The sequence below is a fragment of the Halorubrum tibetense genome (genome assembly GCF_055396225.1).
In genome coordinates this window covers 616,855-731,006 of the sequence record NZ_AP043742.1, presented here as the reverse complement: position 1 = coordinate 731,006, position 114,152 = coordinate 616,855, and the positions used below count along the sequence as shown (strand labels likewise).

At 63.6% G+C, this 114,152-nt stretch carries 102 protein-coding genes, 1 tRNA gene and 3 pseudogenes (2 of these 106 only partly in view); 52 read left to right on the top strand and 54 right to left on the bottom strand.

Annotation, left to right across the window (positions count from 1 at the left end; genetic code table 11):
- From ACZ5TV_RS03600 to ACZ5TV_RS03580, 5 genes are all read right to left on the bottom strand, one after another.
- Positions 1-1,566: the 5' portion of a bacterio-opsin activator domain-containing protein gene (locus ACZ5TV_RS03600; RefSeq protein WP_379779127.1), read on the bottom strand. 1,278 nt of this gene lie to the left of the window's left edge; only the first 1,566 of its 2,844 coding nucleotides appear in the window; its start codon is at positions 1,564-1,566; the stop codon falls past the left edge of the window.
- Positions 1,567-1,870: 304 nt separating this feature from the next.
- Positions 1,871-2,326 carry a 30S ribosomal protein S19e gene (locus ACZ5TV_RS03595; protein ID WP_379779129.1) on the bottom strand — a complete coding sequence of 152 codons (456 nt, stop codon included), beginning with the start codon at positions 2,324-2,326 and terminating at the stop codon, positions 1,871-1,873.
- Between the two features lie 351 nt (positions 2,327-2,677).
- Positions 2,678-4,021, bottom strand: a complete 1,344-nt coding sequence (hmgB, locus tag ACZ5TV_RS03590) for a hydroxymethylglutaryl-CoA synthase (protein ID WP_379779131.1) — start codon at positions 4,019-4,021, stop codon at positions 2,678-2,680.
- A 68-nt stretch (positions 4,022-4,089) separates the two neighbouring features.
- Positions 4,090-6,156 (bottom strand): hypothetical protein, encoded by a 2,067-nt coding sequence (locus ACZ5TV_RS03585; protein WP_379779133.1) that lies wholly within the window; start codon positions 6,154-6,156, stop codon positions 4,090-4,092.
- A gap of 185 nt (positions 6,157-6,341) precedes the next feature.
- On the bottom strand, positions 6,342-6,539 hold the full coding sequence (locus ACZ5TV_RS03580) for a hypothetical protein (protein ID WP_379779135.1): 198 nt from the start codon (positions 6,537-6,539) through the stop codon (positions 6,342-6,344).
- A gap of 233 nt (positions 6,540-6,772) precedes the next feature.
- Here ACZ5TV_RS03580 and ACZ5TV_RS03575 point away from each other — a divergent pair, with 233 nt between their 5' ends.
- The 3 genes from ACZ5TV_RS03575 to ACZ5TV_RS03565 all read left to right on the top strand — a co-directional run bounded on the left by ACZ5TV_RS03575 (position 6,773) and on the right by ACZ5TV_RS03565 (position 9,128).
- The gene (locus ACZ5TV_RS03575) at positions 6,773-7,093 is read left to right on the top strand and encodes a MarR family transcriptional regulator (RefSeq protein WP_379779137.1); all 321 of its coding nucleotides are present in this window, start codon (positions 6,773-6,775) and stop codon (positions 7,091-7,093) included.
- A 151-nt stretch (positions 7,094-7,244) separates the two neighbouring features.
- Positions 7,245-8,702 (top strand): IS66 family transposase, encoded by a 1,458-nt coding sequence (gene tnpC / locus ACZ5TV_RS03570; protein WP_464383947.1) that lies wholly within the window; start codon positions 7,245-7,247, stop codon positions 8,700-8,702.
- A gap of 75 nt (positions 8,703-8,777) precedes the next feature.
- Positions 8,778-9,128 carry a type II toxin-antitoxin system PemK/MazF family toxin gene (locus tag ACZ5TV_RS03565; RefSeq protein ID WP_379784062.1) on the top strand — a complete coding sequence of 117 codons (351 nt, stop codon included), beginning with the start codon at positions 8,778-8,780 and terminating at the stop codon, positions 9,126-9,128.
- A gap of 234 nt (positions 9,129-9,362) precedes the next feature.
- Here the strand turns inward: ACZ5TV_RS03565 and ACZ5TV_RS03560 are convergent, their stop codons facing one another.
- Entirely contained in the window at positions 9,363-9,968 is a 606-nt protein-coding gene (locus ACZ5TV_RS03560) for a GNAT family N-acetyltransferase (RefSeq protein WP_379784054.1), read from the bottom strand.
- A 526-nt stretch (positions 9,969-10,494) separates the two neighbouring features.
- Between ACZ5TV_RS03560 and ACZ5TV_RS03555 the strand changes: the two genes are divergently transcribed.
- A complete protein-coding gene (locus ACZ5TV_RS03555) occupies positions 10,495-11,220 on the top strand; it encodes a nucleoside phosphorylase (RefSeq protein ID WP_379783334.1) in 726 nt (241 codons plus the stop codon).
- 17 nt (positions 11,221-11,237) lie between these two features.
- On the opposite strand, the gene ACZ5TV_RS03550 is transcribed toward ACZ5TV_RS03555, so the two are convergent.
- The gene (locus ACZ5TV_RS03550; protein ID WP_379783332.1) at positions 11,238-11,687 is read right to left on the bottom strand and encodes a UPF0179 family protein; all 450 of its coding nucleotides are present in this window, start codon (positions 11,685-11,687) and stop codon (positions 11,238-11,240) included.
- A gap of 130 nt (positions 11,688-11,817) precedes the next feature.
- Between ACZ5TV_RS03550 and tmcA the strand changes: the two genes are divergently transcribed.
- Positions 11,818-14,226: a tRNA(Met) cytidine acetyltransferase TmcA gene (tmcA, locus tag ACZ5TV_RS03545; RefSeq protein ID WP_464384111.1), complete on the top strand. Its 2,409-nt coding sequence runs from the start codon at positions 11,818-11,820 to the stop codon at positions 14,224-14,226.
- Between the two features lie 62 nt (positions 14,227-14,288).
- On the opposite strand, the gene ACZ5TV_RS03540 is transcribed toward tmcA, so the two are convergent.
- The 3 genes from ACZ5TV_RS03540 to ACZ5TV_RS03530 all read right to left on the bottom strand — a co-directional run bounded on the left by ACZ5TV_RS03540 (position 14,289) and on the right by ACZ5TV_RS03530 (position 16,565).
- Positions 14,289-14,597: a DUF7344 domain-containing protein gene (locus tag ACZ5TV_RS03540; RefSeq protein ID WP_379783897.1), complete on the bottom strand. Its 309-nt coding sequence runs from the start codon at positions 14,595-14,597 to the stop codon at positions 14,289-14,291.
- A gap of 98 nt (positions 14,598-14,695) precedes the next feature.
- On the bottom strand, positions 14,696-15,370 hold the full coding sequence (locus tag ACZ5TV_RS03535) for a hypothetical protein (RefSeq protein ID WP_464384110.1): 675 nt from the start codon (positions 15,368-15,370) through the stop codon (positions 14,696-14,698).
- A 94-nt stretch (positions 15,371-15,464) separates the two neighbouring features.
- On the bottom strand, positions 15,465-16,565 hold the full coding sequence (locus ACZ5TV_RS03530; protein WP_379783401.1) for a DUF4330 family protein: 1,101 nt from the start codon (positions 16,563-16,565) through the stop codon (positions 15,465-15,467).
- A 194-nt stretch (positions 16,566-16,759) separates the two neighbouring features.
- On the opposite strand from ACZ5TV_RS03530, the gene ACZ5TV_RS03525 reads away from it, so the two are divergent.
- From ACZ5TV_RS03525 to ACZ5TV_RS03505, 5 genes are read left to right on the top strand one after another with little or no spacing between them, the layout of a single operon-like run.
- Positions 16,760-18,013 carry a M48 family metalloprotease gene (locus ACZ5TV_RS03525; RefSeq protein WP_464384331.1) on the top strand — a complete coding sequence of 418 codons (1,254 nt, stop codon included), beginning with the start codon at positions 16,760-16,762 and terminating at the stop codon, positions 18,011-18,013.
- Positions 18,010-19,884 carry a DUF4129 domain-containing protein gene (locus ACZ5TV_RS03520; RefSeq protein ID WP_464384109.1) on the top strand — a complete coding sequence of 625 codons (1,875 nt, stop codon included), beginning with the start codon at positions 18,010-18,012 and terminating at the stop codon, positions 19,882-19,884. The genes ACZ5TV_RS03525 and ACZ5TV_RS03520 overlap by 4 nt, the downstream gene beginning before the upstream one ends.
- Entirely contained in the window at positions 19,881-20,681 is an 801-nt protein-coding gene (locus ACZ5TV_RS03515) for a DUF7269 family protein (RefSeq protein WP_464384108.1), read from the top strand. Before ACZ5TV_RS03520 ends, ACZ5TV_RS03515 begins: the two co-directional genes overlap by 4 nt.
- Positions 20,678-22,270, top strand: a complete 1,593-nt coding sequence (locus tag ACZ5TV_RS03510) for a DUF58 domain-containing protein (protein WP_464384107.1) — start codon at positions 20,678-20,680, stop codon at positions 22,268-22,270. The genes ACZ5TV_RS03515 and ACZ5TV_RS03510 overlap by 4 nt, the downstream gene beginning before the upstream one ends.
- Positions 22,267-23,817: a hypothetical protein gene (locus ACZ5TV_RS03505; RefSeq protein ID WP_464384106.1), complete on the top strand. Its 1,551-nt coding sequence runs from the start codon at positions 22,267-22,269 to the stop codon at positions 23,815-23,817. Before ACZ5TV_RS03510 ends, ACZ5TV_RS03505 begins: the two co-directional genes overlap by 4 nt.
- 60 nt (positions 23,818-23,877) lie before the next feature.
- Here ACZ5TV_RS03505 and ACZ5TV_RS03500 read toward each other — a convergent pair whose 3' ends face one another.
- The gene (locus tag ACZ5TV_RS03500; RefSeq protein WP_464384105.1) at positions 23,878-24,840 is read right to left on the bottom strand and encodes an AAA family ATPase; all 963 of its coding nucleotides are present in this window, start codon (positions 24,838-24,840) and stop codon (positions 23,878-23,880) included.
- Positions 24,841-24,945: 105 nt separating this feature from the next.
- On the opposite strand from ACZ5TV_RS03500, the gene ACZ5TV_RS03495 reads away from it, so the two are divergent.
- Entirely contained in the window at positions 24,946-25,644 is a 699-nt protein-coding gene (locus tag ACZ5TV_RS03495) for a DUF6498-containing protein (protein ID WP_464384104.1), read from the top strand.
- A gap of 255 nt (positions 25,645-25,899) precedes the next feature.
- Here the strand turns inward: ACZ5TV_RS03495 and ACZ5TV_RS03490 are convergent, their stop codons facing one another.
- Positions 25,900-26,217, bottom strand: coding sequence for a DUF7123 family protein (locus tag ACZ5TV_RS03490; protein WP_379783238.1), 318 nt, complete (start codon positions 26,215-26,217; stop codon positions 25,900-25,902).
- A gap of 2 nt (positions 26,218-26,219) precedes the next feature.
- Positions 26,220-26,480: a DUF8028 family protein gene (locus tag ACZ5TV_RS03485; RefSeq protein ID WP_379783240.1), complete on the bottom strand. Its 261-nt coding sequence runs from the start codon at positions 26,478-26,480 to the stop codon at positions 26,220-26,222.
- A 395-nt stretch (positions 26,481-26,875) separates the two neighbouring features.
- Here ACZ5TV_RS03485 and ACZ5TV_RS03480 point away from each other — a divergent pair, with 395 nt between their 5' ends.
- From ACZ5TV_RS03480 to ACZ5TV_RS03465, 4 genes are all read left to right on the top strand, one after another.
- Positions 26,876-27,862 (top strand): SDR family NAD(P)-dependent oxidoreductase, encoded by a 987-nt coding sequence (locus ACZ5TV_RS03480; protein ID WP_379779493.1) that lies wholly within the window; start codon positions 26,876-26,878, stop codon positions 27,860-27,862.
- 92 nt (positions 27,863-27,954) lie between these two features.
- The gene (locus ACZ5TV_RS03475; protein WP_379779491.1) at positions 27,955-28,665 is read left to right on the top strand and encodes a sugar phosphate nucleotidyltransferase; all 711 of its coding nucleotides are present in this window, start codon (positions 27,955-27,957) and stop codon (positions 28,663-28,665) included.
- 376 nt (positions 28,666-29,041) lie between these two features.
- A complete protein-coding gene (locus ACZ5TV_RS03470) occupies positions 29,042-30,241 on the top strand; it encodes an orc1/cdc6 family replication initiation protein (RefSeq protein WP_379779489.1) in 1,200 nt (399 codons plus the stop codon).
- Positions 30,242-30,339: 98 nt separating this feature from the next.
- A complete protein-coding gene (locus ACZ5TV_RS03465; RefSeq protein WP_464384103.1) occupies positions 30,340-30,654 on the top strand; it encodes a PIN domain-containing protein in 315 nt (104 codons plus the stop codon).
- A gap of 95 nt (positions 30,655-30,749) precedes the next feature.
- Here ACZ5TV_RS03465 and ACZ5TV_RS03460 read toward each other — a convergent pair whose 3' ends face one another.
- Entirely contained in the window at positions 30,750-31,874 is a 1,125-nt protein-coding gene (locus tag ACZ5TV_RS03460) for a glycosyltransferase family 4 protein (RefSeq protein WP_379779487.1), read from the bottom strand.
- Positions 31,875-31,987: 113 nt separating this feature from the next.
- On the opposite strand from ACZ5TV_RS03460, the gene ACZ5TV_RS03455 reads away from it, so the two are divergent.
- The 3 genes from ACZ5TV_RS03455 (at position 31,988) to ACZ5TV_RS03445 (ending at position 35,656) form a co-directional block, all read left to right on the top strand.
- Positions 31,988-33,793 (top strand): ABC transporter ATP-binding protein, encoded by a 1,806-nt coding sequence (locus ACZ5TV_RS03455; protein ID WP_379779485.1) that lies wholly within the window; start codon positions 31,988-31,990, stop codon positions 33,791-33,793.
- Between the two features lie 136 nt (positions 33,794-33,929).
- Positions 33,930-34,988: an N-acetylneuraminate synthase gene (gene neuB / locus ACZ5TV_RS03450; RefSeq protein ID WP_379779483.1), complete on the top strand. Its 1,059-nt coding sequence runs from the start codon at positions 33,930-33,932 to the stop codon at positions 34,986-34,988.
- A complete protein-coding gene (locus tag ACZ5TV_RS03445) occupies positions 34,988-35,656 on the top strand; it encodes a PIG-L deacetylase family protein (protein WP_379779481.1) in 669 nt (222 codons plus the stop codon). Before neuB ends, ACZ5TV_RS03445 begins: the two co-directional genes overlap by 1 nt.
- Before the next feature lie 4 nt (positions 35,657-35,660).
- Here the strand turns inward: ACZ5TV_RS03445 and ACZ5TV_RS03440 are convergent, their stop codons facing one another.
- From ACZ5TV_RS03440 to ACZ5TV_RS03400, 9 genes are all read right to left on the bottom strand, one after another.
- Positions 35,661-36,290, bottom strand: a complete 630-nt coding sequence (locus tag ACZ5TV_RS03440; RefSeq protein WP_379779479.1) for an acetyltransferase — start codon at positions 36,288-36,290, stop codon at positions 35,661-35,663.
- On the bottom strand, positions 36,287-37,240 hold the full coding sequence (locus tag ACZ5TV_RS03435; protein WP_379779477.1) for a methionyl-tRNA formyltransferase: 954 nt from the start codon (positions 37,238-37,240) through the stop codon (positions 36,287-36,289). Before ACZ5TV_RS03435 ends, ACZ5TV_RS03440 begins: the two co-directional genes overlap by 4 nt.
- 39 nt (positions 37,241-37,279) lie before the next feature.
- Positions 37,280-38,443 carry a UDP-N-acetylglucosamine 2-epimerase gene (neuC, locus tag ACZ5TV_RS03430; protein WP_379779475.1) on the bottom strand — a complete coding sequence of 388 codons (1,164 nt, stop codon included), beginning with the start codon at positions 38,441-38,443 and terminating at the stop codon, positions 37,280-37,282.
- A 71-nt stretch (positions 38,444-38,514) separates the two neighbouring features.
- Positions 38,515-39,303: an oxidoreductase gene (locus ACZ5TV_RS03425; protein ID WP_379779473.1), complete on the bottom strand. Its 789-nt coding sequence runs from the start codon at positions 39,301-39,303 to the stop codon at positions 38,515-38,517.
- Positions 39,284-39,997, bottom strand: a complete 714-nt coding sequence (locus ACZ5TV_RS03420) for an acylneuraminate cytidylyltransferase family protein (RefSeq protein ID WP_379779471.1) — start codon at positions 39,995-39,997, stop codon at positions 39,284-39,286. The genes ACZ5TV_RS03425 and ACZ5TV_RS03420 overlap by 20 nt, the downstream gene beginning before the upstream one ends.
- Positions 39,990-40,943, bottom strand: a complete 954-nt coding sequence (locus tag ACZ5TV_RS03415) for a Gfo/Idh/MocA family protein (RefSeq protein WP_379779469.1) — start codon at positions 40,941-40,943, stop codon at positions 39,990-39,992. Before ACZ5TV_RS03415 ends, ACZ5TV_RS03420 begins: the two co-directional genes overlap by 8 nt.
- Positions 40,944-41,972, bottom strand: coding sequence for an SDR family NAD(P)-dependent oxidoreductase (locus tag ACZ5TV_RS03410; RefSeq protein ID WP_379779467.1), 1,029 nt, complete (start codon positions 41,970-41,972; stop codon positions 40,944-40,946). It lies immediately after the preceding gene.
- Between the two features lie 51 nt (positions 41,973-42,023).
- On the bottom strand, positions 42,024-43,160 hold the full coding sequence (locus ACZ5TV_RS03405; protein ID WP_379779465.1) for a DegT/DnrJ/EryC1/StrS family aminotransferase: 1,137 nt from the start codon (positions 43,158-43,160) through the stop codon (positions 42,024-42,026).
- A 254-nt stretch (positions 43,161-43,414) separates the two neighbouring features.
- Positions 43,415-44,200: a methyltransferase domain-containing protein gene (locus ACZ5TV_RS03400; protein ID WP_464384330.1), complete on the bottom strand. Its 786-nt coding sequence runs from the start codon at positions 44,198-44,200 to the stop codon at positions 43,415-43,417.
- Positions 44,201-44,288: 88 nt separating this feature from the next.
- Between ACZ5TV_RS03400 and ACZ5TV_RS03395 the strand changes: the two genes are divergently transcribed.
- Together ACZ5TV_RS03395 and ACZ5TV_RS03390 are read left to right on the top strand one after the other, a co-directional pair.
- Positions 44,289-45,434, top strand: coding sequence for an ISH3 family transposase (locus ACZ5TV_RS03395; RefSeq protein WP_464384102.1), 1,146 nt, complete (start codon positions 44,289-44,291; stop codon positions 45,432-45,434).
- 642 nt (positions 45,435-46,076) lie between these two features.
- A pseudogene (locus tag ACZ5TV_RS03390) lies at positions 46,077-46,640 on the top strand (transposase); the annotation flags it as partial.
- A 7-nt stretch (positions 46,641-46,647) separates the two neighbouring features.
- On the opposite strand, the pseudogene ACZ5TV_RS03385 reads toward ACZ5TV_RS03390, so the two are convergent.
- Both ACZ5TV_RS03385 and ACZ5TV_RS03380 read right to left on the bottom strand, forming a co-directional pair.
- Positions 46,648-47,477, bottom strand: a pseudogene (locus tag ACZ5TV_RS03385) (IS5 family transposase).
- 414 nt (positions 47,478-47,891) lie between these two features.
- Entirely contained in the window at positions 47,892-49,115 is a 1,224-nt protein-coding gene (locus tag ACZ5TV_RS03380; RefSeq protein WP_007140874.1) for an IS701-like element ISHala1 family transposase, read from the bottom strand.
- Between the two features lie 90 nt (positions 49,116-49,205).
- Between ACZ5TV_RS03380 and ACZ5TV_RS03375 the strand changes: the two genes are divergently transcribed.
- Positions 49,206-50,165 (top strand): glycosyltransferase, encoded by a 960-nt coding sequence (locus ACZ5TV_RS03375; protein WP_379780191.1) that lies wholly within the window; start codon positions 49,206-49,208, stop codon positions 50,163-50,165.
- A gap of 24 nt (positions 50,166-50,189) precedes the next feature.
- Here the strand turns inward: ACZ5TV_RS03375 and ACZ5TV_RS03370 are convergent, their stop codons facing one another.
- Positions 50,190-51,218 (bottom strand): hypothetical protein, encoded by a 1,029-nt coding sequence (locus ACZ5TV_RS03370; protein ID WP_379780189.1) that lies wholly within the window; start codon positions 51,216-51,218, stop codon positions 50,190-50,192.
- A 101-nt stretch (positions 51,219-51,319) separates the two neighbouring features.
- Here ACZ5TV_RS03370 and ACZ5TV_RS03365 point away from each other — a divergent pair.
- Both ACZ5TV_RS03365 and ACZ5TV_RS03360 read left to right on the top strand, forming a co-directional pair.
- Positions 51,320-52,268, top strand: a pseudogene (locus ACZ5TV_RS03365) (transposase).
- Positions 52,235-52,960 carry a hypothetical protein gene (locus ACZ5TV_RS03360; RefSeq protein ID WP_379780187.1) on the top strand — a complete coding sequence of 242 codons (726 nt, stop codon included), beginning with the start codon at positions 52,235-52,237 and terminating at the stop codon, positions 52,958-52,960. The pseudogene ACZ5TV_RS03365 and the gene ACZ5TV_RS03360 overlap by 34 nt, the downstream one beginning before the upstream one ends.
- A gap of 26 nt (positions 52,961-52,986) precedes the next feature.
- Here ACZ5TV_RS03360 and ACZ5TV_RS03355 read toward each other — a convergent pair whose 3' ends face one another.
- The 3 genes from ACZ5TV_RS03355 to ACZ5TV_RS03345 form a co-directional block, all read right to left on the bottom strand.
- Entirely contained in the window at positions 52,987-54,714 is a 1,728-nt protein-coding gene (locus ACZ5TV_RS03355) for a hypothetical protein (RefSeq protein ID WP_379780184.1), read from the bottom strand.
- Between the two features lie 63 nt (positions 54,715-54,777).
- Positions 54,778-55,608, bottom strand: a complete 831-nt coding sequence (locus tag ACZ5TV_RS03350; RefSeq protein WP_379780182.1) for a hypothetical protein — start codon at positions 55,606-55,608, stop codon at positions 54,778-54,780.
- Positions 55,605-56,318 carry an O-antigen ligase family protein gene (locus ACZ5TV_RS03345; protein WP_379780180.1) on the bottom strand — a complete coding sequence of 238 codons (714 nt, stop codon included), beginning with the start codon at positions 56,316-56,318 and terminating at the stop codon, positions 55,605-55,607. Before ACZ5TV_RS03345 ends, ACZ5TV_RS03350 begins: the two co-directional genes overlap by 4 nt.
- Positions 56,319-56,974: 656 nt before the next feature.
- On the opposite strand from ACZ5TV_RS03345, the gene ACZ5TV_RS03340 reads away from it, so the two are divergent.
- Positions 56,975-57,754, top strand: coding sequence for a class I SAM-dependent methyltransferase (locus tag ACZ5TV_RS03340; RefSeq protein WP_464384101.1), 780 nt, complete (start codon positions 56,975-56,977; stop codon positions 57,752-57,754).
- 5 nt (positions 57,755-57,759) lie between these two features.
- Here ACZ5TV_RS03340 and ACZ5TV_RS03335 read toward each other — a convergent pair whose 3' ends face one another.
- The gene (locus tag ACZ5TV_RS03335; RefSeq protein ID WP_379780176.1) at positions 57,760-58,872 is read right to left on the bottom strand and encodes a glycosyltransferase family 4 protein; all 1,113 of its coding nucleotides are present in this window, start codon (positions 58,870-58,872) and stop codon (positions 57,760-57,762) included.
- A gap of 94 nt (positions 58,873-58,966) precedes the next feature.
- Here ACZ5TV_RS03335 and ACZ5TV_RS03330 point away from each other — a divergent pair, with 94 nt between their 5' ends.
- Positions 58,967-60,217, top strand: a complete 1,251-nt coding sequence (locus ACZ5TV_RS03330; protein ID WP_379780174.1) for a TolB family protein — start codon at positions 58,967-58,969, stop codon at positions 60,215-60,217.
- On the opposite strand, the gene ACZ5TV_RS03325 is transcribed toward ACZ5TV_RS03330, so the two are convergent.
- Positions 60,214-61,038, bottom strand: coding sequence for a glycosyltransferase (locus tag ACZ5TV_RS03325; RefSeq protein ID WP_379780172.1), 825 nt, complete (start codon positions 61,036-61,038; stop codon positions 60,214-60,216). The genes ACZ5TV_RS03330 and ACZ5TV_RS03325 overlap by 4 nt on opposite strands.
- Before the next feature lie 656 nt (positions 61,039-61,694).
- Between ACZ5TV_RS03325 and ACZ5TV_RS03320 the strand changes: the two genes are divergently transcribed.
- Positions 61,695-62,816: a hypothetical protein gene (locus ACZ5TV_RS03320; protein WP_464384100.1), complete on the top strand. Its 1,122-nt coding sequence runs from the start codon at positions 61,695-61,697 to the stop codon at positions 62,814-62,816.
- 5 nt (positions 62,817-62,821) lie between these two features.
- Here the strand turns inward: ACZ5TV_RS03320 and ACZ5TV_RS03315 are convergent, their stop codons facing one another.
- A complete protein-coding gene (locus tag ACZ5TV_RS03315) occupies positions 62,822-64,222 on the bottom strand; it encodes a sugar transferase (RefSeq protein ID WP_379783096.1) in 1,401 nt (466 codons plus the stop codon).
- Between the two features lie 93 nt (positions 64,223-64,315).
- Positions 64,316-66,760 carry an STT3 domain-containing protein gene (locus ACZ5TV_RS03310; RefSeq protein WP_464384099.1) on the bottom strand — a complete coding sequence of 815 codons (2,445 nt, stop codon included), beginning with the start codon at positions 66,758-66,760 and terminating at the stop codon, positions 64,316-64,318.
- Between the two features lie 172 nt (positions 66,761-66,932).
- Between ACZ5TV_RS03310 and ACZ5TV_RS03305 the strand changes: the two genes are divergently transcribed.
- Entirely contained in the window at positions 66,933-67,379 is a 447-nt protein-coding gene (locus ACZ5TV_RS03305; RefSeq protein WP_379783789.1) for a VanZ family protein, read from the top strand.
- A gap of 27 nt (positions 67,380-67,406) precedes the next feature.
- Here the strand turns inward: ACZ5TV_RS03305 and ACZ5TV_RS03300 are convergent, their stop codons facing one another.
- The 3 genes from ACZ5TV_RS03300 to ACZ5TV_RS03290 all read right to left on the bottom strand — a co-directional run bounded on the left by ACZ5TV_RS03300 (position 67,407) and on the right by ACZ5TV_RS03290 (position 69,922).
- A complete protein-coding gene (locus tag ACZ5TV_RS03300; protein WP_379783787.1) occupies positions 67,407-67,634 on the bottom strand; it encodes a YgaP family membrane protein in 228 nt (75 codons plus the stop codon).
- A gap of 56 nt (positions 67,635-67,690) precedes the next feature.
- A complete protein-coding gene (locus tag ACZ5TV_RS03295; protein WP_464384098.1) occupies positions 67,691-69,415 on the bottom strand; it encodes an FAD-binding domain-containing protein in 1,725 nt (574 codons plus the stop codon).
- Between the two features lie 75 nt (positions 69,416-69,490).
- Positions 69,491-69,922 carry a universal stress protein gene (locus tag ACZ5TV_RS03290; RefSeq protein ID WP_379782051.1) on the bottom strand — a complete coding sequence of 144 codons (432 nt, stop codon included), beginning with the start codon at positions 69,920-69,922 and terminating at the stop codon, positions 69,491-69,493.
- A gap of 144 nt (positions 69,923-70,066) precedes the next feature.
- On the opposite strand from ACZ5TV_RS03290, the gene ACZ5TV_RS03285 reads away from it, so the two are divergent.
- A complete protein-coding gene (locus tag ACZ5TV_RS03285; protein ID WP_379782049.1) occupies positions 70,067-71,569 on the top strand; it encodes a DUF6498-containing protein in 1,503 nt (500 codons plus the stop codon).
- A gap of 47 nt (positions 71,570-71,616) precedes the next feature.
- On the opposite strand, the gene ACZ5TV_RS03280 is transcribed toward ACZ5TV_RS03285, so the two are convergent.
- The 3 genes from ACZ5TV_RS03280 to ACZ5TV_RS03270 form a co-directional block, all read right to left on the bottom strand.
- The gene (locus tag ACZ5TV_RS03280; RefSeq protein WP_379782046.1) at positions 71,617-72,156 is read right to left on the bottom strand and encodes a GNAT family N-acetyltransferase; all 540 of its coding nucleotides are present in this window, start codon (positions 72,154-72,156) and stop codon (positions 71,617-71,619) included.
- A complete protein-coding gene (locus tag ACZ5TV_RS03275) occupies positions 72,156-73,427 on the bottom strand; it encodes an ornithine cyclodeaminase, nickel-pincer nucleotide-dependent (protein WP_379782044.1) in 1,272 nt (423 codons plus the stop codon). The genes ACZ5TV_RS03280 and ACZ5TV_RS03275 overlap by 1 nt, the downstream gene beginning before the upstream one ends.
- A gap of 101 nt (positions 73,428-73,528) precedes the next feature.
- Positions 73,529-75,391: a site-2 protease family protein gene (locus ACZ5TV_RS03270; protein ID WP_464384097.1), complete on the bottom strand. Its 1,863-nt coding sequence runs from the start codon at positions 75,389-75,391 to the stop codon at positions 73,529-73,531.
- Between the two features lie 139 nt (positions 75,392-75,530).
- Here ACZ5TV_RS03270 and ACZ5TV_RS03265 point away from each other — a divergent pair, with 139 nt between their 5' ends.
- A complete protein-coding gene (locus ACZ5TV_RS03265) occupies positions 75,531-75,770 on the top strand; it encodes a hypothetical protein (RefSeq protein ID WP_379783829.1) in 240 nt (79 codons plus the stop codon).
- Positions 75,771-75,830: 60 nt separating this feature from the next.
- On the opposite strand, the gene ACZ5TV_RS03260 is transcribed toward ACZ5TV_RS03265, so the two are convergent.
- From ACZ5TV_RS03260 to ACZ5TV_RS03250, 3 genes are all read right to left on the bottom strand, one after another.
- Positions 75,831-76,814: a 5,10-methylenetetrahydromethanopterin reductase gene (locus ACZ5TV_RS03260; protein ID WP_464384096.1), complete on the bottom strand. Its 984-nt coding sequence runs from the start codon at positions 76,812-76,814 to the stop codon at positions 75,831-75,833.
- Between the two features lie 10 nt (positions 76,815-76,824).
- Positions 76,825-77,580: a coenzyme F420-0:L-glutamate ligase gene (locus ACZ5TV_RS03255; RefSeq protein WP_464384095.1), complete on the bottom strand. Its 756-nt coding sequence runs from the start codon at positions 77,578-77,580 to the stop codon at positions 76,825-76,827.
- Between the two features lie 230 nt (positions 77,581-77,810).
- The gene (locus tag ACZ5TV_RS03250) at positions 77,811-78,809 is read right to left on the bottom strand and encodes a ferritin-like domain-containing protein (RefSeq protein WP_379783420.1); all 999 of its coding nucleotides are present in this window, start codon (positions 78,807-78,809) and stop codon (positions 77,811-77,813) included.
- Between the two features lie 539 nt (positions 78,810-79,348).
- On the opposite strand from ACZ5TV_RS03250, the gene ACZ5TV_RS03245 reads away from it, so the two are divergent.
- From ACZ5TV_RS03245 to ACZ5TV_RS03225, 5 genes are all read left to right on the top strand, one after another.
- Positions 79,349-80,617, top strand: coding sequence for an RNA-guided endonuclease InsQ/TnpB family protein (locus tag ACZ5TV_RS03245; protein WP_379783719.1), 1,269 nt, complete (start codon positions 79,349-79,351; stop codon positions 80,615-80,617).
- 110 nt (positions 80,618-80,727) lie between these two features.
- Positions 80,728-81,228: a DUF367 family protein gene (locus tag ACZ5TV_RS03240; RefSeq protein WP_464384094.1), complete on the top strand. Its 501-nt coding sequence runs from the start codon at positions 80,728-80,730 to the stop codon at positions 81,226-81,228.
- 68 nt (positions 81,229-81,296) lie between these two features.
- Positions 81,297-82,316 carry a hypothetical protein gene (locus ACZ5TV_RS03235; RefSeq protein WP_464384093.1) on the top strand — a complete coding sequence of 340 codons (1,020 nt, stop codon included), beginning with the start codon at positions 81,297-81,299 and terminating at the stop codon, positions 82,314-82,316.
- Between the two features lie 82 nt (positions 82,317-82,398).
- Entirely contained in the window at positions 82,399-82,698 is a 300-nt protein-coding gene (locus tag ACZ5TV_RS03230) for a hypothetical protein (RefSeq protein ID WP_379782742.1), read from the top strand.
- A gap of 179 nt (positions 82,699-82,877) precedes the next feature.
- Complete coding sequence (locus ACZ5TV_RS03225) at positions 82,878-83,057, top strand: hypothetical protein (RefSeq protein ID WP_379782745.1); 180 nt, start codon at positions 82,878-82,880, stop codon at positions 83,055-83,057.
- 97 nt (positions 83,058-83,154) lie between these two features.
- On the opposite strand, the gene ACZ5TV_RS03220 is transcribed toward ACZ5TV_RS03225, so the two are convergent.
- Positions 83,155-84,222 carry a type II glyceraldehyde-3-phosphate dehydrogenase gene (locus ACZ5TV_RS03220; protein WP_379782747.1) on the bottom strand — a complete coding sequence of 356 codons (1,068 nt, stop codon included), beginning with the start codon at positions 84,220-84,222 and terminating at the stop codon, positions 83,155-83,157.
- Between the two features lie 210 nt (positions 84,223-84,432).
- Between ACZ5TV_RS03220 and ACZ5TV_RS03215 the strand changes: the two genes are divergently transcribed.
- Positions 84,433-85,383: an aminopeptidase gene (locus ACZ5TV_RS03215; RefSeq protein ID WP_379782749.1), complete on the top strand. Its 951-nt coding sequence runs from the start codon at positions 84,433-84,435 to the stop codon at positions 85,381-85,383.
- Between the two features lie 84 nt (positions 85,384-85,467).
- Here ACZ5TV_RS03215 and ACZ5TV_RS03210 read toward each other — a convergent pair whose 3' ends face one another.
- The gene (locus ACZ5TV_RS03210; protein WP_464384092.1) at positions 85,468-86,619 is read right to left on the bottom strand and encodes an HVO_0234 family beta-propeller protein; all 1,152 of its coding nucleotides are present in this window, start codon (positions 86,617-86,619) and stop codon (positions 85,468-85,470) included.
- A gap of 170 nt (positions 86,620-86,789) precedes the next feature.
- Between ACZ5TV_RS03210 and ACZ5TV_RS03205 the strand changes: the two genes are divergently transcribed.
- On the top strand, positions 86,790-87,773 hold the full coding sequence (locus tag ACZ5TV_RS03205; protein WP_464384091.1) for a nucleoside recognition protein: 984 nt from the start codon (positions 86,790-86,792) through the stop codon (positions 87,771-87,773).
- Between the two features lie 50 nt (positions 87,774-87,823).
- On the opposite strand, the gene asd is transcribed toward ACZ5TV_RS03205, so the two are convergent.
- Positions 87,824-88,867: an aspartate-semialdehyde dehydrogenase gene (gene asd, locus ACZ5TV_RS03200; protein ID WP_379780814.1), complete on the bottom strand. Its 1,044-nt coding sequence runs from the start codon at positions 88,865-88,867 to the stop codon at positions 87,824-87,826.
- A gap of 289 nt (positions 88,868-89,156) precedes the next feature.
- Here asd and ACZ5TV_RS03195 point away from each other — a divergent pair, with 289 nt between their 5' ends.
- Positions 89,157-90,782 carry a Na+/H+ antiporter NhaC family protein gene (locus ACZ5TV_RS03195; RefSeq protein WP_379780816.1) on the top strand — a complete coding sequence of 542 codons (1,626 nt, stop codon included), beginning with the start codon at positions 89,157-89,159 and terminating at the stop codon, positions 90,780-90,782.
- A 501-nt stretch (positions 90,783-91,283) separates the two neighbouring features.
- The gene (locus tag ACZ5TV_RS03190) at positions 91,284-92,957 is read left to right on the top strand and encodes a histidine kinase N-terminal 7TM domain-containing protein (protein ID WP_379780818.1); all 1,674 of its coding nucleotides are present in this window, start codon (positions 91,284-91,286) and stop codon (positions 92,955-92,957) included.
- A gap of 224 nt (positions 92,958-93,181) precedes the next feature.
- On the opposite strand, the gene ACZ5TV_RS03185 is transcribed toward ACZ5TV_RS03190, so the two are convergent.
- Positions 93,182-93,254, bottom strand: a tRNA-His gene (locus tag ACZ5TV_RS03185).
- Between the two features lie 215 nt (positions 93,255-93,469).
- Between ACZ5TV_RS03185 and ACZ5TV_RS03180 the strand changes: the two genes are divergently transcribed.
- The 7 genes from ACZ5TV_RS03180 (at position 93,470) to ACZ5TV_RS03150 (ending at position 100,465) form a co-directional block, all read left to right on the top strand.
- Entirely contained in the window at positions 93,470-93,925 is a 456-nt protein-coding gene (locus ACZ5TV_RS03180; RefSeq protein WP_379780820.1) for a DUF5814 domain-containing protein, read from the top strand.
- Positions 93,926-94,534: 609 nt separating this feature from the next.
- Positions 94,535-95,386 (top strand): COX15/CtaA family protein, encoded by an 852-nt coding sequence (locus ACZ5TV_RS03175; protein WP_464384329.1) that lies wholly within the window; start codon positions 94,535-94,537, stop codon positions 95,384-95,386.
- A gap of 124 nt (positions 95,387-95,510) precedes the next feature.
- Positions 95,511-96,305 (top strand): basic amino acid ABC transporter substrate-binding protein, encoded by a 795-nt coding sequence (locus ACZ5TV_RS03170; RefSeq protein WP_379783907.1) that lies wholly within the window; start codon positions 95,511-95,513, stop codon positions 96,303-96,305.
- A gap of 6 nt (positions 96,306-96,311) precedes the next feature.
- Positions 96,312-97,151 carry an amino acid ABC transporter permease gene (locus ACZ5TV_RS03165; protein ID WP_464384090.1) on the top strand — a complete coding sequence of 280 codons (840 nt, stop codon included), beginning with the start codon at positions 96,312-96,314 and terminating at the stop codon, positions 97,149-97,151.
- Positions 97,148-97,894: an amino acid ABC transporter ATP-binding protein gene (locus tag ACZ5TV_RS03160; RefSeq protein ID WP_379781850.1), complete on the top strand. Its 747-nt coding sequence runs from the start codon at positions 97,148-97,150 to the stop codon at positions 97,892-97,894. Before ACZ5TV_RS03165 ends, ACZ5TV_RS03160 begins: the two co-directional genes overlap by 4 nt.
- A complete protein-coding gene (locus ACZ5TV_RS03155; protein WP_379781848.1) occupies positions 97,894-98,820 on the top strand; it encodes an amino acid ABC transporter permease in 927 nt (308 codons plus the stop codon). The genes ACZ5TV_RS03160 and ACZ5TV_RS03155 overlap by 1 nt, the downstream gene beginning before the upstream one ends.
- A gap of 373 nt (positions 98,821-99,193) precedes the next feature.
- Positions 99,194-100,465 carry a sensor histidine kinase gene (locus tag ACZ5TV_RS03150; protein ID WP_379781846.1) on the top strand — a complete coding sequence of 424 codons (1,272 nt, stop codon included), beginning with the start codon at positions 99,194-99,196 and terminating at the stop codon, positions 100,463-100,465.
- Positions 100,466-100,473: 8 nt separating this feature from the next.
- Here the strand turns inward: ACZ5TV_RS03150 and ACZ5TV_RS03145 are convergent, their stop codons facing one another.
- Positions 100,474-101,985, bottom strand: a complete 1,512-nt coding sequence (locus tag ACZ5TV_RS03145) for a replication factor C large subunit (protein WP_379781843.1) — start codon at positions 101,983-101,985, stop codon at positions 100,474-100,476.
- Between the two features lie 70 nt (positions 101,986-102,055).
- On the bottom strand, positions 102,056-102,928 hold the full coding sequence (gene prs / locus ACZ5TV_RS03140) for a ribose-phosphate diphosphokinase (protein ID WP_464384089.1): 873 nt from the start codon (positions 102,926-102,928) through the stop codon (positions 102,056-102,058).
- Between the two features lie 204 nt (positions 102,929-103,132).
- Here prs and ACZ5TV_RS03135 point away from each other — a divergent pair, with 204 nt between their 5' ends.
- The 3 genes from ACZ5TV_RS03135 to ACZ5TV_RS03125 all read left to right on the top strand — a co-directional run bounded on the left by ACZ5TV_RS03135 (position 103,133) and on the right by ACZ5TV_RS03125 (position 105,698).
- Positions 103,133-103,783, top strand: coding sequence for an HVO_0476 family zinc finger protein (locus ACZ5TV_RS03135; RefSeq protein ID WP_379781055.1), 651 nt, complete (start codon positions 103,133-103,135; stop codon positions 103,781-103,783).
- A gap of 164 nt (positions 103,784-103,947) precedes the next feature.
- Positions 103,948-104,991 carry a disk-shape morphogenesis protein volactin gene (locus ACZ5TV_RS03130; RefSeq protein ID WP_379781057.1) on the top strand — a complete coding sequence of 348 codons (1,044 nt, stop codon included), beginning with the start codon at positions 103,948-103,950 and terminating at the stop codon, positions 104,989-104,991.
- A 101-nt stretch (positions 104,992-105,092) separates the two neighbouring features.
- A complete protein-coding gene (locus ACZ5TV_RS03125; protein ID WP_379781059.1) occupies positions 105,093-105,698 on the top strand; it encodes a helix-turn-helix domain-containing protein in 606 nt (201 codons plus the stop codon).
- A 9-nt stretch (positions 105,699-105,707) separates the two neighbouring features.
- Here the strand turns inward: ACZ5TV_RS03125 and ACZ5TV_RS03120 are convergent, their stop codons facing one another.
- The 4 genes from ACZ5TV_RS03120 to ACZ5TV_RS03105 all read right to left on the bottom strand — a co-directional run bounded on the left by ACZ5TV_RS03120 (position 105,708) and on the right by ACZ5TV_RS03105 (position 109,576).
- Positions 105,708-106,943 carry a TIGR04347 family pseudo-SAM/SPASM protein gene (locus ACZ5TV_RS03120; protein ID WP_379781061.1) on the bottom strand — a complete coding sequence of 412 codons (1,236 nt, stop codon included), beginning with the start codon at positions 106,941-106,943 and terminating at the stop codon, positions 105,708-105,710.
- Entirely contained in the window at positions 106,940-107,443 is a 504-nt protein-coding gene (locus tag ACZ5TV_RS03115; protein ID WP_379781063.1) for an Htur_1727 family rSAM-partnered candidate RiPP, read from the bottom strand. The genes ACZ5TV_RS03120 and ACZ5TV_RS03115 overlap by 4 nt, the downstream gene beginning before the upstream one ends.
- 759 nt (positions 107,444-108,202) lie before the next feature.
- On the bottom strand, positions 108,203-108,331 hold the full coding sequence (locus ACZ5TV_RS03110; RefSeq protein ID WP_379781065.1) for a hypothetical protein: 129 nt from the start codon (positions 108,329-108,331) through the stop codon (positions 108,203-108,205).
- Between the two features lie 48 nt (positions 108,332-108,379).
- Positions 108,380-109,576 carry an SDR family oxidoreductase gene (locus ACZ5TV_RS03105; RefSeq protein WP_379781067.1) on the bottom strand — a complete coding sequence of 399 codons (1,197 nt, stop codon included), beginning with the start codon at positions 109,574-109,576 and terminating at the stop codon, positions 108,380-108,382.
- Between the two features lie 182 nt (positions 109,577-109,758).
- Here ACZ5TV_RS03105 and ACZ5TV_RS03100 point away from each other — a divergent pair, with 182 nt between their 5' ends.
- Positions 109,759-110,772 carry a hypothetical protein gene (locus ACZ5TV_RS03100; RefSeq protein WP_464384088.1) on the top strand — a complete coding sequence of 338 codons (1,014 nt, stop codon included), beginning with the start codon at positions 109,759-109,761 and terminating at the stop codon, positions 110,770-110,772.
- Here ACZ5TV_RS03100 and ACZ5TV_RS03095 read toward each other — a convergent pair.
- Together ACZ5TV_RS03095 and ACZ5TV_RS03090 are read right to left on the bottom strand one after the other, a co-directional pair.
- Positions 110,748-110,870: a hypothetical protein gene (locus ACZ5TV_RS03095; protein WP_379781492.1), complete on the bottom strand. Its 123-nt coding sequence runs from the start codon at positions 110,868-110,870 to the stop codon at positions 110,748-110,750. The two genes, ACZ5TV_RS03100 and ACZ5TV_RS03095, sit on opposite strands and share 25 nt — an antisense overlap.
- 66 nt (positions 110,871-110,936) lie before the next feature.
- Positions 110,937-112,310: a DUF2238 domain-containing protein gene (locus tag ACZ5TV_RS03090; RefSeq protein ID WP_379781494.1), complete on the bottom strand. Its 1,374-nt coding sequence runs from the start codon at positions 112,308-112,310 to the stop codon at positions 110,937-110,939.
- Between the two features lie 113 nt (positions 112,311-112,423).
- Here ACZ5TV_RS03090 and ACZ5TV_RS03085 point away from each other — a divergent pair, with 113 nt between their 5' ends.
- From ACZ5TV_RS03085 to ACZ5TV_RS03075, 3 genes are all read left to right on the top strand, one after another.
- Complete coding sequence (locus ACZ5TV_RS03085) at positions 112,424-112,996, top strand: DedA family protein (RefSeq protein ID WP_379781497.1); 573 nt, start codon at positions 112,424-112,426, stop codon at positions 112,994-112,996.
- Positions 112,997-113,311: 315 nt separating this feature from the next.
- On the top strand, positions 113,312-113,926 hold the full coding sequence (locus ACZ5TV_RS03080; RefSeq protein WP_379781499.1) for a metal-dependent hydrolase: 615 nt from the start codon (positions 113,312-113,314) through the stop codon (positions 113,924-113,926).
- Positions 113,927-114,074: 148 nt separating this feature from the next.
- Positions 114,075-114,152 carry the start of an ethanolamine ammonia-lyase subunit EutB gene (locus tag ACZ5TV_RS03075; protein WP_379781501.1) on the top strand. 1,284 nt of this gene lie beyond the right edge of the window, so the window shows 78 of its 1,362 coding nt (coding positions 1-78); the start codon lies at positions 114,075-114,077; the stop codon falls past the right edge of the window.

The following is a 114,152-nucleotide window of genomic DNA, read 5'->3' as shown; positions in this document are numbered from 1 at the left end:
CGCGAGCTCTCGGGTCACCTCGTCGAACACCCCGACCTCGGCGGATCCGATCACGAACACGCCGTGGTCTCCGAGCGGAATGTAGGTGACGCTCCGCAGTTCCGTTGCACGGTTGGCGAGCCGCTCGGATCGATGTACGTCGTCGAACAGGAGCGTCTCGTCTGCGAGGAAGCTGTGTCCGGGTAGCGTCTCGTCGTCCGCGTGAACCGTCGGAAGGGGGCCGTGGTGATCCGTGATCGCCGCCGACGCGGCGGCCGGCCGAAGCTCGTTCGTGTCGACGTCGAACAGGTACACCGCACTCGCCTCGAACCCCACCACGCTCGGAGTGTCTTCGAGGAGCTGTCGGGCGATCTCCTCGTGCGTCTCGGCGTACAGGAAGTCCCGAGCCATCTCTTGAAGGGTTGCGAGCGCCTCCTCGCGCTGTTTTCGCTTCGTGATGTCACGGCAGCTGTAGAGTATCGTCCCGTCCTGGATCGACACCTCGCGGACGTTGACGAGGAGCGTGTGCTCGCGCCCGGCTTTGTCCGGCACGGTACATTCGATGTTCTTCAGGACGCCGTCAGCCGCGAGCTCCTCCCTGTCGAACAGGTCCTCACCGAGGAGTTCGTCTATGGTCCCTTGGTCGTGGATCTCCTCGGCGGTGTATCCGAAAATGAAGTGGACGTTCGGACAGACGTACGTGTACTCGCCGCCCTCGTTCGTCATGAGGATCGTGTCGGTCATGTTGTCGAGGGTCACCCGATGGAGCTCTTCGGAGCGACGCAGGTCGCGCTCCAAACTGACCTGATCCGAGATATCGACCCCGTCGACCACGATCGAAACGAGCTCGCCCCGATCGTTTTCGACGGGACGAACGGACAGCTCGATCGTTCTCCCGTCCGGCTCGTCGTCCGGCGGGAGGAGTACCGCAGTGCCGGACCGGCCACGGAACGCGTTCTCGACGAGCCGTTTCACGTCGTTGCTCGTCGATCGAACGCCGCTCCACCAGGGAAGCGTCCAGAACGGTCGATCGAACAGCGTGTCGACGTCGGCGTCGATCGCCTCGCGTGCCGTCCGGTTCGCTCGCTGTAGCGCCCCCGTCGGATCGAGGACCCACGTCGCCGACTGCGTGTCGTGAAACACCGTGTCGAACTGTCGCGCTCGATCCCGCAGTCTCGACCGTGTTCGGGACGTCGCGAGCGCGCTTTCACTCCGTTCTACGAGGCGGCCGACCGTCTCGTCGACCGGCCGATCGATCACGACGTAGTCCGTGACGCCCTCCGTGATCGCCTCGCTGGCGACTGATTCGTCACCCTCCGCGGCACCGATGATCACCGGTAGCTCCGGTGTATCCGTTCGGATCTCTCGAAGGAGCTCGACACCGTTCCCTCCACGAATCGAATACGCAGCGATCACGATGTCCACCGGTCCCTCTTGGATGGCCTCCCGCGCCTCGTCTGCGGCTTCAACTCGTCGGATCGGCGTTTCGGCCTCTCGCTCGAGCGCTTCCTGCAGCCGATCGACCCACTCGGCCTCCCCGACGACGAGTGGAACCGACGCGTCGAGAGCCGATCCCGCTGCCCTCATCTCCCGACTCCCCCATGGTGTCCACTCCTTGCCAGCCGCGTATTCCCACTCCGCCGGTGATCGAGGCCTTGTCGCACGGATGTTCATTATTGAATCTAACAGATAAACCCGTTCCGTGATGGGACCTCGCCGCGGGCTGAGATCGTCGACCGCTCGTGACCGACTCAAATAATTTGATATTGCAATATACAATTTATTAGCGGTACAACGGCCGTAGCGATACCCATCGGTACGCCTTGGGGTTCCGCACTGCTGATCGGTAGCGCAGTGGCTCAGTCGAGCGAAAACCCGCGAGAAATGTCGTTTACGCGTAGCGTTCGAGTTCCGGACGGTCGAGATCCTCGAGGACCTCGCTCGCGACTTCCGAGAGGAACGCTTCACCCTCGTCGCTGACCCGGCGACCCTCGCCGGCGGCGGTCGTGACGAGTCCTTCCTCCTCGAGGGCCTGCAGCGACGCGCGGATGAGCTTCCGGGAGCCGCCGGCATGCCTACCGGGACGAACGATGTAGCGGTTCGAACCCCGCTTCTTCGAGCCGTACTCGGTTGCGAGTCGTTCGATGCCGACGGGCTCGTTCTGGGCGACCTTCCGGAGGAGGCTCGCCGAGCGAACGTACCAGAAGTCGTCCTGCTCCGGCGGCAGCTCCTTACCGGCGCCGGTTTTGGTGAACGCCACCCAGTCGGGCTCGTCGATCCGGTCCTCGAGTCGCGCCGCGACCGCCTCGATCAGGGCGTCGGCGGGCACGTCGTAGATGGTTACCATTGGAGATGAATTCACCCTAACGTCGTTTAAACCCATCGTCTTCGAGAAGCGTCGTGTGACGGGTTTTCACGGGAGAGCGGCGCGCTCACGCCCCACCACCTGTCGCTGGGAGCCCGCTACCCGCCGCGTGTGTCCCGGTACCCGTTCTTGTCCACCGCGATCGTCGCTTGTCCACTGTGATCGTCACTCGTCCACTGCGATCGTCACTCGGCACTGCGATCGTCACTCGGCACTGCGATCGTCACTCGGCACTGTGATCGTCACTCGGCCACTGTGATCGTCACTCGGCCACTGTGATCGTCACTCGGCCACCGTGATCGTCACTCGGCACTGCGATCGCCGCCGGCCGAGTTACTCGACGTACTCGTACTTCCGCTCGTTCATCCGGCCCCACCCGGTGAAAACGAACTCGCCGTCGGGCGCGGTGAACTCCTCGATCTCGCGGTCGAGGTCCTTGTCGTACTCGTGGACGTCGTGGACGTCCTCGTACTCGTCCCACGAGAGGTCGTACCGGGCGTCGAGCTGGTCGTCGATGTCGAGCGCCTCGATCTCCGCCCGCCACCCCTCCTGTAGCGTCTCGGCGTGGATCTCCGCCTGTGCGCCGGAGCCGTACGAGGCGACCAGTAGGGTCTCCCCGACGAACTCACCCTCGCGGTCGAGCGCGTCCCGAAGGGCGCTCGCACGGGCGATGTGAACCGAGCCGGTGTACCAATTGCCGACCTCCCGGGAGAGTCCGAGCGTCGGCTCGACGACCTCGTCGTACCACGCGCCGTACTCCTCGGTCGTCTTCAGCGCGTCCATGTACTCGCGGATCGCCTCCTCGTACGCCTCGCGGTCCTCGTACTCCTCCTCGCGAGGCTGGCGACCGATCGCGTCGGCCAGCGCGTCCTCGTGTTCGGTGTCGCGGATGACGTGTCGGTACGCGAGCAACGCCGCCTTCCGGACCATTCCCGGGAACGGGGTGTGGAACGGGGCGTACGCGAAGTCGTCGAGGTGGATCTTCCCCGACACCGACTCGTAGTCCTCCAACGCCTCGCGCATCCGCGAGAGGTACACCTGCATCGACCGCTTCCCGTCGACGCTGGGGAACTGCTGGTTCGGCTTGAGGAAGTCCGTCTCGTCCATCGAGCCGTACCCCTGATGCGTCGACAGCTCGACGAGATCGGGATCCTCGTCGATCAGCATCGCGACTGCGCCCGCGCCCTGGGTCGCCTCGCCGGGGTCGCCGCGGGCGTACAGCGCGGTGTCGGTCGCGATCACGAGCGCTGCGCGGTCGCGGTGTCGGCCCGCCTGGATCCAGTTGTACGCGTCGTCGACCGCTTGGGTGCCCGCGACGCAGGCGAACTTACGCTCGCCCTTGTTAGCGTGGCGGAAGTCGCCGTCGTACACCTTCTCCAGACAGCCCGCGATGTACGTCGAAACCGGTTTCGAGTGGTCGAACGCGGACTCGGTGGCGACGTCGATCCGGCCGATGTCAGCCGGTTCGAGCCCCTTGCGGTCCATCAGGCGCTTCGCGGCGTTCGCGCCCATCGTGACGATGTCCTCGTAGACGTCCGGGAACGAGGAGTTCTGGAGTCCCAACCCCTTCGTGTACTTCTCGGGGTCGTCACCCTTCTGCGGCGCGAACGTGTTCGGTAAGTCGAGCTTGAGCTTGCCGGATCGGATCTCGATGGCGTCGATCCCCACTGCGGTCATACACGGTCCTTCATGGACTGGGCTTATTGGTGTGTCGATGCCGGTTTCGTCGATCGTGGAATGATCGGTTATTGTTCCCTTATATCCGGTAGTAACAGTTTAACGTCTCCAGTATTCGTAAGATTGGACACGGTCGACTGATCGCTCAAGTCTCGACTGATCTCCTCAAGACGCTCTTCGTCAGTCTGTGAGAGGCCCTGATACGTGTTGGGATCCAAGAGATCGATCTCCTCGTTGTTCCTGACAAACTGCTGAGCCGCGCCGTTTGTGAGATCATAAGATTCTCCATCAATTGTCACGGTTCCCCCCTGCGTATCGCCGGATCTGAACGCAGTGACCTGGAAATCATATGTTTCCGTATTTCCGGATACGTCGAACGCCGCGTCGAGCTCGTCCTGCCCCCCGAACTCATCTTCAGCTTGGGCAAACACGCCAAAGGGAGTGGGTTCCTCAACCGTCACTGTCGTCGGTGACGATGCCACACCGTCGAATTCGGCGGTCACATCGTACTCACCGGCCTCAGTCTCCGTGAAGAGTCCCTCACTGTCAATCGTACCGCCCTCGGCGTCCCAGTCGAAGGCACCATCATCGTCCTCGATAACATTTCCGTCAGCGTCCAGCGCTTCCGCGCTGAAGTCAATATCATCGCCGGACGTGATCGTCTGATCCTCATCGGGATCGATCACGACTTCCTCAACCACGCGGTCTTTGATCGTTACTGTTGTCGAATCAATGTCATCACCAGATGCCGCAAACAACGTCACATTACCCTCTTCTGATCCGGTACTGACGTTGGTTGTGAAATTGCCCTCAACAGTCGTTGTGGACGTGTTGTTCTCACCTTGGAATGTCGCTATCGAAGAGTTCGTCGCAAAGTCTACGGTAGCGTTAGTCAGCGGTTCATTGTTGCTTTTTACAGTACCATTTATCTCCGTCTCACTGTCGATTGGTATTGTACCGGGGTTACCGCCATCCCACGAGACAGTATACGTCCGATTCGTTTCGCCACCCGATCCGGCGGAACTGACAGTGAAATCCACTGATTCGTAGTGTGGGTCCCCATCTTCACTACCGTTAATCGACGCGTTGTACGTCCCGGAGTCGCTCGTACTGAAGAAAGCCCTCCCTTCGTCATCTGTTAGCGCCTCAGTCTCATTTCCGTCAGGATCTCCGAAATAAACGCGCTCATCTGAAACCGGATTATTATACGTATCTCTCACTTCGACGCCGACATCAACCCCGCTGGGGACGTTTTCCGGACCAACCCGTACGACGTATTTCGCGTCAGCACTTTCGGAATCGTCGACGGCGACTTCGGCGAGCCGAAGTCGGAATTCACCTTCTTCATCAAACGAGATGGTTACGGTGTCTTCGTTGCCGTCAGCCTCGGCTTCTATTCCATCGGGCAGCCGATTATTCCACTGTTCTTCGACATTACTCGGACTGTCAGTCGCCGTTGGAAGGACGATATTCGTCTCGTCATCGACATTGATCGGAATCGTCCGTGTCCCCTGTGACGTTGCCCCCAGATCGACACTTCGCGGTTCCACCCCGCTCTCCGATAGCTCCCCTGTCAAGGCCGTCAGACTGATCCGATCGTCGCCGACGACCGTCTGGCCGGAGCGAAAGAGCGCGGCATCGTTCGGGAACTCCGCGGCGACGACCGAGTGTTCGTAGGTGAGTCTCGGTCCGTTTCTGAACTCGTTATACCCCGGTGTATACTGGATCGAACGAGTGTCGAATCGAAGATCCCTGTCACTCCAGAACTCTTTGACGTTGTCTGCGGCGTCGTCACCGATTTCGACGTTCCTGATCTCGAGGTCGGTTCGTTCTTCGGTCGTTCTAAGCTCACCCGTCGCTGCTGGAGGATTTAAAAAGAACGTCCGCTGTGGATACCGCGTTCCGAGTCGGATTCGTTGTGACTGCGCGGCTCCCGTCGATCCGGCTTGTAAGATTCCGTTCCGCAGGTCCTGGAAGTCACCCTCCACCTGCTGGCTGTGTTCGAACTCGATCTCGCTGTTCTCCGCTGGCACGAACTGCACCTGATAGACGGAGAGCGCGATGATCAGGAAGCCGAACAGGATCACCGTCCCGACCACGACCGACTGGCCCCGACGGTCGTGACTGAAGCCCATTGCCGACGTTCCGGCGCGGACACTTATAAATCTCCGCGACCGCGTCTCACGCACGATAACGGTCCATCGGTTCGATGCTGACTACCCCCGGTTCGACCCGACCACCCACCGGTTCGACCCCGAGTCACCTGCTGGCGCTCCGCCACCCGCTTGACGCGCGCAGTGTCGACCCGGCCCCACTCGCCTCAGTCGTCAGCCGTCCGCCGCGTCGTTACCGCCGCCGAGACAGCGGCGACGACCGCGCCGAACCCGCCGATCAGGACGGCCTGCGTCGAGTTGACGTCGAACAACACGGCCGAGAGGAGACTGATCGCCGCGAACGACACCACCACTGCTCCCAACACCGGCAGGAACGCACCACCCCCGCCGACTCCCTCGCTCATACGCCGTCCATCGGTCATGAGTATATAAATATCCGCGGAACCCCGTGGCGGCGTTCTCACTGCGGGTTCGACGAGTTTCTCCGATTCGACGGGATCCGGCAGTTGAGACTGGCCGTCTCAATGGATACGATCCTCGATCCGTTTCGAGACGTTGCACGAAGTACCCCTTTCAGTACTTTCGTCGTTTTCATACCTAACACTCATCACGGCCGACACCGTATCCCCGCTCAACGATGTCTATCGACCGGGATACGTTCGAGAAGACGAGCGAGGACGAGCTCGAGGAACTCTCCGTCCCGGACCAGGTCCTCGGATTTCTCGCCGCCAACGAGGACCGCGCGTTCAAGGCCCGCGAAATTGCCTCTCAGATCGGCGTCGACGAGGGCGCGGTCAGCACCGCGCTTTCAAGACTGAAGCGCCGTGACCTCGTCGAACACAAAGCGACGTACTGGGCGATAACCGACGACGCCGAGCGGCTTGACGGATACGATGGGTACGAGCGAGCGACCGCCCTGTTCAACCGGCGACTCGGTACAGAAAATGTACGTGTTTAGCCCGGGCTGATTTCGTCACTGTCTCGTAGATAGAGACACGCGGGGGACACATGGTCCGTCAGCAGGAATCGGGAATGCCTTCTCAGGGATGGTCTCCGAGCAGCGGAGACCATCCCGTTGGCCCTGCTGTCGCCGTTCCGAGGTGGGATCGATGAGCTGGGACGATCTCACCAAGGATGAACTTCTCTCGCGGTTTCTCCAGATGGAGGAGCGAATCAACGAGTTGGAAGAAAAGCTCAACCAGAAAAATGAGCGGATCGAGGAACAGAACGAACGAATAGAGCAGCAGCAAGAGCGGATCGAAGAACTCGAAACACGCCTCCGAAAGTACGAAAATCCACACACTCCACCCAGCAAGCGACGGTCGGGGACCGACGAGTCCCCGACCTCGCAGGATGACGAAGATGACGATGTCCGAACTGACGGCGGCACTCCCGGTCGGAAGGACGGTCACGATCCGGAGTGGCGTTCTACAGCTGATCCCGACGAAGAAATCGAAGTCACCTGTGACTGTTGTCCTGAGTGTGGCGACCACTTCGACGAGTCGGTGGGCGTCAGCCCCCGACTCGTCGAGGAGATCCCTGATCCGCAGCCCCCAGAAATCACTCGGTACAACCGCCACTACTACCAGTGCGATTCCTGTGGAACAGAGACAGTTGCGGCTCACCCCGACTGCCCCGATGAGGGGCAGTTCGGGGTGAACGTCATCGCTCAATCAGCTCTGTCACGGTACGATCACCGCCTTCCCTACCGGAAGATCGCTGACCGCTTCGAGCAGCTGCATGGACTCAAACTCTCGGGTGCATCTGCGTGGCACGCGACCGAGCGCGCTGCGCGCGCCGGTCGCTGTGAGTACGAGCAGATCCGTCAAGAGATCCGAGATGCCGACGTGGTTCATATCGACGAAACAGGCATCAAACGTGACGGTGAGCAGGCATGGATCTGGACGTTCAAGACCGCTCAGCATACGTTATACGCGGTGAGAGAGAGTCGTGGGAGTGATGTTCCCGCGGAAGTCCTCGGTGAGGACTTCGCGGGAACGGTCATCTGTGACGGGTGGACGGCGTACCCAGCTTTCAGCAGCAACCTCCAGCGGTGTTGGGCGCACATTCTTCGAGAGGCTGAAGACGCCGCCGAAAAGCAGGCAGAAGGTGAACCGATCTACCACGCTCTCAGACAGGTGTACGTCGCTCTCCAGGCCCGGCTGGAGAGCGACCCAAGCCCTCGTGAGAGAGCAGACCTCCAGCGTGTGGCGCGAAGAGAGCTTGAATCGCTGATTGAACGGTCAGTACCCGACGGACCAGTGGCAACACTGCTCGGGAAGATCGAAGGAGGTCTCGACCACTGGCTCACCTTCGTCGGTGAGCCAGCGGTCTCTCCGACGAACAATGCCGCAGAGAACGCACTTCGTGAGCCAGTGGTTCTCCGGAAAATCATCGGAACGCTCCGTAATGACCGAGGAATGTTCGTTCACGAGACGATCTTGTCCCTGCTGGCGACGTGGCGCCAGCAGGGACGCAATCCATACGAAGAGCTTCGTCGAGTCGTCAGCAACAATAAGATTATCTCACGGGCTCACGCTGTGCCGGCTGTCGAGACCTCGGGGTAAACACGTACCAGAAAATAAAGAGTCTTGGCGCGAACACGCACCCGAGGAACCGCATCCGAGCGTCGAGGACGACCAGTGACCGACGGAGAAACACCGATCTTCGAGCGTGGCGATATCGTCTACGGGGATGATCCGTTCAAGGGGGAAGAAGACGCTCGACCCTGGCTCATCCTCTCGAATCACGAGGGCCGTCCGTTCTACGGCGAGCAGTATATGACGCTCACGCTAACGTCGAGATCCTGGATGGACGGCCTGATCGACATTCCCGACGAGAGTTGGCTTCGTGGTGGGGTCCCGAATGAAAGCCGGATCGTCCCATGGGGAGTCCAATCAATCGACCACACGGATATCGACTTCTGGCAAGGTCGTCTTAAGAAGGATCTCGTTGACGAGGCGGTTGCTGCGCTTATCGAAGAACTACATTAGCGGCGGCCTGTTGAAATCCCATTTACTAATCGTCAGGGTGTCATAGAACGATTCGCATGGCGTTTCTTTCGCCCCAGATAGGGTAAACTATCCGTTCACTACGCCTGCAAATCGACCGTTAGGATTTCTACCAGCTCAGAGATGTGTTCTAATGGCCGTGCAAGATACAGGGCGCGAATGTGGTGCGAACCGAGGCCGATCTACGTGAGAGAGTGATCGGTCAGTACAAACGACCTACGTATCGGGTGTTGACTCTCGATACTGGTTTTGTGTAACTGTGTATCGGTGATGGGCGATTATCGTTCCGTCAGGCCGAACTGTCGAGTTGCGGATGACGCCGTCGTACTGACCACCGTGCGCAGAAATGTACTTCTCCACCGCCGCCCGCGACCTATCGTTGCCGTCCTGTACAGGAACGGCGACGAGGTCGAGGTCGAGACGCTCGAAGGCCAGTTCGAGCATCGCATCTGCCCGTTCACCGGAGTATCCGTTACCCCAGAACTGCTTGCGAAGCCAAATCGCAGGTTTCCCTGTTCGGGTTTCCCAGTCGATGATGAGGCCGCCCGACCCAGCGATTTCGCCAGCCCCCGGTTCACCCTCCTCTGGTTGAATGACATACTCTGCCCGTGTTCCGTCTTCCCACTTGGATTCGAGTTCAGAGAGGTAGTCCGCCGTTTCCTTCACAGTGTTATGAGGACCCCATGGGAGGTACTCTGTTACTTCCTCGATTCCTGATTCGTGGTGAGAACACAATTCATAGTATTCGAAGGCATCAACTGTCTCGTGGCAGAGCCGTCGCAAATGGAGACGTTCCGTTTCGATCTCCTCCGGAAACAACATATCGACGACTACCTGAAAGGAGTATATAAGACCAACGCTGAGTTCGCAAGCACACTCTATCGGCTTATTCAGAATTCAGTTGGGGAAAATAACGCAGTTCTCGTGCTGACTGCATCCTCTATATTCAGCAGCTTGTTCCTGACAGATACTGAGTAGATTACGGCACAATGTGATACAGCGTTCGTCTGTACTTACCGTTGTCGGGGAGCCACAGCTGGGTGTGCGAACTGTTCTATGACACCCTCAATCGTTCTTACTGGTGTCATCGTTAAGTAGATGCGCAAACTAACTGACTTTAATTAACCACTAATTCAACGCTAACTTACACACGATATACGGAGGAGATTCAGAAAACAGATACTGGTAGTCCTGATCAGAATCCCACTCTAGTCTCAACCATCCAACAAGATCGAATGCATAAACCTCTCATTGCTATATGAATTCTCTTCATCCGGTTCGCGAGCCATCCGTAGTCCTTCGGCCCGCTACCGGGTCGTTTTTGCGCGCGGCGGTGCTCTCGGGGCGTATGGCGAAACAGCCGCATCTGCTGATCGAGGAGGGCGACGTCCACGAGATCGCGATCGTTCCCGGCGACCCGGGCCGGGTCGACCGCATCGCGGACCTCTGTGACGACAGCGAGCTCGTCGCGGAGAACCGCGAGTACCGCGTCGTCAACGCGACCTACGAGGGCGTCGACCTCACGATCTGCTCGACCGGGATCGGCTGCCCCTCGGCGGCCATCGCCGTCGAGGAACTCTCGCGCGTCGGCGTCGAGACGTTCCTCCGGTGTGGCACCTGTGGCGCGCTCCAGGCGGACATGGAGGTCGGCGACATGGTCGTGGCGACGGGGGCGGCCAAAGAGGAGGGGACGAGCAAGCGCTACGAGTCGGCGGTGTACCCCGCGGTTCCGGATTACGAAGTCCTGTCGTCCCTCGTCGACGGCGCGGAGGCGAACGACGAGGACGTCCACGTCGGACCGATCGTCTCCGACGACGCCTTTTATAACGAGAGCGAGGAGTACGTCGCGGACTGGAACGACGCGAACCTGCTCGCGATCGAGATGGAGGCCGCGACGCTGTTCTCGCTGGCCCGTCGCAAGGGGCTCGCCGCGGGCGCGATCTGCACCGTCGACGGCAACCTCGTCGCCGGCTCACAGAAGGGGGCGGACTCCGACGACGAGCTCCCCGAGAAAGCGAAAGATAACGTCGAGCGCGCGATCCGGATCACGCTCGACGCGGTCACCGGGTTATAAGGATCGGTCGGGGCGACTCACTCCTCTTCCGCTTTGAACTCGACGAGCGTCAGCTCCCGGTCCAGCGCGCAGTAGTCGTGTGGGGGCTCACCGAGCACCCGGTCGATCCGGCGTTCGTCGTCGAAATCTGCCCCGTCCGGGACGCAGTACTCGTGGCTGGGGCACTCGGTGTGGGGGCACGGCCCCGCGAGCGACGCGAGGCTCCCCGCGTACGCGGCCTTCGAGGGAACGTTCGCGGGCACCGGCGCGGGCTCGACTTCGACGGCCCGGACGCCAGCGTCGTGGACCGCACAGTCGAGCGTCTGTGCGTTCTCGCGCACGTCCGTGATCCGGTATCGAGTCCCGACGGAGAGATTGAGACATTGGCTCCGGTAGGGACAGCCCTCGCAGTCGGGCGACTCCCCCTGATAGACGAACTCGCGACCCGCGTCCGCGAGCCGCGAGCCGATGAGCGTGACCGTAGGCATATCCGGGGGAACGGGCCCCGGTGTCGTAAGCCTCCCGCCCGCGACCGACGGCTAGGGATCGACGCGTGCGGTCCGGGGCGTGTGACCGTAGAGGGCAAGACACATCCGACCCGCCGCGGAAGGAACGGCGATGATCGCAGGGTTGGCGACGGAACTCCGGCGGGAGGCCGAGCGGGCGAACGAGCGGCGCGTCCTCGTCCTCGCCGGTGACCGCGACCGCGGGGTCGACGCCGCGTACGACGCCATCGAGGCCACCGATGTCGCCGACGAGTCGGTCACCATGGTCTCCACGCGCGAGGGGTTCCGTTTCGAACGCGTGAGCCCGCGAGGAACCGACGCGCTCCTCGGGCGCACCCGAGATATCGTCGTCCTCGACTGTCACGAGCAGTTCGTCCCGAACGCGCTCGGCCGGGCGGTCGGGGCCGTCGACGGCGGCGGACTCCTCGTCCTCTTGACGCCCGACCTCGATGACTGGCCGGCCGTACGGGACGGGTTCGACGAGTCGCTCGCGGTGCCCCCGTTCACCCTCGATGACGTCACCGGTCGGTTCCGTGAGCGGCTGGTGGGGACGCTCCGGACGCACCCCGGCGTCGCGATCGTCCGGCTCTCAGCCGATTCGGAGGCGTCGGACTCGTCCGGAGCGGCGATCGAACGCGACGGGCTCACCGACCCGCCGCCCCCCGGACCGCGTTCGACCCCGACCCGGCCGCCGGACGCGACGTTCCCCCACGCCGCCTACGACGCCTGTCTCACCGGGGACCAGTCCCGCACGCTCGCCGCGCTCGAGGCGCTCGCCTCGCCCGGGTCCGCGGTCGTGGTCGAGGCGGATCGCGGCCGGGGGAAGTCCAGTGCCGCCGGGCTCGCGGCGGGGTCGCTAGCGCTCGCCGGACACGACGTGCTCGTCACCGCCCCGGCGTTCCGGAACGCGGCCGAGGTGTTTACCCGCGCCCGCGAGCTCGTCACGGCGGCCGACGCGACGGCCGACCCGGACGAGCGGGGGGCGTCCCCCCCCGAGTCCGACCGGGCGGCGGGTCGCGTCGTCCGCGCTTCCGGTGGTGGCCGCGTCCGATTCGCCTCGCCCGCGGTCGCGGCGGACCTCCCCGAGTCGCCCGACTGCGTCGTTGTCGACGAGGCGGCCGCGCTCCCGGTTCGGCTGCTCGAACGCTTCCTCGCCGCGCCGGCCGTCGCGTTCTGTACCACGGTCCACGGCTACGAGGGGGCCGGGCGCGGGTTCTCGGTGCGGTTCCGCGACCGGCTTCTGGACAGCGAGTTCTCGGTCCGGGACGTCCGGCTCGATGAGCCGATCCGGTACGCCGCCGGCGACCCGGTCGAGTCGTGGGCCGCGCGTGCGCTCCTGCTCGACGCCCGCCCGTCGGTGCCGGAAGCGGTCGCGGAAACGACTCCCGAGAACGCCACGTATCGTCGGCTCGACCCGGACGCGCTCGTCGACGACGAGGTGTTATTGCGCGAGGCGTTCGGCCTGCTGGTCACCGCACACTACCGGACCGAACCGACTGACCTCGCGCGCCTGCTCGACGCGCCCAACCTCGAAGCGCGGGCGCTCACCGCCGACGGGCGGGTCGTCGCCGTCGCGCTGCTCGGCCACGAGGGCGGGCTCCCTCCGGAGACGCGCGCGGCGATGTACGAGGGCGAGCGCGTCCGCGGCAACATGGTTCCGGACGTGCTCACGAGCCAGCTCCGCGATGAGACCGCGGCCGACTCCCACGGCCTCCGTACCGTCCGGATCGCCACACACCACGCGCTCCGCGGTCGGGGGTTGGGGTCCCGCTTGCTCGATCGGATCCACGCGGAGTTCCGCGGGACGGTGGCGTACTTCTCCGTCGGGTTCGGCGCGACGCCTCGACTCCTCCGGTTCTGGCGGCGCGCGGGGTATCGGGCCGTCCACCTCTCGACGACGCGAAACGACGCGTCCGGCGAGCACTCCGCGCTCATGCTTCGACCGGAGACGGCGGCGGGCGAGACGCTGCTCGACCGCCACGCCGCCGCTCTGCGGGACCGCGAGCGCGACGCGCTCTCGGACGCCCACCGGGATGTCGATCCGGACGTCGTTCGCGGCGTCCTCGCGGCCTGCCCGGCTCGGGTCACGGTCGATCTCACGCCCGCCGAGTGGCGCGCGGTCGTCGCCGCGTCGTTCGGGCCGGGGATGTACGACGTCGCGCCCGGCGCGTTCCGTGACCTCGCGATGGCGACGCTGGTCGGCGGCACGGGACCGGCACAGGGGGCGGACGGCGCGAGCGACGCACGCGAGAACGCCTCGTGGAGGGGGGACGCTGGCGACGACGCCTCGTGGAGGATGGACGCTGGCGACGACGCCCACGGGATCCTCGACGCGCGAGAGGAACGGCTGTTCGTCCGGAAGGTGTTACAGGGCCGTCCGTGGGCGGCCGTCGCCGACGAGCTCGGCTACGTCTCGACGGCGGCGTGTATGCGCGCGCTGGGCGAGGCGGCGAAGCCGCTCGTCGAGCGATACGGCTCCGACGACGCGCTCGCGGAACGTGACCGGTTCACCGACGAGTAACGGCGCGGTCGGGGTCGGGTCGCCGGAGACGGACGTTGGAGGAACGCCAGGTCCGCGCCGTCTCAGTCGTCGGCCGAGCCGGACTTCATCTCGATCGACGGCGCGGGGAGGTCTTCGACGTGTGCGGCCGCCTCCTCGAAGTTGGGCCCGGGCTCGATCTCGCCCGTCTCGGGGTCCCACTCGATGTACCCGGCCTCCTGTAATGCCGGTAGATGCGTCTCCCGGAGCGCGGTCTCGATCTCCTCCGCTCGGCCCCGGGGGTAGAGGTCCGCGACCGTTTCGACGGTGTCGTCGACGAGCCCCGCGACGACACTGTGTCGCTGCGTGGCCGTTGGCTCCGGCGCGTGCGTGGTGATCGTGTCGTGGACCATGGTGATTCTCGGTGTATCTCTATTCACATACTGCGTAGAAATAAAGCTACGGACGGATCGGGGTCAACCCCCTCCGATCGGCCCTTCCCTCGCCGTGGTTAGCGGTCCGAGACGCGTGGCTCTGTCGTGTCCGCGTCCGTGTGTGAACCGACCGTGTTCGGGTCGTCGTGGGCGTCGGTCGCGTCCGTGTTCTCGCCGGTCGCGTCCGTGCCGGGCGGCTCCGGAGGTTCGAACGCCCGTCGAAGGAGTTCCACGGGGCGCGTCCCGCGAAGCGTCTCCCAGTCGCGGTCGTCCCGGAGCCCGAGTACGCCGACGACACAGAGGACCGCGCCCCCGCCGAGTCGGACGGCGGAGGGGTCACCGAGCGCGCCCGCGCCGACGACGAGCGCGACGACACCCACGGCGAACGCGACGAGCCCGGCCGCACGGAGCGGCGCGTCACGCACGCCGTCGCCGACGCGGCGACCCGCGGCCACGAACCGGGAGCCCTCGGCCGCGGCGGCGACGCTCGCGACGACTCGGTCGAGGACGCGGAGGACGGGACCGACCGTCCGGGTCTCCCGGAGGTCGATAACGATCACGTCCGGCTCCGGCTCCGCCGTGAGCCACCTGTACAGGACGGAGCCTCGGACCGCCGTCAGTACCCGTGTCGCGCCGCCCCGCGCGCTAGCGACCGCCCGGGAGCCCGATCGACTCGCGCCGTCGCCGCTCGACGCGCCGTCGGGTCGAGGGTCGTCGACGCCGGTCGTCGGATCGTGATCCTCCGCTGTCATTCGTCTACTGGTTCGTGTCGTCGGTGAAACCGGTTGTGGTCGCCGGCGGCGCGGACTGGCGAGCGATCGGCGGATATGACTGGGGTCGGAGCGGTCACGCCCCGACGCTGACGACGGTCGCTTCCACGGTGACAGTCCCCAGGTCGAGGACGACGGTCGACCCCTGACGGAGCGCCTCACCCTTGAACCGCGGGCCGGACGGCGTTTCCCGCACCCGCAGTTCGGCCGTGACCGTCACGTCGCGGTCGACCGGGTGGTCGACGACGTTCACGCTCCCGTCCTCGCCGGTCGCGATGATGATCGACGGCCGTGTCTCCACGTCGGTCACGCGCGCAACTTCGTCGTCGCCGGCGCGCTCGACCATCCCGGGCTCGATGGCGTCCGCCATGTCCTCGCGGACGTCGTCCATCCGGAGGGTGACGGTCCTGTCGGCCGCCGATCCGGCGTCGAGGCGCTCGCCGACGCGCGCTATCGTCCCGTCGACGGTGTAGTCGGCGGTCGGTAACGACACCGTCTGTCCGCGCCGCACGGGGACGCCGGCGAACCGTCGGTCGGTTCCCTCGCGGTGGGCGTCGACGGTCGCTTCGAGGAACACCCGGCGGTGGTCGGGGTCGTTCGTCGCGTACACCGCGACGTCCTCGACCGTCGCCACGGTCCGGCCCGCGATCCGGACCTCGTCGCCGGCGGCCACGTCGTCGGCCTCGCTCGTCGGCAGGGTGTCACGGACTACGACCCGCGTCGAGTCGCGGGTGAGCGCATCGCCGTCCCCGACCGCGCGGACGTGCCCGCTCACCTCGTAGCGGTCGGTCACGAGGTCGAGGCTACGGCCGAGCCGCGGGGGTGCGTTCGCGTACGTGAGCGTCCCCTCCGCTACTTCTCCTTCGAGCGCGACGCGAAGGGTCACGCCCACGTCGTTCCCGCGCGGCGTCACGTGAACGTCGGTGACGGTGAGTGTCGAGACGTCGTCGGGGCTGTAGGTATCTCCCTCGTTCACGGCGTCGACGACGTAGCCGGGCTGGGTGCCGAGATCGAGCGTCGCGTGCGTCGTGTCGAGCTCCGGTTCGGGCTCGGGTTCGTCGCCGCCGAACACGAGCGCGACGCCGGCGACGCCGACCGCGAGCACGACGAGGATCACCAGCGCGTCGACGACGTTCACGACCCCGAAGAGGTCACCGTCGTCGTCGATCAGCTCCACGTCACGTCACCCGGTGTTCGCATCGATTCGACGGTGTTAGGCGGGAAGTAAAACGGTTCCGTTTCCGCGAACCTTCCCACCGAGTCCGTGAACCCCCTCCCGTCCCCGGATTGCCCCGGCTCGTCCGCGAACCGGCCCCGATCGTCCCCGAACGCTTTTGTTTGGAGACGCTCGTCTTGCTACTGAAGCCCTCCATGTCCCTCCGCGTGCGGATCGCTGCGGTGCTCGCAGCGCTCATCGGTCTGAACGCCCTCCTCGTCGTGACCCTGCTGTGGGCGTACGGCGTGCTCGTTCCCGGCGTCGTCGCCGGCACGTTCGTCTTCCTCCAGCAAGGGGCCGTCGGGTTCGAGTTCCTCCAGCTGCCGGTGTCGCTCCCGACGCTCGCGGTGCTCGTCGTCGGGTTCCTCGTAGCACAGGCGTACTACGGCTACCGGCGCGTGTTGGCGGGAACGGCGGGTGGCGACGCCGACGACGCGCTCGCGTCGACGGTCAGACGGCTGGCGATGGGTGCCGACGTGCCACCTCCCGATGTCCACCTTATCGACGACGACACCCCGACGTGTTACACGGTCGGTCGGCTCACCGACGCGACGATCGTCGTCACGACCGGGCTCGTCGACGCCCTCGACGACGACGAGATCGAGGCCGTGCTCGCCCACGAGGTGGCACACGTCGCGAACCGGGACGTGACGCTGATGACGCTCACGACGCTGTTCTTCGAGATCGCCGACCGCGGCTACCACGCCGCGCGGCTCGTCCCTCGGGCGATCCGTGACCCCGAGGCCCGGTCGGGACGTGGCGGGATCGCCCTCCAGTGGCTCCTCCCGCTCACGCTGTTGACGTACGCGTTCGTCTCCCCGCTGTTGTGGCTGTTCGCGACCGGGGCCGACCGCGCGACGCGGACGCTGTCACACGCCCGCGAGCTGGCGGCCGACGAGGCCGGTGCGCGGCTGACCGGCGATCCGCTCGCGCTCGCCACGGCGCTCGCGACGCTCTCGAACAAGGCCCCGACGCCGGAGACGGACCTCCGAACCGCCCGGACCCGGGCGCTCTGTGTGGTCCCGGCACCGATCGTGACCGGCCCCGGGCGCACCGTCCCGGGCCGGGGCGTCGCGGCTGACGGCGGCGGGGGCGGCGCGGGCGGCGCGGGCGGCGGCGGAGTTGCGGACACGGACGGCGGTACGAGCACGGACGACGGAGGCGACGACCATATGAGCGGATCGACGTGTACGGGCCGCGCGTCGGATTCGGGTCGTCCGGATCGTCCGGGTCGCGCGTCGGATCCGGATCGCGGGGACCGAAGCGAGTGGATCCGTGCGTGGCAGGACGGGACCTCGGGGCCGATCGCCGGGGGTGGTGACGGCGCTGCGACCGGTACGCACCCCGCTGTCGGGGAACGAGTTCGGCGGCTCCAGCGGCTCGCGGCCGAACTGGAGGTGGCGTCGTGAACCGGCGGCGACGGCTGGTGGTCGTGCTCGCGTGTGTCGGCTGTCTGCTCGCGGTCGCGAGCGCGCTTCCGGCGGCCGACCCGCGGCTCGACGCGCCCGGAGGCGGCGGCTCCGCGTCGGCGGGCGACTGGGAGTCGATCGTCTCCGAGCCGACGCCGGCCGAGGCGGTCGACGGCGAGTCGGACGGAGGGGAGACGGACGACGAGAGCAGTGCTGACGGCTCCGGAGACGGCAGCGACACCGGCGGCGCGAACAACGGGATCACGGTGGACGGCGCGCTCGAACCCGGCAACGAGGTGACCGTCGAGATCGTCAACTCCGACGGAATCAGTCACTTCGACCCCCCCACGATGGAGGTGAACGGGGAGGCGGTCGGGGAGCCGAGCCCGTTCGGTCGCGTGAGCGGGGTGCCAGTGCCACACGCGGAGACGATGACCGTCGAGGTGCCGGAGCGCGACCTCTCCGCGACGTTCGACGTCCGAACTGACGCGACCGTCCGGCTCCACGGCTCGGCCGCCCCGGGCGCGGAGCGGGAGCTGTCCGCCGCGGTCGGTTCGACCCCACTCCGGGACGCGACCGTCTCCGTCGACGGGGAGCCGGTCGCGACGACCGGCGACGACGGCCGCGCGAGGATCACTCTCCCGCGCGAGGTCGGTGAGGCGACCGTAACGGTCGAGCGCGACCCGATCGCCGGGACGGAGACGGTGGCGATCGCGGCCCCCGAGGTGTCGTTCGACTCGCCCCTGTTGGTTCCCGGGTCGCTCGCGCCGGTTCGGGTCACCGCCGACGGCGGTGGGGTCCCGAACGCGACCGTGGCGGTCGTCGGGGGTGACGAGGCGGCGGTGCTGGACGCGATGGACGACGGGGACGCCGCGACGATCGACGGGGCGAGCACGGCGACGACGGACGACGGCGGCCACGCCCGCCTGTGGCTCCCCCTCGACGACGAGGCGACGGTGGTGGCGACGGCCGGCGGCGAGACCGCGACCGCGACCGTCGGGAACCTCTACCTCCGGCTGACCGCGGTGCTCGTCGTCGTCCCAGGACTCCTGATCGGCGGGAGCGTGACGTACCTGCGGCTCGCTCGCCGGTACGACCACGAGCCCGGCAACGAGTTCGCCGTCCTGTTCGTCGGGTTGGCCGAGCTGTTCGACACGCTGGCGTCGCTCGCCCGCATGCCGTCGGTCTCTCTCCCGTCGTTCTCGTGGCCCCGGATCCGGGTTCCGTCCGGGCTTGGCCGCTCGATCGGGGCGGCGCTCGGCGGCGTTCTCGCCGGGTTCGCCTCGCTCGCTTCGTTGCCCTCGCTGCCCTCGCTTGGTTCCGAGCCGGGCACCAGACGCGGGAGCGTCGGATCGGTCGTTCGCTCCGGCATCGACCGACTCCGTGGGTCGTCGGACGACGACGCGGGCGACGACGCTGAGGGCGCCCCACTCGCTGACGAGCCGCTCGGACCCTCGTCGCCGCGGCGAACGGTCCGGGCCGCCTGGCACGCGTTCTGTGACCGGCTCGGAGTTCGGCGACGCGAGACGCGCTCGCCGGGTGAAGTGGCCCGTCGCGCGGTCGACGCGGGTTACCCGTCCGGAGCCGTGAACGAGCTGCTCTCGACGCTCCGCGACGTGGAGTACGGCGGGCGGTCGCCGACGCCGGACCGGGCGGCCCGGGCGCACGACGCGGCCACCGGCCTCCTCGCGTACGATCCGGACGGTGACGATCCGGACGGTGACGAGATGGACGGCTCGGACCTTGGCGACGAGCCCGGTGATGACGGCGACACCGCAGGCGACGACGCCGACGGCTCGGCGGACGACGCCAACACCGGAGACGACGCCGACACCGGAGACGACGCCGACACCGCGGGGGGAGCGCCATGAGCTGGGAGCGAGCCCTCCTCGAACACGTCGGGCGGCTGTTCATCGACTTCGGCCGATGGGTCGGGGGGCGGCTCCTCGTCGCATACGAGTGGTTCCGATCGCGTGACCCCTTCCGGGTCTCGTTCGGGCTCGTGGCGGTCGGCTCGGCCGTGGCGCTCTTCACGGTCCTCCTCGGCGGGTTCCTCCCGACGCCGGGAGTCGCGCTCGCGGGCCCGCTGTACGCGCTCGCCGTCCTCTTGCCGCTGGGCGGGATCGTGCTCGCCGCGTACGCGGTTCGGCTGGCGGCCCGCTCGTGGCGACGGCCCGGCGGGGACCCACTGACGCCCCCTCTCGACGGCGACCCGCGGGTGAACGACGACGGGGTCGCGTCGGACGTCGACGACCGGCTCGCTCGGGCCGGCGACGCCCGATACCGGTGTTCGTCGACGCGCTCAGCGGAGGCGATCCGTGCCGACCTCTCGGAGGGCGCAGCCCGAGTCGTTCAGGCTCGTCACGGGCTCTCGCCGGCGGCGGCGCGCGAGGCGGTCCGGACCGGCGAGTGGACCGATGACCCGATCGCCGCAGGCTTCCTCGGCGAGGCGGCGCGGCTGCCGTTCGACGAACGCCTCCGTGCGACGGTCGACCCCGGGCGATCGTATCGCCGGCAGGTCCGTCGGACGGTCGCCGCCATCGAAGCGCTCGACCCCGCGGCGACCCCCGCGGACGCGACCGAAGGGGCGAGGGGATCGAGCGACGCTGACGGGGCGGATGCGGTCGGCGAGACGACCGGAACCGCAGCCGAGGAGGTGGCCGCGTGACCCGTTCACGACCCGCGGCGTCGGCACGAGCGGAGTCGATCACCGGAGACGCGGCGGACGGAATGGACGACGGAACGGGGGACGAGGCGATGGACGGAACGGGGGACGAGGCGACGGACGGAACGGGGGACGAGGCGACGGACGGGGCGGGTGATGAGGTGCCCGCAGCCGTCGAAACCCGGTCGGCAACCGGCGGCGGGCGCGACGAGGTGGAAGCGATCGCACACGGCGGGACGTACGCCGCGCTCGGGCTCGGGCTGGTCGGGGTCGGGCTGCTCGTCGGGAGCCCGGCGCTCGTGGTCGCCGCGCTGGTGCCGCTCGCGTTCGTCGCGGCGGTCGGCGGAGGGGTCGGAGACGACGCGTCAAGCGACGGCACGCCGGGGGACGGTACTGCCGACGACGAGGCGTCCGGGCGTCCCGGGCCGATCCCGGACCGGCCCGTCCGATTCACCCGGCGGGTTGGAACGCCCGGCGACGGGGTGCGTGCCGACGGCTCGACCGTCTCCGGCGACCCCGGCGACACGGTGACGGTCCGGGCGACGGTTCACAACGTCGGCTCCGGGCCGGTCGTTGACCTCCGGGTCGCCGACGGCGTCCCCGCGGAGCTGCCGGTCGTGGGCGGTACCCCTCGGCTCGCCACCCGCCTCGATCCGGGCGAGTCGGCGACGATCGAGTACGAGCTGGCGCTGCGCCGCGGGAGCCACACGTTCGCCGCGCCGACGCTGCGGGTTCGCCCCCTCGACGGGAGCGTCCAGCGGACCTGGCGTCCGAGGGTCGACGACGACGTGACGCTCCGGTGTGTCCCGACGGTCGACGACGTCCCGCTCGGCGGCGGCACGAACGACTTCGCGGGCGAGGTGCCCGCCGACGAGGGGGGAAGCGGCGTGGAGTTCTACGCCGTCCGCGAGTACGAGCGGGGCGACCCGATGCGCGCCGTCGACTGGCGGAGATACGCGCGGACGCGGGAGCTCGCAACCGTCGAGTACCGCGCGGAACGCGCGACCGAGGTCGTCTGCGTCGTCGACGTTCGCGGGAGCGAGCGCCGGACGCCGGCCGGGAGTTCGCTGCCCGCCGCGACCCTGTCGGCTGACGCCGCCGAGCGGACGGTTCGGACGCTGACGGACGCCGGCCACCCGTCCGGCGTCGTCTGCCTGTACGACCGCGGCGCGCTGTTCGTCGCGCCGGGGACGGACGCGACCACGCGCGAGCGGACCCGGGCCCTCTTATCGGCCGCTCGGGACGGGGATCGCCCCGACGAGTCGATCGCGCGGTCGCGCCACGGTACTCCCGGCGAGGTGCTCGCCGAGACGCTGTCAGGCAGCTCGCACGTCTACCTGTTCTCGTCGTTCGTCGACGACGGGCTCGACGGGCTCGCGGAGCGGCTGCGCGCCGGCAACCACGCGGTCCGGGTCGTCTCGCCCGACATCGTTGGCGGGGGGACCGACGACGCCGCGCGGATCGCGTCGATCGCCCGGGACAACCGGCTGGCTCGGGCGCGGTCGACCGGCGCGCGCGTCGTGGACTGGGAGCTCGACCGGCCGCTCGCGCTCGTGTTGCGCGAGGCGGTCGGGGAGGGCCGCGCCCGATGAGCCGATCCACTACTGAGGGAACCGGGCGCGACGCCTCGGGAACCGGGCGCGACGCCTCGGGAACCGGGCGCGACGCGGACGGGCACGGACACGACACGGACGCCCCCGGACACGACGCGGACGGCCGCGGAACCGCTCGTACCCTCCCGGCGACGGCCGCGTGGGCGGTCGCGCTCGCCGCGGTCGTCGGCCTCGTCGCGCTGTCGACCGTCGAGCCCGCGGTCGGGCTCACCGGGCTCTCGGGGGTCGTCGTCGGCCTCGCGGCCCGCTGGTTCGCCGGGAGTCACGCCCGGGTCGCGCTCGGGGCCGCGGCGCTCCCGCTCGGGTTCGCGGGTTTCGTCGCGGGGGTCGGCGTCGCCTCCGAGCTCGGCGGCGTCACCGCGGTGCTCGCGCTCGCAGCCGCGCTCGTCGGCGGCGGACTCGTGGCCGCCTTCGCCGGAGGGCTCCCGGAGGTCGCGGTCCGCCGGGCGGGCGATGCGGGCGTCGTCGTCGGGGTCGTCGTCGGGCTCGCCGCCGTCCTCCTCCCGGTCGTCTCCGCGGCCGGTGGCCTCGGGACGGCGGTCCCGTCGGTGTTCGACGCGTTCTGGTCGCTCGAGCGGTCCGGCGTCGCCGACCCGGTTCTCGGTGTCGGGCTCGCGGTCGGGGCCGTCGCGCTCGCGGTCAGGACCGTTCCGGCGGCGGCGTTCACCGTCCCGTCCCGCCGCGAGCGGGCGGGCACGCTCAGAGGCGGGCTGGTCCGACTGATCGCGAGCGCCGGCGTGGTTGTCGTCCTCGCACTCCTCGTGAGCGCGGCCCTCGGCGTGTTCGTTCCGTCAGTAGGGTGGATCGCGGCGGCGGCCTCGACGAGCGGCCTCCTCCGTGGGACGCTCGCGACGGTCGCCGTCTGTGGCGCGGCCGGTGCCGCGGTCGCCGGTTTCGTTCGACTGACGTGGCTCGACGGGTCGCGGTCCGCGGACGACACGGCCAACGCGGCGGTGCCGACGCTCGCCGGCGCGATCGCCGGCACGACGCTCCTCGTGACGGTCGGATCGCGAGTCGATCCGAGCGCCTCGGACACGGACCTCCTCACGCTGATACTGCTCGCGACGGCGCTGTGTGCGGTGGCGGTCGGGCTCGGCGTCCGGTGGTACGCTGGTGCCGGTTCCGCGGCGGACGGTCGAGCGGCGGGGACGGCGGTCGGGCTCGGCTTAGGCCTCGGTGCCGTCGTCGTCGCGGGGACTACCGACCCCGGCGGCGGGGTCCGTGCGGTCTTCCGCGACGGCCCGCTCGCGGCGTTCGTCGCGCTCGGCGCGGGACTGTTCGCGTACCGCGTGGGCGTCTACGGGAGCGGACTCGCCGCCGACGTGGGCGTCGACGCCGCCGGACGCGACGTCCAGCTCGTGCGGTTCACCTGGACCGCGACGGTCGCGGGGGTCGGCGTTCTGCTCGCTGGCGTCGGGCTCGCGCTCGCGACCGTGTTCTCGCCGACGCTGTCGGTGCCCGCGACGCTCGGCGTGCTCGGCGGGATCGTCGCGACGGGGGCGGCAGTGTGGTTGCTGTCGACGTAACGTGGGTACGGGTGCTGTCGACGTAACGTGGGTAGCGATTACTCCGTCCGGGGGTACCGATTACTCCGCCGGCGGCTCCATCGCCGGCACCTCGACCGAATCCAGCGTGTCGCGGATCACGTCGCGGCGGGCGACGCCGCGCACGCCCGCCTCGGGAGTGAGCACGAGTCGATGGGCGAGCGCGGGGACCGCCACCCGTTTGACGTCGTCGGGAACGACGTAGTCGCGGCCGTCGAGCACCGCCTCCGCGCGGGCGATCTCGAACAGTCGCTGGACGCCCCGGGGTGAGACGCCGACGTCGACGCGGCCGTCCTCCCGGGTCGCTCGACACAGCGACCCGATGTACTCGCGGACCGGCCCCTCGACGCGGACCGACTCCGGGACGCGCTGGAGCTCCCGGACCGCCTCGCGGTCGGTGACGGGGTCGACGGTCGGGCTCGGCGTGTCGCGGTCGGCCCGCCGGTCGATCAGCTCGCGGGTGCCGGCCTCGTCGGGGTAGCCGAGCGACGTTTTCACCATGAACCGGTCGCGCTGGGCCTCCGGCAGCTCGAAGGTCCCCTCCTGCTCGACGGGGTTCTGCGTGGCGATCACACAGAACGGGTCGGGGAGGTCGTGGGTCTCGCCGTCGACGGTGACCTGTCCCTCCTCCATCGCCTCCAGGAGGGCGGACTGGGTCTTCGGCGGCGCGCGGTTGATCTCGTCGGCGAGGACGACGTTCGCGAAGATCGGGCCGGGCGTGAACCGGAACTCGCCGGCGTCCTCGTCGAAGACGTACGAGCCGGTGACGTCGGCGGGCATCAGGTCCGGCGTGAACTGGACCCGGGAGAACTCCAAGCCGAGCGCGGTCGCGAACGACCGTGCGGTCAGCGTCTTCCCGGTGCCGGGCACGTCCTCTAACAGGACGTGGCCGCGGGCGAGCAGCCCCGCGGTGACCTCTTCGAGCACGCGGCGATCGGCGACGACGGCGGAGAGCACTTCGTCGACGACGGCTCCCGCCGTCGCCGATGCGTCGGGGATCGACATACCGGACACCGGGCCCCCGGAGACTTATATGTCGGCGGTCTCGCGCCGAGCGGTCGTCGGGCCTCGGCCCCACGGTTTTAGATTCACGACCTCGTCTTATCAGGGGTGCCCGTCGGTCGCCCTCCCGATCGCGTCCCCGGTCGCCGCTCCCGTACCGAGTGGGTCATCCTCGCCGGTAACGTCGTGCCGCTCGTCGGGGTCGCGGCGTTCGGCGTCGACCTCCACACGCTGCTCGTCGTCTACTGGGTCGAGGCCGGCGTCGTCGGCGCGGCCATCGCGGCGAAGATCCGCCGGTCGGCGGCGACCGACGACCCCGAGACCCTCCCGGACTGGGAGTACAGCCCCATCGGGGGCGGGAAGCGCTCGATCCGCGAGCTGGCCGGCGCGTCGAACCGGACGGTGCTCGGCCAGTTCCTCGGCACGTACGTCTTCTTCTGGGTGTTCATGGGGTTTTACGTGGCGTCCATCCCCGGCGACGTCGCCGCGGTCGACCCGGGGTCCCCGCTCGTCGCGCTCGCCGCGACGGCGGGGTTGGTGGCGACGCACGCCGTCTCCTACCGGGTCGAGTTCCTCGGGAACCGGGAGTACGAACGCAAGGGGCCGGTCGAGCTCATGATCGAACCGTTCGATCACCTGATCGTGCTGCTCGTCACCGTGTGGCTCGGATCGATCCCCGTGCGACTGCTGGGCGCGCCGACGGGGGCGCTCGTCGTGATGGCGCTCGCGAAGGCGTACGTCGACCTGCGAGCCCATCGCCGCGAACGCGAGGGTCGGCGGGGTACGACCGACGCGGAGCCGACGTGATGGTCCGCGACGGAGGCGGGTACGTCGGTCGAGATGGGCAGGTTGGTCGGGGAGGGAAGGTCGGTCGGAGAGGGAAGGTCAGTGGAGGCGGATACGTCGGTCGAGGTGGTTCTTGGTCACGAACGCAGTCGTGGCGAGACGTGCTGTGGCGAGTTGCGGCGTCATGAGAACGCCGTCGTGAGAAACCCGTCGTGGAGGACGTCGGCCGAAAGCGGGGACCCCGCAGGTCGCAGGTGATCTCCGGGGTGTCGGTGTTCAGGCCTTCGAGACGCGCCAGGTCGTCGCGCCCGTGTACGACCACTTCTCGATCTCGAGGTCGGCCACGGAGTCCTGTAGCTGGACGATGAGCGCGCCGATCTCCTTCGGGGAGAGGTCGACGTCGTCGGCGATGAACTTCGATTTGAAGTACATCTCGCCGTTTTCGGCCTCCTGACGGAGATACGACGCCAGCCGCTCGGTCTTCGAGGCGGGCTCGTCGGCATCGTCGGCCGCGGCCGCCGTGTCGTCCGTCGCGGCGTCCGGGTCGTCGCTCGGTTCCGTCGTCGTGTCGGTGGGGGTCGTGCTCGTGCTCATGGTTACACCTCCTCGGGGCGGTTGTGACCGTGTCCGATCACGACACACGCGATGTGTGCGAACAACACGGCCAGGGTGGCGGTCGCGCCTTCGAACGGGCCCATCCCGTACACCGCGGGGATGTACGCGACCGGGAGGAAGATCGCCGCCCAGAAGGCGACGGCCCGGGCCCCGCCGACGGTCAGGCGACGGAACTGGTTGGAGAGCGTGGCACCGATCCGGATCGGCTCGCGGACGGTCGAGGGGGACGTTTCGCTTGACATCGAGATCACCTGTCTCGCTTGACCCATGGACCGGGGATATCATATAAGGGGCCGAGCGTTGCGTCGTATTCAGTTGGATTAACGGATCCGCTGACCCTTCACGGACGTTTTATCGGAGCGTATCGATCGTTTACAACGCCGTTAGATCGGGTTAGATGTTTTAGAAACGATTATGGTAGCGTTTCAGGGTCAACCGAGGATCGGCCACCGATCCGGCTCTGGATGCGGGCTGACGCCCCCGACACCCGCGGTTCGGGTGCGGTCGGCCGCCGATATCGGCCCGCGGTCAGGTGGGGCGGCCGCCGGGACCGACTCGCGGCCGGGGGCGACGGCGAGGGTCGCGCGCGTTCGTGTCGGATCGCGTTCGTTTTGTGCGCGGATCCGGAAGCGTTCGTATGCACGTGCTCGTGACGGGCGGGGCCGGGTTCATCGGCGGCCATCTCGCGGCGGCGTTCCTGCGGGACGGCCACGACGTGACCGTCCTCGACAACCTCGAACCGTTCTACGCCGAGGGTATCAAACGCCACACGATCGACGTCCACCGCGAGGCGGCGCGCGACTGCGACGTCGCGTATCGGTTCGTCGAGGGCGATGTCCGCGACGAGTCGACCGTGACCGACCTCGTCGCCGACGCCGACGTGGTCGTCCATCAGGCCGCACAGGCCGGCGTTCGCGAGAGCGTCGACAACCCCCGGAAGGTGACCGACATCAACGTGGACGGCACGGTGAACCTGCTGCAGGCCGCCACGGAGGCGGGCGTCGACCGCGTGATCCTCGCGAGCTCCTCGTCGGTGTACGGGAAGCCACGCTCGTTACCGTACGACGAGTCGCATCCGACGGAGCCGGTGAGCCCGTACGGGGTGACGAAACTGACCCAGGAGCACATGGCGCGGGTGTACACGGAGCTCCACGGGCTCCCGACGGTGTGTCTCCGGTACTTCACCGTGTACGGCCCGCGGATGCGCCCGAACATGGCGATCTCGAACTTCGTCTCCCGGTGTGTGAACGGGGAGCCGCCGGTGATCTACGGCGACGGCCAGCAGACGCGGGACTTCACCTACGTCGACGACGTGGTGGACGCGAACCGGACGCTGCTCACGTCGGACGCGGCCGACGGCGAGGTGTTGAACATCGGGAGTTCGGACACCATCTCGATTCAGGAGCTGGCCGAAACCGTGCGCGACCAGCTCGCGCCCGACCTGGAGATCGTCTACGAGTCCGCGCGGGAGGCGGACGCCGAACACACCCACGCGTCGGTGTCGAAGGCGCGGGAGCGGATCGACTACGAGCCCTCGCGGACGATCACCGAGGGCGTCGGCGAGTTCATCGAGTGGTACCAGGCGAACCGAGAGTGGTACGAGCCGTTGGTGCGGTCGTCGTAGGCGGCCCCCGTCGGCGACCGCGCGACCCCGTCCGTGACACCCCGTGCGTTCCGACCGACGGATTCAGGTGGCTCGTGGCCCGCCTCCCGGGCATGGACGCCGTGATACCCGCCGCGGGTCGGGGGAGTCGGCTCGGGGCGCTGACTGACGACCGGCCGAAGGGCCTGGTCGATGTGGGCGGCCGGCCGTTGCTCGCGTACGCGCTCGACGCGGCGGTCGAGGCCGGGGCCGACCGGCTGGTCGTGATCGTGGGGTACGAGGCGGCGGCGATCGTCGAGTGGTTCGGCGACACGTTCTCCGGCGTGCCGATCACGTACGTTCACCAGCGCGAGCAGCTGGGGTTGGGTCATGCCGTGTTGCAGGCGCGACACGCCGTCGACGGGACGTTTCTGCTCGTGAACGGCGATAACGTGTTTGTTGACGGAGTGACACTGGCGCTTGAGGCGGTACGCGCGGAGGGTGTCGACGGAGTGCTCGGGGTCGAGGAGGCTCCACGTGAGGTCGCTCGGACGACAGGCGTGATCGAGACGGAGGCAGGAGGCATTTCGGGAATTGTCGAGAAGCCCGACGACCCGCCGTCACAGCTGGTGACGACCGGGTGTTACGTGCTTCCTGCTGAAACGTTCCACGCGTGTGCGCTCGTCCAGCCCTCCGCCGAGGGAGAGTACCAGCTGAGCGAGGCGGTCGGGTTGCTGTGTCGAGCGGGGTTCGACTTCGAGACGGTCGAGCTCGGTCCGCGCGTGAACGTGAACGAGCCAGGGGATATCGAGCAGGCGGCAAAACTCGTCTGTGGAATAGGATAGGCCAGTATGACCTCCTCTGTGCCGTGAGACCCTTCTCGTCTTAACCGCGCGAGGATGTCAATTCCAGAACTCGGAGGGAGACACCCCTCGTTTCGTCTGTTCTTCGCGTCTGCGACAACAGGGAGTGGTGAGACACACCCCTCATTTCGTCTGTTCTTTGGGGCAGAATGTGGAATGATTCGTCCCCGATTAAGTTCCGAGACACTTTGCTTGCTCACCCGAAGATCGGTGAGACACACCCCTCGTTTCGTCTGTTATCTATATCTCTCCGGTACTTCTTCTCTCGATTTGGGAAGAAGAGTATCTAATAGCGAAACAGACGAAACAGACGAATGCACAAATTTATATACAAATAGGTTGTTGGCAGAAACGCATAATGAACGAAGATCTCTTTTCGGATATCACGGATACTCTCTTCGCGAACAAGGCGATTCTCTCGGAGGAGTACCAGCCGGACGAGATCGTCGAACGAGAAGACGAGATCGATGCCTTCCGATCCGCACTGAAAGATGTCTTGTTCGGTCGGAATCCCTCTAACGTATTCATCTACGGGAAAACCGGAGTCGGAAAGACCGCCGTCACGGAGCACATCATGACTGCGCTCAAAGCTGAAGTGAAGCGACGAGATGATGCGGACGAACTCCACGTCCATTTTCGGAACTGCAACGACGATACGGTCTATCGAACGGTCCGTGCACTGATTAACAGCATTCGTGGAGAGGATCGCGAGCCGTTTCCAGAGACCGGCCATTCGACGGCACACGCACTAGAAACGCTCTACGAAGAGATGGATTCAAACGGCGGGACGTATCTATTCGTTCTCGACGAGATAGACCATCTCTCGGATCCAAACACACTACTGTATGAACTCCCGCGTGCACGGGCAAACGATCATTTGACTGCCTCGCGAGTGGGCGTAATCGGGATCAGCAACAACTACGCGTTTCGTTCCTCGTTGAGTCCGAAGGTGAAGGACACGCTAATGGAAAAAGAGATCGCGTTTTCACCGTACGACGCCGACGAGCTTCGGTCAATTCTCACGACTCGAGCCGAGAAAGCGTTAATCGAGGATGCGTGGGACGATTCAGCGATCAAACTCGCTGCAGCCAACGCAGCAAAAGACACAGGAAGCGCACGACAGGCCATCGATCTGCTCCGAGAGGGCGGCGACGTCGCCGAGGAGAACGGTGCCACCGAGGTCACTGATGAGCATATCGAGGTCGCAGTCGATCGGGTTCAACGTGGTCGCGTCGAGGATAAACTGCGTGATCAGACCATGCATGGCCAGCTGATCCTCGAAGCGCTCGCGAAACTCGAAGTCAGCGGATCGACCCCCGCAAAATCGAAGCACGTACAGCAGGTATACGTTCAGGTGGCCGAGAGCAGGCGTCAGGAGCCGCTCACCACGCTCAAAAGCATCCAGAACCATCTCGCCGACCTCACCATGCTCGGCTTCCTCGAACGGACCGAACACAACGAGGGGCGCGCAGGTGGCGCTCACTACCAGTACGAGTTGGCACTCGATCCGACCATCGTCCTCGAAACACGGGACGCGATTGAATCTGAGCCGACGTGATCTGCGCTCTTGGGACGCAGAACAGACGAAACGAGGGGTGTGTCCGGTTGATGTCCGAAGTTTTGGAGTATGACGACGCATCGTGAAACGAGTGGAGGGTGTTTATCCGGGGAGAACAGACGAAACGAGGGGTGTGGGTTCGAGCCTCGCGATCACGCTCTCTGGTACTCGATGCGGACCCGGTACTCATTGACGAGCGTGACAGACGTGCGACGGCCACGCGTCACGACCTCTCAGCGACCGGCGTCGTGCAAATTCTCCTTCGCGCATCTGACCGGGAAGAAGTCGATTTCGAAGCGGAAGTTGACGCGCTCCAAGAGGCAGATTTTGGATCTCGGACGAGTTGTTCCAACGCGCTCTCGAGACGGACGTGGTGTGAGCGGTATTTCGCTCACGGATCGCTTCCGAACTGAAACCCAACCCACAAGATCGTGTGTTACCGATCGATACGTCAGCAGCGACGGAGTGGGCAGGCGTGACGGGTGCGACCGAACGGACTCATAAGCGGTCACTCCGTGGGGGCGATCCGATCGAAGACGGTCTCGTAGACGGCGAGGACGCTCGGGAACGAATACTCGTCGGCGACGTGCTCGCGGCCGGCCACGCCGTACTCACGTCGGTGGTCGACATCGACGAGGAGATCCTCCACCGCTTCCGGGAGGCTGTCAGTCGAGCCGGCGTGGACGCCCACGGGCTCTTTGTCGATTACGCCGTGAAGGGTGTAGTGCAGCGAGACGACGGGCGTCTCGTAGCGCCACGCTTCGAGAAAGACGTTGCCGAAGCCCTCGTAGTCTGAGGTGTTGACGAGCAGCGCCGCTTGTCGAAAGTACTCGTGAATCTCATCAGGGGGGACGAACCCCTTGAAGTTGCAGTTCGGGATGGTCTCGGCGCGGCGCTCAACCCGGTCGTAGTAGTCGGGATCGTCGTTGTCGTGGGGGCCGACCATGACGAACTCCCGATCGGGGAGGGCTTCGGCGAGGTCGAGAAAGCGCATCGGTTTCTTCTGGTCCTCGTTCATGCGGCCGACCCAGAGGACGGTCTCGCGGTCGGCGTGGTCGATCAGATCGCTCTCGGGCGGGAGGTCGTAGCCACAGGGGACGACGGTGGCGTCGACGCCGTGTTCGTCGGCGAGGAGGTCACGCTGGTAGGGGGTGAGCGCACAGACGGCGTCGGCGCTCCGGATCGCGGCGAGGTAGCCGCGGTGGAGGAGCGGGTTCATCTCGGCGAGGTGGCCGGGCTCGACGTTGGAGTCGTTGGCGACCTGATAGCAGAACGCGCCACGGCCGACTGTGCGCGTGAACAGCGCAGTCACCATACAGAGGAAGGGGTTGCCGCGGACGTAGTGGAGGTCGGCGTCGACCTCACGGAGTGCAGCGAGAATCCGGGCGGCCTTACGCGGGGCATTTTGGATACCACGGACATCCGGGATCACCCGCCGGACGTCGATGCCCTCGACCGTCTCGCGGCGCAGCGAGCCGTACGCGCGTGTGAGTACCGTCACGTCATAGCCGCGGTCAACGAGCGCAGTTGCGATCTTGTACTGCTGGCGTTCGGCCCCGCCTGCACCCGTCTCGATCCCGGACCCGAGGTAGGTGTGGAGCGTATCCGAGACGAAGCAGATGTGACGGGGCATACGGATCGAATTATGGGTGGGAGGGATTAAACGATGTTCGCTTTTGTGAAGGCGAGGCTAGACCGACGAGATTATCCGACGGCCCCGCGGAAATTGGATCAGTTAGTCTTCATATGTCGTCGTCAGACTCCGAGTCGGTTTCACGGGGGGAGAAACTCAACGCCCTCCGTGATGTCGCGAAATACAATCCGAAGTACACTGCTGCAATCGTTCTGTTGGGCGTCCTTGCCGCGGTACTGGAGGGTGTTGGGCTGAGTTTCATCCTCCCGATCGTGGACCTGGTACAGCTTGATGATCCGGCCGCGGAGGCAGACGGAATACTTCTGGCATTCGTCACCGCGTATCAGGCCCTTGGAGTCCCGTTCTCACTCGGGTACGTGGTGGTCGGTGTCTCGGTCGTAATGGTCGCGCGGTACACGACGAGCTTCGCCGTTGCGTGGTTCCGCGAGGCGCTACGGACCTACTATATTCGTGATCTCCAGACGCGGGCGTTCCGGAACGCGCTGAACGCGCGAGTCGAGTACTTCGACAAAGAGGGTTCGGACGACATCCTGAACGCGATCGTTACGCAAACGAACTACGCGGGGAGAGTAATTCAAAGCGGAATCAAGTTCACTGAACAGGTGTTTCTCGCCGGGATTTACTTCGCTGTCGCGTTGGTGATTGCCCCGACATTGACGATCATCACTGGCGTCGTCCTCGGTGGCTTTTCGATCTTCTTCCGGCGAGTGCTCGATTCGGGGTACGACATAGGGGACGAAGTTGCCGAGGCAAACGAGATGCGTCAGGAGGCCGCGCAGGCCGGAACGCAGGGAATCCGCGACGTGCGAATCTTCGGACTCGCCGAGGAGCTCTTCGAGGACTTCACCGACGCGATCGAGCAGTTCACGCGGTCGCGGATCGTTTTGCGGCGCAACGAGGCCGCGATCAACAACTTCTACAACCTCGTCGTCGCGGTATCAGTGTTTGTCCTCATCTATCTCGCGTTGACGTTCGCGAATCTCTCGGTCGGGGAACTCGGTGTCTTCCTCTTCGCGATGTTCCGACTCGGGCCGAAGGCGAGTCAGGTGAACACCCTGTACTACAAGGTTGAGAACAATCTCCCACACCTCGTCCGCACCATCCAGTTTACCGACGAGCTGGCGACGTATAACGAACCGACCGGGTCAAGCCGGGACGTCCCTGAAGAAATCCGAGAAGTCGAGTTCGACGACGTCCACTTCTCGTACGACGGCGAAAAAGAGGTCCTCCGCGGGATTGACTTCACGGTCGAGAAGGGGGAGTTCGTCGGGTTTGTCGGGCAGTCCGGAGCCGGGAAGTCGACGATCGTCTCGCTGCTTGCTCGGCTATACCCGGTGGACGATGGTGAGATCAGCGCGAACGGGATCCCGATCGACGAGATGGACATCGCGGAGTGGCGCGACCGGCTCTCGATGGTTAGACAGGATCCGTTCATCTTCAACGACACGCTGCGGTACAACCTGACACTCGGGAATCGCGAGGTGTCGGACGGAGAACTCGATCGCGTTTGCTCTATCGCGAAGGTCGACGAGTTTATCGACGAGCTACCAGACGGCTACGACTCGTTGTTGGGTGACGACGGGGTTCGACTGTCGGGCGGGCAACAGCAGCGCGTCGCGCTTGCGCGGGCGCTCCTTGAGGACGCCGACGTGTTGATCCTTGACGAGGCGACGAGCGACCTCGACTCCAATCTGGAAAAGCAGGTCCAACAGGCGATCGAAGAGATGGAGCGAGACTACGCGATAGTGACGATCGCTCACCGTCTATCGACAGTGAAGAATGCGGATCGGATCTACACAATCGAAGAGGGCCGAGTCACAGAGACTGGACAGCACGACGAACTCGTTGAGGAAGGCGGAAAGTATGCCGAACTGTACGGGATCCAGGCGAGTCGGTAACCCTCCAAAGGTCGGACTTTTTCCAAAAAGAGACAGACGTCTTATGATACTCATCGAGACGATTCTTGCCAAAGAAGCTTGATTGGTAAGCCGGATCAATGATCAAATCTATATCCTTCTAAATAACAGTTGAGCTATGGAGATCGATGGTGCCCGAATCGGTCCAGACTCTCAGCCATTTTTCATTGCGGAGGCAGGTGTCAACCACAACGGAGAGCTGAAAAAAGCAAAAGAACTCATAGATGTCGCTGCCGACGCGGGAGCAGATGCAGTTAAATTCCAGACGTTCACCGCAAATCGATTAGTTACTCCTGATGCCGATAAAGCAGATTACCAAACGGAAACAACCGGTGAAGGGGGCCAATATGAGATGCTAAAGCAGTACGAACTGGACCGAGAATCTCATAGATTGCTACTGGACTACTGTTCTAAAAAGGACATTACCTTTCTCTCAACGCCATTCGACCGCGAAAGTGCTGATATGCTAAAACAACTGGGGGTTGACGCTATTAAACTCGGTTCAGGAGAACTCACTAATACTCCGTTAATAAAGCATGTAGCTGAATTTGATTTACCACTAATTGTGAGTACGGGAATGGGGACATTAGAAGAAGTGGAACAAGCATATGAGGCGATCCAATCAGTGGATGCGGGAGCTGATGTCGTCTTTCTCCATTGTACGTCAACATATCCTTGTTCTCTGGAAGATGTGAATCTCAGGGCGATGGAGACAATCAAAGAAAAATTGAATGTACCGGTAGGGTATTCAGATCATACCGTTTTGCCGGAGACACCGGCCTTCGCTGTCGCCGCTGGCGCTTCCATACTTGAAAAACACTTCACGCTGAATTCGACGCTACCAGGCCCGGATCACGAAGCATCACTTGAACCAGAAGGATTGAACCACGCAGTGAATTTAGTTCATACTGCGGCACAAAGTAGAGGTAACCCAAGGAAGCAACCAACTGAAAGCGAACAGGAAAACATCAGAACCATACGAAAGAGCCTTTATGCCGCTTCAGACCTCGATTCAGGTGACTTATTGGAGGAGAGCGATATCGCAATTCTCCGACCTGAAGATGGACTTACACCACAGTGGTATGATTCTATTATTGGAACAAAAATAACTCAAAATATATCTCAAGGCAGTCCAATCACTAAGTCAGATTTGGAGATGGAGGAAGGTGGTTCGTAATGTTTGAGGGAGATAATACTGTACTCGTTATCGGTGCCCACCCAGATGACGAAGTTCTCGGGGCGGGAGGGACGATCGCTAAACACGCAAATTCCGGAGATGACGTTCATATTCTCATCGTTACGGAAGGAACAACTCACCAGTACGGCGATACAGAACTGATCGAGGAAAAGAAAAAACAGGCAAAATTGTGTGCTGATACTCTCGGAGCTTCCACAGTTCATTTTGGGGATCTACCCGATATGAAGTTAGATCAAATACCACACGTGGAAGTGAACTCAGTTATCGAAGGTGTATGTTGTGAGGTTAATCCAGATATCGTGTATACTCACTCTCGAAGGGAGGTGAATCTGGATCATCTTGCTGTTCATGAATCAACCGTTGTCGCAACACGACCTGGATCGGGTGTTTCCACAGTACTCACATATGAAACGCCATCATCAACTGATTTTGCTACTGACATAGATGGATTTAATCCAACATTGTTTACTGAGATTGAAGAGTATCTGGATGTAAAGACTGATGCGTTTAATTGTTATGAGACTGAAGTTCGAGAGTATCCACATCCGCGTTCAACTGAGTCAATAAGAAGCATCGCAAAAGCGCGTGGTGCTGCTAGTGGTTGCAGAGCTGCTGAGGCATTTGATATTTTACGGGCATATCGGTAATCACTTATTCAGTCTCAGTTGGTGACGCAGGAACTCCGACAACCGTTGTTTCAGAGGGTACATCCTCAGTTACTACAGATCCAGCACCAACAATTACATTCTCCCCTATAGTTACGTCTTCTACTATCGTTGCATTCGGACCGATATATGAGTTCCGACCGATATCAACCCCTCCAGCAAGAGACACACTTGGTGTTATCGTAGCGCCCTCTCGCAGAGCACAGTCATGAGATAGATTCACACAACTGTCGACAATAACATGGTTACTGATATCACAATGTGGACCAATATATGACTGACCATTTACCGTTACTCCATAGCCAAGTGTAGCTTTTCCGGAGATACTTGAAGAGGGATGGATCGCATTAAAAAATTTACTATCAAACTTTGAAAGGTCTTCTGCGAGGTCTAATCTGACATCAGGTTGGTCACCGAATGCGATTAGACATTGAATAGTTTCTTCTGACCGCTCAGAGATCGCATCTAACCCACCAATTACGGGGACATCTGTGATCAATCTACCATGTAGAGATGGATCATCATCCACAAAAACAACGTTATCAGAGTCACCGCTAGCACGTAATATGTCTAAGACAACTTTACCTTGTTCTCCAGCACAGTAAATTACTTTCATTTGTTCTCAAGTAGGAAGTCACGTGCGTTAATAAATGTATCACCGATAGAAAAGTCATAGTTACTAACGAGTGAACCAGCTGAAATGGGGTCATCTCCTTCTACTTGTACTTCTGTTAGTTCAATAGTACTTTCCCATGCTTCAACGCCAAGACGATCTTCATCTTGATACATTATTTCACCAGGGCAACCAAACGTTGTGTCACCCTCAGGCGGATTTGCCCCCCAAACTGTTATTTTTTGATCCTGGAGATAAGAGAACGCACCAGGGTATGGTCTCGATTGTCCACGTATCCAGTCGTATACTACATCTGGTCGCTGGTTCCAATCAATAAGTCCATGATGAGGCTCACGCTTCGGCCACCACGTCGCACGTGAATGGTCTTGAGACGTACTTTGAACAATACCCTTACTAAACTCCGGGTAGTGTTCTCTCATCAATGTCCGCCCCGCTTTGATCATTTTTTGATAGAGTGAAGAGGCATCATCCTCAATATGAATTGGCAGCGGTTCTTGTCCCACTATATCACCCGCATCAGCCTCTTCTACGAGATGGAAAAGAGAGAGGGCAGTTTCATCAAGACCTTTGATAATAGACCAAGCGAGGGGTGCCCTTCCTCTTCCTCTAGGCAGTGGTGCGGGATGCATTCCAAGAGCCGCTACGGAAGGTATCTCTATTACTTCAGAATCAACCAATCGGGACCATCCGACGACGAATAGAAGATCTGGTTCATAGTCCATAATCTGTGATTTCACTGAGTTTGTGTTAACAGATTCCACCCCATGGAGCGGAATTTCGTTACTCGTAGTGAACTCAGAAAGATCTGTTTGGTCTGCAAGTTCTTCTTGTTCTGAGCGGGTATAGACCGCTTGAATATTTGCTCCAAGAGAGTTTAGCTCTTCCAAACAAGCTTGACCGAGTTCGTTATGAGTGATAAACACGACTCGCATACGCTGAATGTATTTTGCTAGCTTATGAAATCTGGGAAGCTAATAGGTCAGGCGTTTTCGGAGGAGATCCTCATTGAGGTCCACTTGAGATAGATGATCAGCAATCAGGCGACCTGCCCCACCATAATCATAGGGACTCTCGCAATGTTCGACCCGTTGTTGGAATTCAGGATCATCAAAAGACATTCTTATCGCATCCCGGATCTCTGAAGAATTATGCGCAACAGAAAGAGTGTTTTCAGCTCGTTCCCGCCCCTCTTGTCGAGGTCCAACATCCACAACCGGTAAGGAGAAAGACGGAGCTTCAATGATCCCGCTTGAAGAGTTTCCGACCATCACATCCACCGCATCCATGATTCCAAGATATTCTCGACGCGGTAGACTTCGAAACGTCCGAATTGATGTAGTATCATCACGAGACTCGATCTCAGATATGATTGCGTCTCCACCGGCGTCGGAGTTAGGGTAAATGAGGATAACCTGTACATCGAATGATTTTACTGCGTCAAGTGTCTCAGCCATCTGGTCTCCCGCCTGATCTGGCTGTGTCGTTACTGGGTGCTGTACAACGAGTATCGACGGTTTGCCGGGATCTAGATTGTATTTATCAAGAACAACTTCTGGATCCATATATTCTCCAGCAAGAATATCATCGAGACCCGGAGCACCGGCGGTTATGATACGCCACTCTTCTTCACCCAGTTTTCGGATACGTTCTGCACTCAGCTCGGAAGCCGGAAAATGGATATGAGCAAACTTCGTGATCGCGTGTCGAATGCTATCATCGATGACCGCGCCATACATTGAATCACCGCCATGGATATGAGCGATAGGGATATTCGAGTGTGCCGCTGCGAGTGCTCCGGCAAGAGCTTCGTCACGATCACCAAGTAATAACACAATATCCGGATCTAAGTCGTTGAAACCATCTACAAGGCCCATCACACCGACACCAAGTGATTTAGCCATCGCCGTACCAGAATCCCCGTCAACCTGCATAAGTATTTCTCGATCGACAGTAAAACCGTCTGCGCGAATATCGTCGACAGTCATGCCGTGCTTCGGGGAAAGATGCATTCCGGTTGCGACGACTGACAAAGAGAGGCCCTTGTGATTTTGGATCGCTTCCATTGAGGACTTCAATAAACCGTATTCCGCTCTCGTTCCAGTAAGGACGAGAATGGATCGCTTCTGATTACTCATATCCCCTGTTTAGATACCGATGGTAACAATCTTGTCCTACCAGACTGATATAGAGGATCAAACTAAGCGAGTTACTTGATCGTCCATCCTCCGTCGACGACAAGATTGTGCCCTGTAACGTATGAGGCGGCGTTACTGAGGAGGTACACAACTGCTCCAGAAATTTCAGTTGGTTTTGCCATCCGTCCAAGTGGTACTTCACTCTCATAGTTTTCGACAAATCGGTGATCTTGGTCGTTGAAAACACCGCCGGGACTTACACTATTAACTCGAATTCCATCTTGACCGAGATAGGAAGCAAGATATCGAGTGAAATTTAGAATTCCAGCCTTGATAATAGAGTACTCAACCGGACTCGTCATGTCCGTCTGGTCATACATCGAGAAATCAGGTGCCTGTATTCCATAGATCGAACTGAAATTCACGATTGACCCTTCATGTTCCTGTTCAACCATTCGGAGAGCGACTGCCTTCGTCATGGCGTAATACCCTCCAAGATGTAGTGATAAATTTGCCACTAGATCCTCCTTCTCAACAGATTCAAACTGCTTCCCGTAGTCATCTGTTTGAGGATACGCCATATTGACTAGTCCGTCGATCCGATTGTACTTATCAAATACGACATTACAGGTCGTGTCAATCGAATCAACATCGGTGATGTCTAGTGATTGGAATGTACCATTATCTAGCTGATCAGCGATTTCAGGTCCTCGACTTTCATCGAGATCTGCAACGACAATATCGGCACCATGACGATCCAACAATCGACAGACCTCTGCTCCGATTAGACCGCCACCACCAGTAACAATGATAACTTGCTCGGTGAGATCAAACAAACAGTCAGTCATCTGTGTTATCATCTCGATTAAACATAAACTCAACGAACTGTAAATCAGTTGTAGTGTCGATGTCGACAGAACGCTCAGGAGGCATCACCGAAATCTTAGTGTAATTACCGTGGGGAGAATCGGCTTTCATCAAAAAGTCACGCTCGTAGACGTACACTGCGGCATTCATCTCGTACACCACAGGTGCGTCCTGTCGACGGACTACTTCGTCATCAAGAGACTTTGAAAGAGAGGCATATCCACTTTCGTCGAGTTCAACCATATTAAAATACGGATTCTTGTCCGCCTCACAGACGGTGTAGGCATTAGTTGCTTCTTCATCGGTAATGACGGTCTCAAAACAGTCCTCTATATCCGCTGGCCGCCGAAGTGGAGTAGTCGCATCGATATCGACCACATAATCATACGTTATGCTGCGCTCAGTCTCTATGTACTCCACAGCGTGTTGTATTACTGGAAGCTTCGCGGCTTCGTCACTTGCGAGTTTGGACGGGCGCATAAACGGTACCGCTGCGCCAAATTTCTCCGCGACTGAGGCGATCGCTTCATCATCAGTCGAGACAACTACATCAGTATCACGCTCCCACGTGAGCGCGTCAGAAACAGCATGCCCGATCAAGGGCTTCCCGCCAACTTCCTTGAGATTCTTATTTGGGATACCTTTCGACCCGCCACGAGCACAGATGGTACAGAGAATCTCAGCCATTATATTCACCTTTTATGTCGAGTGCTATTTGTAATACTTCCTTTGCCTCGGTGAGATCGTTGTCGCACTTTCCACCTGAGCGAACGTTCTGGATGAAGTGGTTTAATTGCCCCACAAACCGCCGATCACGTTCGTAATCGAACGATTCTGTATCAGTCGCAGACGGCCATTCTACCGTCAATATTTGTTCCTGTAAGTCGGCGATAACTGTCCCGTCCTCACAGACGACTTCTAGTATCCGTTTTGGCTGACGACGACAGTAATCGAGATGAATACTACCGACGACACCGCCCGGGACTCTCATGATAGCCTCTGCAATAGCCTCGGAATTGATTTCCAATGTGTCTGTGTGAGCGATCGCTGAGGCGACACACGAAATGTTATCGAACAACCAGTATGTATAGTCAATCTCATGAATTAAATCGAGGACAACGCCGCCACCACGTTCAGAGTCTGCACTATAAGAATCACGATAATCTTGTTCGGGACGCCACTCTGGAAGATACGATCCTGAGGTCGCCCGAAACGCGAGTACATCTCCTATATCTTCGCTGTTGATGACTTCACGTGCCGCGTTTAGAGTTGGATCGAATCGTAGTTGACAGCCAACATGTGTCACCAAACTATTTTTTTTAGCGATTCTAATTAGCTTCTCAATATCCTCTAACGTGTGAGAAAGTGGTTTTTCAATGAAAAGATGACAGCCAGCTCTAGCACATGCGATAGCCGTTTCGACGTGTTTGTGTGTTGGATTCGTTATGAATGCGACATCAGGATCTTGTGCGAGCGCATCTTGTAAGTCGGTATACTCGGGTGCGCCAAAGGGGTTCCCAGATTGGGAAGTTCCACTCCGGTAGATCAGTAGTTCGAGCTCATCCAATTCTTCATGGAGGATGCGAGCATGCCGTCTTCCTATAGAGCCAAGACCGGTGAGTAGAATTCGCATCTATAACAGATCGTGCTGTGACACATGGTGATCAATTTTCTGTACGATCTCAGCTTCAGAGAGAGGATTTTCATCGGCCGATGTATAGGCATTTTCTACGGGTGTTGCATCTGAGTAATTGAGATCGTCATACGCAGCAATATCAATTTGTGGTAATATAACGTACATATCTTCTAACTCACGGGCTTGGAACCGTTCATCCTCCGAGACGAGTTTCTCATGAATTCGTTCACCAGGACGCGCTCCAATAGTTTTGATATCGATGTCTTCGGGCTTATACCCAGCAGCAGGAGCATACTCTTCGACCATTGCTTCTGCTAGCGTGCCAATCTGAAACACCGGCATCTTCAGAACAAAAATTTCACCACTAGTCATTTTTTGGTACGCTTTAAGAACGAGACTGGCCGCTTCATCAATTGGCAAAATAAAACGGGTCATTTCAGGGTTTGTAACCGTTACTGGACCACCTTGCTGTATCTGATCGAGAAATAGAGGAACAACCGATCCACTCGACCCGAGAACGTTTCCGAAGCGAACACATCCGAACGAGATATTTCGGTTTCCTTTGTATGTGTTCGCAGCGATGATGAGCCGTTCAGAGAGAAGTTTCGTTGCGCCCATCACCGATGTCGGGTTTGATGCCTTGTCTGTACTTATTCCAATAAATGATTCAATTTCTTCCTCAAGAGCAGCTCGGATAAGGTTCTGGGTCCCATTAACGTTTGTCTGAACAGTCTCGAAGGGGTTATACTCGTTCAATGTGACGTGTTTCAACGCTGCGGCGTGAAACACGACATCGATATCCTCGACAGCAAGTTCGAGTCTGTCTTGATCCCGAATATCTCCGAGGAGATACCGGACCGGCGCATCGTCGCCTAGCTCCTTTTGTAGACTAAACAGCGCTTCTTCGCTGTTATCGAAGACACGGACAACAGAGGGGTCCTCAGCTAAAATCGCCTTGACAAGGCGAGAGCCAATGGAACCGCACCCGCCAGTGACGAGAACGTCTTTCTCTTCAAGAGATGGCATACATCGAATCCCTGAGCGCGTGAGTAAACCGCTTTCGAAGTATCCCAGTTGTTACTGATTCACCGCTTCGATCACAGCATCAGCGATCCGGTCTGTCTCTGCTGTGGAAAGACTCGGATACATTGGTAACGAAAGCACACGGCTTGCGATGTCCTCCGTAACAGGGAGATCTGGAGTAGTATTCTTCGTTCGTGTATAATACTCCGTCTGGTGAACAGCTGGATCCCAGTAGACTTTTGATGAGATATTGCGATCCTCTAGAGTTTCAATCACGTAGTCACGATTGAGCTCATTGGCAAGCTCTATGGTATATAATTGATAGACGTGGGTTCCTACCTCCGGGGGTATATGTGGTTGTATGCCGTCAACATCTTCGAAGCGGTCAGTAAGTTCGGTGGCCGCCTGCCGACGGCCCTCAATGAGTTCATCGATCCGATCGAACTGAGAGCAACCTAACGCGGCGGTGAGATCCGACATTCGAATATTGGTTCCAATGTCGGCATAGTCCCCGGATTCTGAACTCTCGAAGTAATCGCTCGACGCACGGCCGTGTGAGCGGTACAGTTTCACCTGTTCTGCGAGTTCGTCATCATTAGTAACGACTGCGCCACCCTCTCCCGTGGGCACAATCTTGTTTTGACAGAAACTCAACGCTGCGGCATCCCCAAAGGAGCCGAGTTTTTGACCGTCAAACTCGGCACCGAGAACCTCCGCTGCGTCCTCGATTAGGGGTGTATCGTGTTCAGCCGCAAGGTCGACTAATTCATCGATTCGACAACTGGTTCCGTACGGATGGACGGGGATTATCGCAGCAGTTGACTCCGTGAGATTGTCTTCTACTGAGGCCGGATCGAGTCCATATGTATCTGACTCAATATCGGTAAATATTGGTTCTGCACCGACTAATCGAACTGCGTTGGCAGTTGCGATAAACGTGAAAGCAGGGACAATAACTTCGTCACCCTTACCGATCCCAAGTCCATGAAGTGCGGCGATGAGTGCAGTTGTACCTGAATTGACGACGAGAGCGTGATCTACATTTAGGAACGCTTCGAGTTTTGATTCAAATTGGTCGACGTACGGGCCTTTCGCCCAGTACCCACCTCGCTTAATCGAGTCGGTGACTGTTGCGAGATCGTTTTCATCCCATGGGATCTCGAAAAGCGGTATCGAATCTTGTTCCTGCATCGGATAAGACTATTAATTTGAATCATAATAATTCACCGTGCTCCTAGATAGTGTATTCAGTATGTTATTATCGCTGCTGATGGTCGCTATCGTTTGTCAGCACAACTTCTGTGGTGGTGACATCCCAGCAACAGGACAAACTGCCTTGTCTGGTAGTAAGTGGTGTGAATCGAGTTGCCCTTTTGTAGCTGTTGACCCGTTGTAGAACAAGGAAAACCTATGACAGAGAGCCAGAAGTGGTTGTTTTTTTTTTTTTACTTTGGAGTGACTGTATAAACTATTTCAGGAGATGGTCGGTCAGAATAATCCCAAGTTGGCGAACAGAGCGGTTCCAACATCTTGTACCACGTTTCTATCCAATCTTCTTTTAGTTCAACTCGCTGATCTTTTGGCATTGAATAGGCCATTCGGATTAAATACGGTGAGATTGGACGGAGGCCAATGTCCCACATACGTGAGTGCGCTTGTGTGACTGTTGCCCGCTGTTGGACAATATCCAGTCCTGCCGCTTCAAGTTTCTCTTCCCACTCTTCTGGAGTATACAGATGAGCATAGTGATCACTTCGACCTCGATCGATCATCTCGATAAATTCATTCCCCAGTTCATCTTCCCACTGATTCCAGAGGGTATTAAGAAAATTTCGAACATTTGTATTCTTCAACACGAGATGGCCCTGTCCGTCATCAGCGAGTACACGGGCAATTTCGTCAAGATGGAGTTCTACGTTCTCAACCCAGTAAACACTGTTAGAGAACACGGTTTTGAAACGATTGTCTTCAAATGGCAACGGTTGATTATTATCATGTTGGTGGAGTTCGTCATAGAAATCAAGTTCAGCCGCTTTATCAAGTAGCGGCTGTTTCCAGTCGGTTCCGACAGTAATTCGCCGATCGGGACGGTCTCTGATAACAGGACTATAATCTTCTGAGGTAGCGTTATAAATATCTTTATTCTGGAAGAAATTGTCAAGATTCTCCGTTGCACCGAAAATATCGAACTCTGTACCAAAGTCACCACCAGCAAGTAGGAAACTAAATATCCCATCTCCACAACTTAAGTCAAGAGATGGTTCTTCAAACTCAGTCGATCACATCGGGTTTGAGTGAAAGTGTCTGCTTGGGAAGAGTGTGGAACCTACCGAAGCAGACAACGAGATAGAAGAAGAGCATCTTCTTAATTTTGTCGTCAACAGCCTCGATGAAGAGCTTGAGATAGACCTCGACGAGAACGTCAAGGTCACGACAGAGACGTTGTACGAGGTCCTCGCCGGCGCCAGCGCCGGCGGGACCTCGATCAATCACGTCTGCGAAACGACCGAGGACTCGCCACACGCCAACACCGTCCGAGGACATCTCACCGAGCAGTTCGAACTTGACTCCGTTGAGGCGGTTGGGGACACGCTACTTCAACGAGATACGCTTGAGACGCTTCCAGATCGACCGGTGGAGGTCTGTGCAGACCTCCACCTCGACCCCTACTACGGCGATGAAGACAAAACAGAAGCGCTGTACTCCTCACAGGCGAAACGGGGAACCACGACGTTTCACGCGTATGCGACGCTCTACGCGCGGGTACGCAACAAGCGGTACACACTGGCGGTTCGCCAGCTGATCGCTGGCGATACCACCAGCGACGTCCTTGCTGAGTTTCTCGAGCTCCTCGACGGCCTTGACCTCGGCGTCAAGGCCGTCTATCTCGATCGCGGATTCTACAACAGCACCTGTCTTGGGCTGTTGTCCACGCACAACTACGCCTACGTGATGCCGATCGTCAAGTGGGGTGAAACGATCCAAGACGAACTCAGCAAAGGCTGGAGCCGCGAGATCGAACACGATCTCGCCGGCAAGGTAACCTTCCCTGTGTTCATCGACTGCGTCTACCAACAGGGACGATACGACGAACACGGGGTGGCGCGTCACGGCTACGCCGCTGACGCGCCGTTTATCGACACGCCACGGGATGCCCGAGAACACTACAGCAAGCGCTTCGGCATCGAGTCGAGCTACCGATTAGCCAAGCAGAGCCTCGCATTCACCAGTTCTCAGGACGCTGGGCTACGGCTGGTGATGTTTGTGGTGAGCCTACTGCTCCAGAATAGCTGGCGGTATCTACACTGGCGGTACGTGGCGGCGCCCCGCCGCGGGGGGCGCCGCCTCTGGAGGTGGCCGTTCACGGAGTTCTGTGAGATGGTGCTGCGGGCCGCTTGGACAGCGCTTGGTGTACGTAGGTCCATTCCAGCGAACCAGCCACTCGACAGCCGGTTCTTCCGGTAGCTGTCCACCGATTTAGATAGCGGTCGTGAGTGGCGACACTGTCGCGTCGGCGGCAGTGCGCCGCCGACAGCGACGATCTATCCCAAAGATCACTCTCACCAGCGCTTCGAAGACGCTTCACGACCAGTTCCATCTGATTCACCGGCATCAGACGAGATTACGCGGCTGTCGATGTGATCGACTGAAACTCTAAATCGCCAAGAACTTCACAGCTTGCTCCTCTCCACAGAGCATTTTCTGGTCGCAGCCAGTAGATGTTCAGGAACTTCTCAAGCCAATCTCGACTCATACTTAGCAAGTTCAGACCGAAGATAAATATTGGTTTGGATTAACAGAAGGCAGAGTGGCAATCTTAACCTGAAAGAATCAAGCGGGCAAGAATAAGGTGAGAAATTCGAGAAATTTGATCGCACATGGTTAAGAAGGCTCGCCAGCGAAAAGAAATTTCGCATAAGAACATACCGCAAGAGCAGCGTGTGTACTTAACTATCGCCACATGCCGACGATTGAATCGTTTCTCGACTAGTCAGATGAGACGATCAGACCGTTATTTTACTAGATCAATAGCTGTGTTGAATCGCCATACAGCAGCGAGGTAGGCCGCTAAATCAAAGGAGTTGAAGCGGGAAAATGCGGTTGTTCATGACGCAGATCTCCCACTTCATCGGGGAGGTTGTGCCGGTTGCTCAAAGAGTTACTGGCGATGGAGTCAAATCCACCACCCCGGAAGGTGGCGGCGGATTCGACGACTATGCACTCGTTTCCCTTCACTGTCTGCGAATTTACCCCGATTCATCGTACCGCATGACGATCGACCTGCTCAAAGAGATGCCACAAATAACCGGAGAGACCGGCCTCAACGTGGCCGATCTTCCTGCGCCGTCCACGCTGTGTAAGACATTCGACCGGATCAGTAGGAGCGTGTGTTGAGTGCTGCTGCGCCGGTCGGCGCAGCTGCACAATCTCTCTGAACACGCCGCAATTGACGCCACGTTCTACGACCGCTCACCAGCCAGCCGCCACTACTGCCAGCGAATCAGCTACCGCGTTCAAAAGTTGAAAGTCACGAAAATCGTTGATACAGCGTCTCAAGCTGTCCTTGACGTTCACTGCTCAACGAACCGGGAAGGAAGCGATGCAGAACTTGCTGAGCAGATCGCCCGCCGGAACGCGGGCGATCTGTGCTTTGTTGAATCCGATGACGGCGTCGGGATCACTGTTTGAGAGCTTGGTCGAGGTTGTAGACTGTGGCGGTCAACACGAGTTCGCGGAACTCACGGTACCAAGCGCGAGGGTGGACAGCGGGGCCGAATCGACGCTTGATGGCCGAAAAGACAGTTTCGGCCATCCAGCGCTGGCCGTATAACTCGCTGTCCAATCGTGCGTTGTGGGCATGATCGTACGCAGTAAACAGCCGGTGGCGCAGCAAGGTCCGGACGCCCTCCGAACGGAGGGCGTCACGGAGCGATTGGTCGTCATAGCCTTTGTCGCCGGCGAGACTCTCGATTTTCTCGGTGCTACGCAGGGCGACTCGACGGCCAGTTTGCGTATCGTGAGGCCAGTGTGCCAAGCAGTGAAGATCGAGGATGGCACACGAGTCCGTATCAATGAGTGCCGTCGTTTTGAGCGTGCGTATGTGGCGATCCGAGCGGTGTTGGTAGTGCCTCGATGCCGTTTCGCGGCGAAGAACGTGACATCGATGACTCCATGCGAGCCCGGATCGCAGCTGTTCGCGGACTCACGAAGGAGGCCGCGCCACACGGACATGGGCACCCTCTCAAACGACCGGTACAGCGTTGAGGGTTCGAGAAATGCCGTCCGCGCCAGCTGTAACAGACCACGAACGCGATCCATCTCACTCGCCCAATCAACGATCTCGCGGTACGTCGCATCCATGTGAACCCGCAAAAAGTGGAGCGTGACATGCTTCCACCCGGGAAATCTGGTGCCAGTCGGACCACTCACCCCCGTTGGACTGGCGGCACAGCGCTTTTGAGCCAGCGACACGGCTTGCTTAACGAAGCGGAAGAGGAGTTTGGACAATTCGGCTCTTCCGCTTTGCTTCCTCCTTCAGAGCGACGCTATCCTGCCGCCTTCTGCGGATTCAACAGAGCACGCTGATGTGTGTCGTCTATAACATCAAGCGCTTCCTCAAACAGTGGATCTCCACGCCTTGTAGCGATTCAACACAGCCCCTTGAATGGAATCAAATAGCTAAATACAATTGACTTGGAGACCTAAAGTACCGTAGAAATATATGGGTTCTAGCGATACCACTCATATCATCGTTGGTTCACACGGATTTGAACATGATATTCCACACCGAGAGCACCGTCTGGCAATTTACTTGTCTGACCATCCTTCAACAGGAAACGTTTATTGGATTTTTCCCAACGACGTTACGAAAATAAAAACAAGGAAATTTAGAGAGAATATTCATGAAGTTTCTATTCCAACTCAGCTTTGCACGTTAGCGTCAGCGGTTGAGTGAACGAAGAGATGGTCGATCTCGGTCATCAAGTCATCGATACCGCGATCATCGTTGTCTCGAACCCACGAGAGAAGGTTGTAGACGGCTTCCTTCAGGGAGTGTTCGAGGTTCGCTCGAAGCGATGACGCCTTCGAGCGAACAGTCCCCAAGGCGCTCGACTCAGGATCAAGACGAACGAGACTGTAGGCAGCCATCAGAAGGTGCCAGTGCCGACTGGCACCTTCGTCGGTCTGCATCTCGCAGTCTCCAAAGCCGAGATCCTGCTTCGAGTCCTCGAAGAACGTCTCGATGCGCCAGCGCATCCCGTAAGAGCGGATCACGTGCTCGGTCGGTGCGTCGATTTTGTTCGTAGCGAGGTACTTGACCGGATTCTCTTCGTCTTCATCGGTCTCTTTCTCGGCGATAACCAGCTTCACGTCTCCCAGCTGGGAGACGGGAAGCTTCTTCGTCCAGATGTGGTAGGTATCGTCCTCGATGTTGCGCTCTGCGGTGTCGATGCGCTCTGCCAGCGCATCGACGCTTAGCTCTTCTCCGCCGTAGGTCACCTGTCGATTGCTCCGGAGCGGGCCGATCCAGTCCTTGCCGTAGGATTCGATGTGTTCAACGAGACCAGAATCGTGAGCGAACCACGAGTCGAAGAGGTAGGTGTCCGCAGGCACACCTACCTCTTCTTCGAGTTCGGTGACGATCTCGCGGGCGAGATCGTACTTGGTGTCGTGGTCTTGGTCATCTTCGTCCTGTTTTTCGTAGAGGCGGAAAGTGAGTGGGTAGGCGGTTTTATCGTCGGCGTAGAAGGCGTAGATGAGGTCTTGGCCCCAGACAGTGTCACCTTCAGCGTGATCGTAGAAGTGGCCGACGCCGGGGACTTCGTCCCCGGCTTTCTCGGTGATCGTGTCGTCGAGGATGATGTAACCACCCTGTGACCAGCGCGTTTCACCGTGTTTTTGGAGTTCTTCGAGGCGTTCGTGGTTGAATTGCTGTTCGTCCCAGTCGTACTCGGTGAAGAACTTGTTGAGGGCGCGTTTGCCCTTGGCTGGAAGGACTTCGCGTGCGATGCCTGCCACGGTCTTGTTGCTGGCCGCAACAAGACCGGTGGCGTAGGTTTTCGCGTGATGGCGCTGGGCTGGAGACAGCGACTCGAACTCGTCGAACACACGCGTACACGACAAGAACTCCGTAATCGGCATCATCCGTCCTTGCCACCGCCTACGTCATGCACCTACTTCAACGTGCAAAGCTGAGTTCCAACAAGATTACGTCAAATTCGAGTCCCTACTCGGTTGGTTGATGAGAATCCATTTGAGTTCTATTACAAAAGAGTGATAGGACGTGAACTGGAGGAGATAACTTCAGAAAATAATGTTCTCTGGTACTATTATCCGATCTTCTCGTTTATTCCACAGGATAGTGATTGCTGGGATGCAGTAGTTTATGATTGTAGTGATAACCATACAACATCTGGGTGGAAATACAACTACGAAATGGGGCTAATAGAGAGATTCCGAAATGAAATTGGTGCACGTTTGAGCCAACAAAGTGAGATTAAGATTCTGAAGCATACCGATATTGTATTTACATCTTCTCAATATTTATACGCCAAGCTTAGTCGATACACCGACTCTCCAATCTATCTAGAAGAAACAGGTGTTGATCTAAAGAAGTTTGAAACCACAGAGAGGTACGGGCGTATCGAACAGATCGAACCACCACGGCTAGGGTTTGTTGGGAAGATGAAACAAAAAATCGACTACCAGTTGTTAGGAGACGTTGCGAGAAAGAATCCCTCGTGGAACATTGTGCTCGTTGGTCCAGATAGTGAGGGCAACGCCGATTCAATACGGAAAATTTCGAACGTCACCTGGATTGGTGCCGTTGATCCCGATGATGTCCCACAAGTTATGAACAGCCTTGATGTTGGGCTAATGCCATATCGAGAGATTGAGTACAACAAGGCCGTATTCCCGCTTAAGTTCCACGAGTACTTGGCTAGTGGGCTGCCGGTCGTCGGCTGTGGCCTGCCGTCGACGGAGAGATACGTTGAAGATGGTATCTATCTCCACACCGCTGTGCAGTCATGTGCGTTCGCGGACGCATGTTCAACCGCCCTATCATGGGAAAACACTACCACCGGGAAAAAAGAGCTAGCCCAATGTGCTGACTGGACGCCGAAAGTCAAACGAATACACGAACGTGTCTCGAATATTTGTGAATCCGACGAGAATTGTAGTAATAAAGAATAAATTATATTTTCTGTCCAATAAAATTCAGTTGAGGTTATTATACTCTGGGATTTCCGGATGTAATTTCGATGTTTTGTTTTCAACATAAAGGTCTATATTTTCTGCATTTAAGATCACATCATTCATATCATAGATGACCTGATCGAGAGTTAATTTTCCAACGTGCGGGTCAACGGTACGATGTTTAGACTCGCTTTTGTTTCTTGTCCTGACTTTTGGTATCGGTATATTACCTTCCATATACTCTGAAGACTCGAAAAAATAGTTTGAATCTGTCATATCAACACCACATAATACAATGCTGTCGTATCCAAGTACCACAGATAGGTGAATCAGATAGCTGATTGAACCTCTTTTCCTGTATAGAACATCGATATTTCCTTGATCAAAATAGCCGCTATTGTATAGGTACGCAAGTAACAGACGGTTTTTTTTACTTGTTGACTCCCAATCTACGAATCGCTTGAATTCTGAATCTCGGGATATTATCAACCTATTTTTTAACCAGCTTGGTATGTGGTCTACAGCATCAGTATTTGCTAAACTAGTTGTATCCTTCAATATCGTAGCTGTATTGGAGTAGGCCCCTTTTCTTTTATTAAGCATATCAATAAATACATCACCGAACTTTACCATACCGGGGTCATCTGACGGAGGAAACCAGTTACTGTGTATTTCGAACACGTGGTATGTTGGAACAAAATCATGAACTGGCCATCGATTAAGACCAACTGAATCATGTCTTTCGATATGTTCCCATTTCTCTTTTGATATGTTGTTTATACTACTCCCAGACCCAAGTATAAATATCCTATCGCTTGTTTTATAACTATTCAGATCGGTAAAAGAGATCGGTTTACCAATACCAGAGTCCACAACTTCAGACATAGCTTTTATTGCAGATTTGTTGTGCTTACGTACAAGATACGGAAGTGCGTATTTGGTCTGTTCTATGGTATTTCGTTCTATATGTCCAGTTGCTTTTTCTAATCCCCTCTGAGCTACATATCTTGCTCCCTTCTTTCGCCAAGCATCCACTACCTTATTTATCATCTATATCACCAGTCACAAGTGGATCCGTATATATTGTATGGATTAAGAAGGTGTCATAGAACAGTTCGCATACCGGAGAGCAGGGTGACCGCTGAGGTGGAATGAGTTCAGCGACCCTGCAAGATGATCCTTCGGTAAACTCGTTCTTCAATGTCGTGGAGACAGAGACGCTAGCGCTGTTCGAGTACCTCTCCTTCGAGTTTCTCGAAGAGTACGACGTGTTCGTCCCGGGGGAGACGGGGCGAACCCGAGACCACGAACCACCAGAGCTGATGCGTGGCTTTCTCCACTGCTATTACAAGGACATCTACGGCATTCGTCCCGTTGAACGAGAACTTCGGAACACGTTATCTGGCTGAGCTGTGGGTTCGAGCGACCGCCGTCGAGAGATGTGGTCGATCGTTTTCCCACCGACCTCGAACACGTCGTTGACGAGGTCTTTGACCGACTCGTCGAGCAGGCCGCCCGCCGCGGCCTGCTCGACTTGACCTACTGTACCGATTCAACCGACGTGAGGGCGATGCCCGCCGATCAAGACGCGTCGAAGTGCTACGATCCAACCGACGACGAGTACTACTACGGCTACGGCTGTACAATCATCTCGACCGGGCAAAAAATCCCAATTGCAGCGGAGTTCACCGAAAGCAAACAAGCGCCAGAGGAGACGGCGATGCGCGTCACGCGTGACGCTCTCGCCGTCGCCAAACCGATCTGGATGATCGGTGACAACGCCTACGACCGCTCGACTGGCACGACCACCTGCTGGCCGCAAGGGTCGTGCCAGTCGCCCCGTACAACGCGCGAAACACCGACGACCCAAAAGACATCGAGTACAGGGTCGAAGACTGCATCAAACAACACAGCGAGGACGTTCAGCTGAAGCAGACCACGTTGGATGAGACGTACAACCGCCGTACTGGAGTCGAAAGAACCAACGAATCAGTGAAGGACTGCGGCCTCGGGCGAACGCACGCCCGAGGCCGCGTTCACGCACGAGCACAGGTGTTCCTCGCTCTGTGTCTTCGTCTCGTCGTCGCAATCACCAACTAAGAACGCGGAGACAATCCGGGAAGCACGATCACCACTTCGGATACTCCTTCCCGGAGAACGAAACCAAGACGACATTCCCCGACTACCTCCTGACGTTCGGCGAGTTCTGGAACGAGAACGCTCGGTTCCCGATCCCCGATGACCGCGTGATCCCCGTCGGTTACCCGTACCTCGAACAACGGCTCGACGCGTACGACGACGTCAAACCTGCCGAACAGCTCCTGTTCATCTCACAGGGAACCATCGGGCGCGAACTCTCACAGTTCGCCCTCAAGGTCCACGAAGACGACCGGATCGATCACGAGGTCGTCTACAAACTTCACCCCGGCGAGTACGATCGTTGGGAAGATGAGTATCCCTGGTTGGCGGAACCGGACATTAGAGTGATTGACGAACCCGAGCCCCCGCTCTATCGACTCTTTGCCGAGTCCACCGCTCAGGTGGGTGTCGGATCGACGGCAGTGTACGAGGGGTTGTGCTTCGACTTGGAGACGTTCGTGTTCGATACGGACGGGTCAGACGTGTTACAACCGCTCGTTGAGGATGGAACCGCGGCAACGATCTCAACCGCCGATGAGCTGGTTGGTAAAATGAATAGAGAGCAAAGAAGACGGTTCGATAGAGAACGGTTCTTCAAACCGGATGCAGTTGAAAACATCCTACAGGAATTGAACACGATTCTTGAGTGTTAGTGGTCTTCCGGCATCTCGATCGGCGGTTACAGAACTCGCCCGTCGTTTTCTAACTTCTGTGACATTGTTACGATGATATACAGTCGAAATCCGAGGCGACCCTCGTACATGGAGATCGACGGTCGTTCTACAGGTGTGTATTCCTCGATTCGCTGAATAACCGACTGCGGAAGCTGCGACCCGACCTCTCGTTTGATCGTATCGATCACTGACCCTGATTCGTCCTCCGTCGTCTCTCCTGAGTCACCCAATTCGTTGAAAGCGTGATCGATGAGTTCGTCGCCGAGAACCGACCGTGCGTGATCGGTATCTAGCCGATCCCGGAGGAACTCGATAGACGCGTCGCTGTTAAGAAGTCGTTCCGTATCCGGGTTCGCCGATCGCGTCGCGACGGGCACATCCGGACTCCGCTGTTGAACGTACTCGTGGTACAGTCGTTTCTCGGTCCGAAGTTTGTCTGGGAGAGTACAAACGGTTTGAATGATCTCTCGGCTGAGGAACGGGTTTATTTCTTCAATATAGGGTGTTTTGAGGGATGTCAATGCCGACTGAACTATTGCTAATCGATACGTCAGCTTCAAGCGATCACGCCACGTCGCTAGCGACTCGTCATCAGCTTGCGCAAACTCGGCCGGCCACTGTTGTGCGTCCGCACCAGGGATCGACAGTGACGGCATGACTTCATAGTCGGAGATTAATTGACCGCCAACCATTCGCCTGACCTGTGTTTGGGATGAAACTGCCGACCAGCCGAACGGATTGTTCCCACGGATAATGCCTACGTGGTCTTCAGCGAGTGTTTTGAAGGTCCTGAAGCCGTCCAGATATCCAGATATGTGGTCGATCCGACCTTCTCCAGCGGTAACAAACCGGTCGAACACCGTACCTATGTCAGAGGGATGTTGTGGCAGTTCGTAATACTCATGCGGAATCCCATATGCGTCCGCAAGCTCGCGTGCCCGAACAGCGTCACTATCGGGATGGTCGAGTGCTTCCGCGGTCCCCCACGTGATCGCGGTCAGCCCCAATCTGTCGTGGAGGGTCTGAATCAACCCTCGACTATCCATTCCACCCGATAACGCGAGAACCCAGCTATCGGGTTCAATATCGAGATTTTGAATCGTCGTCTCAATTGATTGACTAAGTTCCTCACGATGTTCCTCTCGACTTCGGTTTTTGATCTCAAAGAATGATGAGACTTCTGTCGTCGTCTCCGTTAATTCCCATGTCGATCGATCGATCCGAACGTTCCCGCCGGGCGGAACGTATTCGGTTCGCGCGTCCCACGCCTGTCCGGGTCCGAGACTCCCGCTGGAGATCATCCATGCAATCGCCCGCTCGTCGGGCACGAACTCGTCGGCAAAGTGAGCGATCGCACGCTGGGAAGTTGAGGCGACGAGCAGATCCTCGAACAGCCGGTAGTAGATCGTGCGTGAGGCGGTCGCGTCAGCGACCAGCTCGATCGCGCCCGAGTCGACGCGGACGATCCCGTAGCTCCCGTCCGCGACGGGCGCGCCGGGATCGTGCCAGTCGTCGGTCCGCGGGATCAGCCGCCCGAGACACGTGCTCGTCCCGTGGGTCGGAAGCGACTCCGGCGCGTTGATCCGACAGGTGAGCACCCCGTCGTCGCGAACGACCTCGACGTTCCGGGGCGCGTTTTCCGGGAGGATCCGGTCTGCGACTGTTTCGAGATCGGCGGCGGTATAGGTGTCGACCGTACCGCCGCGTCCGCAAAGCGAGATCAGTTCGGCCATACGGGAGACGCGGCAGCGAAGGGTAAAACAGGAACGGTGACGGTCGAAGCTCGATCCGGATGCTCAATCGAACCGGTTTCGGATCTTCGAGATTCCTCGACGAAACGCGCCAACGAACCCGTGCCGCCAGATCCCCATCCGGATCTTGTTGATCGGGTTCGACTCGTCGTTCGAGTAGACGGAGATCCCGCCCAGCTGCGTGAACACGCGATGGTCTGTCGTCGCATTGATTGTCTCCGCTGCCTCCTCGACGTCAGTGTACTTGCCTGCGCCCGGCGTGTCGATGTCGAGGAGCCGCCCGTGGAACAGCTTTACTTCCCCAACCGCGTGGCCTGGATAGCGGAGCATGAGGTTGTACTCCGGCGGCAGGGTTGCGATCCGGAGGTCCGACTCGTATAGCGCCTTCCGGAAGGAGGGCTGGTTCTGTGGGTTTCCGCCGTCGTAGAGGTTCTTATATACCTCGTCCCACGACTGTGTGAACTCTCGGAGGGCGTCGTCGTTTCTGTACGCGACGACGCCCGTATTGTACTCCGGGAAGCTGTCCGGGACGCCCGGCGGATCGTAGACGCTCCGGTTGTGGTTGTGCGCGACCGCGATGTCGAACCGATCGAGCACGTCGAACAGCTCCTCGGCGTTGGCGTCCATGTAGATGTCCGTGTCGAGATGGAGCGTCCTGTCGAACGGGGATCGGTGAAGATTCGCGATCTGGTCGGTGAAGCTGTAATCCGGGTCATCGATCTCGATCACGTGGTCGAATGCGAACTCCGGCTCGCCGTCCGTCGCGATCGCGATCGGGACATCAGGCATAGCGTCGCGAACCGACTGTGCGGAGCGTTCGGCTTCGGCGATGAACTGATCGCCGGTTGCGATGTAGAAGACACCGGTGCGAATCATGCTGTTGTGGATGTCGTATCGCTTCTGTTCTCGATGATGTCGCGTAACAAGTATCCGATTAGTAATGCTCCGACGACCGATGTCGTACTTAGTCCGAAGATCGAGTTCCCCGAGAACAGTTCGTTGACGACGAAGCCGATGACGAGTGCATGGACAATGAGGGATTCACGACTAGCGATCACCTTGGTGTGCGATACGATCGAGTACAAGAAGATGTACAGATAACACAGTCCACCGATGATGCCGGTCGTGACGAACAGCCGGAGGAACGAGTTATAAATCCCTGCACCAACTGCTGCGGAAGTGAATTCTCCTACGATCGTCGGCATATCACCGGGGCCATGGCCGAAGACCGGCTGAGCCTTGATTGCGTCGATAGCAGCGTACCAGATCTCCAGTCGTCCCGAGAGATACACTTGTTCAATGATCGTAGGTCCGGGAATAAGTCGTAAGAGCATGAGATATCCCGTCGTACCGGCAGCAATCGAAACAAGAATGAACTGGGTAAATTGCTCACGCGTGATCGCACTGCCAATCAAGTACACAGCTATTGCTGCAGCAAATCCTAGCAATGCGGCACGACTTTGAGCAAAAAATAATCCGAGGACACATACCGAAAACAACCCGTGTTTTAAGTATGGTCTACGAACCCAGACGAGACTGGACACCGCACCAATAAAAAGTAATTCACCCAGTGGGTTTGGATTCAATAATATTGATTCAATAACATAGAATTCTAATCCTAACAGATCTTCTGTTCTGTGAACCGATACTAAAGGGATCGAACTCCCGATGATTGCGGAAGGTATTCCTATGATTGAAACTATACTTGCAATACACGAAATCGTCTGGAGAAAAATTCTCTTACTTACATTCTTTGAAATCAAAAATAGTAATATAAATGAGGCGGGTATAAATATAATTGTACGCGATAATAGTTCTATATTTATCGGATTTAAGATGGCATGGTATGTATATATAGAATAGATTATGAAAAGTGGCATGAATATTGTAGTCGGGATCTCCAAATTAGTTTCTCTCAACCATACAATATATACAGAGAGTGCTGCTATAGCTCCTATTGGTGCTAATAACCAAACTCTTGGCAGTTCTGTAACAGTTAAAAGACTAGTTATAATGAGGAAGACAAACAACGCTAGAAAGAATGGTTGGGCTCTTGTTATTGAACGATGAGTATGCTGCAACATCAACACCGTCGCTTCTAAAACACTTGAGAGTAACGGTCAGTTTTATATTAACGGTAATCTACAATCCACAAAAGGTTCATGAACAGCCATACAAGAATATCTCATTGATCGTGAATCATATGTTATAAGTTCTCCTCTGTCATTCTATAGTATATCTTATGGCACTACGGCTCTGTCCTTGTTGTGGATTTAGCGAGACTTCGACAAATAAAACGATAGGTGAGTTTAACATTTCAATTTGTAATTCATGTGGATTCCTCTTCGTAGAGAACCCTCCAGAGTCTTCAATCGCAGATAATCCTGTCTCCAAACTCCGTCATACCGAGGTCCCGACACCGAAGCGTCGGCACTACTACACTCGGAATTTGATCGATAGACTGGATACTGGAAATCGAGTCATAGAGATTGGTTCTGGCTTCGGAGCACTAGGCAAGCTCCTCACAGCTAATGGATACGATTACCTCGGGTTCGAACCAGACAAGGGTCGCGCTGATGTCGCTTCTTCCGGAGGTGTCCCTGTCGAACCACATGTTTTCGATCCATCGGAGGTGACCGGCTCCGTTGATGTTGTCGTTATCGATAACGTCTTAGAGCACGTCCACGACCCGCAGTCGATACTCAATGATGCTGCTGAGGTATTATCCGAATCTGGGACGCTGATCGTGATCGTTCCAAACCGGTACGATATTCGGAGAGCACATCCAGGATGGGCACAACGTCACTTCTGGATCCCGCCAGCACACATCAATTTCTTCCGGTGGAAAGATCTTCAGCGAATGTGCTCTTCTGCTGGGTTCTCTATACGACCCTTCCCAGTTCGATCTCACGTAACAGACGATCTCCATACGAAGGATCTCGGCTTCATAATAAAATCGTTGATAGAAAAGACAGGGTTCACTCCGCTCGGATTGTATGCCTATGGCTCTCTCTCGGAGTGACCCTCTTATTCTTGAACTACTGCGTTCCGATACTCCTCCTGATACGCTTTACTCATCCGCTCCGCACTCAGATGCGCCGTGACGATTGCCCTCGCGCCGGCCGTCATGCTCAGATAGTTCTCTTCGATGATCTCCTCCATCACCGCTGAAAGCGCTGCCGACTCTCCCAGTTCGAACTCGGCTCCAACCGTCGAGTTGTACTGGAGTATCTCCTGATGTGGTTGAATATCTGACAGCACGACCGGGAGGCCCGACGCGAGTGCCTCCATCACGGTGTTGGGTAATCCTTCAGAGCTCGACGCCGAGACGAAGAAGTCCGATGCCCCGAGGTAAGCCGCGACATCGTCTACCCATCCCTCCATCCGAACCCGATCGTCGCCCGCCGCGAGTTCGGCACACTCGGCTTCCAACGACCCATCACCCAACATGCACAACACGCCGTCCTCGATCGCCGCGTCCTGAAACGCCTCGATCACGTCGAGGGGGTTCTTCCGTGGGATCAGCGTTCCCACGGAGACGAAGACGGTCGCCGACTCGGGGATTCCGAGCTCCTCGCGCAAACGGGCCTTCTCCGCGTCCTCCACCGGCTGATACGCCTCTGTGTCCACTCCGTTCTGTATCGGCGTAGCGTCCACACCGTGTGGTCGAATCCGGTCCGCGATCGTCTCCGAACACGCGACCGGGTGGTCGATCCGCCGGTACATCCGGACGTGCTCGGCCGCCATCGCCTTTCCCTGTAGCTCCCCGAACTTCGCCGGGTAGTCGTCGTACGGATAGTTCCGGATCGTCGTGATCCGCGGGTATCCGGAGAGGAGCAGCGCCGAGAGCGTATCCGCCCGGATCCCCTGTGTCTGAATGATATCCGGGTCGATCTCGGACACCTTCCGGCGCAGTCGCCGCGGTCCGAACGCCAACCCTTCCCATCGGGACAGCCCGAGCGTCTCGTACTCGATGTCGAGCTCGCGAAACCGCGGGAGCTCCGTGTCCGCCGGCTCCGGTGAGAGCGTGAGTACCGTCGCATCGAACTCGTCGTCGAGGTGGTTCAGGATGTAATAAAGCTGGTTCGTCGGGCCGCTGGGTCGCAAGCGCGAAACGACATAGAGGATATCCGTGGTCACATCCGGGACGTGTGTACGTGTGCTGATAAACGCTGCTTGTTCACGGCCGAGAGAACACGCCTAAACACCCCGCCGTGGATACTCCACGTATCCGATGAGCCAGTACTCCGGCCTCGAACGACGGATCGCGGCGGTCCTCCAACGGTTTCCGGGCCTCAAACGCCGTCTAAAAGAGGTATATCAGCGCGTGAACTACTACGCCTACGCCGACCGCGACTTCGAGTACGCGGTTGCCGACGACGCCACCCTTAGTACCGTCTCCGACCGGTATGGGGCCGAACCGACCGATCGCGACCGATTTTTCGGCTACTTCGATGTCCATCCATGGACCGCCTCAATGGACGGTTTCCTCCTCCACGAGGTCAGCGGAGACGCCGTCGATATCCGCCTCTACCGCGACGGCGACCACACAACTCTCGGCACCTCTTTGGCGTGGAACCTACAACAAGGGTCGCGCACACAGTGGCACCCCGCCGCCGAGTCAGTCCTGTATAACGACCGCGAATCCGACCGGCTCGTCGCCCGAGAAGTCTACTCTGACGGCGAGACGGCCGCCACGTACGACCGCCCGATCCAGGCTCTTCACCCGGATGGAACCGAGTTCCTCTCGCTGAACTACGATCGGCTGGACCGCAACCGGCCCGACTACGGATACGGTCGGGATCCGCGTTCGCTTCCTGATCCCGAGTCAGACGGCCTATGGCGGGTCGAGATGGACTCCGCCGACGACGAACTGCTCGTCTCCCTCCAGTCGCTCATCGATCGCTCGGAGACGACTGCACCCCCCGAGGCGCACTACCTCAACCACGCACTCTACGATCCCACTGGGGAGCGATTCGTCTTCCTTCACCGCTGGAACGGTGACGAGGGTCGCGTCTCCCGGCTGTACGTCGCCGACCGCGACGGGAACTGCCGAGTCGTGATGGACGACACCGTCGTCTCACACTACTGCTGGCTCTCGGACTCGGAGCTGTTCGTGTGGGGTCGGACCGCAGCACATGGGGACGGGTATCACGTCCTCGACGTGGATACCGGAGATACCGAATACGTCGGCGCACTTGACGACTACGGGGACGGCCATCCCTCCCTGTCACCTGACGGCCGATACATTGTGACGGACACGTATCCCGACCGAGAGCGGAAACGGCGACTCCTGTTGTACGACCGCGAAACCGAGGACGTGACTGAACTCGGACGGTTCTTCGAACCGCTCCGATTCACCGGAGAGACGAGATGTGACCTTCACCCTCGTTGGAGCCCCGATGGAACCGCGATCTCCTTCGACTCCGCACACACCGGTCGCCGCGACTCTTATATACTGGACGTAAGCCGGATCCTGAGCTAATCCCGTAGGAACGTCCGATAAACGACGCTTCGGACCCCGTTCGGCAGGAGTCGAAGCGGGATCCGCGCGCAGATATTTAAAAAGAACACGGGAAGCGAGATCGCGCCCAGACGGAGGAACTCGTACTGGAGCCTCGTCTCCGTCTTCGCGTATGCCAAGCCACCACGGCGGTTGAACAGGTCCTCGCCCGCCTCACACTTGACGAGCACCGTGGGCACGTTCGCCAGTGTGTGTCCCGCCGCGAGCATCCGCATCCACAGATCGTAATCCTGCATCGAGCGGAGCGGACGGTAGTTCCCGACACCGAGGACGGCGGACCGCCGGAACAGCACCGTGGGATGGTTCAGCGGACAGCGAAATCGGGCTGCCGATCGGACCTCTTCGGGCGTCGCTGGAACTTCCCGAACCGTCTCGATTGTGGTGGGATCCTCCGAAAACTCCCCGATATACCCGCCGACCACGTCCGTCTCCGGGTGTTCACTTATATACTCCAGCTGTCGCTCGAACCGGTCCGCGACGGCGACGTCGTCGGAGTCCATTCGTGCGACCCACTCGTGTGAGCACGTCTCGACGCCGTGGTTCAGCGCGGCCCCGAGTCCCTGGTTGCGTGACAGCGAGGTCCGCCGGAGTAAGCCCGGATACTCGGCCATCAACTCGTCGAGGACTCCATCCAGCGCGGGCGTCACCGGACCGTCCTCGACGACGACCACCTCGTCCGGCCGGACTGTCTGGTCGATCACGCTCCGTATCGCGCGTTCGAGATCGTCGGCGTCGTCTCCCTCATACGTCGCGATCAACACCGAGAACTGCGGGTCACTCATGCTGCCGGCCTCCGTCGATATTAGGGTAGATCCACGGCGCGACCCGAAGGATTCGCATCGATCCGGGCTACACCCGGCCCGTACAGGAACGTTGCGATCCGGCGTGCGAGGGGACCGTGAGCCACGGGGGACGGAGGCCGTCGAACGCGACGGTGCGCCACGCCGGCGACGGGGAACCGTCACGGGAGACGAGACCGACCGAAGGAGATGGGTGGTGAGCTACGACGACGCGCCGGAACGTGGGTTGCGTGGGTGGCGTGGGGCAGGGGGGGACGCCCCACAGGAGGAGACCAGTCCTGACGCGATGTGTCGATTGCCAGTGGGTCGTCCACCAGCACGTGTATCGAGGGGCTGGGACACCCTAATGGGTCCCCCTCCGTGTTGTGGGCGTTTATAAGCAACCCGGCACGATCGCCCGACTGCGCGAGTCGCGACCCGCACTCGACGACGGCTGACGGCGGCCCCAGTCGGGCGACGGGGCGGAGCCGGGCGACGGCCGCCGCGGCTCACTCGTCGGTGTCGTAGGACTCGCCGACGGCGGCGGGCATCCGCCCGCGTCTTCCCCCACACGGAGAGGACGATGATCACGAAGTAGCTTCCCCGGTCTCGTCTCTGCCCCCGCCAGCTTTTCACCCCGTCCCGCCGACCCGGTCGGTATGGTTTCCATGCAGGAATTCCCCCCGCGTCCGTCGGTCGAGACGGTACTCGGCGACGAGTCCGATAACGCCTCCTCCGACGTGAATTCGTCCGCCGTGGACATCTCTCCCACCGCCGACGCGTCCGCCGTGGACGCCTCCCACGACCCCTTCGGTTCGGGCCACCTCTGGGTCACGGAGCTGGTCGCGGGCGACCCCCTCCGCTTCCGGTTGACGGACGCGGGCTTCCTCGAGTTCGGCGACCGAAACGGCGTGTTCGACCACGACGCGGTTCCCCTCCGGTACCGCGCCGCGGTCGGGGCGGTCCGTGAGCGGTTCGCCCGCGACGCGTTCGCGGCCGCCGTCGACACCCCCGGCTCGGTGACGTTCTTCGGCGTCGCGACACACGCCCGCGGGCTCGCGTACGACCTCGACCGGGTCCCGCCGTTCCTCGGCACCGCGGTTCACGACGCCGACCGGGAGCGATATCTCCCGCCCGACACGGTCCGACGGGCGTTCGATCTGGTCGGGATCCCCACCACGGAGCCGGTCGACAAGGAGGTCCGCGCCGCCCACTTCGACCCTGCGGACTACCCGATCCCCGACTCGCGGTACCGCGACGGTCCCGCCGCCGGCGTCGTCTTCCACAACAAGGCGGGCGGGAGCGCGGTCCGGCGGAACCCGGCGGTCCAGCCGAGCCCCGGGGTCGACGCGGACGACGAGCGACCCGTGGCGACGGGGGGCGATCGGTCCTCGGCGACGGAGACACGACCCGATCCCGAGCGACCGGCGACCGCCGACGCCCTCGTCGACGCCCTCGTCGACGACACCGACATCGACCGGGCCGTCTCGGGGCTCGTGGCGGGCACTGACGCCTCCGCCCGCGACGGCACGCTCGATGCCGACACCGCCCGCGACGGCACGCTCGATGCCGACACCGCCCGTGGCGACGCCGCCGACGACACGCTCCCGCCGGTCGAGGCGATCGTCGACCGCCTCCTCGAACGGCTTGCCCGGGAGACGTCGCTCGTGGCGGACGCCGACACTGTGGACGGATCGGGGGAACCGAACGCCCCGGACGAGACTGCGATACGGTCGGTGCTCGCGGCCCGCGTCGATCGGTACCGCAGGGAGAGGACCTGACGCGGCTATCGGAGGAACCCGACCACGTCACGGACGACGGCCGCGATCTGCCGGATCACGATCTTCACGTCGAACCAGAACGACTGCTGGCGGATGTACGCGATGTCGTAGCGGAGCTTCTCCTCCGGCTCCGTGCTCTTGACACCGTTCACCTGTGCGAGCCCGGTGAGCCCGGGTTTCACGAACCAACGCTTCCGCCAGGAGCGCGTCTCCGCCTCCAACAGCGTCTCCTCTTTGACCCATGCCGCCCGCGGCCCGACGACGCTCATATCCCCTTTCAGGATCGTCCACAGCTGCGGTAGCTCGTCGAGATGGGTCCGCCGCAGCACGCGACCGACTCGGGTGATCCGATCGTTCTCGTCGTCCGTCGACGGCGTCGCCGACACGCCCTCGGGCACCATCGACCGGAACTTCGCGACCGTGATCGTCTCGCCGAGCCCCGCGGTGCGCTCCTGATAGTACAGCACCGGGCCGGGGCTGTCGAGCTTGATCGCGACGGCGATAAGCGCCGCGAGCGGGGCCAGACACACCAGTCCGACGACGGCGAACGCCACGTCGAACCCGCGTTTGAGCATGTGATCCTGAATGTCCCACGGCTCGACGTCGACGTCGACGAGCGGGCCGGCGTCGTCGCCCGCGGTCAACACGGTGTCGGCGAACTCACGGTGGACCTTCGCGGCGACACCGTGCTCGTGGCAGGCGTCGAGCGCCCCGAAGAACTCCGCGCGATCGGGCTCCGAGAACGCCAACACCGCGGTTTCGACCTCGTAGTGGACGAGCGCGTCCTCGATCCGCGAGAGCCCGCCCAGCCGCGTGATCCCCGGGTCGCCGCCGTCGGCCACGACCGCGACTCGCTCGGCCGGCGGTTCGGCTTCGGGTTCGACCGTCGAAGGGGCGAGGTAGCCGAGGTACTCGAACTCCGTCTCGGCGGCGAGCCGACGGATCTGCTCGTAATCGTCGCCGACGATGATCGCCCGCGACGGGTCGGTAGCGGGCTGCCGCCGGATCCACACGAGCCACATCGGGACGACGACGAACAGGACCGCGACCGTCATGGTGAGCGTCGCTCGCGGCACCCGCCAGGACCATTTATAAAACCCGACCGCGGCGATCGCGAGGCCCCCGACCAACACCCGTTTCTGTGCCAGGAGGACGACGTCCAACAGTCGACGAGGACGAGGTTTATAAAGGGGGAACAGCGCGCCGACGACCGCACCCGCCGTGAGGAGCGTGACGAGCGCCAATCGCTCCCCGCTCAGGACGGTCGGATCGAGGCGGTTGAACACGGGGACGTACGTCGTGAACACGGCTTGCGGGACCGGATGGTTGGCAGCCATCACCGTCCCCGTGGCGAGGAGCGCGACACCGAGGACGCTGATCAGTCGGTACCGCCAGCCGGAAAGCATCACTTTCGATACCTCGCGATCATATAAAAGGACTGTGAAGTGACCGGTCGGCAGAACGTTTCTGTCCACTGAAACGAGCCGTCTCGTGGGTGTCTACACGTCCACCGCGACGGCTTCTCCCTCCTCGACCGCATCGGGGGTGACCGTCACCGTCCCGTCGCCGTCGTCGCGGGCGTCGCCGTCGGATACGTCCCCGCTCGCCGCCGTGTACTCGCCGGGGTACGCCACCCGAACGTCGAACGTCCCGTCCGCGTCGGCGGTCGTCCGCCGCTCGTACGTGAACGTCTCCCCCGCCGTCTCCACGTCAGTCGTCACCGTCACCGTCTCGCCGGGCTCGGCCTCGCCGGTCACCGCCGCGCCCTCGACCGGCCGGAACACCTTCACCTCGCCGCCGTCGGCGACGAAGCCGAGCTGGAACCGCCCCGACCCGTTCGCCGCGTCCGTCGCGCTCCCGTGCGCCTCGAACAGCTGGTCGTAGACGCTCGTCCCCGGCGTCGACCCGTCGATCTCGTGGATCGCGACGTAGCCGACCGTGCCCGCGAAGCCGTCGGCGTGCGCGTCGGGATCGGCGTCGCTCACGAACGGCTCGTAGTTGCTGAACGCGTAGCCGTACCCGTCCCCGTCGCCGCGAACCGCGTAGTTGAACATCCGGTTGCGCCCCCACTCGCTCAACACGAAGTCGGGGCCCTCACGCTCGGCGGCGTCGGCGTCGATCCACTCGATCGCCCCCGCCTCGTCGTCGGTGGCGGCCACCGTGTCCATCACCGCGGGCACCATGACCAGGCTCAGGCTCGCGACGAGCCCCACGACGCCGAGCGCGTACCCGACCTGTCGCCCCGTCAGCCCCGGGGGACGGAGGGTGACGTGGACCCGGTCCGGCCGGGGGCCGAACGGCTCGGGCCGTTCGGCGACGTCGATGACCGAGAGCAGGTAGACGAGCCCGACGCCCGCACACACCGCGACGACCCCCGTCGCCTCGCCCGCGAAGCGGATCTGTACCAGCGCGAACCCGATCAGCGCGCTCGCGTAGCCGACGACGACCAGCCAGCGAGGCTCGTGACGGACCACGCACTGCCAGCCGGCCCAACCGAGCACGGGCAACGCCACGAACAGGAACCAACCGAAGTGGTCGATGGGCCCGAGGAACACGCCGAAGTCGCTGGCGAACAGCGCCCGGGTCTCGGCGATCCCCTCCCGACCCAACAGCGAGTCCAGCGCCCGTTCCGTCAGCCGTGCCGCCTCGTCCGGACGGACCCGCCTGAACCCGAGCCACAGCGGGACGACACTCGCCGCCGAGAGGCCGAGGTGGATCCCCGGATGGGCGTCGAACCGCCCGAGTACCGCCGCCGCGCCGGCGACACAGACGACGCCGACGGCGACGAGCGCGAGCGCGTAGACGGCCAGCGGCTCCTGCCACCCCGCCCGCGTGTGAAGCGCGTACGCCAGCGCGAACCCGACGCCGAGCGCCCCCACCACGGGCGCGGCCGCGACGAGCGGGTTCCAGCCCGCTCGAAGGTCCGAGCTCGCCCGCAGCGTCGCGTACACCGCCAGCCCGACGAGGAGGATCGGCGACCCGTTCCAGGTGTGAACCATCGCCGCGAACACGACGCCGAGCAGGCCGACCACCGCCCACGTCGCCGGCGACGTCAGGTGACCGACCCGCGTGTCCGGGGTGCGCGTCTCGTGGTCCCGCGCGAGCCACGTCACCCCGACGATCGAGAGCGTGAGCCAGACGTAGTCGACCGCGTGATGGTCGAAGAAGCCGATCCCGGAGTACAGCGCGTGTCCGGGCAACAGCGCGAGCGCGACCACCGACGCCACCCCGATGCGCTCGTCGTTCGTCGTCCACGTCGCGATCAGGTAGACGCCGATGCCGACGACGAGCGCGGCGACCACGGGGAGCCACGCGACGACTGCCGCCGTCCCTTCCCCGTCGACGCCGACCAGCCCCGTCGCCCACCAGCCGAGCGTGTACGTGAGCGGTTCGCCGCTCGCCCGCCCGCCCAGCACCTCCGCGATCCCGGCGAAGTCGAGTCGCCCGACGTCGGCCGCCGCCAGCCGGTCGACCCAGGTGAGGTAGTGGTACGGGTCGTTGCCCGGAAGCAGCACCCGATCCTCGCGGAACACTCGCGTGACCGTGAACGTCCGAAACACGAACAACAGCGTCAACGCCCCCGCGAGCGCGACGCCGAGGTCCCGGTGGAGTCCGTCGGCGACCCCCTCGACTCGCTCGCGGATCGCCGCCCCGAGCTCGCCCGTGCGACCCCCGTCGTCGGTCGCCCCGCCGCTCCCGTCGTACGGCTCCCCGTCGAGGGCGGCTCGAACCGCCTCGCGGTCGGCGAGCCGATACGCGTCGCCGTCGTCGGTCCGCTCGACCACCCCGCGCGAGACGAGCTCGCCGAAGGTGCCCGAGTCGATGTCGACGTCCTCGAACGTCCACGGCCCCGTCGCGTCCGCGTCGAGCAGCGACTCCAGCGCGTCCGCGATCTCCGGTCGGTCCGCGAGGAGCTCGCGCGTCGCGGCGTACGGGTCCGCCATTACCCGAGTCGTCGGGAGGGGACCGGCTAAAGTGCTGCGTTGTCGGGGTCGTCGAGGCGAGATAACGTCCCCGCCCCGCCTCCAAATGACCCTCCCTTCCCCGACCGACTCTGCCCGGCTTCCCCGACCCGGACCGGACGGTTTAGGTCACGGGCGCACGCAGGTCCGCCGAATGCCTCGACTCCGACTCCCACTCGTCCCGGGTTCGCTCCGATGGGCGGCGGTGGCGCTCGTCGGACTCGTCATCCTCTACTACTCGGTCGTGCCAGCACCCGGCAGCGGCACGTTCCGGTCGGGCCCGTTCGGGCTGGTGGGGTTCTCGACGTGGCTCCACCTGCTGGCGTACGCGGGGTTGACCGCGACGCTCGCGTACGCGCTCCACGACTCGCCGCGGCCCGATCGGCAGGTACTCGCCATCGTCTTCCTCGTCGCCGTCGCGTACGGAGCGGGCGTCGAACTGCTCCAGTCCACCCTGGCGAACCGCCACGGCGACTACGCCGACGTCCTCGTGAACTCGCTCGGGGCCGGCCTCGCCGTCGTGGGTTGGCGGGCGCTCACACGATACGCCCGGTTCTACCGCGCGCGGCGGCTGACGGATCTGGAGCTGCCGGTCGAGTGAGGCGACAGCACGTCCCCGGCGGCGGCGCTACTTCCCCGGGTCGACACGACAGGTGTCGACGCCGAGCAGCGAGTAGAGCCCGCAAGTCCCCGTGGCAGCGGTCCCCAGGGCCGCGATGGCCACGACACCGAACACCGGCGCGGCGAGCGCCGGCAGCGGGGCGACACCGGCAAGGGTCGCGAGCGAGAGCGTTCCGACGACCGCGCCGACCGCGACGCGAACACGTCTGTCCATGGATCCGACGTTCTTGTCCATACCACACACAAGCGCTCGCGGTACCTAAACCCGTCGGCGACAGTGTCTCCCCCCGCTCAGAACTCGTCGAGGCCGGTTTGTGCGCCCCCGCAGCGAGCCGGTCCGCCTGCCTCGTCGCCGGGGGTTCCGTCCCCGCGCTCACCGGCCCCGAGACCCCTGTCGCCGGCGGCTCCGCCCTCGAGTTCACCCTCTCCGTGTTCGGCCGCGATCGACGCCGCGCCGCCGATCCCGCCGGAGAGCGACGCCCGTCTCGCGACCGTCTCGTCGGCGAGTCGTGCGGCGGCACGGGGGTAGGCGGCGGCGTAGCGGTCGCGAAACTCCAGACGCGCGGCCTCGTAGTCGACGACCGGATACGGGTAGTCCTCCCCGATCCGAACGCCACAGTCGTCCTGGACTGCCAGCGGAGCCTTCGCCGGTCTGGGAAGGTACTCGGCCGGGAGCTCCGCGAGCTCGGGCACCCACCGGGTGATGAACTCGCCGTCCGGGTCCTGATCGCGGACCTGCTTGTGGGGGTTGTACAGCCGGAGGCCGGGGCGACCGACGAGCCCGCACTGTGACTGCCACTGTGTGTAGTTGATCGCGGCGACCGAGTCGATCAGGTGCTCGTGGAAGTGGTCCGCGCCGATCAGCCACGGCTGCTGGAGGACGTGAAAGTAGACGCTCGCACAGAGCGCCCGCATCCGGAAGTTGAGCCACCCCGTCTCGCGGAGAGATCGCATGCTCGCGTCGACCATCGGGAACCCGGTTTTCCCGGCCTTCCACGCCTCGACGAGTTCCGGGTCGTGCCGGTCACGGTTGAACCCGCGCATGACCGGGTTTACCGCCTCGTCGAGCCAGCCGGGCCAGTCGACGAGCTTCTGTCGGTAGTGTAGGTTCCAGAACAGCCGGGAGACGAACATCGACTTCCCCCGGCCGTCCGGCGCGTGCTCGTCGACGTGACGGTGGACCTCCCGGACCGACAGACAGCCGAACCGGAGATACGGCGAGAGTCCGCTCGTTCCGTCGCGGGCGTCGACCGGCGAGGAGATGCTCCCGGGGTACTCGCCGATCCGGCTCGTGAACGACTTCAGCCGATCACGGCCCGCCTCCCGGCCCCCGGTCGGAACCATCGACTTCTCGCCGACGACGTCGTACGCGTCCGCGACGGTCCCGGGGTCGATCCCCGTGTCGATCCGCTCGACGGCGACCGCACGCGGGTCCCAGTCGTGCGGGTCGGCGGCCAGCCACGACTCGACAGACTCCTTCCAGCCGCGCCGCGGTCGATCGTCGTCGCGCACGAGGCCGTCCCCATCGACGAACCGGACGCCGAGCCGCTCGCGGGCCCGCTCGTCGCGACGGAGTCCGTATCGACCCGTGGGGTCGCGCGTCGCGACCACGTCCCACCCGGCGTCGACGAACCGACCGAGGAGCTCGACCGGGTCGCCGTGAGCGTACGTCAGTCCGGGCGTGCCGACGTCGCGGTACTGGCGGTCGAGGTCGCGCAGGCAGTCGTGGAGGAACTCGATCCGGGCGTCACAGGCCATCCCGCGGTCGCCGTAGAAGGCCGGATCGAAGACGAAAAGTGGGAGAACGCGCGGGTCGCCGGCGCGTTCGGCGGTCGCGCCTTCGGGATCCCGCTCGCCTTCCGGTGACGCGGCCGCCGCGAGCGCGGCGTTGTCCGCGATCCGCAGGTCCTCGCGGTGCCAGACTACGGTTCCGGGATGGCCGGCGGCACCGATCAGCGACTGGATCCGGTCGGTCTCCGGGAGTGTCGCGAGCGCCTCCGCCTCGTCCGCGCCCATTCTCACCCGATAGTTCGAGTCCTCGGGGCAAGGGTCTGTCGCCGACGGATGCGCCGGGGTCGGCTCCCGAGACTGCTACCGGATCACCGTCACCGGAACGGTCGCCTTGTCGACGACGCTCTTCGCGACGCTGCCGACCACCTGCTCGCGCTCCTCGCTCAGCCCGCGGTGGCCGACGTGAATCGCGTCGGCATCGCTCTCGTCCGCGAACGCCGTGATAGCGTCCGCCGGGCGGCCGGTCAGCAGCTCCGTTTCGATGTCGATATCCGCTCCTTCCTCGTCGGCGACGGTCTCGGCGACCCGCCGGGCCGCCGATAACACGCGATCGCCCTCCTCGACGGCCGCCTCCTCGCCCGGGAGGATGAGCATCCCGTCGATCAGTTCTGAGTCCGGCGTCAGCACGTGCGCGATCACGAGCGTCGCCTCGAACGCGGCGGCCTGTCGCGCGGCGTACCGGACCGCTTCGTCCCCTAGCGTCGACCCGTCCGTGGCAACGAGGTATCGCATGGATGGAGATAGCGTCGCCTCGTACATAACTCCTCGACGGCGTTCCCGCGCGGTGGGGTCGCGAGTGAGGGTCGCGGGCGGGGGTCGCGGGCGGGCCGTCGTGTCGCTTATAACCAGAGGCCCTCTGTGTTCCGGGGACGATCGATGCCCTCCACCCGCTCCGACTCGTCGGCTCGAATCGACCCGTTCCTTCCGGTCTTGGTCGCGAACCTGCTCCCGCTCGTCGGGGTCGTCCGGTTCGGCTGGGACCCCGCGACGCTTGTGGCTATCTACGCCATCGAGGTCGGCCTCTCGATCCCGTTGGCGGGCGTGAAGGCGTTGTTCGCCGCTCGGCCCCCGCCGTCGGACCGTGAGGAGGGCTTCATCAGCGTCACGAGCGCCGAACTGGTGGAAAAGCGGGGCTCCGTTCGCCTCGTCGCGTGGCTCCCGCCCGTGTATCCCCGGAACGTCCCGTTCGCGGCCGCGGTCGCCGGCAGCGCGGGATGGTTTCTGGTGTTCGCCGGAGCGGTGTTCTCCGAGGTCTTCGACCTCCCGGCGCTCCTCGCGCGACCCGAGGTGCTCGCGGCCGCGCTCGCGCTGTTCGCCGGACAGTTGATCGAGGTCAGTCGGGAGTACATCGGCGACCGCGGCTACGAGACCGTCTCGCCGTACGCGGTCGTGGAAACGCCGGTCCGCCAGGCGTTCTTCCTGGTGTTCGTCGGCCTCGCCCTCCCGTTCCTCGACACGGTCGGTGGCGGGGTCGCGATCCTCGTCGTCCTCGTCGGGCTCAAGCTCTTCCTCGAGTGGTCGACCGTCCGGTCGTCACGTGACGGCTTCACCGGCTGGCTCGCGGGCCCGAGCGGGTCGGAGGACGCCCCGGCGACCCGGGATCCGGTCGACCGCCCTCGGGGTGACGAGGAACCCAGGGCGGACCGCGTTCCCGGAGCCGACGGGTCTGACGGTGAGGCTCCGCCGGCCCCGGACGCCCGGTTTCGGACGCATCGCCGCGCGGTCGTCGCCACCGCGCTCGCACGAACGCTCTCCTGGCCCGCGGCGTTTTATATCACCGGCTTCGCGGTGATCTGGGTCGCCGTTCTCGGGACGTTCACCGACGGGGAGCTGCCCCCGGCGATCGCAGTCGGGACCCTGGCCGTCGTCGTCGGCCTCTGTCTCGCCGCGATCGGGGTCCACGTCGCGGGGTTCGTCCTCCGGTACGCGTCGCTCGAATACCGGCGGTACGACGACCGGATCGTCGCGTACGACACGTGGCTCGACGAGCCGCAGTGGGCGGCACCCGTCGACGTGCTCCGCGACGTCGAGGTCGTCGAGAACAGGCTGCCGGATCGCCTACTCGACGCCCGTACGTTCAGGATGACGACCGGGTGGGGCGACGAGGAGAGAGCACGGGTGGTCGGGCCCGTTACCGACCCGGAAGGCGTCGTCGAGGCGTTCGACCTGCCCGTCGGCACGACCGATCTCCGGCCGATCGACCGTCGGATCGCGGCCGCCTCGGTCGTGTTGGCGGCAACGATCGCGCTCGGCGTCGGCGCGTCCCTCGTCCTCGACGGCGACGCGCTCGGATCGCCCCTGTTCGTCGTCTTCCTGCTCCCGTTCCTCGTTGCGGTCCCGCGGCTGGTGTGGTCCGGGTCGTACCCGGACCCCGACTGACGGATCAGGCGGGAACGACGACCGTCATCGCCCCCGCACCGCCGCGATCACCGTTCGATCGGGCGGGCGACCATCTCCCCCCACGGCTCGAAGCCGTGCCGGTCGTAGAACGCTCGGGCACGCTCGTTCGCCGGGTCGACGTCGAGCACCACCCGGTCCAACGGCAGCTCCTGGTCGGCCGCGAGCGACAGCGCGGCCGACACGAGCTCGTCGGCGACGCCGGTGCCACGATACTCGGGCGCGACGTAGAGCTCGTTTATCACCGCGGCGTCCCAGACGAACGCCAGTCGCTCGGGGAGGACGAAGACGTACCCGACGACACCGGCGTCGACGTCGCTGTCGGCGTTGCTGTCGGCGTCGGTCCCGTTGTCGACGGCCACGGTCACGCACCGCGGGTCGTCGTCGACACAGCGGTCCACCCACGCGAGCCACGCGTCGCGGTACGCGTCGGTGAGTTTGCCCTCGTACGCCGTCGCCTTCGCCTCATCGCCGGTGCTCTCGCCGAGCCCTCGCTCGAACGCGAGTTTACATCGATAGAGGCCGTCAGTGTCTATCTCGGGGTCGTACGGGCGGATATCGACCGTCATCAGACGTCGCCGTCGGTGGTGTGGCTCTCGCCGTCGTCCTCGAGGACGAACTCCGCCAGCGTCGGCACGAACGTCCCGATGTCGGTCACCATCCCGATCGCCTGCGCGGAGCCGCGGTCGAGCAGCTGGGTGACGGTTGCCGGGTTGATGTCGACACAGACGGTCTTCGTCGTCGACGGGAGACAGTTCCCGACCGCGACGGAGTGGAGCAGGGTCGCGAGCATCAACACGACGTCGGCGTCGTGTGCCTGATCGCGGATCGCGTTCTGTGCCTCGACCGCGTCGGTGATCGTGTCCGGCAGCGGGCCGTCGTCGCGGATCGACCCCGCGAGCACGGTGTCGACGTCGTTCTCGACACACTGGTACATCACCCCCTCCGTCACCTTCCCCTGCTCGACGGCGGCCTCGATCCCCCCCGCCCGGATGATCTCCGAGATGGTCCAAATGTGGTGTTTGTGACCCTTCCGCGGGTGTTCGAGGGTCTCCACGTCCATCCCGAGCGAGGTGCCGTACAGCGACCGCTCCAAGTCGTGGGTCGCGAACCCGTTGCCCGCCGACAGCGCGTCGACGTACCCCGCCTCGACCAGTCGCGCGAGCGCCTCGCCCGCGCCGGAGTGGATCACGGCGGGGCCGGCGACGACCATCACGTTCCCGCCGTCGGCTTTCACCTCGCGTAACGCCGCGGCGACCTCTCGGATCGTCGACTCGGAGGGTCGTTCCGAGGAGACGCCGCCCTGCATGAAGCCGAACGCGCCGCCGCCGCTCCGGGGGCGCTCCGGCGGGTGTACCCGGATCCCCGACTGGTCGGTCGCGACCATATCTCCCTCCTCGACCGCGTCGAGCACCCGCGTGTAGGCGCGCGGCCCGTTTCCTTCATCCGGGTCGGGGTCGACGACGAGCGCACAGTCCATCTCGATCCGTTCGACGTCGATCCACTCGCCGTCGTACAACACCTCGGTCGGGTGGTTCGTCGTCGAATAGAAGTTCGGGGGGACGACTTTGTCCGCGGGGGCGGCGACGAGTTCCACGTCGGAGGGGTTCTCCAACACCGCGCCGTTCTGGTGGAGCTCGTGGAGGATCGCCTGCAGCGTCTCCTCGTCGTCGGCCGACACCTGCATCCGACAGTACGACTCGGCCTCCTCGTGGGTCCCGACGTCGAACCGCTCGACGTCGAAGGAGCCGCCGAGATCCATCACCGCGCCGAAACAGCGCTGCATCGTCCCGCTGTCGATGATGTGTCCCTCGATCTCGACGGTGCGTGCGTGGCTCATATCCACCCGTCAGCCCGCGTGGAGAAACCGGTTTCCCCTGCGGCGGACGTTGCTGTCCGCGGTTGCGGAAGGGCGGGCGACGACCCCGCCGGCCGGTCGCCTCAGATCATCCCGAGCGCGCCGAGGATCTGGTTCCCGAAGATCATCGCGATCAGGCCGAACAGCATGAGCAACCCCGACGAGACGGTGATCGTTCGGACGGCGGCGTGGCGGTCCGACAGCGGGAGCCGGCTCATCACCGCCTCCGCGACCATCCGCAGGATCCGGCCGCCGTCGAGCGGGAACGCCGGGAGGCAGTTGAAAAGCGCCAGCTGGATGTTGATCCACCCGGTCCAGAACAGCAGGTTCGCTAACAGGAACGCGCCCCCGCCCAACACCGCGAGCCCACCGTCGAGCACGAAGAAGTTCGTGACCTCCCCGGTGAACCCCGCGAAGTTGAACGGGAGCCCGAACAGGCTGCCGAGCGGGAGGATCAGCGTCACGAACACGAGCCCCAGGGGCGAGTCGATCAGTCCGGCGAAGGCGGGCTGGACGTCCGCGAGCGCGTCGCCGCCGTCTCCGCCGAGCAGTTCGAGGTACGCCCCGGCGGGGTACTCCGTGACGCCGAAGTCGTCGAGCGCGAGCCCGCTCGTCCCGGGGAAGACGCTGACGCCGATGAACCCGCCGTCACGGTTCGGGTGTGCGTCGAGCGTCACGTCGTAGGTGACGCGCTCCTGCTCGGTCGTGTACGCGACGACCTCGACGGTCGCTCCGGGTTCGCGCTCGCCGAGCACGGTCGCGAGGCCGTTCGGGCCGTCGCCGGCTGCGTAGACGCGCTCGCCGTCGATCTCGACGACGGTCAGCGGTTCGCCGAACGCCGCGCCGGCCTCGTGGAGCGGGCCGTCCTCTTGCACACCGACGACGTACGCGCCGATCGCCATCTCAACGCCCTCGGTCGCGTCGCCGACCCCGCCTTCAACGCCGGCCGATTCCGTCGTCACCGTCGCCCGTTCCGCGTCGCCGACAGCCTCGAAGAACGCGCGCTCCGTCCGCACGGGCTCGCCGTTCACGGCCGCGATCGTCACGGGCCGGTCGGTGACTTCAACGCCGAGGGCGTTGCCACCGGCGGAGCCGACCGCTTGGAGCTCGCGTGCGACCTCGGTCGTTCGCTCCTCGTCACCGTCGTCGACGACCACCTCGACGTCGGCGTCGGCCTCGCGGATCGCCGCCTCGAACTCGTCCGCGGTCTCGACCGGCTCGCCGGCGACCTCGATCAGCCGGTCACCCTCCGCGATGTCGGCGGCGGCCGCCGGCGAGCCCGGGTTCACCTCGCCGACCGCGTAGCCGGGGGCGACGGAGATCGCGCCTACAACGGGGCCGAACAGCAGTGCGAAGACGACGATCGTCAAGAGCGTGTTCGCCGTGACGCCCGCCGCGAACATCCGCGCCCGGGCACCGCGGGACACCTCCTGGGTCGCCTCCTCGTCCGGCTGGACGAACGCGCCGACCGGGATAGCGGCGAACAGCACGAGCCCCATCGACTCGATGTCGATCCCCTCGACGCGACACAGCAGGCCGTGGGCCCCCTCGTGGACGACCATCGCGATCGCGAGCCCGGCGACGATCTCGCCCGCGACGGACAGCGGGAGGAACTCGTTGACGCCGGGGATGATGAGGAAGTTCTGTGGCTGCTGGACCGCTGAGGGCTGGGTGGCCGCCAGCGCGGAGATCCCGGTCGAGACGATCAGAACGAACGAGCCGACCATGGCGACGAGCGCGCCGCCGAGACCGAGGTTCGCGACGACTCGCCAGGCGCGCTTCGGGCCGGAGAGCCGGTCGAGAAACGCCCGTCCACGGCGGGTGTGGATCGTCGTCAGCGGACCGGAGACCCGCACGGAATCGGGGAGGTATCCCCGGTTCCGGAGCCACATCGCCGCGGCCGTGTACGCGAGGATCCCCGTTAGGATCCACAGCAAGGTACTCATTACCGTCGTCTCCGTGTCGGTCGGGTGTAAGCCGTTCGGTTCCCGGAACCAGGCTCCGCCCCGGCCCCTCGACGGCAACCCGGAGACGTGGATCGTCCGAACTACAACACCCAAGTACCCCCCGACCCAACGCTCGGGTATGATCGCGCTCCTCGATTTCGTCACGCGACTCCTCGGCGACGTCGGCCGGTTCCTCGACATCTTCGCGAACGAGCTGATCCTCGGGCCCGTCGACCCGCTGACGGCGGTGCTCGTGGTCGTCGGCCAGCTATTCATCATCGCCGCGGTCTCGGTCTTCGGGTACGCCGCCGTCGGCGCGCTGTTCGGCGAGTTCGGCGTGAAGCTCCCGTCGCTGGGCGGTCGCGGCCGAGCGGACTGAGCGCTCGACCGTTCCCCGTCGGTTCAACCTGCCCCGACAGCGACGCGGTCGGCTCCCGCTTCAGAACAGTCCGTCGAGTGCCTCGGCCGCGAGCTCGACGCTCGCCTCCAGGTCGGGACCGAGCGGGGAGCCGACGACGAGGCCGTCCGCGTGGTCGGCCACGCTCGCGGCCCGTTCGCGGACCGTCTCCGGCGTCCCGGCCATACAGAACGCGTCGGTCATCTCGGGGGTGACGCGCTCGAAGGCGGCCGAGAACTCGCCGGCCGAGACGTGCTCGCCGATCGCTTCCGCGGCGTCGGGATCGATACCGTGTCGCTTCAACACGGGCGGGGCCGCCCCCGCGGTGATGAACGCGACCGGCGGGCGGGCGGCCTCGCGGGCCGCCTCGCCGTCCTCGGCGACCGAGACGGCGGCGTAGGCGATCAGGTCGAACTCGCCACGGTGCTCGGGTCGGTCGCCGAGTCCGTCGTCGACCTGGTCGCGGGCCCACGCGAGATCCTTCGGGTGTGAGCCGTTGTACAGGAGGCCGTCGGCGTGTTTCGCCGCCATCCGACACATGTGCGGTCCCTCGCCACCGACGTGGACCGGGATCGACGCGCCCTGCGGGGGTTCGTAGTTGAGTCCGGCGTCGGTGGCGTCGAAGCTGCCGTCGTGGTCGACGCGCTCGCCGGCCCACAGCTTTTGCGCCGTCTTGAACGCCTCCAGCACGGAGCGGAGCCCACGCTCATCCTCCAGCCCGAGGTTGCGGAGGGTCGAAGGGTCCCCCGGGCCGAGCCCGAAGACGGCCCGGCCCTCTGATAGTTCGTCCACGGTCGCGACCCGCGATGCGAGCGTCACGGGATGGGTCTCGTACGGGTTGGCGACGCCCGGGCCGAGCCTGACCTCGTCCGTCGCGGTCGCGAGCTGTGAGAGGAACGCCCACGGGTCGCGGTTGTTGTAGTGACACGTCGAGTAGACGGCGTCGTAGCCGGCTTCCTCGGCGCGGACGCCGAGGTCGACGAGGCGATGCAGGTCGTGTTCGGGGGTGAGTTCGATGCCGAGCATGGTGTGGTGATTACGTCCGGAACTCCCAGTCGCGGAGCGCTTGGCGGACGAAGTCGCCGTCGACCGCGCGGAAGTGGTTGTTCGAGCCGTCATGGTCGCCGAACGTCCAGTCGCGGACGACGACGACAGGCGTGCCGCCCGCGCCCTCGCCGGCGAGGAGGTTGGCGGCCGACGCCAGCTCGTCGATCACGTTCTGGACGGTGACGCCCATCTCGCGGCCGTCGCGGTCGCGCTCGCCGCGCCAGTCGCGGCTCGCGGGCATCCCGGCCCAGCCGATCGCGACCCCGCGCTGGCCGTGACGGAACGGCCGACCGCAGGTGTCGGTGACGACGACGCGGTCGGCCGCGAGTCCCTCGCGGATCCGCGCCGCGCTTTCGGAGGGACGCTCCGGGAGCAACAGCAGGTCGCCGTCGGGAACGTTCGACCGATCGATCCCCGCGTTGACGCCGATGTGGCCGAAGCGGGTCGCCGTCAGGAGGAACGGGGCCTCCATGATCAGCTCCGTCGACTCCTCGATCACGGCCTGGGCGAACCGCGGGTCCTTCTCCTCGCCCGAGAGCTCCGCGAGCCGCGCCGCGACCTCCTCTGCGCGCGGACTGGGCGGGAACGCCTCGAGGTCGTAGGTTCGGCCCTCCGCCTTGGAGACGACGGTGCTGGCGACGCAGACGACGTCGTCCTCGTGGAGATCGACGCGCGCGTCGATCATGGCCGCCAGATCGTCTCCCTCCCGGATCTCCGGCAGGTCCGGTACGGCGAACAGCTCCATACGTGTTCAACCGCCGCGACGAGGAAAAACCCCGCCGGTACCGGGTCGGTTTGACGGTATCGAACGCTCAAACGACTGACAGCGCACTACCGCGTGAACACTCGCTTCGAAAGGCGCGACGAGAACGACGTCGGGGCGCTCGATCCGCGAAGAACACGCGGATCGGTTCCCGGTACCAGCGTTCCGCGCTCTACAGGTCTCCGCCGTTGCTTACCCGTCTCCGCCGTTGCTTACACGTCCCCGCCGTTGCCGTCACCGCCCTCGTCCGTTCCGTTCCCGTTCTCTCCGTTGCTCGTCTCGTCCTCGCCTTCGTCCGTACCGTTTTCGCCTTCGTCCGTACCGTTTTCGCCTTCGTCCGTACCGTTTTCGCCTTCGTCCGTGCCATCCCCGTTCTCTCCGTTGCCCGTCTCGTCCTCGCCTTCGTCCGTACCGTTTTCGTCTTCGTCCGTGTCATCCCCGTTCTCGCCTTCTTCGTCGTCTTCTTCCTCCTCGCCCACAATGAATGGGGCTGCGAGTTCCAGCACCTCGGAGCGAGAGCGCGCCTCGTCGAACGCCGTCGGGAACCCGGTTTGGCTGGTTAATGTGCGCACGAAGGACGCGTGTCGCGCCTCTACGCTGTGAATGCTGAGTGCGGGTGCGACCAGGTCCTCGTTCTCGATGAACGGTGCCGCCCCGGCGTACGCGGAGACGCCGATGTCCTCGAGCATGGCGGCGGTCGCGAGGAACGGCTCCGCGTACTCGACGCGGAGTCCGAAGTCGAACTCCAGATCCTCGACCGGTTCACCACCCAGCGCCTCGATCGTCTCACCGAGCACGTCCGCGTGAGTCTCCTCGTGTTCCTGTATCGTCACCAGTTCATCGTACGCCCTCTCTGCGAGGGCGCTGTCCGCTTGGAGCATGTTGCAGGTGCAGAGCTCCTCCTCACTGATGTTCTCCAACGCCTGTCGGTAGAAGTCCGCTTCGAGGAGCTCGAGCGTTCGGGCGTAGTTCAGGATCGCAACGTCGTCCTCGAACTCGTTCTCGATCGGTTCCGGGTCCTCGCCGTTCGTCTCCTCGTCGTCTCCGTCCTCGTCATCTCCGTTCTCGTCGTGTTCATCGCCGCTGACAGGAGCGACGAGTCCCACACCGGCAGCGAGCCCACCGAGAGCACCGGCAGTCCCGGCGACGAACTGTCGCCGTGTGTTGTTTGCGCTATTCTCCAGCACGTCGTCGTCAGCTATGTTCTCCACACCACCACTTCGGAGCACCCTGTATTCGTTATGAATGAGCACGACTCTCCGCCGAGTCGCATCGTCGAAAGTAACCTTACCGTTATTTCTACCTGAATCTCCGTGGAGAGGTGCCGCAGTCGGGCGGTAATATCGGCTTTTCTCGACAATATTGCCGGTGGAGAGACTGTGCAATATACGTGAGATACACCTCCGTTCGAGTGTTTAGCCTGACGGTCACCGGTGACGACATCCACCAACGAGTGGGAGTCGCGGAGAGACACCACGACACGGTCTCGCCGTGAACGGTCACCGTCTCACCGCGAGGTGTTCGACGAGCAGCCGGGTGGGTTTGGCGACGAGCCGTGAACCGCCTCGGGATCATGCCCCGGGGCACTCGCCTTGCTTATCGAAGTTACAAGGCTAAAACCCCGCCCTGAAGGGCGGGGATACAGCCGACAATTCCTACACAACCCACCGCCGATGGCACTGCCGGATATTCTACGCTCAACCACTGTATTTAATAGAAATATTCTATAAGTACTTATGGACACAGTACGATGCTGGAGACAACTCGCACCTATCGAGCGAAAATCGTCAACCACCAACAGGTGAGTGACGACCTCGGTGATTGCGGGTACTCAGCATCCAAACTGTGGAACGTCGCCCGCTATCACTCCCAGCAAGAATGGGATGACACGGGAGAGATTCCGTCCGAAGCCGACCTCAAGCGCGAACTAAAAGACCACGAACGATACAGTGACCTACATTCTCAGTCAAGTCAGCGCGTTCTCGAAGAACTCGCTGAGTCGTTCAACGGTTGGTTCAAAAAGCGCAAGAATGGCGACACCGACGCGAATCCACCCGGATACCGAAAGCGAGGCGACAAACACCCGCGTTCCACCGTGACGTGGAAGCAGAACGGCATCAAACACGACTCCAAGCACAACAAACTCCGCCTGAGCAAGGGCTTCAACCTGAAGAACCACCGCTCAGACTTCATCCTCACAGAGTACGAAACACGACCGGACGTAACCGTGGAGAACATCCAGCAAGTGCGAGCAGTGTGGGACGGCGACCGCTGGGAACTGCACCTCGTCTGTAAGGTCGAAATTCCCGTCGAGGACGCACCCGGCGACAACACAGCTGGAATCGATCTCGGTATCAAGAACTACCTCGCTATCGCCTACGACGACGGTGATGCGGAGTTGTATCCGGGGAACGTACTGAAACAGGACAAGCACTACTTCACCCGCGACGAGTACGACACCGAAGGCGAGAACGGCCCGTCACGCCGTGCGCTCCGCGCCCGACAGAAACTCTCGCGTCGGAAAGACCACTTCCTGCACGCCCTCGCCAAACACATCGTTGAGCAGTGCATTGACCACGCGGTCGGTCGCATGGCTGTTGGCGACTTGAGCAAGATTCGAGAAGAGGAGAACGGTGACTCGCGGAACTGGGGTAAGTGCGGGAATAAGAAACTCCACGGATGGGAGTTCGACCGTTTCACCACGTTGCTTGAATACAAGGCTGAGGAACACGGTATCCTCGTTGACCGAAAGAGCGAGCGGGACACGAGCAAGACGTGTTCGTGTTGTGGTCGGAAGCGTGAGGCGAGCCGTGTGGAGCGTGGGTTGTACGTCTGTGAATCGTGGGGTGCAACGATGAACGCAGACGTGAATGGTGCGGTGAACATTCGCAGAAAGATAACTCAGAATCCCCCAACGGGGGATATGAGTAACGGTCGTTTGGCACGGCCAGTAGCCTATCTGTTCAATCAAACCTCGGGGCGTTTCGCACCGAGCGAACAGGTGGGTTGCGAACCCTAATATCCCAACGCTCGGGAATCCTCGCCCTTTAGGGCGGGGAGGATGTCAACTGTAGACGCCGTTATCCGCCACTCCGCACCCCTTATAACCGGCCCGGCCGATCGGGTATCGTGGACCTCCACGTCCGGTACGAGGGCGACGACGACCCCGAGAAGTGTACGGCGCGGAAGCTCGCGCGCTTCGACCTCGCCGAGCTGCATCGATCCGATCGCGCCACGCCGTACGGGGTGGTGTTGAACCCGCACGCCGAGCGGGCGCTCTCGCCCGCGGACGCCGACCTCGCCCGCGAGAACGCGCTGGTCGCGCTCGATTGCTCGTGGGAGTCGGCGGGCGAGAAGCGGTTCAGCCTCCCCGGCGAGCACCGCGCACTCCCGTATCTGGTCGCCGGCAACCCCGTCAACTTCGGGCGGCCGATGCGGCTCACCACGGTCGAGGCGTTCGCGGCCGCCCTCGTCATCCTCGGCGAGCCCGATCACGCGGAGCGGATCATGGCGAAGTTCACCTGGGGCGAGACGTTTCTCGACCTCAACGAGGAACCCTTACAGCGGTACGCGGCGTGTGCGGACTCTCGTGAGGTCGTCGACATCCAAGGCGAGTACCTCGACCGCTGAGCGGGTGCGCTCCCACTCCGCCCGGGCGGACGACGGTTTTTATACCGAACCGCCGTATTCTCCCGCGTATGCCCTCCGAAGGCGCTGGCTCCGGTACGGCGAGCGCTCCCGCTGCCGAGCGCGACGACGACGAGGTCGCCGAGCGCGATGCCAAGATCGCCGACCGCGACGCCGAACGTGCGGGCCTCGAAGCCGGCGAGAGTCACACTGCCGCCGACACGATCGTGTGGGGCCCAGTCCGTCACGACCGGATCCGGTCGCTGATCGTCGGGGTCGGACTGGCAGTCGCCCTCGTCTGGGCGGCGGTCGGCGCTATCCTCGCGATGAACGTCGGCTCGGCGCTCGCTTCCGTCTCGCTCGGCGGCGTCGTCTCGGCACTCGCGGAACTGAACCTCGGCGAGACGTTCGTGGGTGTCGTCTTCGTCTTCGCGCTCGCGCTCCTCACCGTTCCGTATCTCTATCTCTTCTATGACGATTGGGAGCTCGGGTCCGGGCCGCTCCATGATCGACTCTCGGGGCTCTCGTCGCTGCGTCCCGGTTGGGTCCTTCTCGGCGCGACGGCCCCGGTCGCGGTGTGGCTTCTCGGCATCGACTGGACCGGACTCGGCGTCTGGCCGCTCGTCGCGTGGCTCTGGCTCGTGCCCGTCAGCCTACTGTGGCGGGGCGTCGAGGTCGAGTTGGATCCGGGGAACCACGAGATCCGCCGCCGGTACCCCACACAGGACCGGAGCCGCACCGACGACCTCGACGCGGTGATCCGGACGCGACGTGTCGACCTCCCGCGTGCCGGGACCGTGTTCCTGCTCGCGTATCGCGGCAACGAGTGGTACCGCTCGACCCCGTGGCTCACCGTCCCCCGGGACCGCGCGGACGCGGTGGGGAACACCCTCGATGACGTCCTCGCTCGCTCGCCCGGACCGACCCGTGCGAGCGTCCCCGTCCGCACGATGCTCGCGCTGATCGGCTGCTCGACGCTCGTGCTCGGCGGCGCGCTGTCCGCCGCTGGCGAGGGGGGTGCGGCGGTCGCGCTCGCCGCGTTCTCCGCGCCGTTCACCCTCGTCTTCCTCGCGCTCGCCGCGCGGCTCTGACCCGTCGTCACCCGCGTCGCCGTTCGCGGTCACGACCACCCCCACCGGTCGACTCAAATAGCGGCACACCCTACCAACGTGTATGGACAGACAGCGGCTCGAACGGGCGTTGGCCGACGAGTTCGGTGGGACCGACGCGCAGCGACGCGCGGTGGCGCGGGCCGCCAGTGATCTGGCCGACTCCGGAAAACCCTCCAGGGATCGCGGCCACGGTCTCACCGTCCCCGCGGTGGTCCGTCACCTCTCGGACGCACCCGACGGCTCCTCGCTCGTCGACCGGTGGAACTGGTGGATGGGGGCGCTCGAAGCCGCCTACGGCGGGTATGACTACTTCACGGTGCGGTTCGTCGCCGACGACGAGGAAGCCGGACTCCGCCGGTGACCGATGGCTGCTCCCGCCGGTGACCGGCGGCTAGATGCCCCAACGGTCGACGGTCGATCCCCGAACCCCGATCAGTAGTTCCCCGGACGTATTCGTCCGTTCAGGCTCGCATGGCTTTACTTTCAGTTTCACTCCGGGGATGGCTCGCTTATACAACGGTTCCGACGGATCGCTCTCGTATGAGCGTGGCAACAAGCGACCGGCCCCGATACGCGACACCAACGCGGGTGGAGGTCACGGAGTGCCGAACCGACCGTATCCTCGACCGTGCACGGTCGAACCGTGTCGCCGACAGCGAGGTCTACTTGGAGCGTCGCGGTGGGCGGACGTTCCTCGTGACGACGCCGACCGATCGCTAACGACCCGTTTCGGGGGACTCTCTGCTGCGGGCCAGCGGAGCCGATCAGTCACCTGCCACTGACCAGTCGTCAGCGATCAGCCGTCAGTTGTCAGCGATCAATCGTCAGCCGTCACCGGACCGTTCGGCGTCAGTTCCTCACCCAGACGGCCCCCCAACCCGACGCCGAGCGCTTCGTTCGTCCGGGTGACCGACTCGTCCACGGGTATGTCCGTGGTCATGGCCCGGATCGCGTCGATGTTCTCCGGGACGACGTCCGCCTCTTGGTGTACGTTCTGGAACAGGTAGAGATCCGTCCCTGAGACGCTGATCGACTCCGCCCACAGGCAGTTCTCCCAGAGGTCTCCCCGCGGTCGCCCACAGTCCAGCGCGTACTCCTTCAGCTTTCCCGCGCCGTCGATCCCCGCGACCTCGGGGATGAGGAAGAGCCGGGATTCCCGTGCGAGCAGCTCGCGGACCTCGTCGGCAGTGGGCGCTGCCCCGAGACTGACGTTGACGCTGTGGGTGTGCATCGCCGTGACCGGCGCTTTCAGCGCAGCCGTGTCAATGTCGACCTCGGGAAGAACGGTGCGAACGTCCGGGCCGTGGTGGGAGGGAACGGTCGCCGGGTCCGGGACGATATCGTTGATCGGGCCCCGGTCGGTCTGTGCGGGGTCGCCGCCGCGACGAACAAGCGTGACGCGGGCTTTCTCGACTCCGTACGCTTCATCGAGCGGTGCGAGCAGCCGGGCGAGCCCGGTGGTGTTACACGAAACGACGCGCACGGTATCGGCGTCGCGGGCGGTCTCGAAGCTCGTCCGGGCGGTGAAGGAGGCGTCCGCGACGTTCGCGGCCTCGCCGCCCTGAAACACGGCTCGAACGTCGTGGGACGCGTAGCGCTCGCGGTTCCGTGCACCCACCCCGGCGGGACAGCAGTCGACTATCACGTCGACGCTATCGAGGAGGTCCGGGAGGGTGCCAGCGAGGGGGAGCCCGGCGTGCTCGAACTCGCCGAGACGGTCCGAATCTGCGGCGTAGAGGGCGTATCCGCGCTGGACAGCCGAATCGGCCTCGTGGTTCGGGCTCCGCTTCGCCACGCCGCGGAGCACCATGTCCGGCTGCGCCGCGACCGCGTCCGCGACCCGTTTCCCGATCGTCCCGTACCCGTTCACACCCACTCGTGTCATATCGGTATGACCTCCGTCGGCACGCATAATTCTTTCGAGGATTTTTCATAGAAACTAACTACGTCGCGAGTAACGGATCAGTTAATTCGGGGGATGTGAGCGTGTAACTGAATTGTGTAATAGAGTAGTAATTGCGGTTCGATCCGGGGCGGTCCGGGGCACCGCGTGCCGATGACAAGGACTAACGCCCGCCGGGACCCACTGATCTTTATGAGAGATCAGCTGGGTTCAGCGGCCCGAACGGCTATCGAGCAGTGCCTGCGTGTCGAGTCCGACGAGTCCGTCGTCGTCGTCACTGACGACGAGCGCGAACCGATCGGCGAGGCGTTGTACGATGCCGCGACTGAGGTCACCGACGACGCGACGGTCCTCCGGTACCCCCCGAGCGACCAGCACGGGACGGAGCCGCCGGCGCCCGTCGCGGCCGCGATGGCGGAAGCGGACGTCTTCCTCGCGCCGACGACGAAGAGCCTGAGTCACACCCGCGCCCGCGGCGCGGCTTGTGACGCCGGTGCGCGCGGTGCGACGCTCCCGGGGATCACGGAAGACGTGTTCGTAACGGGGCTCGACGCCGACTACGCTGCCATCGACGCCGCCTGCGACGACGTGCTCGACGCGGTCGGCGACGCGGACGAGATACGAGTCACGGCCCCCGCGGGGACCGACATCACGTTCGGCGTCGGCGACCGGGAGTGGCTCGCAGACACGGGGTCGGTCCACGCCCCCGGCGAGTTTTCGAACCTCCCGGCGGGCGAAGTGTTCCTCGCGCCCGAAACCGCGACCGGCACGTTCGTCGTCGACGGGACGATGATGCCGCACGGGCTGCTCGAGGAGGGTCAGACGCTGACGTTCGAGGTCGAAGACGGCCTCGTCACGCGGATCGACGACGACGCGATCCGCGCGGACATCGAGGCCGCCGCCGAGTCGGTCGGCGACGCCGCCTACAACCTCGCCGAGCTGGGGATCGGCACCAACGTCGGCGTCGAGACGCTCGTCGGGTCCGTACTCCTCGACGAGAAGGCGGCGGGAACCGTCCATATCGCGATCGGCGACAACGCCGGGATCGGCGGCGACACCGACGCACCTCTCCACCTCGACGGGATCGTCCGGAACCCGACCGTCCACGCCGACGGCGAGCCGATCGACCTCCCGAGCGCCTGAGGCGGTCCTGTCGCGTAGAGGGAGCTTCGCGATTGAACCCGCGCCACGCCACGGACCCGCCGCCCCCGTTCCGCGCCGCCCCCGTCACTCCACGGTCGCGAGCGCGACCCCGCCGACGTCGCGAACGCCCACCACTTGGTGTCGCCAGCCGTCGCCGGCGTCGACACACAGGGTCCCCGCCTCCGTGACGACGACCGAGATCCCCGGCCCGTAGCCGAGCGCGACGGGACGCTCGTCGACCGGAAGTGTCGGTGTCACCCACGCGTCTGAGTCCCACCCCTGAACCGACTCGCCCGACCTGATCGTACTCCCGGATTCCTCCTTTTCGTCGGGCGTGCTCCCGGATCTTCCCTTGTCGTCGGGCGTGCTCCCGGATCTTCCCTTGTCGTCGGGCGTGCTCCCGGATCTTCCCTTGTCGTCGGCCGTGCTCCCGGATCCTGCCCCGCCGGGGGGCGTACCCTCGGGTCCCTCTCCAACCGTTCCGTCACGGACGAGCAGCTCGCCCGCGACGACCGCCATCGCGTGGCCGCCGCCGTCCCCGGCGACCGCGGTCGCGGCCGCCTCCCGCGCCGCCATCCAACCGTTACCGAGCCAGTAGAGCCCGTCGCCGGTCGCCGCCAGCGGAACGCCGGCCCCGGCGACATCCCGGGCGTCGTCGAGGCCGACGGGAACGAGCGCCGGGTCGCCGTCTCCCCCGTCCGCGTCTGCGACCCGATGGACGCCGTCCGCGGCCGCGACGAGGGGACCGTCGATCGCTCGCGGGTCGGGGACCTCGCCGATCCGGACGGTCGTCGCGATCGGCGGTGAACCGTCGCTTGCGGGCTCCGCGACCGTGACCCGGTCGATCCTGCCGTCCGCGCGACCGACGAGGAACGCGTCGCCGTGGACGCCGACCGCGACCGCGGGCGGGTCCGTGTCGGCGTCGGCTCCGACTCCGCCGGGCTCCGACGTGTCGTCTACGGGGACGAACTCGGGATCGTCGTCGACGACCGCGACTCGGAGCCCGTTCCCGGTCGCGACGCCCACGAGGTCGGGATCGGACGCGCCGGCCCCCGGGCGGACGGCCACGTCGCGGGCGGGTTCCCGGGCGACCATGTCGAACGCGCCGACCTTGTCGGCCGAGAGCGCGACGCGGACGACGCCGGTCCCGGTGGCCACGTACGCGTCGGTGCGGCCGGCGCTCCCGGCGTACACGCGCTTCTCCTCGATCGAGATGTCGTCCTCCGCGGGTGCCATCGGCGGGGCTTCGGCGGCGCTCCACATAAGCCCCGCGTGCGGAGAATGGTGGCTGGTACGGGCTCAGGGGATGCGGGGATGACCGGGCTCCGTTCGTCCCGCCGTGTCCCGCCGGGGCCCGCGTCGTCGACTCCGATGCGCATTAGGCCGCCCGCCGCGTAGCGACGGTAGTGCAATCGGTGCTCCCCGAGCTCGTCGCGCTGCTGTCCGACGTCGTCCCCCGTCTGGCGCGGATCACCGTGTTCATCGCGGTCGGCGTGTTCGCGGCCAACGTCGCGGTCGCGTTCGGCCTGATCCGGTACGTCGCCGGTCTCGCCGGCTGGCTCACGCGTCCCGCCAACCTCCCCGACGAGGTCGGCACCGCGATCCTCACCACCGCGGCGTCGACGACGGCCGGATACGCCACGCTCGCCGAGTACCGCGAGTCGGGGCTGCTCGACGACCGGGCGACGCTCGTCGCCGTCACCATCAACACGTTCTTCGGGTTCGTCCAACACGTGTTCACCTTCTACATCCCGGTGTTGATCCCCATCCTCGGGACGACGACCGGGGTGGTGTACGTCTCCGCACGCGCCGGGATCGCGCTCGCGATCACGGTCACCGGCGTCCTCGCCGGCGGCCTGCTCCTCTCCGAGCGCAACGTGGATCGATCCGCGCTCGCCGATGTCGACGCGTCCGGACCCGACGCCGACGACCGGACCCGACGGGAACGGGTGCGTGACGCCGCCGAGAAATCCCGGTCGACGCTTCGACGGATCGTGCCGCGGCTCGCCGCCGTGTACACGCTCGTGATCGCGCTCGTCACCTACTACGACGTGGAAGGCCTGACGAGTGCCGCCGAGCCGATCACCGGGGTTCTCGGGCTTCCGGGCGCCGCGGTCCCCGTTATCGCCGTGTACACGCTCGATACGGTCGCCGGGGCCGTCACGCTCGCCGGCACCGAGGCCGGCGTGTTCACCACGCGGACCGCCGTCGCGAGCCTCCTGATCGGTGGGATCCTCTCGTTTGCGGTGTCGACGTTCCGGCGATCGATCCCGTTCCAGTACGGGATCTGGGGCGCGGAGTTCGGCACGAAGGTGATCGCCGTCAACACGGCGCTGAAAATCGTCTTCATCTCGCTCACCGTCGCCCTGCTCCTCGCGCCCGTGTGGTGACTCCCGCTCGGAAGCGGCCCGTTCTTCTCCCCCGGACGCAACTCCCTCGCTCAGACGTAGCCTTCCTCGACGAGCAGTTCGCCATTGAGCAGCGACGCGCCGGCCGCGCCACGGATCGTGTTGTGTGCGAGACAGTTGTACTTCGCGCCGGTGGCGGTTTCCTGAACGCCGCCGGCGACGATCCCCATCCCGCCCGCGTACGTGCGGTCGAGTCGGGGCTGCGGTCGGTCCGGCTCGTCGTCGCCGAACACCTTTATTAACTGGTCGGGCGAGCTCGGCAGGTCCGCGCTCTCGAACGAGCGCATCGCCTCCCGGAGCGCTGCGGGCGAGGGCTCGTCGGCGAATTCGACGAACACGTTCTCCAGGTGCCCGTCCAGCGTCGGGATGCGGTTACACGAGGCGGCGACGTCGGCTCCGTGCAGTCGCACTTCCGCGCCGGTGAACTCGCCGAGTAGCTTCCGTGACTCCGTTTCCATCTTCGCCTCCTCGCCGCCGATGTGGGGGATCGCGTTGTCGATGATCTCCATCGAGGTGACACCGGAATACCCCGCACCCGACACCGCTTGGAGGGTGGTGACGTGGACCCGTTCGAGCCCGAACTCGTCGAGCGCCGCGAGCGTCGGCACCATCGTGATCGTCGAGCAGTTCGGGTTCTTCACCAGGGCCCCGTCCCAGCCCCGTTCGTCGCGCTGGACCTCGATCAGTTGGAGGTGCTCCGGGTTGATCTCCGGGATCGTGAGCGGCACGTCGGTCGCCATCCGGTCGTTCGAGGAGTTCGAGGAGACGACGTACCCCGCCTCCAGAAACGCGGGTTCGACCTCGCTCGCGACGCCGGACGGTAACGAGGAGAAGAGGAGGTCGACGTCCGCGTCGGCGATCCCCGCCGGCGACGTCTCGACGACTTCCATTTCCGCGACGTCGTCCGGGATCGGGGTGTCGACGCGCCACTTGGCGGCCTCGCGATACGTCTTTCCCGCGCTGTCCGCGCTCGCGGTGACGGCCGCGAGCTCGAAGGTTGGGTGGTCGTCGAGCAGCTGGATGAACCGCTGGCCCACGGCGCCCGTCGCACCGAGGATACCGACTCGTACAGACATTGCGCGTGGATGAGTCACAGACGCGTAAGTGGCTTCGGATAGCTGCCGATTCCGCCGTCCGCCGAGGGCTCCGCGACGGTATCGGTTCGATGCCGACGATCCGTCGGTGCTTCGAGCGACATCCCGACGACCTCTCGGCGATGCCGTCTAGAACCGCCGGGCCGACGGGCCGCCTCGCTCCGATTGACGGCTTGGATCCGACGGGCCGCCTCGCTCCAACGGAAGGCGGCCGGCCGCCAGCTCGGGCCGTAAGCCGGGTTTAAGTCCCCTCCCCCGAGTGTGTCACGTTATGTCATCGTTCGGTGTCCTCTCGATCGTCCCGCCGCTGCTCGCCATCGTGCTGGCGATCGTCACTCGGAAGGCGATCCTCTCGCTGTTCCTCGGCGTGTGGGCCGGGGCCGTCATCTACACCGGCGGGCTGGGGATCGTCCAGACGTTCGACTGGATCATCGACGCGGTCGTCGCCGACGGCGGGTTCCACGCCACGATCATCGTCTTCACCCTGCTTTTGGGCTCCGGCGTCGCGATGATCTGGAACCTCGGCGGCTCCTACGCCGTCCGCGACTGGGGATTGTCGCGACTCGACAGCCGGCGTGACGCGGGGCTCGTCACGTGGCTTTTAGGGATCGTGTTGTTCTTCGACGACTACGCAAACACCGCCATCGTCGGGTCGTCGATGAAGGACGTCTCCGACGGGCTGCGTGTCTCCCGCGAGAAGCTCTCCTACATCGTCGACTCGACGGCTGCGCCCGTGGCGACGCTCGGGATCTCCTCGTGGGTCGCGTTCCAGCTCGGGCTGATCAACGACGCCTACGACAACCTCGGGATCGCGGATGCCCCCTCTCCATTCGAGGTGTTCCTCTCGTCGATCCCGTTCAACGCCTACTCGATCCTCGCCATCGCCATGGTCGGCATCATCGTTCTCACCGGGCGTGACTACGGAGAGATGCTGACCGCCGAACACCGCTCCGCGTCGACCGGTAAGGTGACGCGCGACGACGCGGTCCCGATGCAGGACGTGGAGGCCGAGCTCGGCGACCCGAGCGCGGCCGAGCCGCGCCTCGTCAACTTCTTCGCGCCCGTCGCCGTGCTCGTCGCCGTCACCGTCGGCTCCGCGCTGTGGACCGGCTACGAGCCCGGCGCGTCCCTGTACGACATGGTGATCGACGCCGACTACGCCGCCGCGCTCCTGTACGGCTCGTTCGCGATGGTCGCCTCCGGGTTCGCCCTCGGAAAGATCTACGGGATCTTCGGAGTCGGCGAGGCGACCGACACGACCGTCAACGGGTTCGGGATCATGCTCACGGCGGTCACCGTCCTCGTGTTGGCGTGGTCGATCGGCGAGGTCGTGGCCGCGCTGGAGACCGCGGACTTCATCGAAGGGTTCGTGAGTGAGGAGTTCCCGACGGCGGTCCTCCCCGTGGTGGTGTTGCTCCTCTCGGCGTTCGTCGCGTTCTCGACCGGTACTTCCTGGGGCGCGATGGGGATCCTCACGCCCGTCGCGATCCCGGTCGCGTGGTCGCTGACGGGCGACCACACGATGGTCGCCGCCGTCGTCGGCGGGGTGTTCTCAGGGGCGATCTTCGGTGACCACACCTCACCGATCTCCGATACGTCCGTGTTGTCGGCGACGTTCACCGGCGCTGACCTCATCGACCACGTTCGGACCCAGCTGTACTACGCCGTCACCGTCGCCGTCGTCGCGATACTCCTCTTGCTCGTCTGGGGGGCCACCGGGATCTCCCCGGTTGTCCTCCTTCCTGTCGGGGTGATCGTCCTGATCGGACTCGTCTACGGGCTCTCCGAGTTCGACGCGAACCGCCGCGGGATCGACCCGGTCGCCGCCGATCCCCCCGAAGCCCGCGACTCCGGCGGGAGCGTCCCCGGCGAGGGCGGAGCCGACGGCACGCAGTGATGTCGGTGCGGTCACGACGCGGACTGGCGGTGCCGTCGCGTCGACCGACGGGGCCGCCCGTCGGGTGACGCTCCATCGGGTGACGGCCCGTCGCGGTGTTTAAGCCTACGCGGGGAGAATCACCGATGCGTGCCCTTAGTCCCCGCCCGAGTACTCCCTGATGGGAGCGATGACAGCGCGGAGAACCCAGGCGCGTGACATCCGGTCGCTGACGCGACCCGCCCGTCGCCGCGCAGGCGACCGCCCGCCACGAGGGTTTCCCGGTCGACGCGGCACGCCGCCGGAGATGAGACCGGTCGTTAGTGTTGCGGGCGTACATTTCGCGATACCGATAGAACGATCTGCCGTACGGAGGCGACCACGTACGAGGATCGACGGCCGGCACGCGGCGAACGCGCGCCCCCGGACCCGTGTCGCCGACGCAGCACCCGATTTACCGACGCGACTGAACGGTATCCACAGCGTTATACTCCGTTATAGATTACGTGCATCCATCGACTAATGACTCCGGGAGCGGTCGGACTCGCGATCGTGGTCGCTTCGTTCGCGGCCAGCGGCGGGGCGCTGTATCTCCTCCAGTACCTGTACCGTCAGCGCGGGAAGTCGGGCGCGAACTGGTTCATGGGGAACATGGCGTCGGTCGCCGTGTTCTGTCTCGCATACGGGGTCGCGTTGCTCGTGTTCGACCCGACGGTGCGGCTTGTGCTTGCGGTCGTCGCGTTCGTCTGCGTCTGTTTCATGGGTCCGTTCTTCCTCGCGTTCGGTCTCGATTACACCGGTCGGGGGAACCTCATCCGCACCCCGCTGTTCGGGATCGTTGCCGCGGTCCCGGTCCTGTCGGCGGTCCTCGCCGCGACGAACCGGGTTCACGGGCTCATCTGGACCGAGTTCCAGTTCGACCCGGTGTTCGGGCTCGCCACGGCCACGTACACCGTCCAACCGTGGGGGGCCTTCGCGTTCCTGTTCTCTATCGCGACCGCCGGCGTCGGTTCGCTGCTACTGATCGGCGCGATCCTGAGTTACGGGCCGCTGTACCGGCGTGAAGCGACGGCGGTGATCCTGAGTACCGTCCCGCCGTCGGTCGGCGTGTCGCTGTGGCTGTTCGGCGTCGGACCGGTCCCACAGCTGCATCTCACCGCGCCGCTGATGCTCGTCCACGTCGCACTCGACGCGTACGCGTTCGTCGGCACCCACATGTTCGAGACGAACCCGGCGACACAGCGGATGGCGGAGCAGACCGGGTTGGATTCGTTGTCGGACCCCGTGTTCGTCCTCGATACCAACGAACAGGTCGTCCGGGTGAACGGCCGGGCGGAAGAACGCTTCCTGTCCCCGTCGACGTCGCCCCCCGCCCCACTCGAGTCGGTTCTCGGTGTCACGTTAGGGACGCTCCGTGAGACGGGCGAACTCACGCTCGGGGCCGAGCGCGGCGGGACGTTCGCCGTGTCGTTTACCGATCTGACCGACCCGGTCGGTGAGTCGGTGGGGAGTATGGTCGTGCTGTACGACGTGACGGAGGAGCGCGAGCGCGGGCAACAGCTCGGAGTGTTGAACCGCGTGCTCAGGCACAACCTCCGGAACGAGACGATGGTCATCAGTGGATACGCGGAGCTGTTGGAAACGACCGTCGACGACCCCACACAGGCGATACAGGCCGGTACGATCGCGGCCGCAAGCGATCGACTACAGTCGATCGCTGAAAAGGCCGGCGAGTTCGACGACATCCGAGAACGGGGGGTCCAACCGGAACTACTCCCCGTGGAACACGTCGTCGCCCAGGTCGTCGAGACGCGTTCGGCCGCACACGACGATGCGACGATCACGTACACGGTCGAGCCGGCAGATCACCGGATCCGTGCCGATCGACGGATCCTGTCGGTGCTTCTGGACAACCTCGTCGAGAACGCGACCATCCACGCCGACGCCGCGGAGCCGACGGTTAGTATCGCCGTCACGGGAGCGGCTGAGGCGGATAGCGAGACGCGGATCGAGATCCGGGACAGCAACGACCGGATCCCCGAACACGAGATCGAGACGCTCCGAGCGGGCGAGGAAACGTCGCTCCAGCACGGGCAGGGGATCGGGTTGTGGATCGCCTACTGGTGTACGCGCAAGCTGCGCGGAGACATGCGCTTCGAGTACGACGACGGGAACGTGCTGACGCTCACGATCTAGCGTCGCTCTCGCCATCGCCTCCGACCGTGATGACTACTCCCCGATCGAGTCGGCGGTTCGATCCACGCTCGCCTTCCGGCTTTTCCACTCCTCCCTTCGGGCGTCGTGAAAAAGTCCGGGTGCGAGAATCGAACCACGGTCGTTCCGCTCGCTGCGCTCGCTTCACTCCCCGATTCGATTCACGGTCGGACTTTCGACTCCTCACATCCGTTCGTCGTCAGAAAGTCCGGGTGCGAGAATCGAACCCGCGTCTCAGCCTCCACAAGGCTGAAGGATAGTCCACTACCCTAACCCGGACACGCGTCGTCAACTACCCTGCTTTGATAAATAACGGTTACGACTCCCGGATGGGCGTGTGACATCGTGGCGTCCCGGGCCGTCTCCGTCCGTCGGCGACGAACCGATCGCGTGAGACGGGCCTTGGAGCCGCCCACACACCGGAGAAGCCGCCCACACACCGTCGGAGCCGACCACACGTCTTTTGCCGGTCGCTCGCGTACCACCGGTAACCCGTGGCGTTCACCGACAAGATCTACGTGAAGAATCACCGGCAGCTCGCCTCCCAGTTGGAGACGAACATCCCAAAGGGGGCGTTCGCCGGCGCGACCCTCGACATGCTGTTCACCGGCGACGGGCTCTCGAAGCTCGACTCGACGACCAGGGACCGGATCCTCGATTTCGCCGAGGACTTCCTCGATTGCGACTGCCAGGCGAACCCCTACTGCGGCTGTGCGGAGCGGAAGTTCATCCGATACGTCCTCGAACTTCGCGCCGAGGGGTTGGGCCCGCAGGCCATCGTCGACGTGATGACTGACGACTACATGGTGTACGCGTACACCGGCGACGTCCGCTCGTTCCTCGACGACGCCGTCCGCCAGCTGGAGGCCGTCGAGACGCTCGCCGACGTCGAGGGCAACGACGAGATGTCCGCGAAGGCCCGCCGAGCGAAACGCGAGCTGTCCGGCTGAGCGAGCCACGTTGCGTCGCCGGCCGGAGGCCCCTTTTATATCCCATTCGGCCGCTCCCGATCGCTCGGCGGATCGGGTGTCGGTAGTCGCGGGCGCGGTGGACGCCGCGGCGTCCGTGATCGCTTATAAGTGGGCGGCGGCGCGGCGATCTCCTTCACGGATCCGTCGGACACAGCCCCGTCGGACACAGCTCCGCACCGCACCTCACACCTCCCCAGCCTCGCCGGGTCGGTGCTTATAAGCACCGACCCGGCATCCCTCGCGGTCGGTTCGCGCCCTTATAAGGGCGCGAACCGGCACGCCACCGCTCGGCTGGAACGGTGCGATCGGCCGTTCGTTGGGGCGGTGCGATCGGCCGTTCGTTGGGACAGTGCGATCCCCCCTTCGCTTGGGGCCGATGCTGCTCCGGTCGGCGGGACGACCCGTCGGACCCCCTTATATACTCCCGTCGACCGGGTGCGGGTCGCGGACGGCGTTCGCGGGTCGTGTCCTCGTTCCCGCACGCGTGGACCGTCCGAACGGTCTAAGTACGCGGAAACCCGACCACTGACAATGAGTCTTCGGCCCGCGTGGATGACGTTCCGGCGGTACGCGGCGGCGACGACCGGGATGACGCTGACGTTGTTCGCGATCGGCGTGTACACGGCGGCGACCGGTTCCGGACTGGCCTGTGAGGCGCAGTGGCCGCTGTGTTCCGACCAGCTGATCCCCGCACTGACGATCAACCCCGACTTCATCGAGTGGTTCCACCGCGTCTGGGCGATGGTCACTGGCTTCCTCATCATCGGCGTCGCCGGCTGGGCGTGGCTCGGCCGGTTCGACCGCCGGACCCGACTGGCGGCGACGCTCGCGGTGGCGATCCTCCCGGTCCAGATCACCGTCGGGGCGATAACGGTGACTATCAGCGGGCTCGTTCCCGGGGGATACACCGTTTCGACGCACGCCGCACACCTGATCGTCGCGCTCACGATCTTCACCCTGCTCGGGCTCGTGACGATGTGGGGCGGGCGCGAGGACGGTCCCGGCGGCGGTTCGACCCGACTCCTCCGGATCGGCGTGACGGTCGCCGTCGTCGGCGTCGTCGCGAGCGCCGTCTTCTCCCGAGCCGTCCCCCTCCTCACCTACTCGCCGGGCGCACAGGCGACCTTCTACGTCGCCGGCTTGGCCGCGCATCTCGGGCTGGTGGCGGCCGTCGTGGCTGCGTCCGAGGGCGTTGACGGCGGGCTCTCCGGGATCGACCCGTCGACCGCCCGGGCGGTTAGGACGCTCTCCGCCGGGGCGATGGCGGGGCTCGTCGCCACGCTGCTGCTCGGCCGTGACCTCGTGTTGTACGACTCGTTCTGGCAGGGCGTGAACTTGGTCGCGCTCGCCGCCGCGCTCCTCTTCGCCGCCGCGGCCGGGTGGACGCTCCGGACCGCGGACGCGGCCCCGCGCACCTCAACCCCGATCGGCGGCGACTGACCGGCTGCTCGGCGTACCGGGCGTCCACTGTCTCGGATCGGCGGCCGGCAGACACGGTCCGTACAAGCGTTGTCGACCGAGGACGGGAGGAAAGGTTCAAATCGCTCCACGCACACCCACGGGTATGACATACCGCAGTGAGACCGATATGAGCCGTCGGACGTACCTACAGCTGACCGGCGGGGCGAGCGTCGTCGGGGCGACCGGACTCGCCGGCTGTCTCGGCGACGACGACGACGTGATCGTGCCCGGGACCGCGTCCGGCTTCCCGCCGTTCGAGTTCCGCGAGGACGGCGAGCTGATGGGGTTCGACATCGACCTGCTGGAGGCGGTCGTCGCCGAGACCGAGTACGAGCTCGGCGAGTGGGAGGACTTCGACTTCGACGGGCTGATCCCCGCGCTCACGGGCGACCGCATCGACGTGATCGCCGCGGCGATGACGATCTCGCCCGACCGACAGGAGACGATCGCCTTCACCGACCCCTACTGGGAGTCCGACCAGGCCGTGCTCGTCCGCGAGGACGACGGGTTCCAGCCGGCGAGCTGGACCGACTTCGAGGGGCGTCCGGTCGGCGCACAGTCCGGAACCACGGGCGCGGAGCAGGTACAGACGAACCTCATCGATACGGGGGTCATCGACGAGGACGACTACTCCTCGTACGACAACTACGTCTTCGCGGTCGAGGACCTCGAGAACGGGAACATCGACGGCGTCGTCATCGACCTGCCGGTCGCCGAGACGTTCGCCGCCCAGCGCGACGTGGCGATCGCGTTCGTCGAGGAGACCGGCGAGGAGTACGGCTTCGGACTCCGACAGGACGAATCCGAGCTCCAGACGGCGCTGAACGACGGGCTCGCGGCGGTTCGTGACGGTGACGAGTACGCCGAGATCACGGACCGCTGGTTCGGCCAGGAGTAGCGTCGGATGTCCGCGTCGGTGGGGGTCGCGGTGGCCCTGTTCGGCGCGCTCGCCGCGGCCGTCAGCGACGCCGCCGTCGCGTCGGCGGCGGCGACCCCAAGCGCGGTCGCACCGCCACTGCTCCAACCGCTCGACTCCCTCATCGGGTTCGTCGGCGATCTCGAGGACTGGCGGTTCGTGTTCCGGAACGCCGACTACCTGCTCGGGGGCGCGGTCGTCACCGTCGGGCTGACGGTCGCATCGATCCTCTTAGGTTTCGTCGTCGGCTTCCCGGCCGGCGCGGTCGAGGTATACGGCGACGGCCCGCTCAAACGACTCGTCGAGGGGGTCGGCGTCGTGTTACGCGGGACGCCCATCGTCGTCATCCTCGTCGTGATGTACTTCGTGATCGGCGTTCCGCAGGTGAACCTCGGTCCGTACTCGCTGTCGGGAGCGATAACCTCCGGCATCCTCGGGTTGGGGCTCCGGAGCGCCGCGTACCAGTCGCAGATCTTCCGGTCGACGCTCGCGAGCGTCGACGACGGCCAGCTGGAGGCGGGGCGGGCGATCGGCCTCTCCCGGTTCGAGGCGGTCAGGCACGTCGTCGTCCCGCAGGCGCTCAGACGGTCGATCCCGGGGTTCCAAAACGAGTTCACCATCGTGTTGAAAGACACCAGTATCGTGTTCGCGATCGGACTCGCGGAGCTCCTGACCCGCGGGTACGACCTGTTTATCGAGCGGACCACCGCCGTCCTTGAAGTGATCGTGTTCATCAGTGCCATCTACTTCGTGCTCACGTTCGTGACGAACCGCGCGCTCGACCGCCTCGGCGACCACTACGCGATCCCCGAGGGTGAGTCGGCGTGACCGACGAGGGGTTCCTCGCCGTCGAGGACGTTTCGAAGTGGTACGGCGACGAGCAGGTGCTTCACGACGTCTCTTTCGAGATGGGAGCGGGCGACGTCACCGTGCTCATCGGGCCGTCGGGCTCCGGCAAGTCCACGATGCTCCGCTGTGTCAACCGGCTCGCCGAGGCACAGGAGGGGTCGATCCGCCTCGACGGTGTCGACGTGCTCGATCCGGGAACGGACGTGAACGAGCTCAGACGCGAGGTCGGGATGGTGTTTCAGGGGTTCAACCTGTTCGCACACCTCACCGCCGTCGGTAACGTCGCGCTCGGCCCGCGCCGCGTGCTCGGCTTGTCGAAGTCGGACGCGATGGAACGGGCCCGCGAAGAGCTCGAGCGGGTCGGGCTCGGCGACCAGTTCGACTCCTATCCGGCGGAGCTCTCCGGCGGACAACAACAGCGGGTCGGGATCGCCCGGGCGTTGGCGATGGGACCGAAGCTCATGCTGTTCGACGAGCCGACGAGCGCGCTCGACCCCGAGCTGATCGGGGAGGTGTTGTCGGTGATGCACGACCTCGTCGATGACGGGATGACGATGCTCGTCGTCACCCACGAGATGAGCTTCGCGCGCGCCGTCGCCGACGAGATCGTCTTCCTCGACAACGGTCGGGTAGTCGAGCGGGGGCCACCCGAGCAGCTGTTCGAACGTCCCGAACACGACCGGACCGGCCGGTTCCTCGAACGCATCGCGGGACACGACTGATGGCGAGCGCGACGAGACCCGCAGGGTTGCGTCGGCGCGCGTCCGAGACGGAGCTCTCCGTCGGTCGGGTCCTCCTGGTAGCCGCCGGCGTCGTCTTCTGGGGCTGGCTGCTGGCGAGCTGGCTGAACCGATGGTTCGGGGGCGTCCTCGTTCCCGTCGGCGAGCCGTTCGTCGCGCCCGGGACCGTCGAGGCCGTCGTCGCGTCGGTCCCGATCGTCGCCGCCTACGCCGGCGATCTCGCGTTCGTCACGGGGATCTCGCCGGAGATCGCTCGCGGCATGTGGCTGACGGTCGTCATTACGGCGGTGAGCCTGTTCGTTGGGTTCTTTATCGCGGTGCCGCTGTCGGTCGCGCGGGTGTACGGCCGATACACGGCGTACGCCTCGTTGGCGTACACCGAACTGTTGCGCGGGACGCCGCTTCTCGCGCAGCTGTTCGTGCTCCACTTCGGGCTGAACCTCGGACAGTACGTCCCCGGCGTCCTCTCCGGGCTATTCATCCGGGACGTCGTCTGGGTCGCGATCGTCGGATTCACGCTCAACGGGGCCGCCTATCAGGCGGAGTACATCCGCGGGGCCCTAGAGAGCGTCGAGGAGGGGCAGATCACTGCGGGCCGGGCGATCGGTCTCTCGAAGGTGGAAACGATCTACTACGTCGTGTTGCCCCAGGGGCTCCGGTACGCGATCCCCTCGTGGACGAACGAGTTCGTCTACCTGATCAAGTACTCGTCGCTGGCGGCGTTCATCACGGTGCCCGAGCTGTACTACCGCGCGTTCCAGATAGCCTCCGACACGTTCCGCTACTCCACGATATTCGCGGTGACGGGACTCGCGTATCTCGGATTAGTCCTCACCGCCTCGAAGTTCATGGGCCGGGTCGAGGACCGGGTGGCGATCCCGGGGCTCGGCGCGGAACGGGAGCGATGAACCCGTGACCTGACCGGACCCGGATCGACCCGGCATCGCCGCTGTATCCCCACCCGTTCGAGCCGTCCGTATTCCGTGTGCCGTCCGCGTCCCGTGTGCCGTCCGCGTCCCGTGTGCCGTCCATGGTCGCCCGTACCACTCGTGCCGTCCGCGCCTCGGATCGCTACCCCTGTCGACGGCTCGGTCCCATCACTCCACACGCGAAATCGTTGTTGATATATTACAATTCGGAACTAGTTTCAACGTTTCCGATCCTGATCCCGGTTCTTACACGCCGAAATCGGTTGAATTCACGAGGATCAGTGCCGGTCCGATCTCTGGTGAAATGTTGTTCAAGTAAGACTTATTATGCCTCCGACACGACGAGGGAGCAATGCCCCCGCAGACGGATCCCCGTCCGGGAGTCGCCTATCGGCGACCGGATGGCGATCCGACTCGACTCCGAATCGAATCCGCCGGCGACTCCGAGCTCCCCGTCTCGGAGCTTCCCCGCACCGACTGGCTCGACGCGGTCCACCCGGACGACCGCGGCCGGCTCCGGGAGGGGCTGGGTTCGGAAACGGTCGATGTCGCCTATCGCGTCGACGCCGATGACGACTTCGCTTGGATCCAGGAACGGGGTCGGACGGTCGACGGCGACCTCGTCGGCTATCTCTTTCCGGCGTGCGACCGTGTCCGGCGCCAACGACAGCTCGAACAACAGCGTGAACGGCTCGACGAGTTCGCGAGTGTCGTCTCTCATGACCTGCGGAACCCGCTGTCGGTCGCGGTCGGGAACCTGGAGCTGGCCCGCGAGTTCGACGGTCAAGCGGCCGAGACGCGGCTCGACCGCGTCAACGACGCGCTCGATCGGATGGACGCGCTCATCTCGGACCTCCTCTCGCTCGCCCGGGAGGGACGTTCCGTCGAGGCGACGGCCGAGACCGATCTCCGGCCCGTCGTTCGCCGCGCGTGGAAAACCGTCGGCGTCCCCGACGCCGAACTGGCTGTCAGCGAACCGCTCCCCCGGATCGAATGCGACAGGGACCGGCTCCGACAGGCATTAGAGAACCTGCTTCTGAACAGCGTGGAACACGGTTCCACGAGCAACCGGACGCAGTCCGGTGACAGTGTCGAGCACGGCTCGACTAGCAGTCGGGCAGAGCCCGACGACAGCGTGGAACACGGTTCCACGAGCAACCGGACACAGTCCGGTGACAGCGTCGAGCACGGTTCCACGAGCAACCGGTCGAGGACCGACGCGCACGAGGCGGTCGAGGACGACCTCGTCCGAACGGTCGAAACGGATCCGTTCGGCGGCTCCGACCCTGCGACGGACGAGGAAGGAGGCGATCACGGGGTCCGCGTCGTCATCGGCGCGACCGACGAGGGGTTCTACGTCGCCGACGACGGACCGGGGATCCCGCCCGAAGAGCGCGAAACCGTCTTCGAGCCCGGACACACGACTGACGAGGACGGTACGGGGTTCGGGTTGGCCATCGTCGAGCGGATCGTCGAGGCCCACGGCTGGTCGATCTCGATAGCCGAGAGCCGCGCCGGCGGTGCCCGGTTCGAGATCACTGACGTCGATACCGTCGACACCTCCGGGCCACCCACCGGGGGAGACGCCGCGACCGCGAGGTCGGAACGCTCCTCCGCGGAGTGACGCCCCGATCACATGAAGTCGGTTAGTCCCGACTGTCCGTCGTCCTCATCGTCGGTTTCGCTCTCCCCGCTCCCGTTCGCGCTCGCGTCGCTCGTCGAGTCCTGCGTTTCGCTCGCGAGGTCTTCGGACCCCGCGTTAGCGGTATCGCCCGCTTCCGTCTCGTCCGCTGCTGCCGTTCCGGCGATCCCGCCGGATCGCCCCCCAGAGAACGCCCCCTCCGCGTTGTCGGTCAGCCGTTGCTCGCGGCGTTCCTGGGCGTCTTCGACGATCGACTCGACCTTGTTGGTCGACTCGCCGGACCCCGTGACGAACGCGACGCCGGCCTCGTCGAGGTCGTAGGCGGCGGCCATCGCGACGGTGAGCTCGCGCGGTTTACAGTGGTGTGTGATAGCCGAGAGGAACGGAAGCAGTTCGCGTCTGGCGGTCGCGACGCTACAGCCGCTCGCGGCCGCGATCCGTCCCACGACCTCGTCGGCCGTCGCGTCCGAGGAGGGCCAGAACTGCGGGCGACCGTATCGGGTCCAACCACCCTTCGTCCCGTCGCGAGCAGCCGCGACCCCGGCGGCCGCGTTGTCGGTCGCGTACCGCCAGTAGGTGTAGTTCTGTGAGGCACGGACACGACCCAACCAGACGTCGGCGTTCGCGAGGAAGTCGTACGCGCGGGTCGCTTCCGCAGAGTCGTACACGTCCAGCATGTTGTCCTCGATCCACTTCGTGAGGTCGTCGGGGGTCTCGTCGACGGCGTACGCCGACTGCAACGCCTCCTCGGCCGACTCCTCTTTGAGCACCGCGTCGAGGAACGGGAAGATCCCCATCGCCTTGTCGCGGTCGGCGGTGACGACGTCCTCGACCGCGATCGACGACCGCCCCTCACACGCCGCTTGCAGGTCGTTTATCGCGCCGCGGAGGTCGCCGCGGTTGCGTTCGGCGATCCGCTGGAGCGCGTCGGACTCGAACTCGATCCCCTCCTTGCGACAGATATCCCGGAGCACCGGGACGATGGAGCGCGCGGAGACGTCGCGAAACTCGATATCCTGACACGCGTTTCGAAGCCCACGGGAGATGTCGTAGAACTCGTTGGCGATGAGAACGATCGGCTGACCCGACTCCTTGACGAGCTGGGTGATCGCCGACGCGCCGCCGCGGTCGTAGTTGCCGTGGATGTTGTCCGCCTCGTCTAGGACGACGAGCTGTCTGGAGGCGGTGTCGCCGCCACTTGCGCCGCCACCCGCTGCGCTCCCGCCGAGGGTGGCGTTGCGGGCGGCACGTCCGGCGAACCGCTCGATGACGTCGGCCGTCCGCTGGTCGGACGCGTTCAGCTCCACCGTCTCCCAGCCCATGTCGCTCGCGAGCGCGTGCGCCGCGCTCGTCTTGCCGACTCCCGGGCTTCCGTAGAGGATGACGGCCTCGCGATGGTCGTCCCACGTGCGGGCCCACTCCGCGAACGCGTCGCGGGCCTTGTCGTTGCCGCGGACCTCCGAGAGCGTGCTCGGCCGGTAGCGTTCGGTCCAATCGGCCATTATCGGAGGAAGGCGCGAGCGCCGTTTAGTGGTTGCGGAGCCGTCCGTCGGGCGGCGAGTCCGCGCACGCTCACTCCCCGGCGACCGCGTCGGCGACGAGCGTCTCGGCGAGGGCGGGGGCGACGCTGACGACGCTGCAGCCGCGTTCGATCGTGTCGGTCCCGACGATCCGGTCGACGCCCGCGTTCCGGAGCTTCGTCACGGCGTTGGCGGCGAGCATGGGGTGGACGCAGGCGGCGACGATGCGCTCCGCGCCGCGGTCGGTGAGTACCCCGACCGCCTCGCTCATCGTCGACCCGGTGGCGACGATGTCGTCGACGACGACGACGTCCCGTCCGGAGACGGTGGCGTCGGACGGGGAGACGTCGACGGCCCCGGTCTCGCGGTCACGGTGTTTCTCGAAGTAGTCGGTCTCGCCCGTACCGTAAGCGTCACGGACGGTTTCGGCGATCCCGATCGCCCCCTCGTCGGGCGCGAGGAACAGCGGGTCGGTGAGCGCCGACAGCGGGTCGGCGAGGACGCTCGCGGCGTCGACGATATCGACGGGCACGGAGTAGAAGTCGGTCACGGCGGTCTCGTGTGGGTTTACGAGCACGACGCGGTCGGTCCCCGTCGATATCGCGCGGGCCATCGCGCGCGCCGAGACGGGTTGGCCGTCCGCGAACGACTCGTCCTGTCTCGCGTATCCCATATAGGGGATCACGGTGGTGACGTGCGTCGCCCCGGCCTCACGGACGGCGTCCTGTAGCTGGAGCAGCTCGACCCACGCGCTGTCGGAATCGGTCGTCGCGACGACGGTCGCCTCGTCGCCGTCGAACGCCGGTACGGCGGCGATCGTCTCGCCGTCCGGGAACCGGTCGTACGTCGCCGTCGCCAGCGGCCGTCCCGTATCGTCGGCGAGCGCGGCCGCCAGCAGTTGGGAGCTCGACCCGGGTACGATCATGCGCGTTCTTTCCGGGGACACCCCTAAACCAGTTTCTGTACTCCGCCGCCACGGGGGTGGGTTCCGGGTGGCTCGCGAGACCCGTATCGTCGACTGGGGGGTTCCCGCCCTCGATCCGCCGGTTCACCCACTGGCCGCGGTAGAATCACACACACGACGACGACAAAGTCGGATATTTACGCTCGGGGCGGGAACAACGCCGTAATGAGCGAAACCGGAGACCGAGTCGGTCTCCCCTGCCCGTCCTGTTCGCCGGGCGGGGAGACCGTCCACGAAGTACTGAAACCCGGCGGCCAAGCGACCGTTCGGTGTACCGACTGCGACCACACACACAAAACCGAGATCCCGGAGCCGGAGACACGGCCGATCACGATCGTCGTCTCACAGGACGGGGAGTCCTTCTCGACGGAGATGGAGGTCCCAGCCGAGGGCGGCGTCGCGGTCGGCGAGGAGTTCGTCGTCGACACCGAGGACGCGCTGATGCAGGTCCGGATCACCGGTATCGAGCTCGGCCCGGAACACCGGGTCGAGGACGCCGCGATAACGAGCGTCGACACGCTGTGGACCCGTGCGATCGACAACGTCTCCGTGGACGTCACGCTCCATCCGAAGGACGGCGACGCCGACCGCACCCGGTCGGTTCGGATCAACGTCCCCGGCGACATGGAGTTCGTCGTCGGCGACACCGTCGAGTTCGGCGACGAGGAGTTCACGATCGAGGGGCTTCACGTCCGCGAGGACGCGCCGGAGTACCGCCACGAGAAGCTCGACCACGACGGCGACATGGTGTACGCGAAGGACCTCAAGCGGGTGTACGGCCGCGACGAGAGTCTCACCGCGTGGTCGGCCTGGTAAGCGACGCACCGTAGGTAGGGAGGCAGTGCTCTCCCGTGACCCTCCTCCGGCCGACTCAGTGATCCTCCTCCGGTCGGTCGGCGGGTCGGCGTCGGTCGGTCTCTCGTTCAATCCACGCCCGCGGCTCACGAACGTTTATGACCCGAGGCTGAGAATGGCCGAATATGGCGAAAGGCCTTGACGTCGGTACGATGAACATTCTCTCGGGCCGCCAGGAGGGTTCCGAGACGGTGTTCGTACAGCAGCGCAACTCGTTCGTCGAGATCGAGTACAGCGATATGGCCGAGCAGATGCTCTCCCGCAGTGAGGTTCTCCACATCCGCAAAGACGACAAGGTGTACGTCGTCGGCGACGACGCGTTGAACTTCGCGAACATCTTCAACAAGGAAACTCGGCGGCCGATGCAACACGGGATCCTCTCCAGCGACGAGTCCTCCGCGATCCCGATGATCAAGCTCATCACGGAACAGGTCGTCGGCGAACCCGCCCGTCCGAACGAGCGGCTGTTCTACTCCAGCCCCGCGGACCCGATCGACTCGCCGTTGACGACGCTGTACCACGAGAAGACGCTCGAATCGATGCTCGGCGACATGGGGTACGACCCCGAGCCGATCAACGAGGGGATGGCCGTCATCTACTCCGAGCTCGCGGACAACAACTTCACCGGGCTCGGGATCAGCTTCGGCGCGGGGATGACGAACGTCTGTCTCGCCTACTACGCGGTGCCCGTGATGAAGTTCTCCATCGCCCGCGGTGGCGACTGGGTCGACGAGCAGACCGCCCAGGCGACGGGGACGCCCGTCGACAAGGTGACGAGCATCAAGGAGGACGACTTCGAGCTCGACTTCCGCACTGACGTCGGCGGCGTCGAGGGCGCGCTCGCCATCTACTACGAGAACCTGCTGGACTACGTCATCGAGAACATCTCCCGTGAGGTCGACGAGGAAGACGTCGAGGAGGGCCTCGACGTGCCCGTCGTCGTCACCGGCGGCACGTCCAGCCCGAACGGCTTCGAGGACCTGTTCGCGGACCACCTCGCGGACGCGAACATCCCCTTCTCGATCAGCGGCGTGCACTCGCCCGACGAGCCGATGTACAGCGTCGCCAGCGGCGCGCTCGTCGCGGCCCGCTCCGAGGAGGGCGCGGACGCCGACGCCGGGTCGGCGGACGCCGGTGCCGAGGCTCCCGAACCCGAGTCCGAGGACTGAACTCCCGCGCGGTTCCGCTCCGGTTTTTAAATATACGCCACGCTCCCAGCGACTGAGCACCCGATCCCGGTCCTAAGAGCTTCGAGCCTCTACCGACTCGTATGTCTCCCGCCGGCGACGACGCTCGTCGACTCCGGGTTGACCTCGACATCGACCCGCCCGACACGTGGGACTGTCCGATGGTCACCGAGACGGACCGTGCCACGGACGTGCGGATCAACGCGGTGGGCGACGAGTGTACGGTCGATCTTCACTCCGACGACGGCGAGGGGCTGATCCGGGCGGACGGCGAGGTCACCGAGGACTGTCTCTGCCACGTCTTCGGCGAGTTCGGCTGTGTTCCCCACGTTCGGGGCGTCGATGACGGGACCCTGCTCGTGACGACGTACGTCGCCGACCGCGAGCTCGTTCGTGACGTCGTCGAGGCGTTACAGGAAACCCTCGGGCGGGTCCGACTGGTTCGGCTGGCGGTCGTGGAGGGGCCCGACGCGACCGAACAGGTGACGTTCGACCTCTCGTCGCTCACGCCGAAACAGCGGGAAGGGCTCGAACTCGCGGTCGTCAACGGGTACTTCGACGACGACGCCGACGTTTCCCTCGGCGAGCTCGCCGACGAGCTCGACATCAGTAAGTCCGCGCTCTCACAGCGGCTCCGGACGGCACAGGCGAAACTGGTGACGGACGTGTTCGACGAGGCGGACCGCTGATCGGGTGGGTCAGTCGGCCTCAGAGCCGACGCCGCTCCCAGTCGGTATCCGACCCATCGCTTCGCGCCCCGCGCGCTCGGCGTCCGTGAGGTAACACTTCGGGTCCGGCGCGAACGGGTCGTCGTGTGCGGCGAGCGCTCGGAGCCGCGACCCGCCACGGCAGACGTCCTGATACGCGCAGTCGGCACACCGTCCCGTGAGACGCTCTTCCCGGTTCCGGAGCGCCGCGAGCAGGGGGTTCGACTCGTCGTCCCAGATCGCGCCGAACGGGCGGTCCCGGACGTTCCCGAGCGCGTACCCCTGCCAGAACTGCGTGAGGTGGACGTTGCCGACCGGGTCGACGTCGGCGACCCGCTCGCCGGTCGGGTCACCGCCGTTGTTCTCGAGGTACCGCCGGATCAGGCGGGCGCGGTCGGTTCCCAGCTCCCGGTCGGCGTACTCGACGAGATACCCAGCGTCGGCGTAGTTGCCGACGAGCAGCGTCTCGATCTCCTCGCCGGCCGCGTGGTACTCCCGGGTGAGGTCACACAAGTCGGTGACGGCCTCGCGGGTCGCCTCGGGCGAGAGGTCGACGTCGGCGATCTCCGCGCCGCGGCCGCCGTAGTCGAGGTGGTAGAAACAGAAACGGTCGACGCCGACATCGGCGAGGAGGTCGACGACGCCCGCCAAGTCCTCGACGTTGTGGTCGGTGATCGTGTACCGGAGTCCGGTTTTGAGCCCGACGTCGAGACACGCCTCGATCCCGCGGACCGCGGCGTCGAACGCACCCTCTTGACCGCGGATCCGGTCGTTGCGTTCCGGGAGCCCGTCCACGGAGACGCCGGCATACTTGAGCCCCGCCTCCTTCAGCTCCCGAGCCCGCTCGCGCGTCAGGAGGGTGCCGTTCGTCGAGAGCACCGGGCGGATCCCGCTGTCGGCGGCGTACGAGACGAGTTCGGACAGGTCCTCGCGGACCATCGGTTCGCCGCCGGAGAACAACAGGACAGGGGCCCCGTAGTCGGCGAGGTCGTCGATCAGCGCCTTTCCCTCGGCGGTGGACAGCTCGTTCGGCGCGCCCGCCGCGTTGGCGGCGGCGTAACAGTGCTCACAGTAGAGGTTACACCGTTTCGTCGTGTTCCAAACGACGACCGGCCGGCGCTGGCGCTCCTCAGTGATCTGCGGTTTCGTCGAGTCGTCGGCGGCGTCGTACCGGAGCCCGTCGCTCTCGGCGTCGAGCCCGCAGAGGAGCTTGCTGACGGAGATCATCGACGGTCGGCCTCCGACCCGTCGGTATCGGGGTTTCCGTCCGTCTCGTCGTCGGTCGCTCCGTTCCCGCCCGTTCCCTCATCGCTCGTGCCGCTGTCGCCTGCCCCGTTCTCACGCGGTGCGCCGCCGCAGGCGACCGTCGGGGTCCCCTCCGTCTCCTCGTACACGCGCGGTTCCGTCGGATCGTCGCCGGCGGAGTCGTCGCCGGAAGGGTCGTCGTCGTTGGAGTCCGCGGCTTCGGGGCCGAACTCGTCCTCGTTCGCGAGTGACGACGCGGAGTATCGATGCGTCTCCTCGGCCGGACAGATCCAGACGTCGCGGGCGTACCACGCGAACAGCTTGCTTGCCTCCTCGTGGGCCACGTCGGGTGTCGGCGCGGCGACCGTCCCGACGTGACGAAGCGGGTCGGACTCCGCTTCGCGGACGAACACCTCGAACCGGCGGCCGTCCGCGGATCGGGGGCCACCCTCCGTCGCGGTTCGCTCCGTCGTTTCGACCATAGTCACGGTAGCACCCCCTCCTGAAACGGGGTTTCGCACGTTCTCACGATCGGGAAATGCGGGCTGTGTCTTGAACCAACATAAACAATTATTATGAATGCCCACATCGGGGTGAACGTGCCCCCCGTAGTACACGACTGAAGCCAGCACAGGACCGACGACCGGATCGAACCCCCGCCCGGAACCGGGGACCTCGGCCTCGGCCTCGGCCGATCGATCGAAACCGAACCCCCCGAGCCCCGCGAAGCGTACGGAGCGCGGCGAAGGCGACTCAGACGACCATGCCGGCCGCAACGATAGCGATGGCAGCCACGGTGGCGACGCATCGCACGACCTTCCCACCGCGGCGGAGGCGGTCGCGCGGTGCGCTACCGTGTTCGACCCCGGAGCGACCGACCGGGTCCCGAACGGGACCGACCGATGGAACGCGTACGCGGGATCGAGCCACGACGCCGGAGACTGACGCCGCGGCCGGTGTTTTTAGGTGTTGAAACGCGTATCCACCAACGGCCGATGACGATCTACCGCTCCGAGCTGCCTCGGCACCAGCGGTGACGAGCCCTATGAGTACCGAGGCCATCGGTTTCACACTCGTACTAGTCTCAACGAAGGTATCAGTTCGGTCACGATAGCGCACGAGTCGTCCGAGTCGAGGGGAACTGTCGTCTTGAGGCGGCTTCCCGGCCGACCAGTGTCGAGTTGCTTCGACCGGACACGACCTGTTACAGTCGGCTGGTGTAGGATCAGTGCCCTTCCCAGCTACAGTCGAGCCGTATACAGGAGTAACAGTACGGAGACGACACAGACGAAGAGGATCCATCCGACGATAACGATCCCGACCCGTCGCATATCGAGCTCCTCCCCGCTGAGCATCTTCCCGATTTCCATGCGCGGAGTCACGACGACGCAGTTTATAAACTCCCCGTTCCGTCGGATTCACGCCATCGGCCCGTCACGGCGGTCGGGATGGTCCCGCACGAACTCGACGAGCCGGTCGGCGTACGCGTCGAACGGTGGAACCGCGAGCGCCCCCGTGCAGTCGTCGAGCGCCCGACGTGTTCGGGGACACCGGTATCGGGTCGGGTGATCCAGGTAGTCCAAGGTCGCTGGGTCGACGCTGACGCCGGCCCGGGAGAGCAGTCGACAGCCGGCCCGTGCGACCCGTTTCGTCGTCGGGACGCGGACCGTTCGGCGACGGTCGGCCGCCGTCGCCAGCGTCTCCACGAACGCCGTGACTCGGAGGGGATCCGGGTCACACAGCTGGTACGTCTCGCCGACCGACGCCTCCCGCTCGCTCAATGCGGCGATCGCGTCGACGACGAAATTCCGAGGCACCACATTGAGTTCCGACCTCGAGGCTCCCGGTACGGTGAACGTGACCGCGAGCGGACGCGGCTGCGCGAGGAGGAGTCGAAGCAAGTTGTACGGGCCGTCGAACTTGTCGGTCTCGCCCGTCCGGCTGTCGCCGACGACGATCGAGGGACGATAGACCGTCGCCGGGAACCCGGCCTCCATTCGGTCGCGGACCGCCACCTCCGCGCGGTGTTTCGTCGCCTCGTAGTGGTTGGTGAACGGGCCGTGATCACGGAGGTCGGCTTCGGTGAACGTCCCCTCGTACCGACCGCTGACGTAGCAGGTGCTGACGTAGTGGAACCGGTCGACGCCGAGCCGCTCCGCCGCGTCGAGCACGTGTTCCGTGCCGCGAACGTTCACGGCCTCCGCGAGCGCCCGATCGACGCCGAGGTCGTACACGGCCGCGAGGTGATACACCTCCCGGACGGTCGCGAGCGACCCGTTCTCGCCGAGCGCTCCGCCGAGGCCCAGGCCCGGTTCGGTGATGTCGCCGGTGAACAGGTGGACTGCAGCGTGCTCCCCGTCCGGGTCCGTTCGTCCGCCGTCGGCGTTTCCCCGCCAGTCGTCGCTGTCGGCGTTTCCCCGCCAGTCGTCGGTGCCCCCGACCCGCGAGACGATCGACTCGGCGCGCTCGCGAGCGGCGTCGAGGTACTTCGGTTGGACGAGGCAGGCGACGGGACCGTCGCCGCGGGCGAGCACTCGTTCGAGCAGCGCGGACCCGAGGAACCCCGGAAAGCCGGTGAACAGGACCGCCGGTGCGGTCTCGCTGTCGGCCGTCAGGGACCTATCGGCGTCGCCGACGACGGGGATCGAGTCGCGGGTGAGCGGGAACGTCACGGGATGCCCGTCGATCGGTCCGCTGCGACCTCAACGTTTCCCTCGAACCGACACTGGAACCGATGGGTCGGCTCGACCCGCGCAGTGCGAAGAGGTTTGTCGTCGGAGCCGAAATCGGACCGCGTATGGCCCGAGGGGAGGAGCTCGCACGGACCGCCGCGGCGCTCGACGGCTCCGTCGTCGTCTGTGGGACCGGCGCGTACGCGGACGCCCTCGCGTCGCGTCGGTTCCCGGGAGCTCGGGTGACGACGGTCGAAAACGTGCTCGGCGGGACGCCCGGCTCGAACTCGGACCCCGCTGACCCGGATCCCCCGAACTCGGACCCGGACCCCGCTGACCCGGATCCCTCGAACTCGGACCCCGCCGACCTCGGGTCCTTGGACCCGGATCCTGCCGATCCCCCGGCTGTCGCGGCCGTCGTGGTCGCCGTCGATCCCGACCGGGCGTCGGAGAGCCGCGAACCGTTGCGGGCGCTCGCCGCGACCGGGGCGTTCGTCGTCGCCGTCGTTCCGAGCGGTGCGGTCGACCCGGAATCGCTCGCCGCGCTCAGCCGTGCCGTCGACGGCGTCCTGCTCGCCGGTTCGGCCGACGCGGCCGACGCAGTCGATACCGCCGACAGCGACCCCGTATCCCACGTCGGCGACGCGATCCACGCGTTCCTCGCCGCCGTCCAGGAGCCGGGGTTCGTCAACCTCGACCTGACGGACGCGCGGACCGTCCTGTCGTCCGGTGTCGCCGCGGTGGGCGTCGGCACCGCCGCCCGCGACACGCCCGAGTCCGCGGTCGCCGCCGCCTTCGACCGGCTTCCGACCGGGGTGGATCCGACGGCCGCGAGCGCAGTCCTCGTCGACGTGGTCGTCGACCCCGACACGAGCATCACCGCCGCGACGGACGTGATCGGGCGGGTCCGCGACCGGATCGGCGCGGACGCGAACGTCATCTGGGGCGGGGCGGTCGACGAGTCGGCGAACGCGGAGTTGCTCGTTCGAGTCGTGGTCGCGGACGTTCGATACGACCCGCCGTTGGCGGCCGGCGACCCGTGTCCGCGCTGTGGCGCGTCGCTGTCGGCGTACACGTTCGGGGCCAGCGAGACGCTCTCGTGTGACGCCTGCGGCTACTCCGGGATCGGGATGCGATAGCGGTGACCCAGCGCCGTCGTCGTCGCTATCGGCGTCGTCGTCGCTATCGGCGTCGTCGTCGCTATCGGCGGCGGCGGCGCGATCCGTGTCGTCGCCATCGCTATCGACTCGGGTTCGATCGCTCTTCGGTCCGGAATCCGACCCCTCGACGGTGCCGATCTCGATCAGTCGGCAGTTCCGAGCTGCCTTTCGAGGGTGCGCGCGAGCGACTCCGAGATCTCGGTGAGATACACCGTCCCCCAGGTCGCGACGATCACCGACCCGACCAGGTTGAATATCATGTCGACGATCGTGTCGTTGATACCGTGTTGTGCGAGGATCGGCTCCATGTCGAGGCGGAGCGCCCCCTGGTCGACGACGAACTCGAATATCTCCCAGATCACGCTCATCGCCAGCATGAACACGAGCAGACACGAGAACAACGCCCACCGCGGCAGGTGTATCGTGTCGCTGTGGAGGTGGATCGCCCGCAGCGCCGCGTAGCCCGTCGCCGCGACGACCGTGGCCGACAGCGTGTGTGTCAGATGGTCCCACGTCGAGATCGCGTCGTACAACCCCGCCGTCCCGAGCGCGTGTAAGAAGACGGCGAGCGTCACCCACAACACGAGCCCGGGCTCGATGGCGACCTCGTAGTCGCGCTCCAAGATAGCGGGAAGGAACGTGATCCCGAGCCCGAGCGCGGCGTTCGTCACCACGGCGATCTGCCGCGACCAGAGGCCGTACACGAACAGCCCGGCCAGCACGACCTGCATGAACCGGACGAGCTGGACCTGCCGCCGTGTCGCGATCCCCAGCCGGTCGCTCAAAACGACGCCCGTGGCGTTCTCGACCGTGTCGGCCTCCCCGACCGCGTCAGGCTCGCCGAGTGCTCGGGAGGGGACCGATCCGTCTCTTCCCGCCGCGGTCGACTGAGTTCCCGTCGAACTCGACGGACCGGCGGGAGTCGTGCCCCCGCGACCGGCCCGCTCGAAGTACAGGTAGAACACTACTCCCGCGACCAGCCCCGCGACCGTCGCGTAGACGAACTCGACCATCACGGCGGCGTTTACGGCGTCCTGTGACCGCCCGTCGAGGAGGTACGTGGTCCCCAAGACGACGTCGGAGCTCCAGCGGAGGACGTTCAACAGCCCGGACATCGCGAGCGTCAGGAGAACGGTCAGGACGACCGCGAACCACGGGACGAGCCGCAGGGGCGTGAAACGGTCGAGCTCGACGGTCATCAACAGCCCGAGCGTCGCGACCGCGAGGCTGGAGACGAAGCCAGTCGTGGGCGGTGCCGGTGCGAACGCCTCCCACAACACGGGTAAGCACACGAGGCCGACGAAGTACCACGGGGGGACCACGGCGGGGTCTCGGAACTTGATCGCCGGTGCGGCGACGACGGCGATCGCCACGACGCTGAACAGCACCGGTTCGCGACGGTCGAGGAACGCGCCGGCGACGATCGTCACGGTCAACACGGCGACGAGTAGCCAGGAGAGGACCGCGTTTCGCCGTGACCGCCCGAAGTACGCCGCGAGACCGTCGGAAGCACCCATCGCTACACGAGAGGGGGTATACGCGGATAGGTATACTGGTCCGGGACGGCGGGTGCGGATCGCCGGGACTAATTCGTGTACCGCCGTCGGTACGGTAGCGAGGCGCGCTTGACATGGATCCCGACACGACGCTCGGCGGGCTGGTGATCACGGTCGGCTCCCCGTTACTCGTCGGGCTCTACTTCGTCGAGGGGCTGTTGGTCGGGAAGCTGCTCCACCCGTCGGTGTTGTTCCTCCTCTACGTCGTCGTCTCGGAACCCGGGCTCGCGCTCACGGCGGTCGTCGCCGCGCTCTGTGTCGTATCGGCGACGGCCGGGCAGCTGGTGTTGTATCGCGGGTTCAGCGGGAAAACCGACCCGGACAGCGGGGTCGCCCGGCTCGTTCCGTACCTCGACCGCGTACCCACCGTGGTGAAAGGCCGGATCGGCGAGCGACGGATGGCAGTGATAGACGGCTGGTTCGACCGGTTCGGCGGCCACGCGATCTGGCTCTCCAACGCGACGCCGGGGTTCCGAGGGTTGATGACCGTCCCCGCCGGCCTGAGCGACTACCCGCAGCGGCGGTTCGTCCTGCTGTCGGCGCTCGGCAACGGCTTATATATGGTGCTGCTCGTTGCCGTCGCCAACGGGCTGTTAGAGGCGCTCCAGTTCCTCCCGTGGGACCTAAGTCTGGAACGGTTCCTGTGACCGGTGTCGTTGTCGCTTATAAGGTGTCGAGAGCGGTCGTGAGTTCATTTATAAGGTGTCGAGAGCGGTCGTGAGTTCATTTATAAGGTGTCGAGAGCGGTCGTGAGTTCACTTATAAGGTGTCGAACTCCTCGCCGTCGCCGCTACCCTCGCACTCGCTCGGGCGATCGATGAACTCGGACCGGACGCCGATCGGTGACACGCGCCGACCGCCGATCAGTGATACCAGCTCGCTCGCGACACGGCGGCGTTCAGCCCGTGTTTATATACTTGGGCGATACGTTCAAGCCTTTCTGTCGCTTTCGTTCCGATACGATGATGCTTCCGACCCACGTGCTCGCTGGGATGGCGCTCGCGCTCCCGCTGTGGGCCGTGAACCCGGAGCTCGCCCCCGTCGGCTTCGTCGCCGGATTTCTCGGGGGGATGTTCCCGGACCTGGACCTGTACGCCGGCCACCGCAAGACGCTTCACTATCCGGTGTACTACGCCGTTGCGGCGGTGATCGCGGTTCCGCTCGCGGCGACAGTCCCGTCGACGGCCACGGTCGCGCTCGCGTTCTTCCTCCTCGGCGCGGCGTGCCACACCGCCGCCGACGTGCTCGGCGCGGGGTTGGAGCTGCGGCCCTGGGAGAGGAACTCCGACCGGGCGGTGTACAGCCACTACCACGGGGCGTGGGTCCGTCCCCGTCGACTCGTCCGCTACGACGGCGCGGTCGAGGACCTCGCGCTGTCGGCGGCGCTGGCGGTCCCGCTGCTCGTCGTCCTCACTGGTCGGCTGTGGCTCCTCGTCGCCGGAACGCTGGCAGTCGCGCTCGGCTACACCCTCCTCCGACGCCCGCTCGCGGCGCTGGCCCCGCGGGTGGTCCGGCTCCTCCCCGATCCGGTCCTCCCGTACGTGCCCGACCGCTACCGTGAGGACGGGGGCGTCTGATCCGGCCGAGAGGAGAGATCTGACCCGACCGAGAGCGGGCGTCCGACCCGACTGAGAACAATCGCTGTTGTAGTATCACAAACGGGGTTTGGTAACAAGTAGCAAAGTTTCAATTCCCTCGGCGTCGAGCGGGCCGGTAGGAGACAGTATGTCACAACACACCGTCGATCCCGGGTCCGCCCGTGGCTTCGACTCGATACGGGAGGTGTTGGCCAAGGCGAACGAG

Coding starts and splice junctions, on each gene's coding strand:
- ACZ5TV_RS03575 (WP_379779137.1), top strand. CDS start 6,773: ATGTCTATCGACCGGGATACGTTCGAGAAGACGAGCGAGGACGAGCTC.
- ACZ5TV_RS03210 (WP_464384092.1), bottom strand. CDS start 86,619: ATGGCACCCGCGGAGGACGACATCTCGATCGAGGAGAAGCGCGTGTAC.
- ACZ5TV_RS03525 (WP_464384331.1), top strand. CDS start 16,760: ATGTCCCTCCGCGTGCGGATCGCTGCGGTGCTCGCAGCGCTCATCGGT.
- tmcA (WP_464384111.1), top strand. CDS start 11,818: ATGATCGCAGGGTTGGCGACGGAACTCCGGCGGGAGGCCGAGCGGGCG.
- ACZ5TV_RS03340 (WP_464384101.1), top strand. CDS start 56,975: ATGGCACTACGGCTCTGTCCTTGTTGTGGATTTAGCGAGACTTCGACA.
- ACZ5TV_RS03135 (WP_379781055.1), top strand. CDS start 103,133: ATGAGCGAAACCGGAGACCGAGTCGGTCTCCCCTGCCCGTCCTGTTCG.
- ACZ5TV_RS03490 (WP_379783238.1), bottom strand. CDS start 26,217: ATGAGCACGAGCACGACCCCCACCGACACGACGACGGAACCGAGCGAC.
- ACZ5TV_RS03500 (WP_464384105.1), bottom strand. CDS start 24,840: ATGTCGATCCCCGACGCATCGGCGACGGCGGGAGCCGTCGTCGACGAA.
- ACZ5TV_RS03480 (WP_379779493.1), top strand. CDS start 26,876: ATGCACGTGCTCGTGACGGGCGGGGCCGGGTTCATCGGCGGCCATCTC.
- ACZ5TV_RS03425 (WP_379779473.1), bottom strand. CDS start 39,303: ATGATAACACAGATGACTGACTGTTTGTTTGATCTCACCGAGCAAGTT.
- ACZ5TV_RS03540 (WP_379783897.1), bottom strand. CDS start 14,597: ATGGTCCACGACACGATCACCACGCACGCGCCGGAGCCAACGGCCACG.
- ACZ5TV_RS03515 (WP_464384108.1), top strand. CDS start 19,881: ATGAGCTGGGAGCGAGCCCTCCTCGAACACGTCGGGCGGCTGTTCATC.
- ACZ5TV_RS03290 (WP_379782051.1), bottom strand. CDS start 69,922: ATGCGATACCTCGTTGCCACGGACGGGTCGACGCTAGGGGACGAAGCG.
- ACZ5TV_RS03260 (WP_464384096.1), bottom strand. CDS start 76,814: ATGCTCGGCATCGAACTCACCCCCGAACACGACCTGCATCGCCTCGTC.
- ACZ5TV_RS03325 (WP_379780172.1), bottom strand. CDS start 61,038: ATGAGTGACCCGCAGTTCTCGGTGTTGATCGCGACGTATGAGGGAGAC.
- ACZ5TV_RS03280 (WP_379782046.1), bottom strand. CDS start 72,156: ATGACGGTCGATATCCGCCCGTACGACCCCGAGATAGACACTGACGGC.
- ACZ5TV_RS03090 (WP_379781494.1), bottom strand. CDS start 112,310: ATGGGTGCTTCCGACGGTCTCGCGGCGTACTTCGGGCGGTCACGGCGA.
- ACZ5TV_RS03175 (WP_464384329.1), top strand. CDS start 94,535: ATGACGCTGACGTTGTTCGCGATCGGCGTGTACACGGCGGCGACCGGT.
- ACZ5TV_RS03100 (WP_464384088.1), top strand. CDS start 109,759: ATGGCCCGAGGGGAGGAGCTCGCACGGACCGCCGCGGCGCTCGACGGC.
- neuB (WP_379779483.1), top strand. CDS start 33,930: ATGGAGATCGATGGTGCCCGAATCGGTCCAGACTCTCAGCCATTTTTC.
- ACZ5TV_RS03235 (WP_464384093.1), top strand. CDS start 81,297: ATGCCCTCCGAAGGCGCTGGCTCCGGTACGGCGAGCGCTCCCGCTGCC.
- ACZ5TV_RS03420 (WP_379779471.1), bottom strand. CDS start 39,997: ATGGCTGAGATTCTCTGTACCATCTGTGCTCGTGGCGGGTCGAAAGGT.
- ACZ5TV_RS03535 (WP_464384110.1), bottom strand. CDS start 15,370: ATGACAGCGGAGGATCACGATCCGACGACCGGCGTCGACGACCCTCGA.
- ACZ5TV_RS03455 (WP_379779485.1), top strand. CDS start 31,988: ATGTCGTCGTCAGACTCCGAGTCGGTTTCACGGGGGGAGAAACTCAAC.
- asd (WP_379780814.1), bottom strand. CDS start 88,867: ATGTCTGTACGAGTCGGTATCCTCGGTGCGACGGGCGCCGTGGGCCAG.
- ACZ5TV_RS03460 (WP_379779487.1), bottom strand. CDS start 31,874: ATGCCCCGTCACATCTGCTTCGTCTCGGATACGCTCCACACCTACCTC.
- ACZ5TV_RS03120 (WP_379781061.1), bottom strand. CDS start 106,943: ATGATCTCCGTCAGCAAGCTCCTCTGCGGGCTCGACGCCGAGAGCGAC.
- ACZ5TV_RS03475 (WP_379779491.1), top strand. CDS start 27,955: ATGGACGCCGTGATACCCGCCGCGGGTCGGGGGAGTCGGCTCGGGGCG.
- ACZ5TV_RS03330 (WP_379780174.1), top strand. CDS start 58,967: ATGAGCCAGTACTCCGGCCTCGAACGACGGATCGCGGCGGTCCTCCAA.
- ACZ5TV_RS03110 (WP_379781065.1), bottom strand. CDS start 108,331: ATGGAAATCGGGAAGATGCTCAGCGGGGAGGAGCTCGATATGCGACGG.
- ACZ5TV_RS03560 (WP_379784054.1), bottom strand. CDS start 9,968: ATGTTGTTTCCGGAGGAGATCGAAACGGAACGTCTCCATTTGCGACGG.
- ACZ5TV_RS03215 (WP_379782749.1), top strand. CDS start 84,433: ATGAGAGATCAGCTGGGTTCAGCGGCCCGAACGGCTATCGAGCAGTGC.
- ACZ5TV_RS03220 (WP_379782747.1), bottom strand. CDS start 84,222: ATGACACGAGTGGGTGTGAACGGGTACGGGACGATCGGGAAACGGGTC.
- ACZ5TV_RS03470 (WP_379779489.1), top strand. CDS start 29,042: ATGAACGAAGATCTCTTTTCGGATATCACGGATACTCTCTTCGCGAAC.
- hmgB (WP_379779131.1), bottom strand. CDS start 4,021: ATGACCGCAGTGGGGATCGACGCCATCGAGATCCGATCCGGCAAGCTC.
- ACZ5TV_RS03505 (WP_464384106.1), top strand. CDS start 22,267: ATGAGCCGATCCACTACTGAGGGAACCGGGCGCGACGCCTCGGGAACC.
- ACZ5TV_RS03095 (WP_379781492.1), bottom strand. CDS start 110,870: ATGGCGACGACACGGATCGCGCCGCCGCCGCCGATAGCGACGACGACG.
- ACZ5TV_RS03410 (WP_379779467.1), bottom strand. CDS start 41,972: ATGCCATCTCTTGAAGAGAAAGACGTTCTCGTCACTGGCGGGTGCGGT.
- ACZ5TV_RS03170 (WP_379783907.1), top strand. CDS start 95,511: ATGACATACCGCAGTGAGACCGATATGAGCCGTCGGACGTACCTACAG.
- ACZ5TV_RS03165 (WP_464384090.1), top strand. CDS start 96,312: ATGTCCGCGTCGGTGGGGGTCGCGGTGGCCCTGTTCGGCGCGCTCGCC.
- tnpC (WP_464383947.1), top strand. CDS start 7,245: ATGAGCTGGGACGATCTCACCAAGGATGAACTTCTCTCGCGGTTTCTC.
- ACZ5TV_RS03555 (WP_379783334.1), top strand. CDS start 10,495: ATGGCGAAACAGCCGCATCTGCTGATCGAGGAGGGCGACGTCCACGAG.
- ACZ5TV_RS03145 (WP_379781843.1), bottom strand. CDS start 101,985: ATGGCCGATTGGACCGAACGCTACCGGCCGAGCACGCTCTCGGAGGTC.
- ACZ5TV_RS03380 (WP_007140874.1), bottom strand. CDS start 49,115: ATGATGCCGATTACGGAGTTCTTGTCGTGTACGCGTGTGTTCGACGAG.
- ACZ5TV_RS03270 (WP_464384097.1), bottom strand. CDS start 75,391: ATGAGTACCTTGCTGTGGATCCTAACGGGGATCCTCGCGTACACGGCC.
- ACZ5TV_RS03485 (WP_379783240.1), bottom strand. CDS start 26,480: ATGTCAAGCGAAACGTCCCCCTCGACCGTCCGCGAGCCGATCCGGATC.
- ACZ5TV_RS03285 (WP_379782049.1), top strand. CDS start 70,067: ATGCCCTCCACCCGCTCCGACTCGTCGGCTCGAATCGACCCGTTCCTT.
- ACZ5TV_RS03580 (WP_379779135.1), bottom strand. CDS start 6,539: ATGAGCGAGGGAGTCGGCGGGGGTGGTGCGTTCCTGCCGGTGTTGGGA.
- ACZ5TV_RS03350 (WP_379780182.1), bottom strand. CDS start 55,608: ATGATTCGCACCGGTGTCTTCTACATCGCAACCGGCGATCAGTTCATC.
- ACZ5TV_RS03230 (WP_379782742.1), top strand. CDS start 82,399: ATGGACAGACAGCGGCTCGAACGGGCGTTGGCCGACGAGTTCGGTGGG.
- ACZ5TV_RS03435 (WP_379779477.1), bottom strand. CDS start 37,240: ATGCGAGTCGTGTTTATCACTCATAACGAACTCGGTCAAGCTTGTTTG.
- ACZ5TV_RS03225 (WP_379782745.1), top strand. CDS start 82,878: ATGAGCGTGGCAACAAGCGACCGGCCCCGATACGCGACACCAACGCGG.
- ACZ5TV_RS03255 (WP_464384095.1), bottom strand. CDS start 77,580: ATGGAGCTGTTCGCCGTACCGGACCTGCCGGAGATCCGGGAGGGAGAC.
- ACZ5TV_RS03265 (WP_379783829.1), top strand. CDS start 75,531: ATGATCGCGCTCCTCGATTTCGTCACGCGACTCCTCGGCGACGTCGGC.
- ACZ5TV_RS03405 (WP_379779465.1), bottom strand. CDS start 43,160: ATGCAGGAACAAGATTCGATACCGCTTTTCGAGATCCCATGGGATGAA.
- ACZ5TV_RS03275 (WP_379782044.1), bottom strand. CDS start 73,427: ATGAGCCACGCACGCACCGTCGAGATCGAGGGACACATCATCGACAGC.
- ACZ5TV_RS03300 (WP_379783787.1), bottom strand. CDS start 67,634: ATGGACAAGAACGTCGGATCCATGGACAGACGTGTTCGCGTCGCGGTC.
- ACZ5TV_RS03125 (WP_379781059.1), top strand. CDS start 105,093: ATGTCTCCCGCCGGCGACGACGCTCGTCGACTCCGGGTTGACCTCGAC.
- ACZ5TV_RS03190 (WP_379780818.1), top strand. CDS start 91,284: ATGACTCCGGGAGCGGTCGGACTCGCGATCGTGGTCGCTTCGTTCGCG.
- ACZ5TV_RS03415 (WP_379779469.1), bottom strand. CDS start 40,943: ATGCGAATTCTACTCACCGGTCTTGGCTCTATAGGAAGACGGCATGCT.
- prs (WP_464384089.1), bottom strand. CDS start 102,928: ATGATCGTACCCGGGTCGAGCTCCCAACTGCTGGCGGCCGCGCTCGCC.
- ACZ5TV_RS03370 (WP_379780189.1), bottom strand. CDS start 51,218: ATGATAAATAAGGTAGTGGATGCTTGGCGAAAGAAGGGAGCAAGATAT.
- ACZ5TV_RS03130 (WP_379781057.1), top strand. CDS start 103,948: ATGGCGAAAGGCCTTGACGTCGGTACGATGAACATTCTCTCGGGCCGC.
- ACZ5TV_RS03440 (WP_379779479.1), bottom strand. CDS start 36,290: ATGAAAGTAATTTACTGTGCTGGAGAACAAGGTAAAGTTGTCTTAGAC.
- ACZ5TV_RS03245 (WP_379783719.1), top strand. CDS start 79,349: ATGCTGGAGACAACTCGCACCTATCGAGCGAAAATCGTCAACCACCAA.
- ACZ5TV_RS03585 (WP_379779133.1), bottom strand. CDS start 6,156: ATGGGCTTCAGTCACGACCGTCGGGGCCAGTCGGTCGTGGTCGGGACG.
- ACZ5TV_RS03295 (WP_464384098.1), bottom strand. CDS start 69,415: ATGGGCGCGGACGAGGCGGAGGCGCTCGCGACACTCCCGGAGACCGAC.
- ACZ5TV_RS03080 (WP_379781499.1), top strand. CDS start 113,312: ATGATGCTTCCGACCCACGTGCTCGCTGGGATGGCGCTCGCGCTCCCG.
- ACZ5TV_RS03115 (WP_379781063.1), bottom strand. CDS start 107,443: ATGGTCGAAACGACGGAGCGAACCGCGACGGAGGGTGGCCCCCGATCC.
- ACZ5TV_RS03085 (WP_379781497.1), top strand. CDS start 112,424: ATGGATCCCGACACGACGCTCGGCGGGCTGGTGATCACGGTCGGCTCC.
- ACZ5TV_RS03355 (WP_379780184.1), bottom strand. CDS start 54,714: ATGGCCGAACTGATCTCGCTTTGCGGACGCGGCGGTACGGTCGACACC.
- ACZ5TV_RS03445 (WP_379779481.1), top strand. CDS start 34,988: ATGTTTGAGGGAGATAATACTGTACTCGTTATCGGTGCCCACCCAGAT.
- ACZ5TV_RS03305 (WP_379783789.1), top strand. CDS start 66,933: ATGCCTCGACTCCGACTCCCACTCGTCCCGGGTTCGCTCCGATGGGCG.
- ACZ5TV_RS03550 (WP_379783332.1), bottom strand. CDS start 11,687: ATGCCTACGGTCACGCTCATCGGCTCGCGGCTCGCGGACGCGGGTCGC.
- ACZ5TV_RS03595 (WP_379779129.1), bottom strand. CDS start 2,326: ATGGTAACCATCTACGACGTGCCCGCCGACGCCCTGATCGAGGCGGTC.
- ACZ5TV_RS03320 (WP_464384100.1), top strand. CDS start 61,695: ATGGTTTCCATGCAGGAATTCCCCCCGCGTCCGTCGGTCGAGACGGTA.
- ACZ5TV_RS03310 (WP_464384099.1), bottom strand. CDS start 66,760: ATGGCGGACCCGTACGCCGCGACGCGCGAGCTCCTCGCGGACCGACCG.
- ACZ5TV_RS03155 (WP_379781848.1), top strand. CDS start 97,894: ATGGCGAGCGCGACGAGACCCGCAGGGTTGCGTCGGCGCGCGTCCGAG.
- neuC (WP_379779475.1), bottom strand. CDS start 38,443: ATGAGTAATCAGAAGCGATCCATTCTCGTCCTTACTGGAACGAGAGCG.
- ACZ5TV_RS03150 (WP_379781846.1), top strand. CDS start 99,194: ATGCCCCCGCAGACGGATCCCCGTCCGGGAGTCGCCTATCGGCGACCG.
- ACZ5TV_RS03195 (WP_379780816.1), top strand. CDS start 89,157: ATGTCATCGTTCGGTGTCCTCTCGATCGTCCCGCCGCTGCTCGCCATC.
- ACZ5TV_RS03315 (WP_379783096.1), bottom strand. CDS start 64,222: ATGCTTTCCGGCTGGCGGTACCGACTGATCAGCGTCCTCGGTGTCGCG.